Annotated in this window: 106 protein-coding genes and 1 pseudogene (1 of these 107 running past the window's edge); 68 read left to right on the top strand and 39 right to left on the bottom strand. The window is 35.2% G+C overall.

Translation table 11 applies throughout. The features are described from left to right. Both K5R64_RS14675 and K5R64_RS14670 read right to left on the bottom strand, forming a co-directional pair. Positions 1-1,136, bottom strand: partial view of a tetratricopeptide repeat protein gene (locus K5R64_RS14675; RefSeq protein ID WP_220764492.1) — the 5' portion only. Its footprint begins 979 nt before the window's first position; 1,136 of the gene's 2,115 nt are visible here — the first part of the coding sequence; its start codon is at positions 1,134-1,136; its stop codon lies off the left edge, out of view. Between the two features lie 29 nt (positions 1,137-1,165). Further along, positions 1,166-1,912 (bottom strand): LytTR family DNA-binding domain-containing protein, encoded by a 747-nt coding sequence (locus K5R64_RS14670; protein ID WP_220764491.1) that lies wholly within the window; start codon positions 1,910-1,912, stop codon positions 1,166-1,168. A gap of 169 nt (positions 1,913-2,081) precedes the next feature. Here K5R64_RS14670 and K5R64_RS14665 point away from each other — a divergent pair, with 169 nt between their 5' ends. Both K5R64_RS14665 and K5R64_RS14660 read left to right on the top strand, forming a co-directional pair. Further along, positions 2,082-3,866, top strand: coding sequence for a LamG-like jellyroll fold domain-containing protein (locus K5R64_RS14665; protein WP_220764490.1), 1,785 nt, complete (start codon positions 2,082-2,084; stop codon positions 3,864-3,866). Positions 3,867-4,056: 190 nt separating this feature from the next. After that, entirely contained in the window at positions 4,057-4,527 is a 471-nt protein-coding gene (locus K5R64_RS14660; protein WP_220764489.1) for a lipocalin family protein, read from the top strand. Between the two features lie 53 nt (positions 4,528-4,580). Here the strand turns inward: K5R64_RS14660 and uvrB are convergent, their stop codons facing one another. From uvrB to trmD, 14 genes are all read right to left on the bottom strand, one after another. After that, the gene (gene uvrB / locus K5R64_RS14655; protein ID WP_220764488.1) at positions 4,581-6,569 is read right to left on the bottom strand and encodes an excinuclease ABC subunit UvrB; all 1,989 of its coding nucleotides are present in this window, start codon (positions 6,567-6,569) and stop codon (positions 4,581-4,583) included. A 144-nt stretch (positions 6,570-6,713) separates the two neighbouring features. Next, on the bottom strand, positions 6,714-7,691 hold the full coding sequence (gene rlmF / locus K5R64_RS14650; protein WP_220764486.1) for a 23S rRNA (adenine(1618)-N(6))-methyltransferase RlmF: 978 nt from the start codon (positions 7,689-7,691) through the stop codon (positions 6,714-6,716). A gap of 358 nt (positions 7,692-8,049) precedes the next feature. Then, positions 8,050-8,712: a thiamine diphosphokinase gene (locus K5R64_RS14645; RefSeq protein WP_220764485.1), complete on the bottom strand. Its 663-nt coding sequence runs from the start codon at positions 8,710-8,712 to the stop codon at positions 8,050-8,052. 136 nt (positions 8,713-8,848) lie between these two features. Next, on the bottom strand, positions 8,849-9,670 hold the full coding sequence (locus K5R64_RS14640; RefSeq protein WP_220764484.1) for a DUF4249 domain-containing protein: 822 nt from the start codon (positions 9,668-9,670) through the stop codon (positions 8,849-8,851). Positions 9,671-9,674: 4 nt separating this feature from the next. Next, positions 9,675-12,083 (bottom strand): TonB-dependent receptor, encoded by a 2,409-nt coding sequence (locus K5R64_RS14635; protein ID WP_220764483.1) that lies wholly within the window; start codon positions 12,081-12,083, stop codon positions 9,675-9,677. Positions 12,084-12,322: 239 nt separating this feature from the next. Beyond that, a complete protein-coding gene (locus tag K5R64_RS14630) occupies positions 12,323-12,736 on the bottom strand; it encodes a PIN domain-containing protein (protein ID WP_220764482.1) in 414 nt (137 codons plus the stop codon). Then, positions 12,733-12,981, bottom strand: a complete 249-nt coding sequence (locus K5R64_RS14625; RefSeq protein ID WP_220764481.1) for a DUF6364 family protein — start codon at positions 12,979-12,981, stop codon at positions 12,733-12,735. Before K5R64_RS14625 ends, K5R64_RS14630 begins: the two co-directional genes overlap by 4 nt. 384 nt (positions 12,982-13,365) lie before the next feature. After that, a complete protein-coding gene (locus tag K5R64_RS14620; RefSeq protein WP_220764480.1) occupies positions 13,366-14,214 on the bottom strand; it encodes a hypothetical protein in 849 nt (282 codons plus the stop codon). Positions 14,215-14,597: 383 nt separating this feature from the next. After that, the gene (locus K5R64_RS14615) at positions 14,598-15,080 is read right to left on the bottom strand and encodes a hypothetical protein (RefSeq protein ID WP_157499447.1); all 483 of its coding nucleotides are present in this window, start codon (positions 15,078-15,080) and stop codon (positions 14,598-14,600) included. Positions 15,081-15,238: 158 nt separating this feature from the next. Continuing rightward, the gene (locus K5R64_RS14610; RefSeq protein WP_220764478.1) at positions 15,239-18,040 is read right to left on the bottom strand and encodes a TrlF family AAA-like ATPase; all 2,802 of its coding nucleotides are present in this window, start codon (positions 18,038-18,040) and stop codon (positions 15,239-15,241) included. A 155-nt stretch (positions 18,041-18,195) separates the two neighbouring features. After that, positions 18,196-18,711, bottom strand: coding sequence for a hypothetical protein (locus K5R64_RS14605; RefSeq protein WP_220764476.1), 516 nt, complete (start codon positions 18,709-18,711; stop codon positions 18,196-18,198). 656 nt (positions 18,712-19,367) lie between these two features. Further along, positions 19,368-21,605 carry an NADP-dependent isocitrate dehydrogenase gene (locus K5R64_RS14600; protein WP_220764474.1) on the bottom strand — a complete coding sequence of 746 codons (2,238 nt, stop codon included), beginning with the start codon at positions 21,603-21,605 and terminating at the stop codon, positions 19,368-19,370. Positions 21,606-22,036: 431 nt separating this feature from the next. Beyond that, positions 22,037-22,387, bottom strand: coding sequence for a 50S ribosomal protein L19 (gene rplS / locus K5R64_RS14595; RefSeq protein ID WP_220764472.1), 351 nt, complete (start codon positions 22,385-22,387; stop codon positions 22,037-22,039). A gap of 237 nt (positions 22,388-22,624) precedes the next feature. Next, positions 22,625-23,299: a tRNA (guanosine(37)-N1)-methyltransferase TrmD gene (gene trmD, locus K5R64_RS14590; protein ID WP_220764808.1), complete on the bottom strand. Its 675-nt coding sequence runs from the start codon at positions 23,297-23,299 to the stop codon at positions 22,625-22,627. A 196-nt stretch (positions 23,300-23,495) separates the two neighbouring features. On the opposite strand from trmD, the gene K5R64_RS14585 reads away from it, so the two are divergent. From K5R64_RS14585 to guaB, 9 genes are all read left to right on the top strand, one after another. Further along, on the top strand, positions 23,496-24,488 hold the full coding sequence (locus K5R64_RS14585) for an alpha/beta fold hydrolase (RefSeq protein WP_220764470.1): 993 nt from the start codon (positions 23,496-23,498) through the stop codon (positions 24,486-24,488). A gap of 109 nt (positions 24,489-24,597) precedes the next feature. Beyond that, positions 24,598-25,260, top strand: coding sequence for a peroxiredoxin-like family protein (locus K5R64_RS14580; RefSeq protein WP_220764468.1), 663 nt, complete (start codon positions 24,598-24,600; stop codon positions 25,258-25,260). A 157-nt stretch (positions 25,261-25,417) separates the two neighbouring features. Continuing rightward, a complete protein-coding gene (locus K5R64_RS14575; RefSeq protein ID WP_220764466.1) occupies positions 25,418-26,350 on the top strand; it encodes a peptidylprolyl isomerase in 933 nt (310 codons plus the stop codon). A gap of 295 nt (positions 26,351-26,645) precedes the next feature. Beyond that, positions 26,646-27,509, top strand: a complete 864-nt coding sequence (locus tag K5R64_RS14570) for a hydroxymethylglutaryl-CoA lyase (protein WP_220764464.1) — start codon at positions 26,646-26,648, stop codon at positions 27,507-27,509. Between the two features lie 21 nt (positions 27,510-27,530). Then, positions 27,531-28,085 (top strand): hypothetical protein, encoded by a 555-nt coding sequence (locus tag K5R64_RS14565; protein ID WP_220764462.1) that lies wholly within the window; start codon positions 27,531-27,533, stop codon positions 28,083-28,085. Continuing rightward, positions 28,082-29,482 (top strand): DUF5723 family protein, encoded by a 1,401-nt coding sequence (locus K5R64_RS14560; protein ID WP_220764460.1) that lies wholly within the window; start codon positions 28,082-28,084, stop codon positions 29,480-29,482. The genes K5R64_RS14565 and K5R64_RS14560 overlap by 4 nt, the downstream gene beginning before the upstream one ends. Before the next feature lie 45 nt (positions 29,483-29,527). Then, positions 29,528-30,166, top strand: coding sequence for a DUF1801 domain-containing protein (locus tag K5R64_RS14555; protein ID WP_220764458.1), 639 nt, complete (start codon positions 29,528-29,530; stop codon positions 30,164-30,166). Positions 30,167-30,236: 70 nt separating this feature from the next. Beyond that, positions 30,237-30,704: a VOC family protein gene (locus K5R64_RS14550; RefSeq protein ID WP_220764457.1), complete on the top strand. Its 468-nt coding sequence runs from the start codon at positions 30,237-30,239 to the stop codon at positions 30,702-30,704. 85 nt (positions 30,705-30,789) lie between these two features. Beyond that, the gene (gene guaB / locus K5R64_RS14545) at positions 30,790-32,262 is read left to right on the top strand and encodes an IMP dehydrogenase (protein WP_220764456.1); all 1,473 of its coding nucleotides are present in this window, start codon (positions 30,790-30,792) and stop codon (positions 32,260-32,262) included. Between the two features lie 73 nt (positions 32,263-32,335). Here the strand turns inward: guaB and K5R64_RS14540 are convergent, their stop codons facing one another. The 3 genes from K5R64_RS14540 to K5R64_RS14530 all read right to left on the bottom strand — a co-directional run bounded on the left by K5R64_RS14540 (position 32,336) and on the right by K5R64_RS14530 (position 37,191). Further along, complete coding sequence (locus K5R64_RS14540) at positions 32,336-34,585, bottom strand: cation:proton antiporter (protein ID WP_220764455.1); 2,250 nt, start codon at positions 34,583-34,585, stop codon at positions 32,336-32,338. Positions 34,586-34,734: 149 nt separating this feature from the next. After that, entirely contained in the window at positions 34,735-36,081 is a 1,347-nt protein-coding gene (gene purB, locus K5R64_RS14535; protein WP_220764454.1) for an adenylosuccinate lyase, read from the bottom strand. A gap of 411 nt (positions 36,082-36,492) precedes the next feature. Then, positions 36,493-37,191 (bottom strand): NAD-dependent deacylase, encoded by a 699-nt coding sequence (locus K5R64_RS14530; protein ID WP_220764453.1) that lies wholly within the window; start codon positions 37,189-37,191, stop codon positions 36,493-36,495. Between the two features lie 197 nt (positions 37,192-37,388). On the opposite strand from K5R64_RS14530, the gene K5R64_RS14525 reads away from it, so the two are divergent. Next, positions 37,389-38,042, top strand: coding sequence for an RNA methyltransferase (locus K5R64_RS14525; RefSeq protein WP_220764452.1), 654 nt, complete (start codon positions 37,389-37,391; stop codon positions 38,040-38,042). 71 nt (positions 38,043-38,113) lie between these two features. Here the strand turns inward: K5R64_RS14525 and K5R64_RS14520 are convergent, their stop codons facing one another. From K5R64_RS14520 to K5R64_RS14500, 5 genes are all read right to left on the bottom strand, one after another. After that, the gene (locus K5R64_RS14520) at positions 38,114-39,640 is read right to left on the bottom strand and encodes a PepSY domain-containing protein (protein ID WP_220764451.1); all 1,527 of its coding nucleotides are present in this window, start codon (positions 39,638-39,640) and stop codon (positions 38,114-38,116) included. 5 nt (positions 39,641-39,645) lie between these two features. Further along, positions 39,646-41,805, bottom strand: a complete 2,160-nt coding sequence (locus tag K5R64_RS14515; RefSeq protein WP_220764449.1) for a TonB-dependent receptor — start codon at positions 41,803-41,805, stop codon at positions 39,646-39,648. An 83-nt stretch (positions 41,806-41,888) separates the two neighbouring features. Then, positions 41,889-42,263 carry a hypothetical protein gene (locus tag K5R64_RS14510; RefSeq protein ID WP_255580390.1) on the bottom strand — a complete coding sequence of 125 codons (375 nt, stop codon included), beginning with the start codon at positions 42,261-42,263 and terminating at the stop codon, positions 41,889-41,891. A gap of 307 nt (positions 42,264-42,570) precedes the next feature. Continuing rightward, positions 42,571-43,476 (bottom strand): hypothetical protein, encoded by a 906-nt coding sequence (locus tag K5R64_RS14505; RefSeq protein ID WP_220764446.1) that lies wholly within the window; start codon positions 43,474-43,476, stop codon positions 42,571-42,573. A gap of 624 nt (positions 43,477-44,100) precedes the next feature. Continuing rightward, positions 44,101-44,640 carry a dihydrofolate reductase family protein gene (locus K5R64_RS14500; RefSeq protein ID WP_220764444.1) on the bottom strand — a complete coding sequence of 180 codons (540 nt, stop codon included), beginning with the start codon at positions 44,638-44,640 and terminating at the stop codon, positions 44,101-44,103. Positions 44,641-45,176: 536 nt separating this feature from the next. Between K5R64_RS14500 and K5R64_RS14495 the strand changes: the two genes are divergently transcribed. Continuing rightward, positions 45,177-46,025: a polysaccharide lyase family 7 protein gene (locus tag K5R64_RS14495; RefSeq protein ID WP_220764442.1), complete on the top strand. Its 849-nt coding sequence runs from the start codon at positions 45,177-45,179 to the stop codon at positions 46,023-46,025. A gap of 376 nt (positions 46,026-46,401) precedes the next feature. Here K5R64_RS14495 and K5R64_RS14490 read toward each other — a convergent pair whose 3' ends face one another. From K5R64_RS14490 to K5R64_RS14450, 9 genes are all read right to left on the bottom strand, one after another. Next, positions 46,402-46,752 carry an MliC family protein gene (locus K5R64_RS14490; RefSeq protein ID WP_220764440.1) on the bottom strand — a complete coding sequence of 117 codons (351 nt, stop codon included), beginning with the start codon at positions 46,750-46,752 and terminating at the stop codon, positions 46,402-46,404. A gap of 154 nt (positions 46,753-46,906) precedes the next feature. After that, complete coding sequence (locus K5R64_RS14485; RefSeq protein ID WP_220764438.1) at positions 46,907-47,491, bottom strand: hypothetical protein; 585 nt, start codon at positions 47,489-47,491, stop codon at positions 46,907-46,909. A 326-nt stretch (positions 47,492-47,817) separates the two neighbouring features. Continuing rightward, the gene (locus tag K5R64_RS14480) at positions 47,818-48,135 is read right to left on the bottom strand and encodes an HNH endonuclease (RefSeq protein WP_220764436.1); all 318 of its coding nucleotides are present in this window, start codon (positions 48,133-48,135) and stop codon (positions 47,818-47,820) included. A gap of 14 nt (positions 48,136-48,149) precedes the next feature. Beyond that, the gene (locus tag K5R64_RS14475; protein ID WP_220764434.1) at positions 48,150-49,031 is read right to left on the bottom strand and encodes a restriction endonuclease; all 882 of its coding nucleotides are present in this window, start codon (positions 49,029-49,031) and stop codon (positions 48,150-48,152) included. A 333-nt stretch (positions 49,032-49,364) separates the two neighbouring features. Next, positions 49,365-52,715: a preprotein translocase subunit SecA gene (gene secA / locus K5R64_RS14470; RefSeq protein ID WP_220764432.1), complete on the bottom strand. Its 3,351-nt coding sequence runs from the start codon at positions 52,713-52,715 to the stop codon at positions 49,365-49,367. A gap of 87 nt (positions 52,716-52,802) precedes the next feature. Then, entirely contained in the window at positions 52,803-53,024 is a 222-nt protein-coding gene (locus K5R64_RS14465; protein ID WP_007138072.1) for a DUF2795 domain-containing protein, read from the bottom strand. Between the two features lie 163 nt (positions 53,025-53,187). Then, positions 53,188-53,757 (bottom strand): cob(I)yrinic acid a,c-diamide adenosyltransferase, encoded by a 570-nt coding sequence (locus tag K5R64_RS14460; protein WP_220764431.1) that lies wholly within the window; start codon positions 53,755-53,757, stop codon positions 53,188-53,190. 245 nt (positions 53,758-54,002) lie between these two features. Further along, positions 54,003-54,698: an ABC transporter ATP-binding protein gene (locus tag K5R64_RS14455; protein ID WP_220764429.1), complete on the bottom strand. Its 696-nt coding sequence runs from the start codon at positions 54,696-54,698 to the stop codon at positions 54,003-54,005. A gap of 99 nt (positions 54,699-54,797) precedes the next feature. After that, positions 54,798-55,577, bottom strand: coding sequence for an O-methyltransferase (locus tag K5R64_RS14450; protein ID WP_220764427.1), 780 nt, complete (start codon positions 55,575-55,577; stop codon positions 54,798-54,800). Positions 55,578-55,761: 184 nt separating this feature from the next. Here K5R64_RS14450 and K5R64_RS14445 point away from each other — a divergent pair, with 184 nt between their 5' ends. Together K5R64_RS14445 and katG are read left to right on the top strand one after the other, a co-directional pair. Beyond that, entirely contained in the window at positions 55,762-57,315 is a 1,554-nt protein-coding gene (locus tag K5R64_RS14445; protein WP_220764426.1) for an SDR family NAD(P)-dependent oxidoreductase, read from the top strand. Positions 57,316-57,692: 377 nt separating this feature from the next. Then, positions 57,693-59,912: a catalase/peroxidase HPI gene (katG, locus tag K5R64_RS14440; RefSeq protein WP_220764425.1), complete on the top strand. Its 2,220-nt coding sequence runs from the start codon at positions 57,693-57,695 to the stop codon at positions 59,910-59,912. A gap of 90 nt (positions 59,913-60,002) precedes the next feature. Here katG and K5R64_RS14435 read toward each other — a convergent pair whose 3' ends face one another. Further along, entirely contained in the window at positions 60,003-61,865 is a 1,863-nt protein-coding gene (locus K5R64_RS14435) for an ABC-F family ATP-binding cassette domain-containing protein (protein ID WP_220764424.1), read from the bottom strand. An 877-nt stretch (positions 61,866-62,742) separates the two neighbouring features. On the opposite strand from K5R64_RS14435, the gene K5R64_RS14430 reads away from it, so the two are divergent. Both K5R64_RS14430 and K5R64_RS14425 read left to right on the top strand, forming a co-directional pair. Continuing rightward, on the top strand, positions 62,743-62,976 hold the full coding sequence (locus tag K5R64_RS14430) for a helix-turn-helix domain-containing protein (protein WP_220764423.1): 234 nt from the start codon (positions 62,743-62,745) through the stop codon (positions 62,974-62,976). A 48-nt stretch (positions 62,977-63,024) separates the two neighbouring features. After that, entirely contained in the window at positions 63,025-63,234 is a 210-nt protein-coding gene (locus K5R64_RS14425) for a helix-turn-helix domain-containing protein (protein WP_220764422.1), read from the top strand. A 185-nt stretch (positions 63,235-63,419) separates the two neighbouring features. Here K5R64_RS14425 and K5R64_RS14420 read toward each other — a convergent pair whose 3' ends face one another. Then, on the bottom strand, positions 63,420-63,884 hold the full coding sequence (locus K5R64_RS14420; RefSeq protein ID WP_220764421.1) for a UpxY family transcription antiterminator: 465 nt from the start codon (positions 63,882-63,884) through the stop codon (positions 63,420-63,422). Between the two features lie 499 nt (positions 63,885-64,383). On the opposite strand from K5R64_RS14420, the gene K5R64_RS14415 reads away from it, so the two are divergent. From K5R64_RS14415 to fbp, 32 genes are all read left to right on the top strand, one after another. Beyond that, the gene (locus K5R64_RS14415; RefSeq protein ID WP_220764420.1) at positions 64,384-64,809 is read left to right on the top strand and encodes an adenylyltransferase/cytidyltransferase family protein; all 426 of its coding nucleotides are present in this window, start codon (positions 64,384-64,386) and stop codon (positions 64,807-64,809) included. Beyond that, positions 64,809-65,813, top strand: coding sequence for a mannose-1-phosphate guanylyltransferase (locus K5R64_RS14410; RefSeq protein WP_220764418.1), 1,005 nt, complete (start codon positions 64,809-64,811; stop codon positions 65,811-65,813). Before K5R64_RS14415 ends, K5R64_RS14410 begins: the two co-directional genes overlap by 1 nt. 62 nt (positions 65,814-65,875) lie before the next feature. Beyond that, positions 65,876-66,211 carry a hypothetical protein gene (locus K5R64_RS14405; protein WP_220764417.1) on the top strand — a complete coding sequence of 112 codons (336 nt, stop codon included), beginning with the start codon at positions 65,876-65,878 and terminating at the stop codon, positions 66,209-66,211. A gap of 62 nt (positions 66,212-66,273) precedes the next feature. Next, a complete protein-coding gene (locus K5R64_RS14400; RefSeq protein ID WP_220764416.1) occupies positions 66,274-67,227 on the top strand; it encodes a GDP-L-fucose synthase in 954 nt (317 codons plus the stop codon). Between the two features lie 254 nt (positions 67,228-67,481). Continuing rightward, entirely contained in the window at positions 67,482-68,597 is a 1,116-nt protein-coding gene (gene gmd / locus K5R64_RS14395; protein ID WP_220764415.1) for a GDP-mannose 4,6-dehydratase, read from the top strand. A 60-nt stretch (positions 68,598-68,657) separates the two neighbouring features. Beyond that, the gene (locus K5R64_RS14390) at positions 68,658-70,070 is read left to right on the top strand and encodes a UDP-glucose 6-dehydrogenase (protein ID WP_220764414.1); all 1,413 of its coding nucleotides are present in this window, start codon (positions 68,658-68,660) and stop codon (positions 70,068-70,070) included. 29 nt (positions 70,071-70,099) lie between these two features. Beyond that, on the top strand, positions 70,100-71,389 hold the full coding sequence (locus K5R64_RS14385) for a polysaccharide biosynthesis protein (protein ID WP_220764413.1): 1,290 nt from the start codon (positions 70,100-70,102) through the stop codon (positions 71,387-71,389). Next, complete coding sequence (locus tag K5R64_RS14380) at positions 71,389-72,291, top strand: glycosyltransferase family A protein (RefSeq protein ID WP_220764412.1); 903 nt, start codon at positions 71,389-71,391, stop codon at positions 72,289-72,291. The genes K5R64_RS14385 and K5R64_RS14380 overlap by 1 nt, the downstream gene beginning before the upstream one ends. A 109-nt stretch (positions 72,292-72,400) precedes the next feature. Continuing rightward, positions 72,401-73,438 carry a glycosyltransferase family 2 protein gene (locus K5R64_RS14375; RefSeq protein ID WP_220764411.1) on the top strand — a complete coding sequence of 346 codons (1,038 nt, stop codon included), beginning with the start codon at positions 72,401-72,403 and terminating at the stop codon, positions 73,436-73,438. Positions 73,439-73,464: 26 nt separating this feature from the next. Beyond that, positions 73,465-74,520, top strand: a complete 1,056-nt coding sequence (locus K5R64_RS14370; protein ID WP_220764409.1) for an acyltransferase — start codon at positions 73,465-73,467, stop codon at positions 74,518-74,520. A gap of 11 nt (positions 74,521-74,531) precedes the next feature. Beyond that, entirely contained in the window at positions 74,532-75,458 is a 927-nt protein-coding gene (locus K5R64_RS14365; RefSeq protein WP_220764407.1) for a hypothetical protein, read from the top strand. Positions 75,459-75,469: 11 nt separating this feature from the next. Further along, positions 75,470-76,498, top strand: coding sequence for an alpha-1,3-mannosyltransferase family protein (locus K5R64_RS14360; protein WP_220764405.1), 1,029 nt, complete (start codon positions 75,470-75,472; stop codon positions 76,496-76,498). Continuing rightward, positions 76,495-77,466 carry a hypothetical protein gene (locus K5R64_RS14355; protein WP_220764403.1) on the top strand — a complete coding sequence of 324 codons (972 nt, stop codon included), beginning with the start codon at positions 76,495-76,497 and terminating at the stop codon, positions 77,464-77,466. Before K5R64_RS14360 ends, K5R64_RS14355 begins: the two co-directional genes overlap by 4 nt. 8 nt (positions 77,467-77,474) lie before the next feature. Next, the gene (locus tag K5R64_RS14350; protein WP_220764402.1) at positions 77,475-78,125 is read left to right on the top strand and encodes a DUF1919 domain-containing protein; all 651 of its coding nucleotides are present in this window, start codon (positions 77,475-77,477) and stop codon (positions 78,123-78,125) included. After that, positions 78,122-79,177, top strand: coding sequence for a glycosyltransferase (locus tag K5R64_RS14345; protein WP_220764401.1), 1,056 nt, complete (start codon positions 78,122-78,124; stop codon positions 79,175-79,177). The genes K5R64_RS14350 and K5R64_RS14345 overlap by 4 nt, the downstream gene beginning before the upstream one ends. Continuing rightward, complete coding sequence (locus K5R64_RS14340; protein ID WP_220764400.1) at positions 79,168-80,070, top strand: glycosyltransferase; 903 nt, start codon at positions 79,168-79,170, stop codon at positions 80,068-80,070. The genes K5R64_RS14345 and K5R64_RS14340 overlap by 10 nt, the downstream gene beginning before the upstream one ends. 58 nt (positions 80,071-80,128) lie before the next feature. Continuing rightward, positions 80,129-81,265, top strand: coding sequence for a glycosyltransferase (locus tag K5R64_RS14335; protein WP_220764399.1), 1,137 nt, complete (start codon positions 80,129-80,131; stop codon positions 81,263-81,265). After that, a complete protein-coding gene (locus tag K5R64_RS14330; RefSeq protein ID WP_220764398.1) occupies positions 81,253-81,843 on the top strand; it encodes an acyltransferase in 591 nt (196 codons plus the stop codon). The genes K5R64_RS14335 and K5R64_RS14330 overlap by 13 nt, the downstream gene beginning before the upstream one ends. Beyond that, the gene (locus K5R64_RS14325) at positions 81,840-83,081 is read left to right on the top strand and encodes a glycosyltransferase family 4 protein (protein WP_220764397.1); all 1,242 of its coding nucleotides are present in this window, start codon (positions 81,840-81,842) and stop codon (positions 83,079-83,081) included. Before K5R64_RS14330 ends, K5R64_RS14325 begins: the two co-directional genes overlap by 4 nt. A gap of 13 nt (positions 83,082-83,094) precedes the next feature. After that, positions 83,095-84,387 (top strand): hypothetical protein, encoded by a 1,293-nt coding sequence (locus K5R64_RS14320; protein ID WP_220764396.1) that lies wholly within the window; start codon positions 83,095-83,097, stop codon positions 84,385-84,387. After that, the gene (locus tag K5R64_RS14315; protein ID WP_220764394.1) at positions 84,388-85,554 is read left to right on the top strand and encodes a glycosyltransferase; all 1,167 of its coding nucleotides are present in this window, start codon (positions 84,388-84,390) and stop codon (positions 85,552-85,554) included. Positions 85,555-85,617: 63 nt separating this feature from the next. After that, complete coding sequence (locus tag K5R64_RS14310) at positions 85,618-86,697, top strand: glycosyltransferase (RefSeq protein WP_220764392.1); 1,080 nt, start codon at positions 85,618-85,620, stop codon at positions 86,695-86,697. A gap of 111 nt (positions 86,698-86,808) precedes the next feature. Next, a complete protein-coding gene (locus K5R64_RS14305) occupies positions 86,809-87,585 on the top strand; it encodes a hypothetical protein (RefSeq protein WP_220764390.1) in 777 nt (258 codons plus the stop codon). A gap of 100 nt (positions 87,586-87,685) precedes the next feature. Continuing rightward, positions 87,686-88,225, top strand: a complete 540-nt coding sequence (locus tag K5R64_RS14300) for a putative colanic acid biosynthesis acetyltransferase (RefSeq protein WP_220764388.1) — start codon at positions 87,686-87,688, stop codon at positions 88,223-88,225. Beyond that, complete coding sequence (locus tag K5R64_RS14295; protein WP_220764386.1) at positions 88,218-89,036, top strand: glycosyltransferase family 2 protein; 819 nt, start codon at positions 88,218-88,220, stop codon at positions 89,034-89,036. Before K5R64_RS14300 ends, K5R64_RS14295 begins: the two co-directional genes overlap by 8 nt. 7 nt (positions 89,037-89,043) lie before the next feature. Beyond that, the gene (locus K5R64_RS14290) at positions 89,044-89,985 is read left to right on the top strand and encodes a UDP-glucuronic acid decarboxylase family protein (protein ID WP_220764384.1); all 942 of its coding nucleotides are present in this window, start codon (positions 89,044-89,046) and stop codon (positions 89,983-89,985) included. Positions 89,986-90,227: 242 nt separating this feature from the next. Then, positions 90,228-90,974 carry a glycosyltransferase family 2 protein gene (locus tag K5R64_RS14285; RefSeq protein ID WP_220764382.1) on the top strand — a complete coding sequence of 249 codons (747 nt, stop codon included), beginning with the start codon at positions 90,228-90,230 and terminating at the stop codon, positions 90,972-90,974. Between the two features lie 45 nt (positions 90,975-91,019). Continuing rightward, a complete protein-coding gene (locus K5R64_RS14280; RefSeq protein ID WP_220764381.1) occupies positions 91,020-91,781 on the top strand; it encodes a polysaccharide biosynthesis/export family protein in 762 nt (253 codons plus the stop codon). A 13-nt stretch (positions 91,782-91,794) separates the two neighbouring features. After that, positions 91,795-94,116 (top strand): exopolysaccharide transport family protein, encoded by a 2,322-nt coding sequence (locus K5R64_RS14275; RefSeq protein WP_220764380.1) that lies wholly within the window; start codon positions 91,795-91,797, stop codon positions 94,114-94,116. Between the two features lie 67 nt (positions 94,117-94,183). Next, positions 94,184-94,600, top strand: coding sequence for a VanZ family protein (locus K5R64_RS14270; RefSeq protein ID WP_220764379.1), 417 nt, complete (start codon positions 94,184-94,186; stop codon positions 94,598-94,600). Between the two features lie 3 nt (positions 94,601-94,603). Continuing rightward, entirely contained in the window at positions 94,604-96,001 is a 1,398-nt protein-coding gene (locus tag K5R64_RS14265; protein ID WP_220764378.1) for an exopolysaccharide biosynthesis polyprenyl glycosylphosphotransferase, read from the top strand. Between the two features lie 385 nt (positions 96,002-96,386). After that, positions 96,387-97,409 (top strand): class 1 fructose-bisphosphatase, encoded by a 1,023-nt coding sequence (fbp, locus tag K5R64_RS14260; protein ID WP_220764377.1) that lies wholly within the window; start codon positions 96,387-96,389, stop codon positions 97,407-97,409. Positions 97,410-97,540: 131 nt separating this feature from the next. Here the strand turns inward: fbp and K5R64_RS14255 are convergent, their stop codons facing one another. Further along, entirely contained in the window at positions 97,541-98,209 is a 669-nt protein-coding gene (locus tag K5R64_RS14255) for a DUF1080 domain-containing protein (RefSeq protein ID WP_220764376.1), read from the bottom strand. A 195-nt stretch (positions 98,210-98,404) separates the two neighbouring features. After that, positions 98,405-99,358: a T9SS C-terminal target domain-containing protein gene (locus K5R64_RS14250; RefSeq protein WP_220764375.1), complete on the bottom strand. Its 954-nt coding sequence runs from the start codon at positions 99,356-99,358 to the stop codon at positions 98,405-98,407. 204 nt (positions 99,359-99,562) lie between these two features. On the opposite strand from K5R64_RS14250, the gene K5R64_RS14245 reads away from it, so the two are divergent. The 10 genes from K5R64_RS14245 to ftsY all read left to right on the top strand — a co-directional run bounded on the left by K5R64_RS14245 (position 99,563) and on the right by ftsY (position 107,630). Further along, positions 99,563-100,732, top strand: a complete 1,170-nt coding sequence (locus K5R64_RS14245) for a glycosyltransferase family 2 protein (protein ID WP_220764374.1) — start codon at positions 99,563-99,565, stop codon at positions 100,730-100,732. A 223-nt stretch (positions 100,733-100,955) separates the two neighbouring features. Continuing rightward, the gene (locus K5R64_RS14240; RefSeq protein ID WP_220764373.1) at positions 100,956-102,254 is read left to right on the top strand and encodes a dihydrolipoamide acetyltransferase family protein; all 1,299 of its coding nucleotides are present in this window, start codon (positions 100,956-100,958) and stop codon (positions 102,252-102,254) included. Positions 102,255-102,650: 396 nt separating this feature from the next. Continuing rightward, positions 102,651-103,421, top strand: coding sequence for a 3'-5' exonuclease (locus K5R64_RS14235; protein WP_220764372.1), 771 nt, complete (start codon positions 102,651-102,653; stop codon positions 103,419-103,421). Between the two features lie 104 nt (positions 103,422-103,525). Beyond that, positions 103,526-104,137: a fumarylacetoacetate hydrolase family protein gene (locus K5R64_RS14230; protein ID WP_220764371.1), complete on the top strand. Its 612-nt coding sequence runs from the start codon at positions 103,526-103,528 to the stop codon at positions 104,135-104,137. Beyond that, the gene (locus K5R64_RS14225; protein WP_220764370.1) at positions 104,137-104,487 is read left to right on the top strand and encodes an Hpt domain-containing protein; all 351 of its coding nucleotides are present in this window, start codon (positions 104,137-104,139) and stop codon (positions 104,485-104,487) included. Before K5R64_RS14230 ends, K5R64_RS14225 begins: the two co-directional genes overlap by 1 nt. A gap of 91 nt (positions 104,488-104,578) precedes the next feature. Further along, positions 104,579-105,832: a CinA family nicotinamide mononucleotide deamidase-related protein gene (locus K5R64_RS14220; protein ID WP_220764368.1), complete on the top strand. Its 1,254-nt coding sequence runs from the start codon at positions 104,579-104,581 to the stop codon at positions 105,830-105,832. Positions 105,833-105,904: 72 nt separating this feature from the next. Further along, complete coding sequence (gene rpmB / locus K5R64_RS14215; RefSeq protein WP_220764366.1) at positions 105,905-106,141, top strand: 50S ribosomal protein L28; 237 nt, start codon at positions 105,905-105,907, stop codon at positions 106,139-106,141. A gap of 31 nt (positions 106,142-106,172) precedes the next feature. Then, the gene (rpmG, locus tag K5R64_RS14210) at positions 106,173-106,355 is read left to right on the top strand and encodes a 50S ribosomal protein L33 (protein WP_007805817.1); all 183 of its coding nucleotides are present in this window, start codon (positions 106,173-106,175) and stop codon (positions 106,353-106,355) included. 42 nt (positions 106,356-106,397) lie between these two features. After that, positions 106,398-106,550 (top strand): DUF4295 domain-containing protein, encoded by a 153-nt coding sequence (locus K5R64_RS14205; protein ID WP_220764364.1) that lies wholly within the window; start codon positions 106,398-106,400, stop codon positions 106,548-106,550. A 99-nt stretch (positions 106,551-106,649) separates the two neighbouring features. Beyond that, on the top strand, positions 106,650-107,630 hold the full coding sequence (ftsY, locus tag K5R64_RS14200) for a signal recognition particle-docking protein FtsY (protein WP_220764362.1): 981 nt from the start codon (positions 106,650-106,652) through the stop codon (positions 107,628-107,630). A 523-nt stretch (positions 107,631-108,153) separates the two neighbouring features. Here the strand turns inward: ftsY and K5R64_RS14195 are convergent. Then, positions 108,154-108,594 carry a hypothetical protein gene (locus K5R64_RS14195; protein WP_220764360.1) on the bottom strand — a complete coding sequence of 147 codons (441 nt, stop codon included), beginning with the start codon at positions 108,592-108,594 and terminating at the stop codon, positions 108,154-108,156. 592 nt (positions 108,595-109,186) lie between these two features. Continuing rightward, the gene (locus K5R64_RS14190) at positions 109,187-109,903 is read right to left on the bottom strand and encodes a S24 family peptidase (protein ID WP_220764359.1); all 717 of its coding nucleotides are present in this window, start codon (positions 109,901-109,903) and stop codon (positions 109,187-109,189) included. Positions 109,904-109,995: 92 nt separating this feature from the next. On the opposite strand from K5R64_RS14190, the gene K5R64_RS14185 reads away from it, so the two are divergent. The 9 genes and pseudogenes from K5R64_RS14185 to K5R64_RS14145 form a co-directional block, all read left to right on the top strand. After that, positions 109,996-110,226 (top strand): hypothetical protein, encoded by a 231-nt coding sequence (locus K5R64_RS14185; RefSeq protein ID WP_220764358.1) that lies wholly within the window; start codon positions 109,996-109,998, stop codon positions 110,224-110,226. Positions 110,227-110,228: 2 nt separating this feature from the next. Beyond that, positions 110,229-112,271, top strand: a complete 2,043-nt coding sequence (locus K5R64_RS14180) for a hypothetical protein (RefSeq protein WP_220764357.1) — start codon at positions 110,229-110,231, stop codon at positions 112,269-112,271. A gap of 10 nt (positions 112,272-112,281) precedes the next feature. Then, positions 112,282-113,160 carry an ATP-binding protein gene (locus tag K5R64_RS14175; RefSeq protein ID WP_220764356.1) on the top strand — a complete coding sequence of 293 codons (879 nt, stop codon included), beginning with the start codon at positions 112,282-112,284 and terminating at the stop codon, positions 113,158-113,160. Between the two features lies 1 nt (position 113,161). Then, on the top strand, positions 113,162-113,797 hold the full coding sequence (locus K5R64_RS14170) for a hypothetical protein (RefSeq protein WP_220764355.1): 636 nt from the start codon (positions 113,162-113,164) through the stop codon (positions 113,795-113,797). Next, a complete protein-coding gene (locus K5R64_RS14165; RefSeq protein ID WP_220764354.1) occupies positions 113,794-114,195 on the top strand; it encodes a hypothetical protein in 402 nt (133 codons plus the stop codon). Before K5R64_RS14170 ends, K5R64_RS14165 begins: the two co-directional genes overlap by 4 nt. Before the next feature lie 3 nt (positions 114,196-114,198). After that, positions 114,199-114,339 carry a hypothetical protein gene (locus tag K5R64_RS14160; protein ID WP_220762854.1) on the top strand — a complete coding sequence of 47 codons (141 nt, stop codon included), beginning with the start codon at positions 114,199-114,201 and terminating at the stop codon, positions 114,337-114,339. After that, complete coding sequence (locus K5R64_RS14155) at positions 114,332-114,631, top strand: hypothetical protein (protein WP_220764353.1); 300 nt, start codon at positions 114,332-114,334, stop codon at positions 114,629-114,631. Before K5R64_RS14160 ends, K5R64_RS14155 begins: the two co-directional genes overlap by 8 nt. An 11-nt stretch (positions 114,632-114,642) precedes the next feature. Further along, the gene (locus tag K5R64_RS14150) at positions 114,643-114,885 is read left to right on the top strand and encodes a hypothetical protein (protein WP_220764350.1); all 243 of its coding nucleotides are present in this window, start codon (positions 114,643-114,645) and stop codon (positions 114,883-114,885) included. A gap of 2 nt (positions 114,886-114,887) precedes the next feature. Then, a pseudogene (locus K5R64_RS14145) lies at positions 114,888-115,343 on the top strand (hypothetical protein); the annotation flags it as partial.

Below are 115,343 nucleotides of genomic sequence, written 5' to 3'. Positions count from 1 at the left end.
TTAAAATAAATTTGACTGATTAATTCAGCGGCTAATTTGATGTCAGACTTAAAATTGGTTTTTTCCGCTAGGGAATATCCTAATAAAGCATATTCAAGTGCTTTTTTATTGTTGTTTTGATCAAAATAAATGGTTCCTAAATGAACCGAAATTTTAGACTGATTGGCTTCACTTTTTATTTTTTTAAAAATAGCATAAGCTTTTAGAAAATAGGCCTTAGCTTTTTCTAATTCCTTTTTTTTATGAAAAATAAAGCCATAATTTTTATAGGAAGTAGCAATAAAGTCGGTGTTTTTATATTTATTAGCGAGTCTAAAAGCTTGGTTGTTTAATGTAAGGGCCTGATCAATTTGGTCGGTTTTTATAAAGATAGCCGTAAGAGAGCATAATATCAATATTTTTCGTTCGATATTGTTTTGTTGAGTATCTATTTCCAAACATTTTTGGTAGTAAGAGATACTTTTTTGGTACTCTTTTAAATTTTCGAATATTCTGGCTAATGAAAAATAAGTACGTTCCAAACCTTCTGCGTCATTGATTTTGTCAAAGAGTTTTAAGGCTTTCATGTTGTAATTAATAGCAAGTGTGGTATTGCCCAGATTATTGTGAATAAATCCTAAATCTGTGAGGACATACGCTTGATTGCTGAGATCTTTGGATAGTTTAGCATAATAATAAGCTCTTTGCATGTACACTAAATTGCTGTCGATTTTACCTAAATAGTCAAAGGCCGTGGCTATATTTTGTAGTGCTAATGCTTTTCCGTAATTGTAATTTATTTTGGAGGCAACATGGAAGGATTTTTTATAAATTAAAATCGATTTTTCAAATTGTTCCTTATAAACATTATAGGCACCTTCATTGTTATAAGCGATGCTTAGATATTTCAAATAGGTTTTGTAACGAATAGAGTCTTTTTCAACGCTTGATTTTTGGAGAGCAAGGTCTTTTAATTCATTATTATATTCAATCCAGACAGAGTAATCATTTTCTTCCTCGATAATTTGGTTTAATAAAAAACATCTTGTAGTATCTTTTTTGAGATGTCTTTTTAATTGTGTGTCAGGATTAGTTTTTTGTGCTAAACAAAAAGAAAAAAAAACTAGAAATATTGAGAGTAGATGGTATTTTTTCATGATGCGTTTTAGACCAAAAAGTAATGCTTTTAAACACTAAAAGTGCCAACAATAGCATCAAAATCATTCTTTTTTTCGCGAGCAATTGGAATGGTTTTGTTATTGCAAAAGGTTAAGGAAGCCCCTTCTTTTTTATTGTATTTTTCTATCTGCTGCATGTTGACCATATACGAACGGTGTACTCTGAAAAAACGAGAATCCTTTTGTAAAAGCTCTTCAAATTCTTTTATTTTTTTGCACACTAAAAATTTGTCATTCGATGTAATGACATGCGTGTAAGAACCGTCAGCTTCAAAGTATAAAATCGAGTCAATTTTAACGAAAGTCAATCCGTCAGAAAGTGGTAAGGCAATTTTTTGTAACTGATTGACGGTGATGTTTTCTTTTAAGACGGCAATGCGATGGTTAATTTGGTTTTGACCATGTTGTTTGATGGCCTTTTCAATAGCCAGTTGTAGCTTGCTAATGCTGATGGGTTTTAAAATATAATCTACTGCCGAAACTTCAAAAGCTTTGATGGCATATTCAGAATAAGCAGTACAAAAAATGGTTTCGAAAGTAGGATTTTCATAGTATTCAAACAACGAAAAACCATTTTCATTAGGCATTTCGATATCTAAAAAAACCAAATCTACCGTTGTGGAATTGATCAATTTTACAGCTGTTTTGACATCAGAGGCTTCCCCAACAATTTCAATTCCTTTTCCATATTCCAAAAGAATGTTTTTAAGTAAAGATCTTGCTTTGGGTTCGTCATCAACAATAATGGCTCTCATCTAAGATATGATTTAATTGTGGCTAAAATACGAGTTTGTTTTGATTTGCGAATGGAATGTTTTGTGAAATAATTACCATTTATGAAGTCAAACCTACTGTTTGTGAATTAGGGAGGTTGAATTCATTTTTTGTAAGATACTTTTGAGTCAAATTTTAAATCAAATTACTATGAAAACACGTTTACTTTTCTTTTTTATAATGGCATTTTCGTTTGCTAAAGCTCAGGTTAGTTTTGGTACTCCTTATGCTTCAAGTGTGACAACCACTACAGCAAATTTGAATGTTTATATGAATTTGAATAATACTTACCAAGTATCGTATCAAATTGCCACAACTTCTGCGGGTGTTGCTTCGGCAGCCAATCAAGGGTCTCTAAACACTTTTGCAGGTTCTTACAATCTTGTTAAAAACTTAACTGGTTTATTACCCAATACTACTTATTATTTTAGATTTCGTGCACTTGCATTTGGGGTTTATACTAACTCTGCCATAGGTTCTTTTACAACTGCGGCTTTAGTCCCAATAATTTCTGGAGTTACTTCTTCATCAATTACAACTAATGGTGCTACTATTAATTATACTTTAAATGCTCAAGGTTTCAATACTACTTCTGTTGTAAAATATGGTTTGTCTATTGCTACAATGACAAGTCAAGTTGTGGGTAATTCGGCAACGGGAACTTCAAACACGGCAGGAAGCACTTTACTAACAGGGCTTACCCCAAACAGACAATATTATTATCAAGTTGAAGCGGTTAATGCGAACGGAACCACTACAAGTGACTCTGTTGGTACTTTTACAACAACTACTGTTTTTCCGATTATTTCAGGGGTTTCAGCATTAGTTACACAAACTACAGCAACTATTAATTACACCTTAAACGCCAATGGAAGCAATGCAACTTCAAAAGTTTATACACTAGATGGAGGAATTATTCAAACTGAAATTACTGGTGTACCAGCAACAGGAACAACCAACACAGCTGGGAGTGTTACCTTTACAGGTTTAATGCCTAATACGCAATACTATTACAGAATCGAAGCAACTAATAGCAATGGTTTTGAAATCACTGATTTATTGACTTTTACTACTGCTGCACCCCCACAATTGATTGCAGAATATACATTTAATAATACACCTAATAATGTAAATGGTAATTCGCCTTTTGGTCATTTTTTTGGACTGTCTTATACATCAGATAGACAAGAGAATCCAAATAGCGCCTTAAGTCTGACAGGTAATGGAGCTATAGCAGAAATTACCGGATTGCCTTATGGTTCAAATAGTAGAACCGTGTCTTTTTGGGTAAAAACAACAACTTTAGACCCTAATTATAATTATGTTTTTCATTACGGAGATGCAGCAAATGGGAATGGTTTTTTGTTTAAACCAGCACAATCTATCTTTTTTGCAAGTTCTGGTGGCAATAATAGCATCACTACTTCGCATACAAACAATACTTGGTATCATTATGTTTGTACGTATGATGGTACGACATCAAAAATATACAAGAATGGGATATTGATTTCAAGTGTGGCTGCAATTTGGAACACTGTTAACAATCCATACAATCAGGATTTTTTTAGATTGGGATTGACAGAATATGATTCTACAGGTTTTTTTAGTGGAGCCATTGACGATTTGAAAATTTACAACTACGCTTTAAATCAAGCAGATATCACAAGTTTATATTCTACAAATAACTTGTCAACTACTAATTTTTCTAAAAACAACCTTGAAGCAAGCATTTACCCAAACCCTGCAAGCGATATTTTGAATATTCAAATGGAGAAAGAATTAAAATTGGCTACTATTTATTCGGTTTTGGGCATTCAAGTTTTAAGTTCTACAGATAAACAAATTAATGTTTCATCATTATCATCTGGCAATTATTTTGTGCGTGTTGAAGCCGTTGATGGAGCAGTAACGACACAAAAAATAGTAAAAGAATAGGTTAAGTTTCTTTTGGTCAAAAATCCGTTGCTCAGTTCTTTTGGAGTAACGGATTTTTTAGAAATAGAATCCAAAATAGTTAAAGCATACCGTTTGTGAAATCAAACATACCGTTGGTAAAGTCACAACGGTTTTATTAAAACGGGTATAATACATTTGATTAAAGTTAAACATCTTAAATAAATAAAAAATGAAAAATTTAAAAATGCTAATGCTGGCTCTTATGGTTTCTTTGTGTGTGGTTTCTTGTTCAAAAGATGACGATCCCACTACACAGGATTTATTAGTAGGGAAATGGGAATTTATGCAATCAGGTTATGTAGATACTACTGGTAAAGAAACCTTGTACGATTGGGATAGTGATTGCGAAACAAAAAAGGATTATCTTCAATTTTTAGGAGGGACTGTTCTCAAAGAAAGTTACTATGATGATTGTTCTAACACAGTTGACTACAATGGAACATGGACTTTAAATGACAAGACGATTACTACGGCAAATTCTGATGAATTTGGCTCAAGAAACCTAGAGATTGTAGAGTTGACAGACACGGTTTTGAAAGTGAGATTTCCTTATGATTATAAATATGCAAAAACGACTTCAACTACTAAAGATAGTCCTTTTGCGTTTATTATTTATATTTTCAGAAAAGGAGCTAATTAAAAGTTTAGATTTTAAATACCAAAAACCGTTGTTTTCTTAGGACAACGGTTTTTTTATAATTTTTCCTGTAAAGCTTTTATCTCATCCCTCAATTTGGCGGCTTGCATAAAGTCGAGTTCTTTGGCGGCTTTTTCCATGGCTTTTCGCTTTTCGCGAATGCGTTTCTCTGTTTCTGCTTTCGATAAATATTCCGTTTCGGGTTCAGCAGCTGTGTGTAACGTATGTCCTAATTCGTATTCCACCAATTTATTATTGGTAAAAGCACTGTCAATTTTTTTGTTTAATGCTTTTGGAACAATATTGTTAGCCGTATTAAAATTGATTTGTTTGGTACGACGGTATTCTGTTTCATCAATGGTTTTTTGCATACTGGCGGTGATTTTATCTGCATACATGATGGCTTTTCCGTTGAGGTTACGAGCGGCTCGACCAATGGTTTGCGTAAGCGAACGATGCGAACGTAAGAATCCTTCTTTATCAGCGTCCAAAATAGCAACCAATGATACCTCAGGTAAATCCAGACCTTCACGTAATAAGTTGACACCAATCAAGACATCAAACAAGCCTTTTCGCAAATCCTGCATGATTTCTATTCGTTCTAGTGTATCTACATCAGAGTGGATGTAACGGCAACGAATGGAAACTTTGGTCAAGTATTTAGCCAATTCTTCTGCCATTCGTTTGGTTAGTGTGGTTACTAAAACACGTTCGTCCAATTCACACCGTTGTTGGATTTCTTCAATCAAATCGTCAATTTGGTTCAAACTAGGACGAATTTCAATAATAGGATCCAATAATCCCGTTGGACGAATGACCTGTTCCACATATACACCACCACTTTTTTGCAATTCATAATCGGCTGGGGTGGCCGAAACATAAATTACCTGATTTTGCATGGCTTCAAATTCGTCAAATTTTAAGGGACGATTGTCCATAGCTGCTGGTAAACGGAAACCGTATTCCACTAAATTTTCTTTACGGCTTCGGTCACCACCGTACATGGCGTGCACTTGTGAGAGGGTTACGTGACTTTCGTCCACGACCATCAAATAATCTTTTGGGAAATAATCCAACAAACAGAACGGTCGCGTACCTGCTTGCCTGCCGTCTAGGTAACGAGAGTAATTTTCGATACCCGAACAATATCCTAATTCCCGAATCATTTCTAGGTCAAAATTGGTGCGTTCTTCCAAACGTTTTGCTTCGAGATGTTTGCCTATTTCTTTGAAATAATCGACTTGTTTGACCAAATCTTGTTGGATTTCCCAAATCGCTCCTTGCAATACATCAGGTGAAGTCACAAACATATTGGCGGGGTAAATCGTTAGTTTTTCAAAACGTTCAATTACTTTTGAAGTGTTAATGTCGAAAGATTCAATTTCTTCAATTTCATCACCAAAAAAGTGAATGCGATAAGCGTCATCAGCATAACTTGGATAGACTTCGACAATATCACCTTTGATTCTAAAATTCCCAGGCGCAAAGTCGGCTTCAGTTCGAGAATATAAACTTTGTACTAAGCTGTGTAGTAATTTGGTACGAGAGATTTCCTGATCTCTTTCGATAGCAATCACATTTTTTTGAAATTCGACAGGATTTCCAATACCATACAAACAAGAAACAGAAGCGACCACAAGAATGTCTCTTCTTCCCGAAAGTAGCGAAGAGGTGGTGCTCAAACGCATCTTTTCGAGTTCTTCGTTGATAGACAAATCTTTTTCAATGAAAACTCCTGTTACTGGCATAAAAGCCTCTGGTTGGTAATAATCGTAATAAGAAACAAAATATTCTACCGCATTATTAGGGAAAAATTGTTTGAATTCCGAATACAATTGGGCTGCTAAAGTTTTATTGTGTGCCAAGACCAGCGTAGGGCGTTGCACTTCCTGAATCACATTGGCAACAGTAAATGTCTTTCCTGAACCCGTTACTCCTAATAGTGTTTGGTGTTCGTCACCCTCACGGATGCCCTGAGCTAATTTTTTAATAGCTTCTGGTTGATCTCCTTTGGGTTGGTAATCGGATACGACTTGGAAATTCATTGTTTTTGTGTTGCAAAAGTTCAGATGGCAAAGTTACAAAGTTTATTGGCAATTCATTTGCCTCTCAAAGTAAAATGAAAAGTTACTAGCCTTTGGCCACATAAAACAATAATAATAAAGGACAGAGTAAGGAAAATCTAAAAATTAATACACTTTAAATTTTGGTTCTTCAAACTTCCAATCTTCTTGTTGTTTTTTACTCAAAAACGACCAAGCTAAAAGACGGCTGGTTTTTTGTCCTTGCGCCATTTCGATAGTATGTATTTGTGCCGCGTTGACTTTGCTAAGGGTTTTATGCAAACTTTTGAGGTGGGATTGCTTAGAAACTAAGGTAGTGAACCATAAACATTGCATAGGATAGCGAGCGCTTTCGTATATCATTTGGGTAATAAAAGCCAGTTCGCCACCATCACACCATAATTCGGTGTTTTGACCGCCAAAGTTCAGTTGGGTTTTGGTTGCTTTCTTGTTTTCTAAATTACTTATTTTACGCAGATTGCCTTTGCTTGCTTCCTCAGCTGATTTGTGAAATGGGGGATTACTAATGGTAAACGCAAAACGATCTTCGGGGGTAATGATGTTTTTAAAAATGAATCGAGACTCAATTTGTTGCTGTAGGCTTATGGCATCGATTAGTTTAGGATTGGCTTCAATAATGGCACTACAATTGGATAACGCTTTTTCGTCAATATCTGTTCCTACAAAACTCCAATCGTAAATTGCGTTTCCTAAAATGGGATAAATACAGTTGGCTCCCACACCAATATCTAAGCCTTCCACTGTTGTTCCTGTAGGGATTATACCGTTGTTGCTTTCGGCCAATAAATCGGCGATATTATGGATGTAATCGGCTCTTCCTGGAATAGGGGGACACAAATAATCGTTGGGGATATCCCAGTTTTGGATGCCGTAATTGGTTTTTAAAAGGGCTTTGTTTAATGTCTTTACAGCCAATGGATTGCTAAAGTCGATTGTTTCTCCTAAAGTAATAGCATCCTGTTCGTTCATAAAAACGAAAGGTTTTAGTTCAGGACAACTGGCTGTAAGTTGTTCAAAATTATAACGCGAACGGTGTAAATTGCGTGGATGTAAGTTGATTTTTTCCGTAACTACTTTAGACATTTTTCCTTTTAATTTCGTTGCAAAGGTAAGGTTTTAAAATGGAATTATGTTTTACAAATGGTTATTTTAGAGTGAATTAGGTATCATTTTTCGATAGTAATGTTAGGGTAAGGTGTTAACTAGGTTATTAAATTGTTTTGACGGTGTAAATTTGGTTTAAATTTAACCCATCTGGTGAAATTAATTTAATACTTATTGTCACATTGAGCTTGACGAAATGTATCATATATGAAGTATTCGACCCTTCGATAAGCTCAGCTCAGACTGACATGTTAGGTATAAATAACTTTAGATTTAAATTGGAATTGCCATTTTTTAATGAATCTCATTAATTCAGCCAACGGGTGTAAATTTAAGTTTAATCCATACATTCCATAAGCAATAAATTACCTTCTTGGTGTTCAATCAGAACCAAACCATCTTGTGCGACATGATTACTACTTCCGGTACGGTAGCCCAAGGTGAGCGTATCATTTTCTAATGGATAATATAGATTTTTTGAGCATATTCCTTTGACTTCACCAATTGGAATCAAAGAAATAATGGTGTTGGCAGGATACCATTTTTCGAATTTTCGAGGCAATAAAAATACCTTAGAATGGTCGTCAAGCACCACGATTTTCAAGCTGTTGCGGTATTGAGCAATCGTGGTCAAGTTTGTGATGGTATGGTCGGCTCTTTTTCCTGTTGCCCAAATAACATTCACCGCAGGAATGTTCCTTTCAATAAGGTAGTCGAAGGCTTTTTCTAAGTCGGTTTTGTTTTGATCAGGAGCGTGAACGATTTCAAGAGGGTATTGTTTTTCTTTGTAATAATGGGCATCAAAATCACGGTCAAAATCCCCTAACAGCACATCGACCTTGATGTCTAGCGCCATAACCCTTTCTATTGCGGAATCCAGCACAATCACAATCGGGGACCATTCTAGTAGTTGTCCCAGTAGTTCCGGATGGCAGGAAGCTCCATTGGCAATGATTAAAGCGGGCTCTTGGTCGTCTTTTACGATATGATGTGAGGACATAAAATGTGATTTTGTGCCGTAAAGATAGAAAAAAGGAGGACTTATTGGCTTTTCAAATCAAAATCAAAACGGTACCAAAGCCATTAAAGAAAATAGTCTTTTAGCTGTTTTTAAAGCTGTTTTTTACTCGTTTGAACTATTGAATGGTATAAGTTTTAGTGTCAATTTCGTTTAGAGTAAAATACCCCAGAGCATAATTGTTTTTGTCCGTAGTATTGATGATGTTCCCTCTCACTGTGGCTGGAGGTGCTTGAAAAGGACCACCGCCGCCACCGCCAGCAATACTGATTAAAATATTCATGTAGTTGTAATAACTTTTAGAAATGCCATAGTGGGTTATGGTTACTTGGTCACCCGCTTTTAAATTGTCTTTTTGTGATAAACTAAAAAAGCGATTGCCTTGGAAATAACTATCCTCGTCCGCATAAAAGTTTTGTAAAATTTGATTGTTATAGCTGTATTGATACAAATAGTAATTGACTTCGTTAGCAGGGTCTGTGTAAAAAGTTTTAATTTGGATGTCAGTTCCTGTAAAGCCTCCATCGTTTTTTTGGGTAACTTCTTCAATTGGAGCTACTGATTTTAAAGTTTCGGTAGCGGTATAGGTATTTCCATTGTGCAAAATGGTCAACGTATAGGTTTCGTTGATTACTGGAACAAAATTGGAACACATATATTCGCCAGTAGCCCCAATTTCAGTAAAATTAAAAATGGTATTGCTGCTGTTTTTGATGCTAATAGTTGCCCCTGAAACCACTGGTATTTGATTGCTAAAATAAGAAGCAGTGGTGGTCAATTTTATTTTTTGATTTTTGCCATCGGTGCCTTTTTCCCATTTTATGATGGCTTCCACCACTAATTTTGGTGGTGCCGTGTCAAGGTCCACTGGGATAACATCTTCACAACTGGTAAAGAAAATCAAACTTAAAAATAAAAATAAAGTATGTAATTTTTTCATGAGATTAGAATTTGAAATTATAACTCACCGCAGGAACAATTCCAAAAATGGAGGTTCGAACGGCTTGATTGGCTCCCGTATCTTCATTTTGTCTAAAGTTGATGGAAGCAGCATTTTTACGATTGTAAAGATTGTAAATGCTAAATACCCATTCTCCTTTCCAGTTTCGGTCTTGATTTTTAGTTGGAGTCAAGGTTGCTGAAACGTCTAAGTGATGGTAGGCGGGTAGGCGGTTTTCGTTACGCAAGCCATAACTGGGTACTGCAATCCCTGAATAATAGTATTGGCTGTTAGGATAGGTAACGGGCTGTCCTGATTGGATAATGAAATTCACTCCAAAACTCCATTTTTCATTTTTTTTGTAAGCTCCTGTTAGTGCTAAATTGTGTGTTTTATCGTAAACCGAACTGTACCAAGCGCCGTTATTGATTCCTAATTCCTCTGGAGTTCTTCCTGGAGTTTGTTGCTCAGATTTGGATAAGGTGTAAGAAATCCATCCGTTCAAATTGCCTTCGTTCTTGCGAAACATAATTTCTAATCCATAGGAACGCATTTGACCGTTAAGTACAATTTGTTCAATGGCTTTGTTAGCAATTAAATCGGCACCATCGATATAATCCAATCTGTTTTTTATTTTTTTATAATAGGTTTCCACCTCCAAGGAGTACATTTTGTTCTTAAAATTTCTAAAATACCCCACGGCTACTTGGTCAGCGAGCTGTGGTTTGATGAAATTATCGCTTGGTGTCCATACGTCCAAAGGAGTAGGAGAGGAGGTGTTCGAAATTAATTGTAGGTATTGCACCATGCGATTGTAACTTCCCTTTACCGAAGCGTTGTCGTTCAGTTGATAGGAAATGGCTAAGCGAGGCTCCATATTATCATAGCGCTGAATGACTTTGTTCTTGCTGAAAAATGTTGTGCCAATAGGTGTGGCTTTTTCGTAAATCTGTAAGTCAGTATTAAAAAGGACAGGATTGTCATTGCTGTAAAGATTCATTGTGGATTGCCCCAAACGATAGAACAAACTGTATCGCAATCCATACGTTAGGGCGATTTTTTTAGAAAGTTCATGCTCTGCGCTGAGGTACAATGCCGGTTCAAAAGCATATTTTTTGTCCAATTGGTCAAAATTAATGCCCGAATTCGCATCTGAAGGCTTGATGGTACCGGGATTAAAGGAATAATAAATGGCATTAACGCCGTAATTTAATTTGAATTTATCTGAAATATAGTTTTTAAAATCATATTTGATATTGTAATTTTTGATGCCTGAATCCCAATTAAATCCAACAAAATCCAAATCTAATCCATAATAATAATCGCTATAGATTACGGATAAATTGGAAAACAATTTATCGCTAAAGAGATGGTTCCACCTTAAATTCAAAGTAGCGTTACCATACGTATTGGAAAAACTTTTATTGATAGCAAAAACATCTCTCCCAAAATAACCTGAGAGATACAAATTATTGTTATCATTGAGTTTGTAGCTCAATTTGGTATTCAAATCATAAAAGTAAGCCGAATTGTTTTTTTGTTCTTCAGAAAGTTTTAGGAACAAATGCGCATACGAACTACGTCCCCCAATCAAAAAGGAGCCTTTGTCCTTTACTAATGGCCCTTCGAGCAAGAGGCGACTCGAGATGAGTCCAATTCCTCCATTGGCATGAAAAGCTTTACTGCTTCCGTCTTTTTGATAAATATCCAAAACAGAGGAGGCCCGACCTCCAAAATTTGCTGGAATTCCACCTTTGTACAACTTTAAATCTTTGATAGCGTCAGGATTGAACACAGAGAAAAAACCAAATACGTGCGATGAATTAAAGATGGTAGCTTCGTCTAAAAGTATTAAGTTTTGATCAGCTCCACCCCCTCTGACATTAAAGCCAGAAGCGCCTTCTCCTGCATTGGTAACACCTGGGAGTAACAAGAGTGATTTGATTACATCGACCTCACCAAGAACCACAGGCATTTTTTTAATCGACGAAATAGAGAGTTTGTTGACGCTCATTTCGGGTTTTCGTATTTGTGTGCTGGTACTAGTTCCAGTTATGATAACTTCTTTTAATTCTTCTTGACTGTCGGACAGATTGAAATTTAATTTGGTGTTTTGGTCAAGATTAATTTTTTTAGTCGTATTCTGAAAACCAATATAGCTTACCAAAACGGTATAGGTGCCTTTGGGTAAGGTGATGGAATAAAATCCGTATTGATTGGTGTTGATGCTGGATTGGGTCTCAGGGATGTAGATATTGACGCCTATTAAGGTTTCGTTGTTTTTACTATCTGATATAGTCCCACTTAAAGTGAATTTTTGCTTTGCTTGTTCGTTGCCGTTTGTAATTTGTGCGAAGCCACTAAAACAATTTACTAAAAAGAAAAGTATAGCGATTTTTTTCGTGTCAAACATAATGATGAATTTGAAACGCAAATTTGAGGAATCTATAAGTAATTAGCTAATAAACATGCATTAAAACTGTGTTAATTGTCATGAGTATTAAGGGAATGTTGAATGGTATTGTCTTTTAAATAACTTCATTTTATTAATGTAGTTTTTTAAATATCACTTTGTAGGTGTAGTTTTTGGGCGCGCATAACATTTTCACACTATTGATGTGTGGATAACACATAGCCATCGAGGCTGTCCCTTTACATTATGCTGCTTAAATACTCATCCGCTGTCATAATCGGTATTGTAGCATTTTTAAAGTCTTTTGCGTTTCTGGTTATAATTATGGAGCAGTTAGATTGTAAAGCGGAAAAATATTGAACAGCATCTTCAAAATCTTTGAAATTGGAATTCAACGCTTTGTCTATTGTTTCTTCGTTAACCTCACAGACCTCACAGATTATTTTAAACTTTCGAAGTTTATTCAGTACAGTTTCTGAAGGTTCATATTTATTTAAAACGTACTCTATTGTCGTGAATGAAAGAGGTGAAACAATTAGAGAAAGCTTTTTTTGATCTGCCAAGGTTGCAACTTTAGCAATTGAATCAAAAAAAGGAACTCTTTCTCCCAATAAATCTAATATTACGTTAGTGTCTAAGAAGATTCTGCTCATTTGTGTTTTTGGTCTAAATAATCAGCACGATCTTTTTTATAATCATAATCAGCTGGAATATTAATTCCGGAAGAAAGGCTTTTTACAAACGGTGAAATTTGGATATCATTAGTAGTTTTTTCTGAAGTCAAAGAATTAAGATAGTTTTCTATAATTCGTGATAAACTTACTTTTTTTTCAGCTGCGTACTGTTTCGCTTTTTCAATCACCTCTTGGTCAAGCTTTAATGTGAGTTTAGTATCCATAGCTTAATATATTTATACGTACAAATATATGAAATTTGAACGTAATGATTGTGGGTTTCGATTTTTTTGCGATAACATCTCACTTTTAGTCGGACAAGAAAAAGGAGTTTGGCAATTTCGCAGAGTCCTATTTTAGGTTCAACTATCACTTTGAAGCGCCTAAGACAAAAAGGCTATCAATCCTTGACAGATGTTTACATCAAACTAAATCATCATTTGGAGTTTTTCCGAAATCATTTCGGGAAACCGCCGAGTCTAGCCTGTCCCGATTCGAGGGATGACCCGCTTGGCCTGTCCTGAGCGAAGCCGAAGGGCTCGGTGGTGTGAGAGGCGCACTCTGTCAGTTACTGGCAGAGCCGTCTACTCGATTATAGGCAGCTCTTTTTACCAAAACTTCCAACCTTTCTTTTTTATTAATTCTTTTACTGTCAGTTTTTTCGGTGGCTTTGGATTATCTTTTTCATACTCAAATTGATTTTGTGCATACTCTTTCATTTTGTCAATAGTTCCATTGAAATAGTATCCAGAACCAACATTCACAGGGTAATTAAAGTCAACTTTGATTTTGCCTAAAACTTCATATTCGGTTTTGTCTGTTTTTATTCCAATAGCATAACACCAACCAATTTCAATTTCATTTTTCCAGTTCGCAAATGATTTTGTCAGTATTTCAGAATTTTCAAAATCTATCAATAGTGGTTTTACTTTACTATTTATCCTGGTTAAAGCAATTAAATTAAGTCCTAATTCGGTGTCTTTTATAGCTTCTAAAACAATTGCTCCACCATAATTCTTATTTTCAAGTTCGAATATCACACAATCGCCTTTCTCAAATATAGGCTGTCGAATTATTTTCTTTTTTCTTGACTTTGCTTTTGGTTTTTCTGTTTGTAGGTCTGTAAGAAATTTTTTAAGAATTGCTTTACGCTTTTTAATGTCCTTTTCGTCTGCTTCAAGTTGTCGCCATACTTCAAGGTCTGCACCTGTTTCAATACCCTTTTTTACTCGGTTGAAAATGTCTTTGTCTAGTTGTTTACATTCCCATTGTGCTTTTGCTAACGCAAACCAAAAGTTATTACAATCGTCCGTGTCGTAAATGGTTTCTTGATTGTCAGCAATTAACTTCTTTGAAATTTCTGTAACGTCAAGTCCGTCATTATACAGGTTGAAAAACTCAACGTAAATGTCAGCGTAAGTGTCGTTAGATGATATTGCTGTTCCCCAAGCTCCCATATTTTCTTTGTAGTACTGTTTTTAGAGTTGCCTATAACGTTCCGCTGCCTGTGGCTGTTGTGGAAGTTCGTAACCTGTGTATTTTCGGCTTAACGAAAATAGGATTGCGAAACGGTAATTCCACTAAATTCCACAATAGCCACAGACAGCTGTTATGCCTTCGGTTTTTTAACCATTCCAATTTTCACGTTTCAATTTTCGGTTTCGCTTTCGCACCGCTTTTAAGTCGGAAGTAAATTTAATCTTTGTTATTATGTCTAAAATAAAAACTTTTTTTAGTTCCGATACGTTTTATTTGATAGAATATATTTTAAGTAAAGTTGCTCAATTCCTAGTCTATTCCTTTTTGATAGTCGGAACATTAGCTTTGATAAAATACCTTGTTAGTTATCAATAAAATATTTAGTTATGAATCCAATTAAAAATGTTATTATAGCAATTACCCATCTAAATCTAATATCCCAATTATTAAGCCTTAAATTATCCCTAGTTAGGTTTCGGATTTCAGCTTCTTTTTGGCGTAAAGTTTTAGTGTATTCAGAATTTTCTTTTTGTAGTTTTAGATTTTCGATTTCTAAAACATCTTTAAATTCTGCTTTTTCTGATTTCAGTTTTTCTAATTCTAAATGTTTTATCCAACCTCCGTTTAATATTATTTCTTCTGCAAGTCCAGTTAAAAATAAATCTTTATGTTCATTTTCAAACAAAAGATTCTTTTCTATTAATATTCTATGCAAAGAGATACAATCGTTTGTGGGCAACGTATTTCCTTCTAAATTTTTTAACTCAAGTCGTCTTATTCTAAAGTTAGTTTTGTTTTTTATAAATTTAAGATTGTACTCAATTAATTCGTGTATGTTTTCCATTTTCGGTTCTTTTAAACTGAGGCATAACGGTCTAGTATATGAAAAGTGGGCGATTTCAAAGCACGAAACTTTCGGTTAAGCACAAAATTTGATACGAGCCAAAAGCCTTGAATTTATTACTATTTCGCCTATTTTTTATATACATTGTTACCAGCTGGCTATTTTATATGTTTATATCTTTCAGAACGCATATTAAAAGCCTTTTCACTTCCTTCCATAACGTCACAAATTTCTTTTTTAATTGTCGGTTCTTCAACTGTTCCAGAATATAGAACTTCTAGATTCTTACTTTCAGAATCCATTGACAAAATATATTCAGCATCTCCATTTACTGGAATATTTGCATTATGGGTAACTACTATGATTTGCCTATTTTCTTTAGCTTGTTTTAAGCGGTCAACAATTAATTCATATACTAATCTATTGTCTAAATCATCTTCTGGTTGGTCTAACAAAAGAGGTGTATTACCTTGAGAAAGAATAAATGTCAAAATCGCTGTTGTTTTTTGACCTGCTGATGCTGTGGACAATGGCTTGAATGTAGATGAACCCGAAGGTTTGTATTGTATATCAATTTCATCTTCGGGAATTAGTAACTCAATTTCATCAATTTGAGATTCAGACATTCCTTTGACTAAATTCACGAAGTACCTACTAACATTTGTTACGGTTTCCTCTTTTTTAATTTTTAAAAAGATATCGCGAACATCTTTAATTTTATTCTCAACATTGCCATTAAAACAAATGTCAACCAATGAATCGATATCAGTTTCGAAACCAGTCCATCTTTGAGTAATAGCTCTAATTTTATTTACAAAATCAGCTTTATTTCTAAATTGCTTAATTGAAACTTTTACTTTATCATCTTGCATTAAGTCAGCTACAAAATTTTTTCTCAAGACAGTAATGTCTTTAGTCTTCTGCAAGAATTGATTTTGTAGATTTTCTCTTTCAGCTATTTCAGTTATAAGACTTAGTTCAATGGTTATTATTTTTTCTAGCTCTAATTCTTTTGCTTTTTTAGCTTCTGAAAGTTTTTCATAATTAGAAATGTCATCAATTCCTTGAGCTTCTAATTCAATTTTTTTGGCGTTGAAATCAAGATTATTTTGGTCAAAATCTTTATTCCAATTTGTTAAAGGCAATGAGGAGATAAAGTCGGTTCTCAATTTCTCTGCTTTTTGTTTTAAAGCCTCTATTTCACGTTTGACTTCTTCATAACCATCAACAACACTTTTGCTTAATGGAGAAATTTCGTCAGAATACTTTGTGTCAAATTCTGTAAAATCAATTTCTTCTATTTTAAGAGTATTGGAAAGATTTTCGATTTCATCCTCATTGTTTTTGGCTTCTAGAAGAAATTCATCAATAGTCTTTTTTTGACTTGTGAACGTATTTTTTGAAGTTAGCAATGAAGCTATACCACTTTGTTGTAATAATTTAATCCGAGCGTCTAAATCCGTTATTTCAGTTTGTAATTTTCCTTTTCCCGAAATTTGTTGTCTTATTGTTCTTATGGAAGCTGATTTCTCTAAAAACTCTTTTTTAATTATTTCTCTCTCATTTACAAGAGATTCCATTCCAGATATAGATTTATCAATTCTCTCTCTTAATGAATTAGGTTCTTGAGCTATTTCATATATCTGTTTTTGAGAATATTGCTCATATTGAAAAAAGTCAATAAATGATTCAGCTTCCTCCAAAATCCAATCATCTGTTTCTGAATCGTATTTCTGAATAATGATTGTTTGATTAACTGAATTAGAAATATTGCTTGCTATTATTTTATAAATAATACTATTTCTTATAAACTCTATCTCAACTGAAGTGTCTTCCTTGATAACACCTTTTTGAGTTCTAGTGTCAAAACGTTTATAAAAGTGATTATGGTCTTCAAGAATTTCTGTTAAATCGGCTAAATCATTTGTGCGATTAAACAAGCCTCGAATAAATCTCAAAATGCTTGATTTTCCACTACCACGTCCTCCAATGATTGTAGTTAATTGTGGGTTAAAATCTATTTTTAGAGGAATGTTGTCTTTTGTTATTGTTGAATTAGAAACCGTAATAGATTTAATCCACAAGTCTGGAAGATTATAAGGCGAATTAGGAGAATTAAAATCATTCTTAATTCTGAAATCAGGCAATAAAAAGGCTTGTCTCAAACCTTCAAGTGAAGGCGTGTCGCCCATTTTTATCCAAGTAAACCTAGTTCCAATTCCATCTAAGCCGTGTTTAGAATTTTTTGGTGCGTGTGGGTTGTCGGAGAAAGTTACAATAGCTTTTTTAGATTCTAAGGCGTATTTTACAGAAGTGTACCATTCTTTAATCGTTGAATCTTCGATTGAAGGTGTTGGATTATTATAATAATCGTTCAACTGTACTTTCAAGTCTACATTACCTGTCGTTTGTAAAGCAGGATCTAAAAATTCCTTATGAACTACTTGAACCGCGTTTATCTCATATTCGGCATATAATTTTTTTAAATTTCCAACACTCACAGAGCCAAGTCCGTTGTATTCGTCAATATGTGCTGGAATTACTAATGCTCCATCTTTTATAGCTAATTCGGATATTTCAAAAATGCTAGAAATGGTTGCCGCCTCTTGTTTCCCAAAATCTTCCGCTTTGATATTCGCTCTAACAAGAAAATCTCTTATGTCCGCAGTAGTTTTAGTTGTGTCAAAAATTATAAGCAAATGAACCTTACTTGCATCACAAGTTATTTCAACCCCTGGAAAGATTGTCAATGAAGTGTCTTTCGCAGCTTCTTTTATTTCATCAATACTCGCTCCTGTATTATGGTCAGTAACAGCAACACAATTCAAACCTTGCTCAATAGCTTTGTCAACCCATTGTTTAGCGGTTACAGTTTGGTCTTCAAAGCACTTACTCGCAGTTGTGTGTAGATGTAAATCACATTTAAACCATCTACTCCCTTTGTAATTTAATTCTGTCATTTAGGTTGTGTTTTTTGCTTGCTGGTAACGTTTTGCTGCTTTGAGATGGCTGGAAGTTCGTAACCTTTCAGTTTTCGGCTTAACGAAAACTTGATGCGAAACAGTAATTCCACTAAACTCCAGCTATATCAAAACAGCTGTTGTATGCTGTTTTTTTACTTTAAAATTTCTAATATTTGCATTATTGAGAATATTATTCCGAATAAACATAAAGGGAAAATTAATTCTGGTAAAGTTCGTTTTACCGTATATCCAAAATCATAAGACAATTTACCAGGAATAAATTCACGTGCTATTTTGTCTAAGTTTGTTAAATGACTTTGGCTTCCGTTTCCTATTTTAAATTTATATGTTCCTTTTTCAAGATAATAACATTCCAATAATATTGACCCTGAACTACCATTATTTGTGTTTGCTCTGAAAAATGAAGGCATATCAAAAAAACGTTTTTCGTTTTCATTAATTATCATAGCATTGAATTTTTCTAAAGCAGGTTTCGAAAAAATTTCACCATTTACCCAAAGTGAATAAAATCCAGATTTTTCAATTAATAAATCTTGTGTTCCATATTCGGCATTTGTTTTCAGAATAGTTTTTCCAACAAATATTTTGATTAAAAATACAAAGCAAACCACAATTATAAGTGACAATAAAGTTATTTCTAAATACATCTTTTATTTTGCTATTATTTTTGATTCTTCTAATTTTCTTCTGTTGCGCTAAAATAGCATACAACTTGTATATAGGAGTCATAAAGTGGCTCCAATACTCCCAAATTAGGTGCGCTTTGTGCCATAACAATGGCTTTTATTTTTAATGCTAATATATAGATAATTCTTTACAAATCATCAAAGGGACTTTTTATTTTTCGAGCACTTTTCGTATGTATGAGGTGTAAACTTCATTCGTTTTGGAGTGAATTAAAACACAACAACCTATGTGTAAATATGAAAAATAAAACGTCCACTTTAGCCCCGATTGAAGCGACAATCCTTTTCCTTTTTCTTTTAAAAAGGAAAAGATTGCAGCGTCCCGAAGCGAAATGTCATTAAGTTAAGAAGTTTACCGTCACTTCGAGTGATTTTTAATAATAATGCGACAGCTATATTATTAAAAATTGTATCGAGAAGTTTTGTTTAAACCGGAGTTCTCGATACTGAGATAAAATTTTCTATCGCAAATTTTATTTCAACTCGAACTGACGATAGCTTAACTTAACAGCATTACGAAAAGCGGGAGGGAAGGTAGTTATGAAAACAGGTGTTTTTGCTCCAAAAAAAAAGACAACCCTTTCGAGTTGTCTTTAGAATAGTAAGTATAAAAACGATTAAGCCGTTTTCAATGTTGAAATTTTATCTAAAATAGTATTCAAAGTTGTGCTTGGACGCATTGCTTTGCTTACTAAAGCTGGATTGGGTTGGTAGTAACCACCAATTTCTTGTGGTTTTCCTTGTGCGCCAATTAATTCAGCATTGATGGTAGCTTCATTATCCGTTAATTCTTTTGCAATTGGAGCAAAGATGGCTTGTAAGTCAGCATCTTTAGTTTGTGCAGCCAAAGCTTGTGCCCAGTATAAAGCTAAGTAAAAGTGAGAACCACGGTTGTCAATTTGACCTACTCTTCTAGCTGGTGATTTATCGTTTTGCAAGAAAGCATCATTGGCTTGATCTAAAGTCTCCGATAAAACAATTGCTTTTTCGTTGTTTAAACTTTGTCCTAAATGCTCTAATGAAGCACCTAGTGCTAAGAATTCACCTAATGAATCCCAACGCAAGTAACCTTCAGTTACAAATTGCTCCACGTGTTTTGGAGCGGAACCACCTGCACCCGTTTCAAACAATCCACCACCATTCATTAAGGGAACGATAGACAACATTTTTGCAGATGTTCCTACTTCTAAAATTGGGAACAAATCAGTAAGGTAATCACGCAATACGTTTCCTGTTACTGAAATCGTGTCTAAACCTTTTACAATTCTTTCTAAAGTAAATTGAGTAGCAGCAATTGGGTTTAAGATACGGATGTCTAATCCAGTTGTATCGTGATTTTTAAGGTATGTGTTTACTTTTTCGATTAATTGTCTGTCGTGTGCTCTTTTTTCGTCTAACCAGAAAACAGCAGGAGTGTCAGATAAACGTGCTCTATTAACGGCTAGTTTTACCCAGTCTTGAATAGGTGCATCTTTTGCTTGACACATTCTGAAAATGTCATTTGCTTCCACTGCTTGTTCCATTAAAACGTTTCCGTTTACATCAACTACACGAACTTTACCGTTAGCTGACATTTGGAACGTTTTGTCATGAGAACCGTATTCTTCTGCTTTTTGTGCCATCAAACCTACGTTTGGAACAGATCCCATGGTTGTTGGGTCAAAAGCACCATTCTTTTTACAGAAATCAATTGTTGCCGTATAAACTCCAGCATAAGAACGGTCTGGAATAATAGCGATAGTATCTTGTTGTTTTCCTTCTTTGTTCCACATTTGTCCAGAAGTACGAATCATAGCTGGCATTGAAGCATCTACAATTACATCTGATGGTACGTGAAGGTTTGTAATTCCTTTGTCAGAGTTTACCATAGCAAGAGCTGGACCATTTTCAATTGCTTGATCGATAGCAGCTTTTACTTCAGCTTCTTGTGCGTGACCTGCAATTTTTGCATATACGTCACCTAAACCATTTTTAGTATTTACGCCAAGTTCAGCAAATAAGGCAGCGTATTTTTCAAAAACGTCTTTGAAATATACTTCAACGATAGCTCCAAAGATAATTGGGTCAGAAACCTTCATCATCGTAGCTTTCAAGTGAACAGAAAGCAATACGCCTTGTGCTTTAGCTTCAGCAATTGTTTGTGCCACAAAAGATTTCAAAGCGTTCAAGTGCATTACTGAACTGTCGATAATTTCACCTGCTTTTAATGGAGTACTTGCTTTAAGAACAGTGGTAGTACCGTCTTCAGCAACAAATTCGATTTTTACATCAGTAGCTTCAGCTACAGTCAATGATTGCTCACTTCCGTAAAAATCTCCTTCGCTCATAGAAGCTACAGCTGTTTTGGAATCAGCAGACCAAGCTCCCATAGAGTGTGGGTTTACTTTTGCGTAATTTTTTACTGCTTTAGGAGCTCTACGATCAGAGTTTCCTTCGCGCAATACAGGGTTTACGGCAGACCCTAATATTTTAGCATATTTAGCTTTGATTTCTTTTTCAGCTTCTGTTTGTGGAGCCTCAGGATAATTAGGAACAGCGTATCCGTGTGCTTGCAATTCAGCAATTGCTCCTTTTAATTGAGGAACTGATGCAGAAACGTTTGGTAATTTGATAATGTTTGCTTCTGGAGCAGTAGCTAATTTTCCTAACTCAGCTAAGGAGTCTTTTACTCTTTGTTCTTCGGTCAAAAACTCAGGAAAATTGGCAAGGATACGTGCTGCAACAGAAATGTCTTCTGTTTCAATTTCGATACCTGCAGTCGCTGTAAACGCTTGAACAATTGGTAAAAAAGAATAAGTAGCTAACAAAGGTGCTTCGTCAGTTAATGTGTAAACAATCTTTGATTTTTGTGTCATTTTATAAATTTTATAAGCGTAATTCTTAAGCAAGAATGTGAAATGTATGTTTTGCTTTGGTTAAAGCCGTGCAAAGATATGTAAATCAGACTAAAATACAGAGCGTTTCATCAAGAATTCACCGAATTAGGGTATAACTAACGACTTAGGTTTAAAATGTTATTTTTTTAATTAAAGGCGAAGTTAGTGAAGTTGTTGGGAGTATATGTGAGAAATGGTATAATTAGGGGTATTGGGGTAGTCTTTTTAAGGTTTTTGGTTTTAAAAGAGGTGATTTTCTTGTTTTAATCCCTGTTGGTTGAAGGGGGGTATTAAACTGATGGTTTTTTTGTGTTGAATCTAGTTTTGGTTTTGTGTTTGAAATTGGCGCAAAAAAAAAGTCCCGATTCCGATTGTTCGGAACGAGACTTTTAGGATTAAGAGATAATGAATTATCTTCTTTTATCTTTAATTCTTGCTTTTTTACCAGTAAGTTCTCTGAAGTAGAAAATTCTTGCTCTACGTACAGCACCTTTCTTGTTGATTTCAACTTTTTGTAAAGCTGGCAAGTTGATAGGGAAGATACGCTCAACACCTACTGAACCTGACATTTTACGAATTGTAAAAGTTTCAGTACTTCCAGTACCTCTTCTTTGGATTACAACTCCTTTAAAGAACTGAGTTCTTGTTTTTTCACCCTCTTTAATTTCGTAGTAAACTGTGATAGTATCTCCAGCTCCGAATTCAGGGAATTCTTTTTTTGTTACAAATTCGTTATTAACGAAATCTACTAAATTTGCCATTTTATATGCTAATTATGGTTTAAAATCGGACCAACATTCACGGGTATCGCCAGAGGTTGATCAAATGTGGGCGCAAAAGTATGACTTTTGTTTTAAATTTCAAACTTTATTTTAAAGTATTCAGTGGTCATTTTTTTAGTGTTCAGTTTAATTTGATTATCCTAAGTGGGATGAATGCTATTCATGATTTTGTTTTGAAAAAACTGAATACTGAAAAGCTGAATACTGACCACTGATTTATTCTAGTAAATCCGGTCTTCTATTCTTAGTATGTTCATACGCCATGTCTTCATGCCATTTGTCAATTTTGGCAAAATTCCCACTCAATAATACCTCTGGAACCTTCCATCCTTTGTAATCGGCTGGACGTGTATAAATAGGAGGGGATAATAAATTGTCTTGAAAGCTATCAGTCAAAGCGGAGGTTTCGTCACTTAAAACCCCAGGAATTAATCGGATTAAAGCATCTGAAAGTACGATGGCTCCTAATTCACCTCCACTTAAAACATAGTCACCTATCGAAATTTCTTTGGTAATAAAATGGTCGCGTACTCTTTGATCCACGCCTTTGTAATGACCGCATAGGATAATGATATTTTCATACATCGACATGGTGTTGCACATTTTTTGATTCAATGTTTCGCCATCCGGTGACATGTATATAATCTCGTCGTACGTACGTTGGCTGGTAAGATGTGTAATACAATCGTCTATAGGTTGTACCGTCATGACCATTCCTGCACCACCACCATAGGGATAGTCATCCACACTTTTTTGCTTGTTAGTGGTATAGTCTCTCAAATTATGGAAATGAACTTCAACAAGTCCTTTGTCTATAGCTCGTTTCATAATCGAAGCTTCAAACGGACTTCGTAACAATTCAGGTAACACGGTAATAATGTCGATTCGCATGATAAATCTTCCAATAGTTAAGCGGCAAAGATACAACTTGCAACTGTTTTTGGAAGTACATTTTAGGATATTCCAAGTATTTTGATGCTGAGGGTTCTGTGGATTCGTAATGAGTAGAAATTGTAAAGTTTTCATAATGGCTTCTTCTTAAAAAATCATTATCCCTAAATTTACTTTTATAAAAAAAAAGTATCCCATGAAGTTCCCCTTAATCATTAGTTGTTTATTTCTGAGTTTGTTCTCATTTGCCCAACAACATCAATTAAAAGAATTAGATATCAATTTAAAGAACTATAAATATCCTTTTCCTGTTCATTATGTTACTATAGTTACCCAACAACAAGAATTGCAGATGGGCTATATGGACGTGAAACCAGATAATTATAATGGTAAGAATGTCATGTTGTTGCATGGTAAGAATTTTAATGGAGCGTATTGGAAAACTACCATCGAGGCACTTACAAAAAAAGGATATCGTGTGATTGTGCCAGACCAAATCGGTTTTGGTAAATCAGATAAGCCTATGAATTTTCAATATAGTTTTCAGCAATTGGCAACCAATACAAAACAGATTTTGGATGGATTGGGAATTCAAAAAGTGGCAGTCTTAGGTCATTCTATGGGGGGCATGCTTGCGACTCGTTTTGCTTTAATGTATCCCGAAACGGTAGAGAAATTGATTTTGGAAAATCCTATTGGGTTAGAAGATTGGAAATTAAAAGTGCCGTATAAAGAAGTGGATTGGTGGTGTAAAAATGAGTTGGCACAATCCTATGAAAAGATTAAGAAATACCAATTAGAGAGTTATTATGATGGAAAATGGAAACCAGAATACGATGAATGGGTCAATCTTTTGGCAGGTTGGACATTGAATCCTGATTTTAAAAAATATGCATGGAATGCGGCTTTGACTTATGATATGATTTTTACCCAACCTGTAGTGTATGAGTTTCAAAATATAAAATGTCCTACTTTGTTACTTATTGGTACAAGAGATAGAACGGCTCTAGGAAAACCATTAGTAAGTGAAGAGGTACGAAAGACAATGGGGTTGTATGAAAATTTAGGCAAGGAAACGCAAAAGAAAATTCCGAACGCGAAACTAGTTGAAATTCCTAATATTGGCCACATGCCACACATTGAGCGTTTTGAGTCGTTTATACAGCCTTTGGTTTCTTTTCTAAATTAATTAAATGTCTTTTTCAAAAGGGTAATTTTATAACTTTTTACGGAAAAACAATAAAACTGAAAGGCTGCTGGGAATTTACATTTGTAGGATTAACTTAATGATAAAAACGATGAGCACAGATAATACTACTATGAGTTTACAAGAGACTTTAAATAATGCGAAGAGCGCTTGGGAGGCTAAAGCTCCTTTGGAGGTTCAAGAAATATATGCTGAAGGGATAAATGATGTGATTCATCAGAATGTTATTTTAAATGCTAAAAAAAATGGCGATATGGCGTCTAATTTTGTTTTGACAAATGCAACAGGAAACCCCGTTGAATTGCATGATTATTTGAAAAAAGGCCCTGTAGTGTTAACTTGGTATCGAGGAGGGTGGTGCCCTTATTGTAATATGACGTTGCATTATTTACAAACAATATTATCAGATATTCAGTTAAAAGGAGCGAATTTATTGGCTTTAACGCCTGAACTGCCTGATAAATCAATTTCGACTGCTGAAAAACACCAATTGCAATTTGAAGTTTTGAGTGATGTGGGGAATCAGGTTGCTAAGCAATATGGTATTGTTTTTAAATTGACCGATGAGGTGGCTAACTCCTATCAAAAAGGATTTGATTTACATGGGTATAATGGTGATGAAACGAATGAATTACCCTTGGCCGCAACCTATGTTATTGATCAAAATGGAATTATCATCTATACTTTTTTGGATGCTGAATACAGAAATAGAGCAGAGGGAAGTGATATATTAGCGGCACTTGATTCGATTTGAGTAAGGGGAATGTGTATTGAAATCAATATAAAATGATAGGCTGCTAATTTTTATGTGATTCCCGAAGCTTCGAGCTCTAATTCCAATTCCTCAATTCACAATTTCGAATTTCTCTATTTAATTTGTAATTTCGCACCACAATTTTAAAACAACAATGATGGAAAACGGAATATATGCTAAATTCAACACTGCAAAAGGGGGGATTTTAGTAAAGTTGACACACGATTTGACACCGGGTACAGTAGGTAACTTTGTTGCACTTGCTGAAGGGAATTTAGAGAACAGTGTGAAACCACAAGGGACAAAATATTATGATGGATTAAACTTTCATAGAGTAATTCCTGATTTTATGATTCAAGGTGGTTGTCCTCTTGGTTCTGGAACAGGTGGCCCAGGATACAAATTTGATGATGAATTTCACCCAAGTTTGAAACATGATAAACCAGGAGTTTTGGCTATGGCTAATGCAGGTCCTGGTACGAATGGATCTCAATTTTATATTACTCATGTGCCTACTTCTTGGTTAGACGGAAAACATACTGTTTTTGGTCATGTAATCGAAGGACAAGACGTGGTGGATGCGGTAGCTCAGGGAGATGCTTTGGAAACTTTGGAAATCATCAGAGTGGGTGAAGAAGCTCAAAAATGGAATGCTGTGGAAGCTTTCCGTACTTTTGAAGGAAACCGTAAAAAACGCCTTGAAGCTGAAAAAGCGGCAGCCGAAGAAGCAATGGAAAAATTAGCTGCTGGTTTTGAAAAAACAGAAAGTGGTTTGCGTTACCAGTTTATCCAACGTGGTGAAGGAAAACAAGCAGAAGCTGGAAAAACAGTTTCTGTACACTATACAGGGCAATTACCAGAAGGAAAAGTTTTTGATAGCTCTTACCCTCGTAAAAAACCAATCGAATTTAGATTAGGTCAAGGCCAAGTTATTGAAGGATGGGACGAAGGTATCGCTTTATTAAAAGTGGGAGATAAAGCTCGCTTTGTAATTCCTTCTCATTTAGGATACGGAGCTAATGGCGCTGGAGGAGTAATTCCACCAAACGCTACTTTAATTTTTGATGTTGAATTAATGGATGTAAAATAATTCCATTTATTTTCAAAAGATACCAATCCCGATTGTGAAAACAGTCGGGATTTTTTTTGCGGTAAATGGATTTTGTCTCAAAATTCGCATAGGAGTTATTATTTTTTTTTCCACAGATTAGGGAGGTTTTATGTTATGCATTAGGAAGGAAAAGCCTGTTTTGTCCCTAGGGAAATAGAACTGTTTCTGTTTTTATTTTTCATTGTTGTCACTCATTTTGTTTGATAAAATAAAATTTTAAAAACTTATAAAAACAAGCTTCGGCAATTTCTAAGTTTTTATATCTTTGAATTATATGGAATCAGTCAAAATCATAGAATGTCCTAGAGATGCCATGCAGGGCATTAAAAAATTTATACCAACCTCCCAAAAAGCTGCTTATATTCAGGCTTTATTGCGTGTTGGTTTTGATACTATTGATTTTGGAAGTTTTGTTTCACCCAAAGCGATTCCGCAAATGCAAGATACTGCTGCAGTATTAGACTTATTGGATTTGTCTAAAACAAGTAGTAAGCTCTTAGCGATTATAGCAAATACCAAAGGGGCGCAAATAGCATCTGAATTTGGTCAAATTGATTATTTAGGTTTTCCATTTTCAATTTCTGAAAATTTTCAGATGAGAAATACCCATAAAACCGTTGCTGAATCTATTGTAGTGCTAGATGAAATCCTGAATATTGCGGCCAAAAGTAATAAAGAGGTAGTGGCTTATCTCTCTATGGGGTTTGGTAATCCTTATGGAGATCCTTGGAATGTTGAAATAGTAGGGCAATGGACGGAAAAGTTAGCCGGTATGGGAGTGAAAATTCTTTCTTTGTCAGACACCATTGGGAGTTCAACTCCTGAAGTGATACGTTATTTGTTCTCGCATTTGGTTCCTCAATATCCTCAAATAGAATTTGGAGCTCATTTTCATACTACCTATGCTAAATGGTATGAAAAAATTGATGCTGCAACTCAAGCGGGTTGTCGTCGTTTTGATGGCGCTATTCAAGGTTTTGGTGGATGTCCGATGGCAAAAGACGAACTTACAGGAAATATGCCGACCGAAAAATTAGTATCTTATTTTACAGCCAATAAAATAAATACCAATTTAAATCCGTTGAGTTTTGAATCTGCTTATAATGAGGCCTCAAAATTATTTGGGAGATTCTACTAAATATAAAATACCACATTCGAGATGAAAAAGAAACCTACCTTGTCAAAAGTCATAAGCCTGTTCTTGTTGGTTTTGATGACTTGGTCATGTTCTAGTAATTTGGATTTTGATCAGGCAAATGATTTGAATTTAACTCCAGTTTTTGTCGCTAATCTTACCTATTTTGATGTGCCTGCCCATGAGTTTGTTACCAATGGTGTTGAGAACACCGTGGGGGTAGCGGGACTGGGTTTCGATGCTTTTAGGGATTCTTTTTTTAGAGAAAATCTAGTGCGTACCGATTTGTTTTTTGAATTAACCAATACAATAAACAGGGCTTATGTAATTGATTTGTTTATGTTGAATGAATCAGATCAGGTGGTTTATACGGTGCATTTTGATGTTCCAGCAGCATCTAGTGCCCCACAAGTTGTAGCGAAAACAGAAGTATTTCAAGGGATAACATTGGAACAATTCAAACAAACCGAAAAAATGGTTTTTCGTTTGGTAATGTTGCCTGGGGCTCCGTTGACTGAGAATAGTCTTGGAAGTTTGAAAATGAAATCAAGTGCCACTGTTTATATGGATATTCAATGAAAAAGATAACTATTGTATTTTGGCTTTTACTTTTAGTGAACTACAGCGGTCTAGCTCAAAACAAGCAAATTCTTTACAATTTTACGGCTGTCCCACAATCGATGTTGACTAACCCAGGAGCAGACGTATCGTATAAGTTTTATTTTGGTGTGCCGTTACTCTCTGGATTTTCAACTCACATTGGCTCTTCTGGATTTTCTGCTTATGATTTATTTGCTGATAATGGCATTGATTTTAATGATAAATTAAAAACAGTCATTGCATCTACTACAAATAATGACAAGTTGTTGGTCAACGAACAACTAGAAATTTTTAATGGTGGTTTCAGGATAGGTGATTGGTCAAATCGTACCTACGTTTCCTTTGGGATGTATCAGGAGTTTGATGCTTTGGTTTACATGCCTAAAGACCCTGCGGTTTTGGTATTAGAAGGAAATCAAAACTACCTAGGAAGGTCGTTTAATTTGGGGGATATAAAAGCAAGAGCCGAGGCAATTTCGGTGTTGCATTTGGGTTTTCATAAGAATATTAAAGAGAATTTGATTTTTGGAGCTAGAGGAAAAATTTATACGAGTAGTTTTAATGCGACTTCAACAAAAAACACCGGATATATTTATACTGTTCCGTCAAATACTACGGTTTATGAGCAGGTCATTTATTCTAATTTACAGTTGCAAACTTCTGGAATAGCGGATTATATTGACGGTAATTATGAAGAATCAACGGTTAAGAATAGTGTCAAAAAAGCGTTAATTGGGTCTGATTTAGGATTAGGACTCGATGTAGGTTTTACCTATTACCCTAAAGAAAATATTCAATGGACAGGAAGTATAATTGATATAGGGTTTATTAGTCATAGTAAAAATGCTAAAACCTATAATTTTAAAGGGTATTATGAATACGAAGGCATTAATCCTGATTTTACTGATCCAAATGCATCTGGGACCAGTTTTAGTGATTTTCAAGATGCTATTCCGTTAGATACTATTAGAGCGGCTTATAGAACTTGGAGGCCTGTGAAAATGAATGCCTCGTATCAATATTCCTTTAATGATGGTCGAGGAAGTGCCGATTGTAATTGCTATGGGGGTGATGCTAACGGATATCAAAATGCTATTGGTGCCCAACTTTTTATGATGACCACACCTAAAACTCCATTGATGGCACTTACCGGTTATTATCAAAGGAATATCGCCAATCACCTGAATCTTAAAGCTACTTATACCGTTGATTCATTTTCTTATACCAATATTGGTTTAGGACTCTCAGCTCGCATCGGGGCGTTTAATATTTATTTTATGGGAGACAATCTCTTGGCTTACCGTGACTTGGCTAAGGCTCGAAGTCTTTCCTTGCAGTTTGGGCTCAACTTTGTTTTTAAAGAGAAAGAAGAGTAGTATTGAGTGTTAGATTAGTATAAAAAATCAATTAATGAGGGGATTATGAATCCAAAAGTAGATGTTTTTTTGAGTGATGTTTCAAAATGGAAACAAGAAATCGAACAGTTGCGAAGAATTCTTTTAGATTGTCAATTGGAAGAAGAATTCAAATGGAAGCAACCTTGTTATACGTTCAAAGGCAGTAATGTTGTTTTGATAGGGAATTTTAAAGACTATTGTGTGTTGAGTTTTTTTAAAGGGGTTTTGTTGGAAGATACGGCTAATTTATTAGTAGCCCCGGGTGAAAATTCACAATCGACGCGAATGATTAAGTTTAAGGATTTGGACGAAATTTTAGTAAATGAAGCCGTGTTGAAAACGTATATTTTTCAAGCTATTGAGATTGAAAAAGCAGGTTTAAAGGTGGAGAATAAAGGCAATCAGGGGTTAGAATTCGCCCAAGAACTACTTTCTAAATTTGAAGAATATCCTGATTTTAAAGCGGCTTTTGAATCCTTGACTCCAGGAAGACAAAGAGGCTATTGTCTTTTTTTTAATGCTGCCAAGCAATCGTCAACTCGCGTTGCTCGAATAGAAAAATATTTTCAACAAATTCTAGATGGCAAAGGGATAAACGATTGTACCTGTGGATTGTCAAAAAAATACCCTCTTTGTGATGGTTCTCATAAAAATATTCGATAAGAGAGTTGCTTTTTTTTGTATTTTTAACTAATAAATAATTATAAATCAATAGCTTAAAAACAATAAGATTATGGAAGCAAAACACATTTATCCAGGAGCTCATTCCTTAAATGCTTATATCATCCTTAAAAATTGTGACCAAGGAATCGATTTTTATAAAAAAGCATTTGGAGCAGTTGAAAAATTTCGTTTACCAATGCCAGATGGTTCCATAGCACATGCCGAAATTGAAATCGAAGGTTCGTTGTTGATGTTGTCTGAAGAAAATCCTAATTGGGGAACAGTAAGCCCTACTACATTAGGAGGTTGTCCAGTAGCGCTTTGTATTTATGTTGAGGATGTAGATGCGGTGTATAAACAAGCTATTGAAGCGGGTGCTACTGAAATTATGCCTGTCAAAGATGAATTTTATGGAGATAGAACGGGGCAAGTTTTAGACCCATTTGGATACAAATGGATGATAGCAACACACCAAGAAGTAGTGAGTCCTGAGGAATTGCAAAAAAGAATGGATGCTATGTTTGCTAAGGATTGCTAAAATCTTCATGATTCGATAATAAAAAGGGGTTTTTATTTTAAATAAATTCACTATATTTGCACGCAATTCAACTAGAAATTGCACCATGATAGCACACAACACCAAGATTATCGGAGAAGGTTTAACTTACGATGATGTATTGTTAGTCCCTAATTACTCTAATGTGCTTCCAAGAGAAGTAAGTATTCAATCTAAATTTTCAAGAAACATAACGCTTAACGTTCCTATTGTATCAGCTGCAATGGATACGGTTACTGAAAGTTCTATGGCAATCGCTATGGCACAAGAAGGCGGGATAGGTGTTTTACACAAAAACATGACTATTGAGCAACAAGCGGCTAAAGTGCGTAAAGTAAAACGTGCAGAGTCTGGGATGATTATTGATCCTGTCACTTTGCCTTTAACTTCAACTGTAGCAGATGCTAAAACCGCTATGAAGGAGTACGGTATTGGCGGTATTCCTGTTGTGGACGAAAACAAAACATTGAAAGGTATTGTTACCAATCGTGATTTACGTTTTGAAAAAAACAATGCAAGACCTATTGTTGAAGTCATGACAAGTGAAAATTTGATTACGGTTGCTGAAGGAACTTCATTAGAGCAAGCTGAGGTAGTGCTTCAAGGGCATAAAATCGAAAAATTACCTGTTGTAAGCAAAGACAATACATTGGTAGGTTTGATAACTTTTAGAGATATTACTAAGTTAACTCAAAAACCTATTGCTAATAAAGATATTTACGGACGTTTGCGTGTGGCAGCTGCTATTGGTGTTACAGGTGATGCTGTTGAAAGAGCTGAAGCGTTAGTGAATGCAGGTGTAGATGCTATTATTATTGATACCGCGCACGGACATACACAAGGAGTGGTAAACACTTTAAAAGAAGTAAAATCTAAATTTCCTCAAATTGATGTTATCGTGGGAAATATTGCTACGCCAGAAGCTGCTAAATATTTGGTTGAAAGTGGTGCTGATGGGGTAAAAGTAGGAATCGGACCTGGTTCTATTTGTACTACACGTATCGTTGCAGGTGTTGGATTCCCTCAGTTTTCTGCCGTGTTAGAAGTAGCAGCTGCTATCAAAGGAACTGGTGTTCCTGTAATTGCTGATGGAGGAATCCGTTATACGGGTGATATTCCTAAAGCATTAGCAGCAGGGGCTGACTGTGTTATGTTGGGTTCATTACTAGCTGGTACCAAAGAATCTCCAGGTGAAACCATTATTTTTGAAGGAAGAAAATTCAAATCATATAGAGGAATGGGGTCTGTTGAAGCGATGCAAACAGGTTCTAAAGACCGTTATTTCCAAGATGTAGAAGACGATGTAAAAAAATTAGTGCCAGAAGGAATTGTCGGTCGTGTTCCTTACAAAGGAGAATTAAACGAAAGTATGTTGCAATTCATCGGTGGACTAAGAGCTGGTATGGGATACTGTGGTGCTAAAGACATTCCAACATTACAAGAAACAGGACGTTTTGTACGTTTGACTTCTAGTGGTATTACTGAAAGCCACCCCCACAACGTAACAATTACTAAAGAGGCGCCAAATTATTCAAGATAATTAAATTCTATTTCACAAAAAAAGCGGTCTAAAACTTGATTTTAGACCGCTTTTTTATGGAATATACTTATGTTTACTTTTCTTTAAACAAAGCATTCAATAGTTTTTTATTGCCTACAATCCAAAGGATGTCATTTCGTTCCAAAATAATATTGGATTCGGGGTTAAGGATACGGGCTCCATTGCGTTCAATACCTACTATAAGTCCCTGAGTTTGTTCTCTTAGTTTTGAACGGCCGATGGCCTTGCCTATAAATTCTTCGTTTTCTAATTCAATTTGTCGTAAAACCACTTCGTTATCTACTTTTTCAGGGATATCAATTTCGTTTTGACGCAGATAGTCCGAAAACTGTTTGACTTGCGCATCTGTACCAATCACTCCAATTTCATCGCCAGGGAACAAACGTTCCATTTTGTTTGGTACTTGTATCGTAATTTCTCCTCGATTAATGTAAGCAATATTGATGCCCATTAATTCTCGTAGTTTCAGTTCCCGAAGCGTTTTTCCAGCCAAGTTGGATTCTTTGGCAATCGTAAAACTTGTCATGTGACCATCCCAAGGAGTAAGGTTAGCATGTTTTCTGTCCATTCTTACAGCATCTCTTTCGGTTCTGTCATTAAGGTTTTTTAGAAAGTGGCCTTCAATCTTATGGTATTGTTCGTGTAGTTGTTTAGGGAATAGAAAATAGATGATAATGGCACAAACCAGTGCTATAAAAGCAATTATTGGTGAGAAAAAGATATTCAATAAAAAACCAATATAAAATACAGCCAGTCCCATACGTAAAAAGAATAACATCAAAATCGGGCCTTTGTATTTTCGTTCTTGGAATAAGATACTTACTTCTTTTACAGCAATTTTTCGTAACGATAAAGCATATAAAAATGGTGAAATAATCACGATGGTAATTAAGGCGGCTATGGCATTACCAAATTTAGAATGTTCTACGAGTGGAAGTACAAACTTAGAAGAAAGTAAAATAATAGAGGTAATAATGATGGTATGGATAACAATGTGAACCAAATGGGTTCTTATCACTACTTGCCAAGTGCTTACCGCGCGAATGGCTTGTGCATTGGTACTGTAGCGGTTGATTTTTTTAGTAATTCTGCGGGGCAATTTTTTTTCCAAAAACTCAGAGAATGGCACCGCCGCTTTGACCATAAAAGGCGTGGTAAAAGTGGTTATGGCAGAAACAGCAACTACAATGGGGTACAGAAAGGAGCTCGTGACATGCATGGTCATTCCTAGTGTAGCGATGATAAATGAGAATTCACCAATTTGAGAGAGACTCATTCCCGTTTGTACCGATTGCTTTAGGGGTTGTCCTGAGATTAAAGCGCCGACAGTAGAACTAAATGATTGCCCAACAATGGTAATGATAGTAAGAATCATAACAGGAAGGGCATGTTCATACAAAGTAGTAGGATCAATCAGCATTCCTACCGATACAAAAAAAACAGCCCCAAATAAATCTTTAACCGGTTTTACCAAATGTTCGATGTGTTCTGCCTGCGTAGTTTCGGCAATGATAGAACCCATGATGAAAGCACCAAGGGCAGGGGAAAAGCCTACATCTGCAGCAAGAATTACCATCATTAAGCATAAGGCCAAAGAAATAATTAAAAGCATTTCATCTGTCAACAAATGCTTGGCTTTTTTGAGTAATGTGGGAATGAAAAAGATTCCAGCTACAAACCAAGCGGTTAGAAAGAAAGCGAGTTTTAATACGGAAAAAAGCAGTTCACTACCTGAAAAATTTTGAGTAGCGGCAACCGTTGAGAGTAAAACCATCATCAAGATGGCTACGATATCTTGTACAATTAACGAACCTATTACAATCCCAGCAAACTTTTGAGCCTTCACGCCAAGTTCGTCAAAGGTTTTTAGAATAATAGTGGTGGAAGAAACGGAGAGTATAACACCTAAAAAAATACTATCCATCAATTTCCAACCCATCCATTTTCCAGCCAAAAAACCTACCAAAACCATCGTGATGATTTGGGTGACAGCAGTAATGGAGGCGGTTCCACCTACTTTCATTAATTTTTTAAAACTAAATTCAAGTCCTAGACTGAACAAGAGGATGATGACACCTATTTCGGCCCATACTTCAACACTCTTGATGTCTTTGACTGAGGGGAAAAAATCAAAATGATTACCTGCTAAAAATCCGGCAATTAAATAGCCAAGCACTAAGGGTTGTTTTAGTTTTCTAAAAAGTAATACGGCTATTCCTGCGGTCATTAGGATAAGTCCTAAGTCGCTAATTAGTGGTTTTAAATGACTGGTCGTTTCGGCTATTGTTGCTGCGGCACTCATATATAGTTTGTATTGCTAACTTTTGGTTAAATATAACAAAAGGATTAGTAGTGTGCAATTTATAGAACATTGCTTGAAATGGATTTGTTTACTTTCCATAAAAAAAGCTATCGGTTAGGATAGCTTTTAAAAAAAACAGGTGTTTTTTATTAGATTCCTATGAAATTACTTGGTGTAATTTGTAATAATTCGGTTTTGATAGCATCAGAAACTTCTAAAGTACCAATAAATTCATGAATTGATTTTTTAGTGATAGCTTCGTTAGTTCTGGTAAGTCCTTTTAAAGCCTCATAAGGATTTGGATATCCTTCACGACGTAAAATGGTTTGAATAGCTTCTGCTACTACCGCCCAGTTATTTTCTAAATCCTCTTGGAATTTGGATTCGTTCAATAATAATTTGTTTAAGCCTTTTAATGTGGCCTCAAATGAAATGATGGTATGTCCCATTGGAACTCCAATGTTTCTTAAAACAGTACTGTCAGTCAAATCACGTTGCAATCTTGAAATAGGTAATTTGGCAGCCAGATGCTCAAAAATAGCATTGGCAATTCCTAAGTTCCCTTCAGAGTTTTCAAAATCAATAGGGTTTACTTTATGTGGCATCGCTGAAGAACCAATTTCGCCAGCTTTGATTTTTTGTTTAAAATACTCCATTGAAACATACGTCCAAATATCACGGTCTAAATCAATGATGATGTTGTTGATTCGTTTCAAGGCGTCAAAGAAAGCGGCAAAATGATCGTAGTGCTCAATTTGTGTAGTAGGGAACGAATGGTGTAATCCCAGTGTTTGCTCAACAAATTTATTTCCAAATTGCTTCCAATCAATTTGAGGGTAAGCCACATGGTGTGCATTGTAGTTTCCAGTTGCGCCACCAAATTTAGCTGCAAAAGGAATGTTGAATAACAAACGCATTTGCTCTTCCAAACGCTCCACGAAAACTCGAATTTCTTTTCCCAATCGAGTAGGTGAAGCAGGTTGTCCGTGGGTACGTGCCAACATTGGAACGGCATCCCATTCTACGCTTAATTCTTTTAATTTAGATACCAATGTAATCAAAGAAGGCATATAAACTTTTTCAAAAGCATCTTTGGTTGATAAAGGTATGGCAGTATTGTTAATGTCTTGGGAGGTCAACCCAAAGTGGATGAACTCTTTGTATTGTGAAAGACCTAACTTCTCAAAAGCATCTTTGATAAAGTACTCTACGGCTTTTACATCATGGTTGGTTACCTTTTCAGTTTCTTTAATCCAAAGTGCGTCTTCGGCTGAAAAGTTTTTATAGATATTACGTAAACTTTCAAATAAACTAGCGTCCACTCCTTTTAATTGTGGTAAAGGTTGTTCGCACAATGCAATAAAATATTCTACTTCAATTAATACACGGTATTTTATAAGGGCTTCTTCAGAGAAAAAAGGCGCTAAATTTTGAGTCTTATTTCTATATCTTCCATCAATTGGAGAAATCGCATTCAATTCGTTTAAAGTCGTCATTTTTGAGTGTTTTTTTGAAAGGCACAAATATACAGAGAAGTTAGAAGTTAGGAGTTAGATGTTCGAAGTTTTTTTGATTATTTCGTTTCATTTTTTATTTTTTTTTGGAGCTATTTCCTGCTATCCGTTACAATCTTTTACTTTTTTAAACCCAAATTACGCAGTAGACTTCGTAGGGAAACGAAATTTTTCAATAAATTCAGGTGCTCACGGAAATTTTTTGAAGAAGGAATAGTAAACTATTTGCTTCGCCAGTTCGAGCAAAGCTCTCAGGTCAATGATTAAAAATTGAGTAAGTGCCTGAATTTGAAGAAAAATAAAGTTGAGTAGATTTCTATTGCGGAATTTGGGTTAATGAAAAAAAAGTAAAAGGATTTTCACTTCTATCAGGGTAGGGCATTCGTTTTTAATTTAAAATTGGTGGTTTGATTGCATCAATTTCGTTTTTAAAAACGATATCCCTTCGGAGGCAGTCAACGGGATTAGCTCTCGATTCTTTAAATTCGCAATAGAAGCAGGTTTTGGATCTATGTAAAACAAATAGCAATCCTCTTTTATAAAATCAATCAATCCCGCTGCAGGATACACTTGTAATGAGGTACCAATTACAGCAAAATAGTCGGCTTTTTGTGTAATGGCAATGGCTTCCTCTAATGCAGGTACCGCTTCTCCAAACCAAACGACATGAGGGCGCAGTTGGTGTCCATGGGAATCTACATCACCTAACACCAAGTCGGTTCTCCATTCAATAAGTGTGTTTTCGTCTTTTGTGCTGCGAACTTTGAGTAATTCTCCATGCAAATGCAATACCTTGTTGCTGCCTGCTCTTTCGTGTAAATCATCTACATTTTGGGTGATGATGTAAACGTCAAATTCGTTTTCCAAAGAAGCCAAAGTCAAATGACCTAAATTGGGTTCCACTTCTAATAATTGTCGACGGCGTTGGTTGTAAAATTCCAATACCAACTCAGGGTTTTTGTGCCAGCCCTCAGGTGTGGCGACTTCAGTGACTTCATGCCCTTCCCATAATCCGTCATGGTCACGAAAAGTTTTGATACCACTCTCAGCGCTCATGCCAGCTCCGGTTAAAACGACTAATTTTTTCTTCATTTTGGATGGGTTTTGAAATGGAAATAAATACAAATTTCACCATTTGAAACCGATTATCAAACAAAAAAAGAGTGCAATACTTCACACTGTTTTTGGTGTTTTGAAGGCAAACTGAATGGGAGAAAAAAACGGTTTCTAATTCTTAGTTCTTTAAAAATCTTTTTAAAGTTAGTACTTTTGCCCAAAAATTACGCTCGATGATTGATTTAGATTACCTTAATTTTCTTGAAAATATATTGACTGACAACCGCAAAGAACGTTTTTTGGAGGTTTTAAATAACCGTACCAATCATTTTACGGTTGCAGTTGAAGATGTTTATCAAATGCACAATACCAGCGCCGTAATGCGTAGTTGTGAGGTGTTTGGTGTTCAGGGACTTCATGTGATTGAACAGCGTTTTGGAAAACGTATCGACAAGGAAATTGCGCTTGGAGCCCAAAAATGGGTGGATATTCATCGGTATGAAAATGCCACGAATTGCATTCAGACGTTGAAAAATAAAGGGTACCAAATCATCGCGACCACTCCTCATGAAAACGACTGCATGCTGGAAGATTTTGATATTTCCAAGCCTAGCGCTTTATTTTTTGGAACAGAAAAAGAAGGACTTTCTCCTGAAATTATGGAACAAGCTGATGGTTTCTTGAAAATCCCAATGGTAGGCTTTACCGAAAGTTTGAACATATCGGTTTCGGCTGCAATCATTATTCAAAACCTGACGAATCGCCTTCGTAATTCGGATATCGATTGGCACCTTACAGAAGAAGAAATTCTAGAAAAACGCCTGACTTGGGCCAAAAATTCCATTAAAGACAGTAAGCGAATCGAAGAACGCTATTATGGGGGATGAGTTAGAGGTTAAGGGTTAAGAGATAGAACTTCAAATACCTAATATGCATCTCCTAACCCCTAACTCCTAGTTTATTTCTTCACAAACAAATATAGTCCGAGTAGGCTCACTACCAAAACTCCTAATGCGGATAGAGCCATGACCAAATCCCGAATGTTTTTACCTGCCCAGTCCATAAATAAAAATTTATGTAAAATGGCAAAACTATATCCTTCCAAACGGTCGGCATTGGTTACAAATGCCGCTAATCTTGAAGTGGTAGGTTCGATATAAAAGGTAGTTTTATCGAGCGTATCATAGCTCATTTGAATCACAGGAAGTCTTTTGTTTACAAAACCATATTCCCGATTGTCAAATTGGTATAAATAGCTGGTTTTTATCAACGATGCATCTTTAATACAAGATGCTGTGTTTACTACATCACAACAATCCGCTGGGGTTTCTTCCTGATGGCTTGCTTTCATTTTAGCAAATATATTAGCCAGAAAAACAGCATATTGCTTTTCAATTGTTTTGTCTTCGATTCCCGTTTTGCAGTCGATGTATTTATTATGGGATTCTCCGTCTTCATTGGGAAGCAATTGTACTTGCAAATACGATTTTTTATTGAATTGAATTACCGAATAGTTTGCCCAAGTCGAATCGGGTTTGATGGTGGCCATTGTAGTGCTGAAATCAGTAGTTTTGAAATCAGGGGCATACACCATTTTGTCTAACGTGTACGGTTCCAGTTTTTTGGTGGCATGATAGCCTCCACTAAAGGCAAAAGTCAAGGTTACCAAGGAAACCGCAATTCCGATTTTGCGATGGTGTTTTCTGAACTTCGATTCGTTATCTGTTACTGTTGTTTTTTTAAATACGTTCCAAAAGAACCCATAAATTACCACACCACTCAAGGCAGAGAAAGTAATGATACCAAGTAACAACAACATTAAGGAGATTTGTATTGTTTTATTGGTAATGCTTTCGAGAAAATTCCAATTGTGGAAGGTGTCAAATATCCACAGCTGTGCTTTTCTCGAAGTGGGGTTGTAAGTGGCTAATTTGCTAGAAGTAGTCTCTACGTAAACATCCATAGTGTCATCACGGTCAAAACTAAGTTTCCAAACTGGTAAATAGCGATTGACATATTTGTATTCGGTGTCAAAAGTGGTTTGCAATTGGATATCAGTAATTGTGCTTTTTTGATCGTCCAGAAAATAACGAGACAGCCATTCGGCATACAATCTATCGCCATTTTTCAATTCTGTTCCGTCAAATGCATTGAAATACAAAACTTCGTTGGGCGCACTCGTTTTGACTTGGTAATAAGTACTTCCATTAAAACTAACCAATCTGAAATTTTTGAACGTTTCGATTTTGTTCTTTTGTAAAACTTCATAAAGCGTCAACTTGATTTGTGTGGAATCAATAGCAGTTGCTTCTAATTTCTCATGAGCGATTGTTGGTTTGAACCAATGCGCCATGATGGGATGCATCAATCCTGAAATACACCAAAAAATCACTGGGATTATTGTGATAATTCCCAGTGTTCGGTGCCATTTGTAAAGATTTTTTTTGAGTTTTTTAACCCATTTTGGAGTTTTATTTTTTTTCATCCGATTTATTTTTTCAAACAAAGGTTGTATTGTAATCCAATCAAAAAGGTTCTTGGGGCAGCAGCATAATAGCTTGATTGGGCTGAGCTAGCATTTCCTCTACTGGCATTATAAGCATATAGTTTATCAGTAAAGTTCATTAGATTACCATAAAACTCTACATTTTTGTATTTGTAACCTACTCTTCCATTGAATACAGTGTAGCCTTCATAGCTGATGGTGTTGATTTGATTTTGAAAGAAACTACTAACATATTGACATTCTACTGAAGCTCTAAAATTTGGTAACCAATTCGGGTAATAGCTCAGTTCTGAATTTCCAGACCATCTTGGAGCCGATGGCATTTCGTAACCACTTAAATTTTGTATTGCATCGGTGGTAACGTCCGAAACTTTAAAATCGATGTAACGGTGTTCTGCTACCGTACCGCCTAGGCGAATGTGCCATTGTCTATTAGGAGTGTAATTAAGTCCAAATTCAATTCCTTTATGACTGGTTTCCCCTGCAGAACGATAATCGGTTGTGTTGTCTTCTAGTTTAATATTTAATAATTCATTTTTACCTTCCATGTAGTAAGCCGCATAATCAAAATTAAGTTTGTTTTTATAGACTGCAACCCAACCGCCTATTTCAAAATTTTCAAAAGTGGCAGGTTCTAAATTATAGTAAAACTCTGCTGGTTTTCCCGTAGTTCCTCCAGTTCCAGGTCTTGCTCTGAAAATGGTAGTGATATTTGGAGGTGAAAATCCTTGTGAATAGTTTCCGTAGAAACCCGCTTCTTTAAATGGGTTGTAATTTACACCTGCTTTAAAGGTAAACTTATCGTAGGTTTTTTTTCCAGTTGAATGATCTAAAATATTATCGTAATTCAGTTTCATATTGTCATAACGCCCCCCAAAAGTAAAAGTCACTTTTGAAACAGGGCTAAAGCTAATTTGTTTGAAGACAGCTGTATTGTAGATATCCGCATTATAATTAGCAATTTTTAGTTCAGGATGTTCAGATACTATTTCGTATTTGTTGACCGTTTGTTTTCCTGCTTCTCCAGGGTTTAAAGTTGCTGAAAGCTTGATTAAATAAGACCAGTAGGTAACAGGGGAAAAATCAAAAGAAGCACCACTTACCATAGTCGTGTTCCAGAAATCAAATTTTTGGGTGTGTTGTCCAACTGCACCATAACTTTTAAAGTTATTGGAATTAATTTCACCCGTAGCAGTAGTTGGATTATTGGTTTGACTCCAACGAATTCCATACGATGGATTTTGTCCTAATTTATTGTCTCGATGGTAAACGGTCAGATACGAATGAGCACTGGCATTCCAATCGTGTTCTAATGTCAATCTACTGCGTAAAGCTTCTGATTTACGGTAGGTGAAATCAGAGGTGCTTTTGTAGCTTCTATTGTAAAAATCAGATTCGTTAACACTACCGCTCATATCCGAGAAGTATTTTCCAATCATGGTATTACTTATCAAACGAGTATTATCATTTATTGCGTAGTCAACGCGTATATTCAAGTTGTCTTTGTTGTAATCAGAATGAGCCATCCAGGAATTTTCCTGTACGCTAGAAATTCCAGAAACGTGAAATCCTACTTTTCCTATTGTTGCACCACCAGCAGCTTGAATGCGTTTGTAGCCCCATTGATCGGCTTGGATTCCAAATTTAAACTCAGGGTAATAAGATGGTTTTTGCGATATCAAATTAATCGTTCCACCTACAGCTTCAGGGCCGTATAAGGAAGAGGTAGGGCCTTTTACTACCTCAATAGTTTGCAGGTTGAATTGGTTAATCTCCAACAAGGCATTGTGGTTAAAGATTCCTAAAGGACGAATGGGAAGTCCATCTTCCAAATAAAGGTAATAGGCATTAGTGGTTATGGGTTGACGAATAGCCATCATATGCTGTTCGTTTCCAAGATTTACCATAAGAACTCCCGGGGTTTTATTAGCAATCTCGAATAAGGAAACGGCTTTAGTTTCCTCTATGGTTTTTGAAGTTATTTTACTAATCGCAACAGGAGTTTCTTGGCGTAACGTTTTTGTTCGGTTGGCGGTAACAAAAATATTGTCTAGCTCTGTGCGAGTGGTATCTTTTGTTTTTTTATTTTGGGCGTGCGATAAGATTCCTATGATGGTCAATAGGATTAGAAACGTTTTTTTCATTTGGTTTTCAATAAATTATAATACAAAATGCTCCTTTGGTTGGCATCCAAAAGAATTGTTCTGAGATACAGAAAGATTATAATTTATACGAGGGGTGGATGGAAAACGGCAAATGAAACCGATTTAGGTTTTTCGCAAAAAACGGAAAAAACAGCTTCTTTAATCGAAGGAGTATTGTTTGGGTCAAAATGAAATTCAAAAGGAGCAACCGTATAAACCAATTCTGTTTTTTCTTTCAGATTAGTATGGTTCATTCTTTTTTCGTTGTCTTCGTATTTTTTAAGGCTTTTTTGCAATTCGCATCGCCCATTACAACTGTTGTTGATGTTGGCTCGTTGGATACAAATGGTTTGAGCGATTTCGTCTTGCGCCATTTTAAATTGCGTGTAAATCACCACACTTCCTAGAGAAGGAAGTAAAAGTAAAAGTGATAATAAAGTCGCAAAAAATAGTTTCAACGCTAAGCCGTTTTTAAGTTGGTGCAAAAGTAGTAAAAAGATTTGATTGGCTTTTTTTTATGAAGTGATTTTTTTGCTTTTTAGCAATTTTGCTTATGTAAGTCTGCGGAGTTTATTTGGGCCAACTTGCCACTATGGAAGAATTACAGAATGTAGTATTATAAAGTTTTTAAATGAACTAATTTGTCCATCATTGTGTGGCCAAAATATTCATTTTTACTCTTTTTAGGATTAGATAAAAGTAAATGCTTATAAAAAAAGAGCGCATTATTGCGCTCTTTTTTATAATTGTAATTTAATTAGAATATTAGTTACAGCTAAGTGGTAAAATAGAATTGACATTTACATTTGTTCCAGAAGCAGACCAGTCTCCTGTGATCAAACCTCCTGAATTGAAAGAATTCCATTTAATATTTACTGTAATTGTTTCACAAGCAGCAACGCTTCCTTCAATAGTAATAACACGATTTGAACTACCACCAGGTGTTTTTTGAGAAGCAATTAAATTTCCTCCAGTTATTGTAACAACAGCATCTGAACCAGTAAAGTTAGTTAAACCACCTTGAATTTTTAAATTCGTCAAATCTTCTTTTGAAGTAAAAGTGTAATTCGCTTCACGAGAAGTTCCGCAAGAAACCGCAGTTCCAGTAAATGCATTTTCACAAGTTGCCTCAGGACATAATCCTATTAGACTGTAGTTGATATTAAAAATAGCTTGTGGACCATTTCCAGCTACTTGTAAATAAAGTGTTTCTACGTCTCCAGCTTTCCAATTTGCTTGAAGAGGATAAGTATGTGTCCCCCATGTATTTGCAGCGGCCTGTAAACCAGTTGAAACATTGTTTTTTATAACATCAGAGAAACCATTTGTACTAAGAACCTGAACTACAAAATGAGTAGCAGTATTGAAATATTTAATATAAACGGTTTTTGAGTTCATGTCGTTATTTGGACCTCCCCAAGAAATTGTTGTTTGTGCGGTTTTTTCATAATAAATTTCACTTTCAGTTGCTATACAATTATTTTCTTGACTGTCATAAGGAACTAAATTGAATTGAGAACTTGGAATAACGGTTGTTATAACCGACTTAGTAGTTGCACCTTTTGCAGATAAGTTACCATTTGTAGCCATTTCTGAATTGTTGTCTAATGCATCTGTACTACAGCTTACTAATGCTAGCGCTAACGATAATGATAAGATTATTTTTTTCATATTGATTTTAAATTTTAGTTGTTTCTGCTACAAATATTAGGATTAGTTTTGAATAACGTGTAAGAATTGTAATATAATCGATAAAGGTTTTATTTTAACGTTAAAATGCATTATTTTTTGGTTTATATAGTTATGGTTTGTGAATTGTTATTGTTTTTGGCTTTAGGCTTACATTTTCTAATTAAATTATTAAATATTGTTAATATATTTAAAGTATAGGAGTAGGCTTTCTTAAGATTTAAAAATTTCGGTGGATTGAGTCGTCTAACCTGCTTTTTTTAGGATTATCATTAGCGGAAAAGTTAGGAGCCATTTAGAACAATTTTATTCTAAATGAATAGTGCAAATACGCAAAATAATAGTTAGTTTTTTGCCGCTACTCCGATGTTAGGAGCATTTCGAAGAGTCAATATTTTTGAGATATAAAATGTGAGCTGTCTTTGGGTACAGTTACTTCCATAATCTTTCCTTTCTGATGCAGGAAGACTAGAGGGATAGTAAACAAGCGAAGCGATCTCCTTGAATAACGAGACAAAGGTTATTTTTTATTTAAAGTATATCTATATTGAAAGTATGGCACGAAAGGATTCGCGCGACAGAGGTGCATTTTGAAGTTACTTGGTTTTATCTTTTTCGTCTGTAATGACTCTGCACTATTTGATTCAAATATGTTTTTGTTCCAATCAATTCAAATTTCAATTCGTTTGGTAGTTCTGAAAACAAGGGAGCACCTCCACCTAACAGAATGGGAATTGTGGTAATGATCATTTCATCAATTAAGTCCTCATTTAGAAAATTAGTTATCGTAGTTCCTCCGTCAATATAAAGTCTGTAAAATCCTTTTTTGTGAATTTGTGCTAGAATTTCCGTTAAAGTACCATTAACCAAAAATGCTTTCTCTTTAAGACTTGCAGGTATTTCTTTTAAGCTGTTGCTTAGTACAAATACGGGTTTGTCATATGGCCAATCAACATCAAACCCGAGAACAGTTTCAAATGTTTTTCTTCCCATTACAAGAGCATCAATTTCCTTGTTGAATGCTATATATCCCATATCATCATGATCGGGATTTGGTATGGAATTTAACCAATCAAGCCCGCCGTTTTTAGCTGAGATGTAGCCGTCTAAACTGGTTGCAATAAATACGCTGTTTTTCTTATTCATTATTTTTTGGAATTTAGTTGTCTGCTGGCCAGTAAAGTAATGCAGCAGATTTATACCACAAATGTTATTACGAACAGCTGCTCGTTCACACGCTCTAAATTATGTCATATATTTCAAAAAACAAAGATAATCTCGACTGCGCTCGATTTGACCAAAACCAACATTTAATTTAAAACGTTCTGTCAAGTCGAGCGCAGTCGAACCCATTTTGAGTTAAAGTGTAAATTCTTTATTTGCATAGTTATTCCCGCAATCTTGTCTTCTCGACGATAGGAGGGCTCGAGCAATAGCGAACAGGCGAAGCAAACTCCCTAAGTAGCTCGACAAAGTTTATCTATTGCTCACTGTTGCGGGCACGAGCGAGACGCTCGCGCTAGCTGGGGACTAAATTGAATTCCTAAATTTTTGGTTAAATCAAATAAATTGGTTAACCAATATTTTTTTGTTCGATTAATAGTGGTAGTTTTGCTTTCCCTCTATTGGTTAACCAATTAAGATGCAAATTTATAAACTATTAATTATCAAATTATTCAAAAATGAAAAGCAAAAATTATAATCTTACGCTATTTTTATCATTATGTATGCTGCTATTATGTATTTCTCATTCCACGGTGGCTCAAGTACCTGCTGATTTGATGCGAAACTGCAAACAGTGGTATATTACATATCCAACAGGCAAAAATGCAAATACTATTTGTAATGAACCTAATAATGAATTTTATTATGTAAATAAAGATAAAAATGCAATCACTTTCCGTGTTCCTATTAGAAGCGACAATGGTACCACACCAAATACTAGAAACATTAGATCTGAATTGAGAGAAAAAACAGCCGATGGTAAAGAGAATATATTTTGGACTACTGAAGGAACACACCAAATCTATGTAAAACAAGCCATTACTCATTTACCTTTGAATCGCCCACGACTTGTCGCCACCCAAATTCATGGTGATAAAACTGCTGGTATCGATGATGCCATGGTGATGAGATTGGATGGGAAAAAATTATACTTATGTTTTAATGGAGGTAAATTACATCCTAATGTAACGATCAAATCTGATTATGTTCTGGGCACGGTTCATGAAGTTATTTTCAAGATAGTAGATGGAAAACATTATTGCTATTATTCAGAAGATGGAAAACTTTTGTCAGCTTATAAAAAAGGAAAAGCCGCACGTTATTTAATTAAGGACGGAAATAATGATTTTGTAATGGACAAAAATTATGATAAATCTTATTTCAAAGTGGGCAACTATACGCAAAGTAATCCTACTGATGAAGGTGACCTAACTGGTGACCCTAATAATTATGGTGAAGTAGTGGTTTACGATTTTGATGTTGATCATTCAGGTAAAGGCTTTACTACTGCAAAGCGTTCAAAATAAATTTGAAATACAGTTTATAGCTCTTCTTTAAAATTGGAGTTATGCAGTACTAAGGTACCCGATAATTGAAAACGAATAACTAGCTTTTTGCAAAGGTATTCATCTTATAAAAATGGCAAATGGAGATTATTTCATTTGCCATTTTTTGTATGATAGTTTTCCAAACGAATTACTAAATTGTTTTACAAAGATTCATTAAGCAAAAATATAAATAGCTACACTAAGTTGTAAGTCCATGTAACCCCAATCTTGTCCTCCCGACGATAGGAGGACGCGAGTGATAGCGAACAGGCGAAGCAAACTCCATAAGTAGCTCGACAAAGTGTTTTATTTTTGTTGTTTGCTCATTGTTGTGGGCACGGATTGCAAATCCGTACTATCCTTTATGGCTAAAGATTAATTTTCCGTCTTTTTTTAGTTCGATGTTTTGTCCTTTGCCTCTCAATTCGTATTGGTCATTTTTGTACCAAATTCCCGAAGCCGTTTTTTGGCTAAGAAGCTCTATTTTTTCATTGTTAAACTCAACGATTGCTATACCGGTAGTATTATTAAAGGTCAATTTGATTTTGGAACCATCAGGATTGGTCAAAGTTTTTGTAACAATAGCGGAGGTTGAACTCTGGACCGTTGGTAGAGGGAGGGTTTGTTTGGTTTCAGTTGTTTTCTCTTTACAGGAGGTTATTACAAGACTGGTTATTATGACTACTATAATTTTTTTTGATATCATAATTTCGTTTTTATTTTGGCTGTTGCTATGTCGACTTTTACTATTATAGGTGTAGTTGTGAGCTTAAATTTACGAATAATTCACTACCGCTAAAACTTCGAGCCATTTGTGTAGTACTATTACAAACGTCTGTGCTCTTCTGTAGGAGTGAGTTTTATTTTTTTAAATTAATTGCTGGAATTTCTACAGCACTTACCTTTGTCATCAAGTTATTTTTGTCTGTTTTAAGTTTTTTAAAAAAATCAGCTATTTCATTGTCATAAGCTCTTTCACTCACCGCATAGAGTAACAAACCTTTCGAATCAGCATTTTGGTATTTCTTGTATCGATAAACATTTCTTTCAACCACTAATATTGTTTTACCGTCTTTAGAATTCACACTCATTAAAAAATCAAGGATGGTTTCTTCACCTTTTTCTACCACATTGTAATTTATTACTGGATTTAGTTTTTTGGCATTTTCAAGTTCTTGAATTTTTTGATTTACAAAATCCTTCACTTTGAAATCTCCTTGTAGAAAATCGATTGTAACCATTTTTTTGAATCGATCCAGTTTTTCCTCTTTTGGTAAATATTCTTGTTTGTAATAAGTAGCATTGGGGTGTGTACTCCAAACCAAATTATAATCTTGATTGTCAAATGTAAGGGTGTTTTTTGTTTCAAGATAATTGATGGCATTTTGAGAGAATCCTACTATTACGGAAAACAGTAATAAGCTAGTGGAAATGAGTTTAGTCATGTTTTTTGGTTTTAAATTATTTATTTATTGTAGTTAGTTTTTGTGTTTATAAGGAAAACATCAAGTTTGATACCTCTTAACCCCAATCTTGTCTTCCCGACGATAGGAGCAAACTCCGTAAGTAACTCGACAAAGTATTTTATTTGTGTTGTTTGCTCAATGTTGAGAAATGGAACACAGATAACACAGATGAAACGGATTATCACAGATTTTTAAAGTCTCAGTAACCCCATTTTTGTCTTCCCGACGATAGGAGGGAACTCCGAAAGTAGCTCGATCAAGTTTATCTATTGCTCACTGTTGCGGACACGAGCGAGACGCTCGCGTTAGCTCGAGGTATTTTTAATAGCTTCTTTTACAACGATAGCAATGTTTTCTTCTGTAATGTTTTTGTTTTTGCAGTATTTACCTGTAAGCCAGTTCTTTAAAGGTTTTGCTCCTTTACTGGCATTACAAGACATACAACAAAGTGCAATATTGTCTACTCCATTTAATCTAATATCATTGACAATATGTTCCCATGACGGCATTGATTTTCTAGATTCATTTTTTTCTAAAAACTTAATACCGCAATAAACACAATTAGTATCTCTTTGCTTTACAAAAATCTCTACATCAATTGGAATCCCCCAACGGTTTGCCATATTAATTTAATTATTTATTCCCCTTCAAAAAAATCATTATCCAATTCTTTTACTTCATAAACAGCTTTTATTTGAATGCCAACATTATATTGATGCATCAAATCAACTAGTTTTAAGCCATTAATTAAGATAATTGTATGATGGGCATCATTTGCTTTTTTAATAGCACCTGTATCAAAAGAAGAAGTTGTCACGAAGACACCTTTTTGAGTATCTCCACTCATTGCGCCAATAAAGTTTCTAATATCTTTTTCACGGACCTTGTTCTCTCCATATCGTTTCGCTTGAATGTAGATTTTGTCTAGACCAAGTTTATCTTCATTAATTATTCCGTCAATTCCGCCATCACCTGTTTTTGAAGTCTCGATAAAGTCTCCGTATCCCATCTTTTTGAGAAGGATGAGAATTACTTTTTCAAAATAAAAAGGGTCAATTGACTTTAATTTTTCAAGTAATTCATCTTTAACTTGAACGTCTATTAAATTAAATCCTTCGTCGATAAGATCTTGAGGAGATGCATTTCGGATTTTTGTAGGAGTCGATTCATCCTTTGGATTTTCTTCATTATAGAACTCTAAAAAGTTTTCAGAATTTTCAACTTGATTTAAAGTCAAATTTGAAGAAGTTTGCTTTTTACCTTTTTCTGTGATTTTTACATAACCCCTTTTGGGGAATTCTATGTATCCTCCTTTTTTAAGGTAAGATTTTCCCCAGGCAATTCGGTTAATAATTAGAATATCTCCACTCTTTGTTTTTTGTTCCAATTTCTCTTTAGGTAATTCAGAATAGAATTGATTAATAACCTTTTGGTACATTTCTCTCGCTTGTAATGTTTCACCAGCTTCTAATACTTTCAGTATTGGAATAAATGTCTCGTGAAATTTAGGTATATCCATAATGGTTATTTTCTGATTATGTTCAACTAGTTTATAATTTCTGATGATAATCAGACTTTATTATAAGTCAAATATATAAATAAATCACTACAAAACATAAAATAGCTTATCCGTTTATTGACTGTTTTTAAACCGTAATTTTGAAAATAGAAACGTAGTTTCATAGCCCCGATAGCAGTGGAAATCCTCTTGTATGGCGAAAGCCAGTACAAGAGATTGCAACGAATAGCGGGAGGGAAGTCATTATGAAAGCCAAAGCTTCTGCTCCTAAAAACAAAAAAAATCCCCAACTACTTTCGTAATTGGGGATTGGAATTATGGATTTAAAAGGGTTTAGGCGTTTACCAGTACCCATTGTCCGGTAGCGAGTAGGCTTTCGGCTTTTTTGTATTTCATTTCTTGTGTTTGTCCTGTAGCCACGTTTTGAATGGTTACGGTATCGTTACGATTGATTTTTGGCATATCGCGAACGATGGTTTCCGTTACCTGACGTTGCTGAGTTTGCCCAGCTTCGCGATTAGCTGCTTCGCTCGAAACGATTTCGTCTTTTTGAGTTTGATAGTTCTCTTTTGGACGAGGAATCTCTCTGGCTTCGTGGATGGTTTCAGGAGCCGATTGTTGCGGTAAATCGCCTTTGAAAAGGAACGAAATCACCTCTCTATTGATTCCGTTTAGCATGCTACTGAACAAGTTGAACGCCTCGAATTTGTAGATAAGCAACGGGTCTTTTTGCTCGTGAACGGCTAATTGAACGGATTGTTTCAATTCGTCCATTTTGCGTAAGTGTTTTTTCCAAGCTTCGTCTACAATGGCTAGGGTGATGTTTTTTTCAAAATCGGCCACCAATTGTTTTCCTTGTGTTTCGTAGGCTTTTTTCAAGTCGGTTACCACGTTCAAAGATTTAACACCATCCGTAAATGGTACTACGATACGCTCGTAATGGTTGTTTTTGTCTTCGTAAACGCCTGCAATGATAGGGAAGGTCTCTCTTGCAGAACGCTCTGTTTTTTCGGTATAAAATTGATAAGCGGCTTTGTATAGTTTACCGGTCAATTCTTGTTCGCTCATTTTAGCAAAATCGCTTTCGCTTACGGGTGAGGTGAAAGAGAAATTGCGGATAATTTCGAATTCAAATGCTTTGAAATCGCTCACACCTTTGGTGTTTTGTACTATCACTTCGCAGGTGTCATACATCATGTTAGCGATATCCAATTTCAGGCGCTCGCCAAACAAGGCGTGACGACGACGCTTGTACACGACTTCACGTTGTGCGTTCATCACGTCATCGTATTCCAATAAACGTTTACGCACACCAAAGTTGTTTTCTTCGACTTTTTTCTGAGCACGCTCGATAGATTTGGTCATCATCGAATGTTGAATTACTTCGCCTTCTTCTAGTCCCATACGGTCCATTACTTTGGCCACACGGTCTGAACCAAACAAACGCATCAAGTTGTCCTCTAGTGATACGTAAAATTGTGAACTTCCCACATCTCCTTGACGACCTGCACGACCACGCAACTGACGGTCCACACGACGTGAATCGTGACGCTCTGTACCGATGATGGCTAATCCGCCTGCTGCTTTTACCTCAGGGGACAATTTGATATCGGTACCACGACCTGCCATATTGGTAGCAATGGTTACTACTCCAGGTTTTCCTGCTTCTTCAACGATTTGTGCTTCTTGCTTGTGCATTTTGGCATTCAATACGTTGTGTGTTATGCCTCTCATCTTAAGCATACGGCTTAACAATTCAGAGATTTCAACTGAGGTAGTACCAATTAATACGGGACGACCCGCTTTGGATAATTCAGTCACATCTTCGATTACCGCATTGAATTTTTCACGGGTAGTTTTGTAGATGTAATCTTCTTTGTCAATACGGGCAATAGGTTTGTTGGTTGGAATTTCAACTACGTCTAATTTATAGATTTCCCAAAGCTCACCTGCTTCTGTTACCGCTGTTCCCGTCATACCAGCCAATTTGCTGTACATTCGGAAATAGTTTTGTAAGGTTACTGTAGCAAAAGTTTGGGTTGCAGCTTCGATTTTTACGTTTTCTTTGGCTTCAATGGCTTGGTGCAATCCGTCAGAATAACGACGACCGTCCATGATACGACCTGTTTGTTCATCGACAATCATGATTTTGTTGTCCATGATAACGTATTCCACATCTTTTTCGAATAAGGCATAGGCTTTCAAAAGTTGGGTCAACGTATGAATACGTTCGCTCTTGATGCTAAAGTCTTGGAACAAACGTTCTTTTTCTTCGGCTTCGGCGTCTTTGTCAAGATTTTTCTTTTCGATGTTGGCAATTTCAGTTCCAATATCGGGTAGAACGAAGAAATCAGAGTCGGTATCTCCTGAAAGGTATTTGATACCATTGTCTGTCAATTCGACTTGGTTGTTTTTTTCTTCGATTACAAAATACAAGGCTTCATCAATTTTATGCATTTCACGGTTGTTGTCCTGCATGTATTGATTTTCTGTTTTTTGCAACAATTGCTTGATGCCTTCTTCACTTAAGAATTTAATCAAGGCTTTGTTTTTAGGCAAACTTCTGTACGCTCTTAGTAATAAGAATCCACCGTCTTTGGTGTTGCCTTCTTTAATTAATTTTTTGGCTTCAGCCAAAAATCCGTTGGCTAGTTGGCGCTGTTGGTTTACTAGGTTTTCGATTTTTGGTTTCAATTCGTTAAACTCGTGACGGTCTCCTTGCGGAACGGGTCCAGAGATAATCAATGGTGTTCTCGCATCATCAATCAATACCGAATCCACCTCATCGACAATCGCAAAGTTGTGTTTGCGTTGAACCAAATCGTCTGGCGAATGTGCCATATTGTCTCTTAGGTAGTCAAAACCAAATTCATTATTGGTGCCATAGGTAATATCAGCGTTGTAAGCGGCTCTACGGCCTTCCGAGTTTGGCTGGTGGTTGTCAATACAATCCACAGTCATGCCGTGAAATTCGAATAATGGTGCTTTCCAAGTACTATCACGTTTGGCCAAGTAGTCATTCACCGTTACAAGATGTACTCCGTTTCCTGTCAAGGCGTTTAAATAAATAGGTAAGGTCGCTACTAATGTTTTTCCTTCCCCTGTTTGCATTTCGGCTACTTTTCCTTGGTGCAATACCATACCACCGATTAACTGTACATCATAGTGTATCATGTCCCAAGTGATGGCTTTTCCAGCGGCATTCCATTGGTTTTGCCAAATGGCTTGGTCTCCTTCGATAGCCACATAAGGTTTGGTTGCCGCAAATTTTCGGTCTTGTTCAGTAGCGGTAACGGTGATTTCTGAATTTTCTTTGAAACGTCTAGCTGTTTCTTTTACCACAGCAAAAGCTTCAGGCAAAAGTTCTAATAAAGTTTTTTCGGAAATCTCGTAAGCTTCTTTTTCAAGGGCGTCAATTTTGTCGTAAAGTTCTTCTCTTTTATCGATGTCCTCTGTAGCTTCTACTTCTTGTTGTAACGCATTTATTTTAGCATCAATAGCCGCGCGAGCTTCTTTGATTTGGTTTTTAAAATAATAGGTTCTCGCTCTTAAATCATCATGAGAAAGCGTAATTAATGTGCTTTCAAAGGATTTTATTTTTTTTAAATAAGGTTGCAAAGCCTTAACATCTTTTTCGGATTTGTCTCCTACAAAGGCTTTTAAAATGCTGTTTATGAAACTCATAATAGTTTTTGTTTCTAAATTGTTTTTGTTTTTATATCGAACCAAAAAAAAAGCCTCAGAGTATGAGACTTTTTCTTGATTTATTTTTTAATATTCGTCCTCATTCCAAAGATAGTCTTCGTCAGTAGGATAATCAGGCCAAATTTCTTCCATCGATTCATATATCTCGCCTTCATCTTCGATTGATTGAAGGTTTTCTACCACCTCTAGTGGTGCTCCTGCACGTATAGCGTAGTCAATAAGTTCATCTTTGTTAGCAGGCCACGGTGCATCACTCAAATAGGATGCTAATTCTAATGTCCAATACATCTTTTTATCGATTTAGTTTTGTGCAAAAATAAATTTTTTACTGAAAAATACAAGTAAAAAAAGTTTTTTTTACAATAAAATTAAGAACGTGTTTTTTTCGAGTGTTCAGTATGCTGTTTTTTAGTGTTCAGTTTGTCACTGATGACTATTTTCTGTTCACGAATTACTTTCTTGGTATCCACTTCACTTCTTCAGCGTGTAAATCAAAAGTCAACTTTCGTGCCAAGACAAAAAGGTAGTCAGAAAGTCGGTTTAAGTATTGAATGGTAAGCGGTTCGATAGGTTCTTCGTGGTTCAAATGAACCGCTAAACGTTCGGCTCTACGGCATACACAACGTGCAATGTGACAATATGACACCGTGGTGTGTCCGCCAGGAAGTACAAAATGCGTCATGGGGGGCAAAGCTTGTTCCATGTTGTCAATTTCTTTTTCTAACAATTCGATGTCAGTAGAAAGAATACCTAGATTTTGTAAGCGGGGTTGACCATTTTTTAATACTTCTTTTTCGGGTGGTGTTGCCAGAATTGCGCCTACGGTAAACAAACGATCTTGAATTTCGATTAGGATGTTTTTGTAATGGGAGTCTATTTCTTGGTCGCGAATCAATCCAATATAAGAATTGAGTTCGTCCACCGTGCCATAACTCTCAATCCGGACGTGGTCTTTAGGGACTCTTGTGCCTCCAAAAAGTGCTGTAGTCCCTTTGTCACCTGTTTTGGTGTATATTTTCATTTTTTTTCTATTGTTTAATTGTTTAGAGGTTAATTGTTTAGGGTTTAATTGTTTAACTGGTTAATTGTTTAGGGGTTAATCGTTTAGAGGTTAATTGTTTAGGGTTTAATCGTTTAGAGGTTAATTGTTTAGGGTTTAATTGTTTAGAGTTTAATCGTTTAGGTTTTAATCAATTAACCAGTTAATCAGTTAACCAATTAACCAGTTAATCAGTTAACCATTTAACCATTTAACCATTTAATCCGTTAACCAATTATTCTCTCCGTGTCACTTTCAATCTTTCCATCTCGCAATCGAATGACCCGATGTGCATAAGCGGCAATATCTTCTTCATGGGTAACTAGAATGACGGTATTACCTTTGGAGTGGATTTCGTTAAAAAGCATCATGATTTCTACAGATGTTTTGCTGTCTAGGTTTCCAGTGGGTTCGTCGGCGAGGATAATAGAAGGATTGTTTACTAAAGCTCTAGCCACAGCTACCCGCTGGCGTTGTCCCCCTGAGAGTTGGTTAGGTTGATGGTCCATACGGTCAGCAAGACCTACTTGTGTAAGTACTTCTTGTGCTCTTGCTGTTCTTTCGGGTTTGCGATAACCTGCATATATCATCGGTAAGGCCACATTGTCTAATGCATTCATACGTGGTAAAAGATTGAAGGTTTGAAATACAAATCCAATTTCTTTATTGCGAATGGCCGCCAACTCATTGTCTTTCATTTGGCTTACATCCTTGCCATTTAAAATATAGGTTCCCGAAGTGGGTGTATCTAAACACCCCAAAAGATTCATCAAGGTTGATTTTCCTGAACCTGAGGGGCCCATCAGTGCAACATATTCCCCTTTGTTGATTTCTAAATCAATTCCTTTTAGCACATAGACGGTTTCATCGCCTAAAGTAAAATTGCGTGTGATGTTGGTTATTTTGATTAAAGAGTCCGTCATTTGAGCGCTACTTTTTTTTAGAAAATAAAAATACTAAATGTAAATGGAAGATTGGAGTTTCTTCTTTTTTTAACGCATTTTTATTATTCATTGGGAGATTTAAACTCGAATGACAAAATGCTGTTTGGGTTGTTCGTACCGAAAGAAAACCAATCCCCATTGATAAGTATCGATGGTTACTTTTACCTTTGGATGGTTTTTTATGATGTTCCATGCTTCTTCCATTTCAGCTGACCAGTGAATGTCGTCAAAAATCCAAACAGTATCATTAGTAATTGTAGGTAATAAACGTTCAAAATAATCTAAAGTCGCTTTTTTAGCGTGATTGCCATCAAAGTATATCAGGTCGTATTTTTGTTTTTCGATAGCTAAATTTTTAAAAGATGTTTCAAATTCACCTACAACGGTTTCAATATTGGTTAAACCAAATTTTTGAAATTGCTGTTGTGCTTGTGCTGCCGTTTGTGGGCAACCTTCAAGGGTAGTAATCCTTGCTTTTGGGAAACCTAAAGATAAGGCTGAAGTTGCTAAACCTAATGAAGTCCCCAGTTCTAGTACATTTTTTGGCTGAAAATAAGTAGCAATTCGATATAATAATTGGGCTCTCTTTGGGTGGATGCCACTGGTTTTCGCCATTTGTGAAATGAGGCGTTGGTTGGACGGAAATACTTTGGAACCCGCTCCAAAATCGGTGATTTCAATTACAGTAGTATTGTCTAAAAATTTTTGTCTAAATTGTTTTAAAACCGCATAATCAGCCTTGTTTTTTTTGTCATAAAAACATTTGGTAAGCAAAAGAAATACGAATGGGGAATGCACGGCATGTTCATTCTTTGAATGCCAAAGGAATTTTATATAGGATTTGATTTGAAAAAGCATATGAGGTAATTTCGCAGAGATTCGCAAAGTATATTAGACAAAGATACACGGAGATTTTTATTTTAAAGAAAAACTAAAAATAAAACTTTGCGAGTCTCTGTGTTCTCCTTTGTGAATCTTTGCGATATAGCTTTTTATTAAACTATCTTTGCGGCCTTGGAATTTTAGCCAAGAGGCACTTTATATGACACATCCAGAAGAAATGGAAGAGATGATTGCAATTGATTCAACTGAAATAGACCGTTGTATTGCTATTCTCTCTCAATTGAATACCCATACAGACCAGATTTTTGATATCCCAAAAGAACAACGTACTGCTTTAATCAAAGCGGCAGGACAGTTTGCTAGACCTGATCGTGACGAACTTTCGCGCCGTAAAAAAGACGGTGCCAAAGCAGCCAAACGCAAGATGGAGAAGCGTGATCGTACGGCTCGTAAGGAAACAGGAATTCGGACGGCTCGTGAAGCTACTGTGTTTATGGCTCCCAAATTGCTTGTGGCAGCTGAATTAGCGACTAAAGAAACCTTAGAATTGGAAACACCAAGACCATGTTATGTGTGCAAAACCAATTTTACCAAAATGCATCATTTTTACGATAGTATGTGTACGGATTGTGGGGAATTTAACTATGCCAAGCGTTTTCAAACGGCTGATGTGAAAGGACAAATAGCAGTGGTTACGGGGTCAAGGTTAAAAATAGGCTATCACATCACCTTGATGTTGTTGCGAGCTGGTGCAACCGTGGTGGCTACAACGCGTTTTCCAGTCGATTCCGCCTTACGGTTTGCGCAAGAACCTGATTTTAAGGAATGGGAAGACCGATTGAAAATTCACGGATTGGATTTGCGTCATATTCCAAGTGTGGAGATTTTTTGTAATTATATCGAACAGCAATACGGACGATTGGATATTTTAATCAACAATGCGGCTCAAACCGTGCGTCGCCCCTCCGGGTTTTACACGCATTTGATGAAAAACGAGGAACGCCCTTTAACTTCATTACCTTTGCAAGCTCAAACGTTGTTGTCCGATCACATCCATTGTTTGAATGAATTGAAAGCATTGACAACAGGGGCTTCTTCAAATCAAAATATGCCTGTTACTTGGCACGGCCCTGAGCCTGGAATTGGATTGCGAGCTTCGGCGCAGTTGTCTCAAATTCCGTATTCGTTTGATAAAGCCTTAGAGACTACAGAAGTTTTTCCAGAAGGAGAATTGGACGCAGATTTGCAACAAGTAGATTTACGAAAGACCAATAGTTGGCGTTTAAAATTAGGGCAAATTGAAACCACTGAAATGATTGAAGTGCAGTTGGTGAATTCGGTTGCGCCATTTGTGCTGTGCAATCGCCTTTCTGAATTAATGAAAAAAGACAACACAGGACGTAAGCATATTATCAATGTCTCGGCTATGGAAGGAAAGTTTTACCGTGATTTTAAAGAAGATCGTCATCCACATACCAATATGGCCAAGGCGGCTTTGAATATGTTGACACATACTGCTGCAAGAACTTTAGCCAAAGACGGAATCTTTATGAATGCCGTGGATACGGGTTGGGTTACAGATGAAGACCCCGCTGAATTGGCCAAAAAGAAACAGGAACAACTCGACTTTCAGCCTCCATTAGACATTGTAGATGGTGCTGCAAGAGTAATGGATCCGTTATTTGACGGTATTAACACCGGAAAACATTGGTGCGGAAAATTTTTGAAAGATTACAATCCGATTCCTTGGTAAAGTAATTATCATTTTAACCCGTTGGGTGAAATTAATTTTAGGCCTATTGTCATATAAAGTTTGTCGAAATGTATCATTTATGAGGCCTTCGACTCCCGAAACTTCTGGTTAGACGGACATCTTGGGTTTAAATTACTTTAGCTTTAAATTAGAATTGCCCTTTTAAATGAATCTGATGCATTTTATCTAACGGATAATTGTTGAGCAATATGGTTTTGACCACAACAGAATTTAGTTTTGTTGTGGTCTTTTTTTTGTTTAAATTTGAGAGACACAGAATAGTGTTATAGTTTTTATCTATTGAATTTTAAATATCGATAGGTTTTTGTGTTATACTTTAGCAAAAGAGAATAATAAAATTTAAATCATATAATATTATGGAAAACATGAGCAATTCAAATGGTGCCGGTAAATGTCCATTTTCAGGTGGTGCCCCTAAGCAAAGTGCAGGAACTGGAACAAGTAATCACGATTGGTGGCCCAATCAATTAAAATTAAACATTCTTCGTCAGCATTCTTCTCTTTCTGATCCGATGGAGGAGGGGTTTGATTATGCTAAAGAATTTCAGAGTTTGGACTTACAAGCGGTTAAGCAAGATCTTTTTGATTTGATGACCGATTCTCAAGATTGGTGGCCGGCAGATTATGGTCATTATGGGCCTTTTTTCATTAGGATGGCTTGGCATAGTGCTGGTACGTATCGAATTGCTGATGGTAGAGGTGGAGGAGGTTCTGGTTCACAACGATTTGCGCCATTGAATAGTTGGCCTGATAATGTGAATTTGGACAAGGCTCGTTTGTTGTTATGGCCAATTAAAAAGAAATACGGGAAGAAAATCTCATGGGCCGATTTGATGATTTTGGCAGGGAATTGCGCTTTAGAATCTATGGGATTAAAGACGTTTGGTTTTGCTGGTGGTCGTGAAGATATATGGGAGCCTGAGTTGGATGTATATTGGGGTTCAGAGAAAGAATGGTTAGGAGACAGCCGATATGAAGGCGACAGAGAACTTGAAAATCCACTTGCAGCGGTACAAATGGGACTTATCTATGTAAATCCTGAAGGCCCTAATGGAAACCCAGATCCTATAGCAGCAGCAAAAGATATTCGAGAAACTTTTGGTCGTATGGCGATGAATGACGAGGAAACCGTTGCTTTGATTGCTGGCGGACATACTTTTGGTAAAACTCATGGAGCCGCCGACCCTAATCAATATGTGGGTGTTGAACCTGGAGGCGCTACTATTGAAGAAATGGGAATGGGATGGAAAAATACTTTTGGTACAGGAAGTGGAGAATATACCATTTCCAGTGGACTAGAGGGAGCTTGGACCACTACGCCTACTAAATGGAGCAATAATTTCTTTGAAAATCTTTTTGGTTACGAATGGGAATTAACTAAGAGTCCTGCAGGTGCTCACCAATGGACTGCCAAAGACGGCGCTGGTGCAGGAAAATATCCAGATGCTCATAATCCGTCAAAAACGCATGCTCCTTTTATGTTAACCACCGATTTGTCATTGCGATTTGATCCAGAGTACGAAAAGATTTCAAGACGTTTTTATGAAAATCCAGATGAATTTGCCGATGCTTTTTCACGTGCTTGGTATAAATTAACCCATCGTGATATGGGACCTATTTCACGTTATTTAGGGCCAGAAGTACCTAAAGAAGAATTAATCTGGCAAGACCCAATTCCTGCCGTTAACCATAAATTGATTGATGCAGATGATGTTAAACTTTTGAAATCAAAAATTATTGCTTCCGGTTTATCAGTATCTCAATTGGTTGCTACCGCTTGGGCTTCGGCATCTACTTTCCGTGGTTCAGATAAGCGTGGAGGGGCTAATGGTGCTCGAATCCGTTTAGCTCCACAAAAAGATTGGGAAGTGAACAATCCTGCTCAATTGTCTTCTGTGTTAAAAGTGTTAGAAGAAATTCAATCTAGTTTTAATGCTTCGCAAACAGATGGTAAAAAAGTATCGTTAGCGGATGTGATTGTCCTAGGTGGCTGTGCTGCAGTAGAGAAAGCAGCTTCTGATGCTGGATATGATGTAAAAGTACCTTTTGCAGCAGGACGAACAGATGCTTCGCAAGAACAAACGGATGTGGAATCTTTTGCAGTTTTGGAGCCAATCGCAGATGGTTTTAGAAATTATTTGAAGACAAAATATACCATTGCAACTGAGGCATTATTAGTAGATAAAGCTCAATTGTTAACATTGACTATCCCTGAATTGACGGTGTTAATAGGCGGAATGCGTGTGTTGGATACCAACTTTGATCATTCTAAACATGGGGTATTTACAAACCGCCCTGGTGTATTGTCGAATGACTTTTTCGTGAATGTACTTGATTATAATACAGCTTGGAAAGCAAGTTCAGATACACAAGAAGTTTTTGAAGGCAAAGATCGTAAAACAGGAACTGTAAAATGGACTGGTACACGAGTGGATTTAATCTTTGGTTCCAACTCTGAATTAAGAGCCATTGCTGAGGTGTATGCTTGTGATGATGCTAAAGCCAAGTTTGTGCAACATTTTGTTGCTGCTTGGAGCAAAGTCATGCATTTGGATCGTTTTGATTTGGCCAAATAAAAGCGACTCATTACAGTAAATAGGAATATTAAAAATCCACAATAGCATTCGTTTTCTATTGTGGATTTTGTTTTATGTTAGATGCTTATTTTAGCCTTCCATCTTTGCGCTTAGTTCAAACCAGCGTTCTTCTTTGGTTTCGATTTTATTGATGATGTTTTGCAGTTCGTTGGCTTTTTTCTCAATATCCGCATCGGCAACTTTACCATCGGCAAAAAGCTGTTCAATCTTAGCCTTGTCCAGTTCTAAATCTTTGATTTCACGTTCAATTTTCTGAAATTCTTTTTGTTCGTTGAAGCTGAGGTTTCCAGTTGGATTTTTTTGTTTCCATTCTTTTTTTTCAACTTTGTTTTCCTCTTTTTGAGCCACATCGGCGCTGTCTTCGTAAGCTCTAAAATCAGAATAGTTTCCAGGGAAATTTTCGATTTCGCCTTGACCTCTAAAAACAAATAAATGATCGACAATTTTGTCCATAAAGTAACGGTCGTGCGATACCACCAATAAACAGCCTGGATAATCTAACAAGAAACTTTCTAATACGTTCAGGGTAACTATATCCAAATCGTTAGTTGGCTCATCCAGAATTAAGAAGTTTGGATTCTGAATCAAAACCGTACATAAATACAAACGTTTTAGTTCGCCACCGCTTAATTTATCGACATAATCGTATTGTTTTTTGTTGTCAAAAAGGAAACGCTCTAGTAATTGAGAAGCCGAAATCAACTTTCCTTTTTTAAGCGGAATGTATTCCCCGTATTCTTTGATGATGTCTATCACACGTTGCCCCGGTTTGGGGTTGATACCACTTTGGGTATAATACCCAATTTTGATGGTTTCGCCCACAACTACTCTTCCGCTATCAAGAGGTAAAGTGCCAGTAACCAAGTTCAAGAAAGTCGATTTTCCTGTTCCGTTTTTCCCAATGATTCCGATGCGTTCTCCAGGTTGGAAATCAAAACTAAAGTTGTCCAAAATCACATGGTCCTTGAACTTTTTAGAGATTTTGTGTAACTCGATAATTTTATTCCCCATGCGCTCCATGTTGATTTCCAGTTCCACCTTGTTCTCCTTACGGCGACTTTGGGCTTTTTCCTTAATTACATAAAAATCGTCTTGACGCGATTTTGATTTGGTTGTTCTCGCTTTGGGTTGGCGACGCATCCATTCTAATTCCTTTACAAAAAGGTTTTGTGCTTTGTCCACACTCGCATTTTCTGAGGCGATACGTTCTTCTTTTTTCTCTAAATAATACGAATAATTTCCTTTGTATTGGTATATTTTTCCATTGTCTAATTCGATGATTTCGTTACACACACGCTCTAAAAAGAAACGGTCGTGTGTCACCATAAACAACGTAATGTTTTCTTTGGCAAAATAACTTTCCAACCACTCAATCATCTCCAAGTCCAAGTGATTCGTAGGCTCATCCAAAATCAATAAATCAGGTCGGTTAATCAAGATAATTGCCAGTGACAAACGCTTTTTTTGCCCACCCGAAAGGTTTTTAACCTTCAGTTTGAAATCTTCGAGTTTTAGTTTGAACAAAATTTGCTTGTATTGGGTCTCAAAATCCCAAGCGTTGTGCCTGTCCATAGCATCAAAGGCTTTTTGGTAGGCCTCTTCGTCTTCAGGATTTTCTAATGCTTTTTCGTACGCTTCAATGACCTTTAAAGTCTCATTGTCCGATGCAAAAATACTTTCCTCTATCGTCAACTCGTCTTGCAAATTATTGTCTTGTGACAAAAACGCCATACGGATGCTCTTACGCAATACAACTTGCCCTGTATCCGGCTCGTCAAAACCATTGATGATGTTCATAATGGTCGTTTTTCCCGAACCATTTTTGGCAATAAAAGCAATTTTTTGGTCTTTGTTGATTCCAAAAGAGATGTTGTCAAATAGCGTGCGTTCGCCATAAGACTTTGATATGTTTTCGACTGAAAGATAATTCACTAGAGTAATTTTTTTGCAAAAGTAAGCTATTCAATTGTAAATGGAAGGGAAGTAAGGAATAAAAACGGTAGTTTGTAGAACACCGCTCATTCGCAAATTTTTTAAAAAAATTGAACCGCCTAAAAGTGGAATTAGAGCCAATTTAATCATTTCCTGATACAAGAAATAATTAGCGAATCTACGGTTAACTTATTCTCCGCTGGGTTTGTTTCATTTCATCGGTGTATTTTCTACAAAGTACAATATTCAATTGTAAAAGGAAGGGAATGAAGTAAAGTTTTAAATGAATTTATAAAATACCGGGGGTATTAATGTGTCTTATTTCTTCTTTTTTTCTTACGTTTTAGTTTTTTGCATGATTGATAATGAGAAATAGTAAAAGAGTTATTCTTACAATAGTGTCGCATTTTTTGAAGTAACATATACTTTTTGTTTTATTTGTAAGAAATTATTTAGTATAGTGTGGTTTATCGAGAATAGTAACCTTTTCGTCAGATAGTTATTATTTTTTTTTTTTGCTGAATTGTAATTGTTTTAATATTATCAAATATTTAAAGAATTGGTTTAAAAACAAGTTTTTATTGAAGTTTTCATTGTTAAATTAATGTTTTCCATGTTATTTAATGGTTAAATTAAAAATTTCACTAAAAATTATTATATGTTTTTATTTTGAAAGTTTTTTTTATCACATTCTTTTTTTATCAGTATTTTTTTAGAAAAAAGAAAATATAAAGTGAAATAAATAATTGTTTTTTTAATCATTAAAGCGCAATTGAATTAACATTAAAAATAAATACCATGGGAAATAATATTAAAAGGATTTCGACAATCCTGAGAATATAAAAAGCAGGATAAGTATTAATTAAATCTTTTTGTTATGGCAAAATCGAATGTGTACCTAAACATAAGGAAAATTAGAGAATTAAAAAATCTAACTAGGGAGTATGTTGCTGGAGAGCTTAAAATGAGTATGAGTGGTTATGGAAAAATTGAAAGAGGGGAAGTTGATTTAACGGTTACTAAGTTGATGGAAATTTCTAAAGTTTTAGATGTCTCCATCGAATTCATCTTTAAGTTTGATGTCACTATTTTTTTTAATGAAACAAAGTAACATGCGATACCAAAATGATTAATAAAGAATAATTTAATTTATAAGATTATGGAAGCAAATAAAATCTATAAGAATATAAAAGAATATCGTGAGAAGAACAATTACAGTCTTGATTTTGTTGCCATTCAAATGGAAATGAGCGTAAAAATGTATTCGAAAATTGAAAGAGGTAAAGTAGATTTGAAATTGTCAAAACTTGATAAATTAGCTAAAGTTTTGGGAGTTAAAAAAAGTGATGTTTGTAAGCTATCCTTCTAATTTTGGCTTATTCTAATATAAGTGAGGTATTGATTTAATGGGATGCCTAAGAAAAGGCATACTTTACCACCCAGGATAGAAATGATTCCTCATTTTAAAGTCTTTTTTTATAAAATATAAATACGCAATAGCATTAACAATTAAAGCTATTAAAAAAGGCAAGGGTTGGTATAAAAGTAGGTCTGTTAATATTTTACCTTCAGAACATAACCCAAAGATTCTAATATCAAAACATAATGTGTTTTAGTAATATCTTTAATTACTGCCGTTTGCTCACAAAATGGACCCGAATGTAATTTGATTTTTTGTCCAATTTGGTATTGCATAACTGAAATTTCCGTAGCTGTATCTCCAGCGCTAAGCCATTCTTTTATCGTCTCAATTTCTTTGTCTTTTACGATAGCATGGGCTCCTAACCAAAACAAATAACGTAAAACACCTGGTGATAAAAATACTTTATTCCTATCTTTTTCCAATAACTGAACAAAGATATAATTGCTAAATAAAGGAACTTCTTTTTTAATCTTACGATCGGATCTTTGTATTACCTTTTTTATCATTGGGCAATAACAGTTTATTCCCAGCTGCGTTAATTGATCACTGGCTCTTTTTTCCCATTTTGGTTTGGTGAAGACTACATACCATTTCATGCTACTAAATTTTTGAGTTTTTAATTATTGTGTGGGTTGTAAGGTTTTTATAGTGATTTGATGTGGGTCTGAAACACGTAAATCACTAAGGCTGATTGTTGTAAATTTAATTTTTACAACTCTTTTTTAAAGGCGGTTTTAATAGCAATTTGTCCTTATTAAGGATTTTTAACCACTAAAATCATCCTTTTTTCACTTGTACTCTATCTAATTTTGACATTGTAGTTATTGCTAAAACAATACTATTATAATGATTTGAATTCTTAAATTTTTGAAACTAGAAATCAAAATCATTTTGCAAAAATTGAGCAACTGAATTTTTCTTTTTTGCAAGTTTTATTTTTTCTTTTTTGGATAGTAAAATGTAACTATTCACGGGGAACCCTTATCCTTTTCTGTAAAAAACAGCATCTTTTAAGTATTTTTTTGGTAGTTCTGCGCTACTATTTATAATAATCAATACACAAAAAATTAATTGTTTAATTTAAATCTAATACAAATGAAAATTGGAATAACCTTTAGTGCTTTTGATTTGTTACATGCAGGGCACGTTAAAATGCTTGAAGAAGCTAAACTTAATTGTGATTACTTAATTGTAGGTTTACAGACTGATCCTACTATAGATCGACCTACCAAAAACAAACCTACCCAAACAGTAGTTGAACGATACATACAATTGAAAGCTTGCAAATTTGTGGATGAAATTGTCCCTTATGCTACTGAACAAGATTTAGAAGATATATTGAAGTCTTTTACAATTGATTTGCGAATTGTAGGCGATGAATATAAAGACAAAGATTTCACAGGAAGAAAATATTGTGAAGAAAAGGGAATCACACTTTATTTCAATGCAAGAGATCACCGTTTTTCTAGTACCAATTTGCGTCATGAGGTATATCAAAAAGAACTTTTAAATTCACACTAATGGCAGTTACTCACCAAATTACTCACGTAGTTTTGACTGGAGGAATTGGAAGTAGATTGTGGCCTCTTTCTCGTAAAAGCATGCCAAAACAATATTTGAAACTTTTTGCAGGAGAATCTCTTTTTGAAAAAACAATAAATCGTAATGGCGCATTTTCTAATAATACCATCGTCGTTGGAAATATTGAAAATTACAAATTGACGGATATCCTGATGTCAAAAATGGAGAAACCTTTTATTCACATCGTTGAGGCCATTCCACGAAATACGGCTGCGGCAATTGCTTTTGCTGCCTTTGCCTCAAAACCAGACGATATTTTATTGGTTACCCCATCTGACCATGTTATAGAAGGTAGCGATTTATACGAAAGTGCTTTGAAACAGGCGATTGTGTTAGCAAATCAAGATTATCTAGTGACTTTTGGAATAAAACCTACCAAGCCAGAAACAGGATATGGTTATATTGAATTTGATCATGAAAATGTAATTGCATTTCATGAAAAACCAAGTTTAGAAATAGCGACGAAATATCTGGAGACAAAAAAATATTTTTGGAACAGTGGTTTGTTTTGTTTTAAAGCTGCAAAATTTTTAAGTGAACTGGAAAAACAGGAACCTGAAGTTTTCTTAGCCTCTAAAGCAGCTTGGAAAGCCAACAAAAATGGGTTCTTGGATTATAATTTGTCTATAAAAATACCCTCCATCAGTGTTGATTATGCCGTTATGGAAAGAACCAAAGCGATAAAAATGGTTCCCTCTCGGTTTGATTGGTCTGATTTGGGTTCTTTTGAATCGGTATATGATTACCTCGTCCAAAAAGGTCATCCTATGGATACCAATAGCAACATCGTTATAGGAACCTCTCGACATACTAGTTTTGTAGGTCTTAAAAATTGTATTTTAATCTATACTGATGATGCTTTAATGGTTTTGCAAAAAGAAAATTCCCAAGATGTAAAAGATGTTTACCAAGAATTAAAATCAATTGCTTCACCATTATTGTAAAAACGACTTTCATGAAATTGATTTAAATAATTTGGGAATATTTCCCCTTTAAATGAAATGAGATGATTACTTCTAAAGAATTTGAATTAGCGATTAAAATTATTGCAGAATATAAATTGCAGATGGATAATCAGTTAAAAGAAATTCTGCATACCACTGAGAAAATTAATATTCAAGAGGATATGCGAGGTGGAATGTTTAGAGTGCTTCAAAAATATTACAAGGCGCATTACGATATTAAACTTTGTTGGGAAGATCTAAAGACAATGGAGCGAAGCCTTTTAGAAAAAATTGATTTTGATAAAATGAAACTCATTAAAGGATGCGGGCGTATTTCCTTGTTTAATTTTAAAAAACTAATGGTGTCTCATTCCGTATTAAAGGAAGAAGATTTATAAGAGGGAGTTTCTACTATCACACAAAATTTTAAACTAATTTTATTTATAAAAAGATAGCACTGATGATTGACAAAAATTCAATAATATATATTGCTGGACATAAAGGAATGGTGGGAAGCGCAATTTGGAGAATTTTATCCCAAAAGGGCTATAATAATCTAGTGGGTGCATCAAGTAGTGAAGTAAATTTGACGGAACAACAAGAGATTAGAGCGTATTTACATACTATAAAACCTGATGTCATCATCGATGCTGCTGCAAAAGTGGGAGGTATTCAGGCCAATAATAATTTTCCGTATCAATTTTTGATGGAAAATATGCAAATACAAAACAATCTTATTCATGAAGCCCATCTTTTAGGAGTTTCAAAATTTATTTTTTTAGGAAGTTCTTGTGTTTATCCCAAAATGGCACCACAACCCTTAAAAGAGGACTATCTATTGACTTCTCCTCTGGAGCCTACAAACGAGTGGTATGCATTAGCAAAAATTAGTGGTATTAAAGCATGTGAAGCAATTCGCAAACAATTCAATAAGGATTTTGTGAGTTTGATGCCTACCAACTTATACGGCACGCACGATAATTTTGATTTAAACAGTTCACATGTGTTGCCTGCTATGATTCGAAAATTCCATGAAGCCAAACAAAATAATAATGCTGTAGTAGTGCTTTGGGGTACTGGGACTCCCATGAGAGAGTTTCTTTTTGTGGATGATATGGCGTCGGCCGTTGTTTTTGCTTTGGAAAACCAACTTCCTGATTATTTGTATAATGTAGGAACAGGTGAAGATCTTACCATTAAAGAATTAGCACTTATCATTCAAAAAATTATCGGACATACAGGGGATATTCTCTGGGATGATACCAAGCCTAACGGTACTCCAAGAAAATTAATGGATGTCTCAAAAATGCACCAAATCGGTTGGAAACACCAAGTTTCTTTAGAAAAGGGGATTCATAAAACCTATAATTGGTTTTTAGAAAACAGTGAAAATTTCAAACAAGTTCGGTATTAGTAGTTTGCTTTCGCTTACTATCGAATAAAAATCTCATAAAATAATAAAATTGCCTGTTGCGACTTCTCGTGCAGCTATTGCTATGTCTTAGCTCATTCGATTCAATTGCTTTTTAATGATTATTTTCTGAGTACCTGAAACAAGTCATTAAAAAACAGTTCTTCATTCTTTTTTGTTTCATCCCGAAAAAAATCGAACTGACTTTTTCAAAATGGCACACCACAAGGATGTCCTATAATTTTAAAATCAATCCAATGAAAAAAACCGCCCTCATAACCGGAGTCACAGGACAAGATGGAGCCTATTTAAGTGAATTTCTACTAAAAAAAGGCTATCAAGTACACGGATTAAAAAGACGTACTTCTTTGTTTAATACAGACAGAATTGATCATCTCTATGAAGACCCTCATGTTGAAAATAGAAATTTCATTTTGCATTATGGCGATATGACTGATAGTACTAATCTCATCCGATTGATTCAAGAAATTCAGCCTGATGAAATTTACAATTTAGCGGCTATGAGTCATGTTGCAGTTTCATTTGAAACACCAGAATATACTGGAAATGCCGATGGTTTAGGAACCTTACGCATTTTAGATGCTGTTCGATTATTGGGATTGGAAAAAAAGACTCGTATTTACCAAGCCTCCACCTCAGAGTTGTACGGAAAAGTACAAGAAGTACCGCAATCAGAAACGACTCCTTTTTACCCGCGTTCACCTTATGCAGTTGCTAAGATGTATGCTTTTTGGATTACAGTAAATTACAGAGAAGCCTACGGAATGTATGCGTGTAACGGAATACTTTTTAATCACGAATCACCCATTCGAGGGGAAACGTTTGTTACTCGTAAAATTACACGAGCAGCCAGCAGAATTGCATTAGGCTTACAAGATAAATTTTATTTAGGAAACTTAGATGCTCGTCGTGACTGGGGACACGCCAAAGATTATGTACGGATGATGTGGATGATTTTACAAGCAGATGCGCCTGAAGATTGGGTAATTGCTACAGGAGTCACCACTCCAGTTCGTGAATTTGTCCGAATGAGTTTTGCCGAAGTTGGAATTGAACTGGAATTTGTAGGTCAAGGAATAGAAGAAAAAGCTTTTGTCAAATACTGTAGTCATCCCGATTATCAATTAGAAATTGGTAAAGAAGTATTGGCAGTAGATCCCAAGTATTTTAGACCTACCGAAGTGGATTTACTAATAGGCGATCCTACAAAAGCCAAAACTAAATTGGGCTGGGAATGTAAATACGATTTAGCAGCATTGGTTAAAGATATGATGCAATCGGATTTAATGTTGATGAAAAAAGATCAATTTCTGAAAGTAGGAGGATATGCGACTCTAAATTATTTTGAATAGGTAAATTATTAATGATCAAACAAAGGCAAAGTTTTTCTGCTTGTAAAAAAAAATAGCATTATGAAAATTAAAAATATTTGTTGCTTAGGGGCTGGATATGTTGGTGGCCCTACCATGTCTGTTATCGCTCTAAAATGTCCAGAGATAAAGGTAACGGTAGTTGATTTAAACGAAGCTCGAATCGCGGCATGGAATGATGAAGACCTGGATAAATTACCAGTTTATGAGCCAGGTTTGGCAGAGGTTGTGGCCGAAGCTAGAGGGCGTAATTTGTTTTTTTCAACCGAGGTAGATGCTGCTATTGAAGCAGCTGACATGATTTTTATCGCTGTAAATACACCTACCAAAACCTATGGAGAAGGTAAAGGGATGGCTGCTGACCTTAAATTTGTCGAATTATGCGCCAGACAAATCGCTCGAGTGGCTAAAAATGATAAAATTATTGTCGAAAAATCGACACTTCCTGTACGAACAGCCCAAACGTTACAAACCATATTAGACAGTACCGGAAATGGCGTTAAGTTTGAAGTACTTTCTAATCCCGAGTTTTTGGCCGAAGGAACAGCTATCGAAGATTTGTTCTATGCTGATCGCGTACTAATAGGAGGAAAACAAACAGAAAGTGGAAAAAAAGCCATCCAATGTTTGGTTGATATTTATGCCCATTGGTTATCCCCAAAACAGATTTTAACAACCAATGTATGGTCTTCGGAATTATCAAAATTGACCGCCAATGCCTTTTTAGCACAACGTATTTCGTCTATTAATGCTTTATCGGCTTTGTGTGAAGCGACAGAAGCGGATGTCGATGAAGTAGCCAATGCTATAGGAACTGACAGTCGTATTGGACCTAAATTCCTGAAAGCTTCCGTTGGTTTTGGTGGTTCTTGTTTTCAAAAAGACATTTTGAACTTAGTGTATTTGTGTCGCTATTTTAATTTACCTGAAGTAGCCAATTATTGGGAGCATGTTATCATTTTAAATGATTACCAAAAATACCGTTTTGCAAAAAAAATTATTACAACTCTTTTCAATACGGTAAGCGGGAAAAAAATTGCCTTCCTCGGTTGGGCATTCAAAAAAGATACCAATGATACCAGGGAATCTGCGGCGATTTATGTTGCGGAACATTTGATTGAAGATGGAGCTGAAATTCACGTGTATGACCCCAAAGTATCTGAAGAAAAAATCAAAGCAGATATGAGTTATTTGTGGGATTTAAAAGGACTAACCGAAAAGAAAATAGCTTCTAAACTCAAACAAATTATCGTCTATAAATCCCCTATGGAAGCAATGAATGAAGCACACGCCGTTGCGATTTTAACGGAATGGGATGAGTTTAAAACTTATGATTGGGAAGCAATTTATGCCAATATGTACAAGCCCGCATTTGTTTTTGATGGTCGAAATATTTTAGATGTAGAAAAATTAAGTGCTATTGGTTTTGAGATAAAAGGAATAGGAAAAGGATAATAAAAGTTTTGAGAAACAAGTACCTGAGTATGAACAAAGCTTTTGATAAAGTAAGAAACCATCGCCACTACGATAAGGGAATAGATGTACTAAAGTTAGTTTCCATTGTAGGAAGTACCGAAATTATTTTAAAAGGAGTTGGATTTATTACAGGGATTTTGATTGTGAGATTACTACCTATTCAAGAATATGCCTTTTATACCTTAGCCAATACAATGCTGGGTACTTTAGTGGTTTTTACAGATTCTGGTATCTCCAATGGCGTCATGGCATTGAGTGGAAAAGAGTGGAAAGACCCTAAAAAACTAGGCGTTATTCTTGCCACAGGATTAGATTTAAGGAAGAAATTTGCTGCGGTAACCTTAGTAATTGCCACTCCGATTATTCTTTATTTATTGGTAAAAAATAATGCCAGTTGGTTGTCTGCTGCTTTAATAATGCTATCGTTAATTCCTGCTTTTTACGCTGCTTTATCAGATTCGTTGTTAGAAATTACGCCCAAATTACATCAAGATATTGAGAGCTTACAAAAAAATCAATTAAAAGTAGGTTTGGGTAGGTTGTTACTAACACTTTCAACCATTTTTATATTCCCTTTTACATTTGTTATTGTCCTAGCTTCTGGATTACCTCAAATTTATGGGAATCTAAAATTGAAGAAAATCAACAGTAAGTTTGTTGACGTACATCAAAAACCAGATGCAACAGTTAGAAAAGATATTTTAGCAATAGTTTATAAATTATTACCTAATATCGTCTTTTTTGCCTTTTCAGGACAAATTGTTATTTGGATATTATCGGTTTTTGGAAATTCTAATGAGTTAGCTAGTATTGGCGCATTAGGAAGGTTTTCACTCTTAATAGGACTTTTTACGAGCGTATTGTCAACCCTTTTTATTCCTCGTTTTTCCAGATTAGACGAAAATAAATCGCTCATAATAAAAGCTTTTCTGTTTTTTCAAGCCCTGCTTTTTGTGTTTTCGATAGTGGTAATTCTTTTTGTGTTTTTGTTCCCCACTCAAATGTTATGGGTTTTAGGTTCTTCTTATAGTGATTTATCTACGGAACTTTTTCTAATTATTTTGTCCAATTGTATTGGCTTAATTGCATCCATGACAGGAAATTTGATGGGAAGTAGAGGTCATTTTTTGAATCCTATCCTAGTTATAGCAATGAATTTGTTAACGGTAACTGCTGCTTTTTTTATTTGGGATTTAGCAACACTTCGAGGGATTTTATACTACAGCATTTTATACCAATGTATTTCATTGGCAGTAAATTATAGTTTTAGTTTTTATAAATTAATAGTAAATAAATAATGATCAATCCACTGATAAGCGTTATAGTTCCAGCGTACAATGCAGCTGAATTTTTGCAAGAAACCTTGGAATCTGTAAAACAGCAAACGTATTCCAACTGGGAAATTATTTTGGTAAATGATTGTTCTACAGATGCCACACTCCAAAAAGCAAACGAATTTTCACAGGGAGTTAGTAATGTTGTCAAAGTAATTACGAATGAAAAAAACTCAGGAGTAAGTGTTTCTCGAAATGTTGCCGTGGCCAATGCCTCGGGGAGTTGGTTGGCTTTGTTAGACAGCGATGATGTTTGGCTACCGAACCATTTAGAAACACTAGTAGCTACTATTACTCAAGATGCAACAATTAAAATGGCTTATGCGGGATGTCTTGTTTTTTTAGACAAGGTAGAGAACATCATATTTAAGCAAGAAATTAGCGTAGCGATGCTACAAGATTTTAATGTTTCATTGTTTACACATCAAATAGGGATAAATCCCTGTACTGCAATAATCGAAAAAAAAACGTGGGAATCTGTAGGGGGGATGATTCAAGAAGTGCATCCAGCCGAGGACAAAGAATTGTTTTTTAGAATTGCCAGAACGGGAAATAAAATAGCGTATTCAGGGCACCATACCGCACTTTACCGCAAACATTCTTCAGGAAATGCGGCTTCCAATAATGAAGTTAAAATGGTTTTAGCCTTAATTAAAATTTATGCCAAACATTTTGATTGGAAAGAAATTCCACTGAAGATTCGAATGGAGCAATTGGCCAGCACCCATTTAGGCTACGCTAGGCTTGTTCATAAAAATGACTTGAAAACAGCAAAACAACATAGTTTAAAAGCTTTTCAAATTAATAAGTCCGTAAAAAACGCAAGCTATTTCACGGGGTATTATCTCTGGTCATTATTAGGTTAACTAAAACATCGGCTTGAATAGAATGCATTTTTAAGGGGTTCTAAAATAATTCTCAACCAGACCTGATTATATCAAACAATAACGTAAACATTATAAAATAGTATTTCAAATGAATCTAGCTGTCAAATCTTCTCCCAAAATTACTGTTTTGATGCCCGTGTACAATTGTGAACTGTATGTAGGGGAGGCTATCGAAAGTATTTTGAACCAAACGTACACTGATTTTGAGCTTTTAATAATTGACGATGCGTCTAAGGATGCTACCGTCTCAATTGTAAAAAGTTATAACGATTCTCGAATTCAATTGATTGAAAAACCAATTAATACGGGCTATACTAATAGTTTGAATCACGGACTTAAAATAGCAAGAGGCGAGTATATAGCTAGGATGGATGGGGATGATATTTGTATGCCCGAACGTTTTTTCAAACAAGTTAGTTATTTAGAGTCCCATCCAGAAACGGTATTATGTGCTACGGCTTTCAAAGTAATTGGTAGGGAAGTTTATTTTAGTTCTCCTGAAGAACACGATGCAATCAAATTAGCCTTTTTAGAAGGGAATTGCATTTGTCATTCTTCTATAATGATGCGCAAGGCAACTTTAGATGCTCATGATATCATATACGACAAAACCAAAGAACCTGCTGAAGATTATGCCATGTGGATTAAGTTGTTGTTCTTAGGGAAGCTCTATATTTTACCCGAAATATTAGTGGAATATCGCGTTTATGCGAATCAAGTTTCGGCTAAAAGAGCGGAAGAACAAATGAAAATCGACATCCAGTTAAAGTTTGAATTATTGAACCATTTGGATATTACGATAACTCCAGAAGAGTACCAATTTTTGGAAAAATACTATAGAAACACGCAATGTGTTGATTATAATGAATTGGTGATTTTTAAAAAATTACAAAAAAAATTAAGTCAATCCAATGCTGCTGGTTTTTTTGAACCCAAGGCATTTCAACGCTATTTATCACAATTAGAAGTAAACGTGATGAATAGGTATTTTAACAATTACTTCCGTTATAGTCCTATTTTATATGTTAAGTATCTTATGTCAAAATGGAATTGGAAAACCCAGATACATCGAAATGAAGAAGTGAAGCTGTTTGTTAAATGTTTGATATTTAAAAAAGTAGCTTAAGTTTTGAACAGCTAAATCAATCTGTGATGAAAAAATATTTTTACTCTGAAGCAACATTTACAAGTTCTACATGGGCTTTATTAGCGATAACACGTTTTTTATTAGCATTTATCGTAATGATAAGCTTTGGACATTTAGATCGGTTTGTAAACACAAATAGTGTATTTGCTATCATTCGTGAATTTGGAGGAAAAGGAGCTGTAATGGTTTTTTTAATGATTTCAGGTATTTCTGTTGGTGTATCAATCATGAAAAGCAAAGAGGGATTCTTAAAAAGACGTTTTTTACGAATCTATCCTTTGTATTTTATGGCAGTGTTATTAACTGTTTTTTTACAATTTTATCTAGGAAGTCCTTATACCGTCAAAGACACTACTTTCATCGCAACGGGAAATTTAACTAGCATCAGTAATTTTTTATTATTGCAAGGGATTGCAAGTATATCACTTACATATAACAGTCCTCTTTGGTCAATTAGCGTAGAGTTTTTTCTATATCTCATTTTGCCATTTATTTATAAACTGCGGTTACCATTTGTTTATTTGATTGCATTACTTTCTGTGGTTTGCTATGTGGCTCATACGCAACTATTTGCATTAGAGCTGTATGGAGTAAAACACCTTATATATGCATGGCCATTTATCATTGGATACCTTGTAGCGGTCAAAAAACAATTTTATGGAGTTATTCCTTTAATCTTAATAGGGACGGCCGGTATTTATTATAATTTTTTAAGGGAAGTAGTCATCGAAAAATTCACATTTATTTGGTTCTTGCTCACTACAGGAATGGTAATTAGCTTCTTGTTTGCTAAAATAAAATTAAGCAAGTCTATCAAAGAGTGGTTTAATTACTTAGGCGAACTTTCGTATCCCCTGTATTTATTTCACATTCCCTTATATTTTATAGGCTATCATATTGGGATTCGGGAGGCTTATCTTTTTGTTTGTTTCGCAATTTTACTTTGTATTCCAATCAATTATATTTTCGATATCTGGCTAAAAAATAAGTTTTGGAAACCATTATTCAACAATTTTGGATGGTTAAAGAATCGGTTTTCATTTCCACTTACCGACAATTAAGAAAAACAATCATGAAAAAAATACCAGGGCAAGGCGGTTTCACTAAAAAACTAACTACGGAGATCAGCAAGTGGCATCGAAAAAAATTTGCAAATGAAGTGAGTCAAAATTTACCCATTTTGCTAATAAAAATCAATCAAAAGAAACGCATTCCAATGGAAGTAGCTAGTTTTTCTTCCTGTAATGATTACCAAGAGCAACTATTATCCATTTTGTCTTTTGTTCGATACGTAGGAATTCCGATTAAGTGGACTCTTTATTCCGATGGATCACATACCGCAGCACAAATAGCACAACTGGAAGATCATTTTGATTTTTTGAAGGTCAAAAAAGGGATACCATGGAACACTATTAAAACCTTAAAAGGCTTATGTAAAGAAGCGTTAGAAGACTACGAGGAATATTTGATTGATTATGCCAAAAAATTTCCGCTAGGCAAAAAGTTGTTTTACTATTTAAACCATACGATTGAAAATCCAACACTTTTTATAGATTCAGATATTCTATTTTATGAGCAGGCAAAGGTTGTAGAATTATTCCTAACGGAGAGGCCTCAAGCAACAGGATGGTTTATGCCTGATACCAACTGGGGTTGTTTGGATAGCCGATACAAAGCCATATACTCCGAACAAGTATATCAAGTAAACTCTGGTTTTATTTTCGCCAATGTCCCTTTTCAGCATTTGGAAAAGGCACTTGAAATTTTAAAAATCTATGATTTTAGTTATGAATATTTCAGCGAGCAAACCATTTATCATCAATTATTAAAAGACAATAGTTTTATGCCTTTACCTCCTAAAACGTTTGTTTTGGATGCAGGCGATCAATTTGATTTTTCTTATTTATTTACCCCCAAACAAATGGCGGTTCGTCATTATACGGGGCCAGTTAGACATAAAATGTGGCAAAAAAAATACAAATGGCATCTAAGTTTATAAAAATTTAAAGAATGAAAAAAGGAATTGTTTTAGTAGCTAATTTAAAAAGCCAATGGTATTGTGAAAATTTAATTTTTTCGATTAGAAAAAGTGGTTGTAAGCTTCCCATTAGGTTGGTACATTTTGGAGGAGAAAAAATTAACTCTGAATTTGTTCTCAGTGAAGTCGAATTTTTAACGGTTGATGAGTTTTCAAGTGAAGCCAAAGCTTTTATTACAAATTTAGGAAGCGTATTGACCGATTGTCCTAAGGGGTTCTTATACCGTTTCTTGGGTTGGTTTTCTGATTGGGACGAATTCATCTATGCTGATAATGATATTGTAGCCCTAATGAATTGGGAACGACTATTTGAATTTACTGAAGAATATGATTTAGTTCATGCGGATGAAGAATATACCACTCAAGGTATTTACAATTATTTGCAACCTGATAAAATTGAATCGCTTTTTGGTGAAGGTAGTCTCAGTACTGCTATCACAGCCGGACATATTGTGGTAAAAAAGAATCCTAATATGATTGCAGATATGAATGCTGCTATTGAATGGTTTAAAGAACATCCTGAAATCCCTAAGAAACATGACCAATCTTTATTGCATGTTGCCACATTAATAGGAGATTGGAAACTCCTCAATTTATGCAAACCACCGCACAATTGGTTGAGTTCGTGGTCTGGAGATTATGCCAATAGTTTGGATTTAATTCACGCCATACAAGGAGGCTATATTCAGGATACAGCTTCTCATAAAACCTGGTTTTCAATTAAGTCAGATCAATCAAAAACGGAATCTCCTGAACCCTCTCCTGAACCACCTTCTAATACGCCTTCAAATACGCCTATCAGTCATCTGCATTATTCAGGTAGAGGGCGTATAGGTACGGAGCCTATTGATGATTTGATGTTTTCGGATCAAACCAATAAAAAAAGGATGGAACGGCTATTTACAATACAATTGGCAGACATGTTGGGGATAACCTATTATAAAAATCAAAGAAAGCGTGTCAAAAACTATTTAAATCGTATTCTAAAATTTACTGCATGAATTCAGCAATTTGTACCTTATTTGAAGGGCATTATCACTACGGAGTTGCTACACTTTCTAATTCACTGTACAATCAGGGGTTTCGAGGGACAATATTCGCAGGCTATAGAGGGGCGTTACCTTCTTGGATTTTAAAAGGAAAAAAAGAACGACTAGAAAAATGGGAGGAAGCCGTTCGGTTAAAGCCTATTGAGGGATTAGAGCTTGTTTTCTTACCACTCACCACGCATTATAGTCTGACCAATTACAAGCCGGATTTTATGTTGGAATTATGGCATGGAGTAGCAAAAGAAGCAGAAGCTTTATTCTTCTTTGATCCCGATATTGTCGTAGTTGAGCCTTGGGCTTGTTTTGAACAATGGGCTCAATATGGTGTGGCAGTATCCGAAGACATCAATTCGCCCTTGCCAGAATTTCATCCTCGCAGAATAAGTTGGCGAAACTACTTCGAAAAATACGGTATCAAGTTGCAATTCGTCAACCAAATGTATGTTAACGGGGGTTTCGTAGGGCTTGTTAAAAAAGATATTGCGTTTTTGAATTTGTGGGTTCAATTACAAGAAGGAATGGGGGATGCCATAGGCGGGTTGATGAATTCTATTTTTTCCAAAGAAGGTCGTGATACTACCATCGCTCCCATGATAGGTTTTCAATATTTTGATAAGTCGGATCAAGATGCGCTAAATGCAACAATTGAAGCGTATAAAGGCGTTGTGAGTCACATAGGTAAGGAAGGAATGGGGTTTGTTTCTGGACAAATAATGATGTACCACGCTTTAGGAGGCAAAAAACCTTGGTTGAACAATTATTTGGCTTGGGCAATGGAAGGAAAACCACCCAGAGACTTAGATGTGGCTTATTTCAAGAATGTGAATTATCCCATTTTGTCTAATTCTCCTTGGGAAATCAAGAAAAAAAAGATTAGCATCAAGGTGGCTAAATTCATCGGTAGGTTCTATAAAATTTAATGCTATTTATGAATACTGATTTTTGTATTATTTCGAATGATTGTTGGGGAGCTGAGATTTACATCGAGCGTAAAATAGCTTATAATACGCCATTTGTAGGTTTGTTTATTCCGCCTTCCCATTTTGTGAAGATGGCAAATAATCTACAAGCTTATCTGGCAACTGAATTGGTTTTTGTAAAAGAAACAGCGTTTCAGGATTATAAAGAATTGTATAAAAAAGAGCAATATCCCATTGCGTTACTTGGTGATGTCGAAATTCATTTTTTGCATTATACTGATGAAACTCAAGCCCGCTCCAAATGGAACAGACGCTTAAATCGCATGCCCAAAGATACTTCTACTTGGTTCATTAAAGGTTGCGATAGGGAAGTGAGTGATTGGAACCAATTACAGGCTTCATGGAACAGCATTCCATTTAATAAAATTTTCTTTTCTGCAAAAAAAAGAAAGGAACTTGCCCATGCCGTTACGATTACGGAATCGTATGATGAGTATGTAACCGATGGTAAAGCGTTGTATAATTTATCAAAGGATTATTTTGAAATTGACCAATGGATAGATTCAAAAGGGAATTCTTGGGAGCTTAAGACACTTCCGTTCCTACGTAATTTGAATTTTCAGTTTAAAAAACTTAAATACAAAATCAACAAATTATGAAGGGAATCAGTGTAATTGTTTGCTGTTATAATAGTGTTGAAAGGTTAAAACCAACTATTGAACACTTACTCAATCAAGTAGGTATCGCGCCAAATCAATGGGAAATATTGATAATTGATAATGCCTCAACAGATGATACCGCAGCAGTAGCTAGTGATTTGTTAGAAAAGAATAAAACGGAAAACAGTCCCTTTTTTAAGATTATTAAAGAAGTTAAACCGGGTTTGTCAGCAGCTCGAATGTGTGGGATTAACCATGCTTCTTTTGACTTTTTGTTGTTTTGTGACGATGATAATTGGTTGGTCAAAAGTTATTTGCAGGATGCATTGGCGATTATTGCTGCCCATTCCAATGTTGGAGTGATTGGGGGTTATGGGACACCTGTTTTTGAAGGACAAGAACCTCCATATTTTTGGGAAAATCAATACCATACATTGGCAGTAGGTGCACAATATGTTGAAGAAGGCAATATTACCCATACGCGAAAAGTGGTTTATGGTGCTGGAATGATTGTTAACAAAAAAGCTTTTTTGGAATTGATACAGAATTATCAATTTGAATTTCAAGCGACTGGTCGAATAGGAGCCTCACTAGCCAGCAGTGAAGATCATGAGTTGTGCTTAGCGTTACGTATGATAGGTTATGAGGTGTTGTGGTACAAAAGATTACAGTTTTACCATTACATTCCCAAAAATCGTACAGAGATTAATTATTATAAAAAATTGTTTTTGGGTTTTGGGCTTTCCAGTCCTTTATTGATTGGGTATGATTTAGATAAAACAAACCCCATTAATATCAAAAATGATTATCGGTATATAACGCTAAGGAAAATCAAAAACATTCTATCAGCTTACCTTAGAATTTTTTATCATAGAAACATTCTTCAAAGAAGTGAGTATCAAATTTTAGATTTAATACAAGAGCTTTACACTAATATAGGCAGTTTTAAAACTACTGTTAAAGTAAAAAATAACAAAAGAGATAGTTTTATAAACACAAAATTATTCGCCTTGCACGACAAGACAAAACAATCAAATGTAGAATGGATATAGTTACAACGTTATTTGAAGGTCATTACGATAAAGGAGTAGCCGCTTTAGTAAACTCTTTAGTGCAATCCTCTTTTAAAGGAAAAATTTGTATTGGTTATCGAGGAAGTTTGCCTTCATGGGTCAATCAATTGCAAAAAACAGCCAAAGGTTATATAGTTGGCGATGGAATTTCAGTTGTTTTTATGTTGTTAGATATTGATATGCATTTTGGGTATTATAAGCCTTCTTTCATGAAAAAGGTAATCCAAGAACATCCTCAGGTATCGAACATCTATTATTTTGATCCTGATATTGTAGTCACTGCACCTTGGCATTTTATTTCCTCATGGACAAATATAGGAGTGGCAGTTTGTTTGGATAATTGTTTTCCTATGGTTCATCACAACCATCCGTGGCGCAAAGAGTGGCAAAAACTGGCCGATAATAATCAAAAATGTGAGTTGAATTACTATGTAAATAGTGGTTTTATAGGCATCCACAAAGACAGTTTTATATTGCTAAACAGATGGATAGCCTTCACTGAAAAATACAAAGCCAATAAAGGAGATTTATCTCTTTTTGAAAAAGACGGTTTTCGTGCTTTTAAGGGAGATCAAGATTTATTGAATGCCAGCATGACCGTCTCGTCAGACCTTACTTTTAGTATCATTGGAACCGAAGGAATGGGTTTTACGGATCCTGTTTATTTGATGGCTCATGCCGTTGAAAGTGTAAAACCTTGGAAAAATAATTTCATCAAACAAATGGTAATTAACGGACATAAACCCAGCATGGCTGCTAAATTGTTTTTTAACTATTGCCAAAATCCTATTGAAATTTATACAAAATCGCAATTGAGGCTCAAAAAAAGCAACATCAAAGCAGCTTCTATTTTGGGTAGAATCATAGGCTAATGAATTTGTTAGGAGTGTTTTAAAGAGTGCTTCGAAGCAACTAAAAGAATAACAATTCATGAAAATATTTTTTATATGTGGTTCTCTAGAGCCTGGTCGTGATGGGGTAGGCGATTACAGTCGTAGGTTGTGTGGAGCCTTATTGCGTCAAGGTGTTGTTACTCAAATGGCTTCTTTATGGGATCATCATGCTACCACTTTTAGTAAAGAAAACCAAGAGGTTGAGGGAGTGACTATAATAGCAAATAGAATTCCGAAAGCGAGTACTCCTAGCCAAAGATTAACTTGGTTACACACTATTTTAAATGATTTTAAACCCGATTGGATTTCGTTGCAATATGTTCCTTATAGTTTTCATCCCAAAGGATTGCCTTTTTGGTTGCCCTCTTTTTTAAAAAAGATAAAAGGAAATCATCAGTGGCATATTATGTTCCATGAATTATGGATTGGAATGGATTCCAATGTTTCTTTGAAAAATAAATGTATTGGGGTTTTGCAAAAACAATTAGTTCTAAAAATTTTAGATGCAGTAGAAAAAAAAATACTCAATACCCAAATTGATTTGTATCAGTACCAAATAGCTGCTCAGGGATATAAAATAACGCTTCTGCCTTTGTTTAGTAACATTATTAAAAATGAAACATCAAATATAGCGCTTGCATCAAAGGATTCCGAATTGCGATTTTGTCTTTTTGGAAGTATTCACTACGGAGCACCAATTCAAAGATTTATTACTGATTTAAAGCAGGTTGTATTAGGTTTGAAAGAGAAAAAAGAATTGAAGTTTATATTCATAGGAAGTTGCGGAGCGGAGATAGCAAAATGGAAAGAGCAATTAGAAGCGCACTCCATCGATTATGAAGAGACTGGATTTGTCAATGATGAAGAAATAAGCCGCATGTTATCAAGTTGTCACTATGGAATTTCAACCACTCCTTATATTTTAAATCAAAAAAGCGGAAGTTTAGCGGCCATGTTTGATCACGAATTACCAGCGATATGTGTAGCCAGAGACTGGGATGTAAAAGGGTTTAAACAAGAAAATTTTTTGAATTTAATACAGTATAAAAACCAAGAATCGATAAAAACGTTGATGGATAAAAAGTTTATAAGCTCAAACGAGAATCAGATAGCAAGCATAGCCCATCAATTTTTATTGGGATTAAATCAAGGGGAGGTTGTATGGCAAGTTTAAACTATTTATGGCAAAACCGACTTCAATCGAGAGGGTTTAGTGCCCCTTTTTTCAAGAGTTGGGCCAAGCGTTTATTGACTTTTCCAGAGTTACTCAAAAGCAATAGGAGAAGAACTGCTTTAATCCGTAAAGGAGCAACTATAGCGCCCACGGCTGAGATAGGCTTAGTAGTCATTAATGGAAAAAAGGACAATTTAGTCATTGGCGATTTTAGTACGTTAGGTAGGGTCGAAATTGCTTTGCATGATAAAGTAACGATTGGAAATAATGTATGTATCAATGATGGGGTAGTCATCTTGAGTGCCTCTCACGATGTTTCAGACCCCTTATGGCGTCATAAAAAAGCGCCTATCACTATTGGAGATTATGCCTGGATTGCTACAAATGCTATTCTTTTACCAGGAGTAAAGATTGGTAAAGGGGCAGTAGTAGGAGCAGGAGCAGTGGTTAGTAAAGATGTAAACGAATACGCCATTGTCACGGGCAATCCTGCAAAAGAAATAAATAAAAAGAGAACGGAGTCATTGAATTACAATCCTTGTGAATTTCTTGCAACAAATAACGCCTGGTTAAAATGATCGTATTTTCACATCCTACATTAAATGCAAATGCAAAAGCATTGATTCAAGGTTTATTTAAAAATAAAATTTTATATAAATTATATACTTGTGTAGCTATTTTTAAGGGGCAAGTATTGTACAAGTTAGGGGTTAATCCTAAACTAAAAGATTTAAAACGAAGACGTTTGGATAAAAGATGGCAAAAATTTACGGAAGTAAATTCATTTTTTGAGTTTGGACGTTTAATAGCATCAAAATTACAATTAGAGCCCTTAACGAGACATGAAAAAGGATTCTTTTGTATCGATCGGGTATATCAAAAACACGATCATTGGGTAGCAACTACATTAGCAAAAGCAAAAAAGGAAGGTGTGACTGGCGTGTATGCTTACGAAGATGGTGCGTTTGCCACTTTTACCAAAGCAAAACAATTGGGCATAAAATGCATTTACGATTTGCCCATAGGATATTGGAGAATGGCACGTTTATTAATGCAAAAGGAATTTGAACTCAATCCTGAATGGGCTAGCACCTTAACAGGTTTTAATGATTCTGTAGCAAAATTGCAGAAAAAAGATCAGGAGTTAGCATTAGCTGATGTGATTTATGTGGCGAGTAGTTTTACAAAACAAACTTTGACAGCCTATTCCGGAAAGCTAGCCGAAATAAAAGTAATTCCCTATGGTTTTCCAGAGGTAAATTTCAAAAAAGAATACCGCTCACTCGAAGGCCGAAAACTCAAAATTTTATTTGTGGGGGGCTTGTCGCAGCGTAAAGGAATCTCCTATTTGTTTGAAGCAGTTGCTGGATTGCGAGAGCAAGTAGAACTGACTGTCGTGGGGCATAAATCAGTAGCTAATTGTAGTGCATTGAATCAAGCTTTAGAGCAACACCATTGGATTCCTACTTTACCACATCATCAAGTTTTAGCTTGTATGCGCGAACATGATGTTTTTGTCTTCCCCTCTCTTTTTGAAGGTTTTGGTTTGGTAATAACTGAGGCCATGTCGCAAGGGATTCCTGTCATAACCACTGAGCGAACCGCAGGGCCTGATTTGATTACCGAGGAAGAAGATGGATGGATTGTACCAGCGGGTTCCGCATCAGCAATTAAAGAAGTCTTGGAAAAAATACTGGAAGCCCCCCAAGTAGTACAACAATATGGGCTTGCCGCCCAACGCAAAGCACAAACCCGACCTTGGTCCGTATATGCACAAGAAATGGCTGACACTATTTTATCATCAAAGATTTTATAAATAACAGATATTCATGGAGGTAGTAAATAAAAAAGTGAAAAATTCCACGAACAATTCTTTAAAAATTGCTATTTGGTTGTATTTTTTACTTTGGATTTTTGAAGGAGCTTTACGCAAATGGATTTTGCCTGGCCTAGCAACTCCCTTATTAATTGTACGTGACCCTATTGCTATTTACATTATTGCAAGAGCACTTTATGTTAATATAAAATTCATAAATACCTATGTAGTGTTGGGAGGTATTTTTACCTTATTAGGACTGGCCATTACACTAACCTTCGGGCATGGGAATCTATTTGTGGGACTTTATGGTGCACGAATAATGTTACTTCATTTTCCTTTGATTTTTATTATGGGGGAAGTATTGAATAAAGAAGATATTCTTAAACTTGGACGTGTCATGTTAGCTCTTATTATTCTGATGACTTTGATTATCTATTTTCAATTCATCAGTCCACAAACAGCTTATATTAATGTGGGTATAGGAGGAGAAGGAAGTGCTGGTTTTGATGGCGCCATGGGGTATTTTCGTCCTTCTGGAACGTTTTCATTTATATCGGGTTTATCGGCTTTTTATATTTTGGTGTCGGTATATATCTTTTATTTTTGGTTGTCAAATGAGCCATGTTCCAAGGCATTGCTTATTTCGAGTACAATAGCATTGTTGATAGCGATTCCTTTAACTGTAAGTAGAACAGCTGTTTTGGGTGTATTTTTAGTTGGTTTTTTTGCATTCTTAGGTTCTTCTACCAGTGCCAAATCCATAATGCGATTACTACTTACGATTACGGTTATTTTTATTTTAGTTATTGTATTACAAAAAACGACCACAATTTTCAGTTTGGGTACAGAGGTTTTTATGAATCGAGTGGATACTGCCAGTGGTCAGGAAGGAGGGTCGATTGTCATGCGAACCATTGAAGGATTTACACAACCCATAGTGAGTTTGTTAAACGAGCCTTTATTTGCTGGTAAACTAGGAATGGGTACAAATGCAGGGGCACAGATGTTAAGTGGGAGTACAAAATTTTTAATATCCGAGGGGGAGTTGGGCCGTTTGAGTGGTGAACAAGGAATTGTTTTAGGAGGAGGACTCATTGTTTTACGATTGTTTTTTGCCTGTTCGTTGTTTGTTCAATCCATACGATTACCAAGTAACTTAAAATTATTACCCCTCACATTTTGTGGGACAGCTTTATTCTTGATTACGCAAGGACAGTGGGCGCAACCCAGCATTTTGGGCGCTTCGATTATCGCTTCGGGTTTATTAATAGCAAGCCTTAATATCAAATTAGAAACAGATTAGATGAAAATTATACTGTTTACACATCCTACTTTTTTAGCGCATCAAAGCATGCCACGCTACGCTAGTATGTTGCAAAAGGGAATGGAAGATAAAGGGCATCAAGTAGTCATTTGGAGTCCCAAAGCTCGGTTTTATAAAATCCCTTTGGTGTCCTCTTTAAAAAAATGGATGGGTTATATTGATCAGTATGTTTTGTTTCCTATTGAAGTAAAATTTAAACTAAAAAAATGTTCAAAAGACACGCTTTTTGTTTTTGCCGATCAAGCTTTAGGGCCATGGGTTCCACTGGTAAAAAACAGAAAACACATCGTGCATTGTCATGATTTTTTGGCTCTAAAATCCGCTTTAGGAATGATTCCAGAAAATCCAACATCCTTCACAGGAAAACAGTATCAAAATTATATTCGAAAAGGATTTTCAAAAGGCAAAAACTTTATTTCGATTTCGAAAAAAACAGAACAAGATTTACAGCAATTTCATCAAGGAAATATCGAAAGTTCTTCGGTTTGTTATAATGGTTTAAGCCGTCCTTTTTATTACTTATCAGAAAGTCAGTCGATTAAATTAGTAGAAACTAAATTGAGATTAAGTCTAACACAAGGATATATCATGCATATTGGAGGCAATATGTATTATAAAAACAGAAAAGGGGTAATGGAGATTTACAATACGTGGAGAGCAAATTACCATACAAAAATTCCTTTGCTTTTAATAGGAGAAAAGCCTTCGGACGAATTACTGATCCAACGGGAAAAATCAGCATTCAATAACGATATTTATTTCATTTCTGATGTGTCAGATGAATACATTAATAGTGCCTATTCAGGAGCTAAATGTTTGTTGTTTCCTTCTCTAGATGAAGGTTTTGGATGGCCAATAATTGAGGCTATGGCCTCGGGTTGTCCCGTCATAACGGTCAATAAAGCGCCTATGAATGAAGTAGGGGGTACAGCCGCTTATTACATTGAACCCATGCCCAATGATAAAGCATCACTCGGACAATGGAAAAAAGAGGCAGCAACGGTACTGGAAAAAGTGGTTTCCTTACAAGCTGCTGATAGAAAAAAAGCGATAGAAAAATCATTGCAACACTCCAATATGTTCTCCTCGGAATATTCCTTGAATGCAATTGAAACTGTTTATAAAATGATTCATTCCGTTGAATAAAGGAATTAGTCTTACATTTTAATGAAGCTTATTAAGTTCCTTTTCTTCTAAAAAAAACTACACATGAAAGTCATTCACTTTATTGCTCATATTGATAAATCAGAAGGAGGCACTGCTGAGTACATGCGTTTATTGAGTTCAGCATTAAAAAATCATGTAGAATTAATAATTGCTACTGGTTTTTCCCCTCATCCTGTAGAAATTAAAGGGGTAAGAGTCCATTTTTTTAATACCAAAATTGTAAGGTGGTTTTTTAACACTAAGGAGTTTTCCCTTTTTTTAAAAAAAGAAAAACCTAATTTGGTGCATATCAATGGAGTTTGGAACCCTCAAAACTGGGCTTTTCAAAAAGCAGCTCAAAACTTGGGAATTAAAGTTATTGTTTCACCACACGGCATGCTGGAGCCTTGGATTATGAAAAACAATCCCGTTAAAAAAAAAATAGCCTTGTTTTTATACCAGCGAAAAGCCCTTATGCAATCACAGTACCTACATGCTACTGCTCAAATGGAAGCCGATAATATTCAAACATTAGGTTTTAAAAATCCGATTTCTATCATTCCAAATGGTATCGATTTGCAAGAAGTATTGGAAACCAAAACACAATATGGAAGCCGAAAAATGGTATTTATTTCTCGCATTCATCCAAAAAAAGGAATTGAATTATTGTTAGAAGCTTGGAGCAAATGCAATACAAATGGATGGTTGTTAGAAATTGCAGGCAATGGGGAGGATAAGTATGTTGCCCAACTGAATGAAAGTGCCTTAGGAATAAAAAATGTACATTTTGTAGGTGCTAAATATGGGGAAGCCAAATGGAAATTTTTAAAATCGGCTGATGTGATGGTATTGCCTACACATAGTGAAAATTTTGGAATTGTAGTGGCCGAAGCTTTGGCTTTGGGCATTCCTGTTATAACCACTCAAGGCACACCTTGGAATGATTTAGAAACATACCAATGCGGTTGGTGGATTCCACTATCGGTTGCCAATTTAGAAAAAACCATCGCAAAAGCAATTAACACCCCTGCTGAACAGTTACAAATTATGGGGGAAAGAGGAAGGCAATTAGTGGCTGAAAAATACGAAATCAAGGTGACTACAAATCAGCTTTTACAATTATACCAAAAGATACTTACATAAATAATAAGGGGGTGACTTTTGTAAGATTGGGGTGTTGCAATTGTTGTAAAATGATTGATGAACGACATTGTAAAGCACGTTCAGGCGGCCAAAAAAAGGAACAAAAGAAAGATGAAAAACAGTGCAACTGGAAATAAAAATATGATTTTGCTTTTAACAGCATCTATAGCGCCTAAACAGTTTAAAAACAGTATTGAAAGAAATGATGTTAAAACTAGATTAGAAGACTATAAGAAGGCATTAAAATTCTGGTTGCATCACAAAGACGCTAACATCACTGAAATCATATTTGCCGAAAATTCAGGTTATGATTTAACTGAAATTAAGCAAATTTTTGAACTTGAAAATAGTTACAATAGAAAATACCATTTAATCCAAAAAGAAGAAACACCAGCACCTGAGGGATTCCATTATGGCTATTCCGAATTAGAACTCCTGGATTATGTATTTGAGAAATATCCTTTTGCAAGTACTGAGGATTATTTTATAAAAGTGACCGGTAGGTTGTATTTTCCTGAACTCTCAAAGTTGATATTGGTTACGATTCCCCATTATTTATTTGTGGCGGATAGTAGGATTTACAATTTTTTTGGGTTGCAAAACAAACATATTTTGACTACCGTATTTATTTGCCGAGTGGATTTTTACCAAAAATATATATTCAATCAAAAAGGGAAGATGAAGGATTTAACTCATTCGCTTTTTGAAACGTTATTGGTTGAATTATTATACGAGAAAGTTCAACATGCACTCTTACGTTTTCCTTTTAATCTAAACCCCATAGGTATTGGGGCACATTCTAATAAAAATTATGGCTCTTTGAAAAATACCTTAATGAATACAATCAGAGCCACGTTTAGGAAAATAGCGCCCAATTTTTGGATTTAATCCTATTCACTCAACTTTTAATAATGGATTTTTTCAAAGGCAGAAGTGTCCCAGAAATCAGCAATTTATACCAATTTATTAATTTAAACGTAATCGTTCTTTGGATTTAGCTACTTACAGTCATTCATTTAGTTTGAAAAACAAAATTTCAAGATTAGTTTGGAATGTATGTTACATCATTTTGTTTAGACCCTTTGCTTCCCGATTTTTTATAAAATGGCGCGTTTTTGTTTTAAAATGTTTTGGAGCTAAAATTGAATGGACTAGCAACATTTATGCTTCTGCAAAAATTTGGGCTCCATGGAATTTACAAATCGCTTACAATTCCACCTTAGGACCTCATGTAGATTGCTACAACCAAGGAAAAATAACTATTGGAGCGAATACCATAATTTCTCAAAAAACGTATTTGTGTGCTTCGACCCATGATTACAACCAAAAAGATTTTCCGCTTCTTCTCAAACCAATCACAATTGGGAATGGAGTTTGGGTCGCTGCTAATGCTTTTATAGGGCCTGGAGTCATTATTGAAAATCATGCTGTGGTTGCTGCTTGTGCAGTAGTTGTAAAAAATGTGGAAAAAAATACAATCGTTGGTGGAAACCCAGCAAGAAATTTAAAAGTGAGAAATTATGAATAAAATACCCGTAACGGTTATTGTTTCTGTAAAAAATGAGGCTTTAAATTTGCCTTCTTGCCTAGAAAAACTAATGCAGTTTGCCCAGATTATTGTCGTGGATTCAGGAAGTACTGATGGTACCCAAAACATTGCTTTAAGCATGGGTGCCGAAGTAATAGAATTCAAATGGAATGGTAAATTTCCTAAAAAACGCAATTGGGCTTTACAAAACGCAACGCTTCATCATGAATGGGTTTTGTTTTTGGATGCAGATGAATTTGTTACCAAAGCCTTTGTTGAAGAAGTTGCCATTAAAATACAAGACCCTACTTATAATGGCTTTACGATTCAGTTTCAAAATTATTTCATGGGTAAGAAATTGAAATATGGGTATGGATTTCAAAAATCGGCTCTTTTTAGAAAATCAAAAGGGGCTTATGAAAAAGTTGAAGAGGATATGTGGAGCCACCTAGATATGGAAGTGCATGAACATCCAATCATAGAAGGGAAAGTAGGGGTGATTCATGCCAAGGTCGTGCATAAAGATTTTAAAGATTTAGACCATTATATAGCCAAACACAATGCTTATTCTTCTTGGGAAGCGCAACGCTATTTACAACTAAAACAATCAAAGAATTACCTTTTATCCTTAAATCAAAAAATTAAATACAACCTACTTAATACGGGTTTGCTTCCTATCGTTTATTTTTTAGGAGCTTATGTTTTAAAATTAGGTTTTTTAGATGGCAAAGAGGGGTTTTATTTAGCGTGTTACAAATCACATTACTTTTTCCAAATTCAAACAAAAGTGCAATTATTAAAAAATAAATAAGATTGATATGAAAAAAATATTAATAACTGGCGGAGCGGGATTTGTAGGGTCTCATTTGTGTAAAAGATTATTAAACGAAGGAAATGAGATCATTTGCTTAGACAATTACTTTACAGGGGCTAAATCCAATATTATCGAACTATTAGATCATCCTTATTTTGAATTGGTTCGACATGATATTACGGAACCGTATTATGCTGAGGTGGATGAAATTTATAATTTGGCTTGTCCAGCATCACCAGTTCACTATCAATACAATCCCATTAAAACGGTAAAAACATCGGTAATGGGAGCTATAAATGTGTTAGGACTGGCAAAAAGAGTAAGAGCCAAAGTATTACAAGCCAGTACTAGTGAAGTATATGGTGACCCTCTGGTGCATCCACAAACAGAAAGTTATTGGGGACATGTAAACCCAATTGGAATTCGCTCTTGTTATGACGAAGGAAAACGTTGTGCTGAGACCTTATTTATGGATTATCATAATCAAAATAAAGTAGCTATCAAAATCATCCGAATTTTTAATACGTACGGTCCTAATATGAATCCTGCTGATGGGCGTGTCGTCTCAAATTTTATCGTGCAAGCGCTTCAAGGAAAAGATATCACTATTTTTGGAGATGGTTTGCAAACTCGTTCGTTTCAGTATGTAGATGATTTGGTGGAAGGTATGGTACGAATGATGGCTTCAGAACCTAGCTTTTTAGGTCCAGTAAACTTAGGAAACCCTAACGAATTTACGATGCTTGAATTAGCAAATGCAATAATTGAGTTAACAGGATCTAAGTCAAAAATTATTCATCTTGAACTACCGCAAGATGATCCCAAACAAAGACAACCAGATATTTCTTTGGCAAAAGAAAAACTTGATGGTTGGCAACCCCAAACACAATTGCGTGAAGGCTTAATTACTACCATTAATTATTTTGATGACCTACTAAAAGCGTAAAAATAAAACGTGTTTCCACTGCAATCAATTGCCAGAAAAAAAAGCCGATTGTACTAAAATATTTTCTGCTCCACTACCTAAACAACCTTTCACGGGCGTTTTTTTCTAAAACTTACCCAATTACAAAAAACGCTTTGCTTGTCATTTCATTAGAAAGTTTTCTGCCCATTTTAAAAGGAGGAGAAGATTGCTGAATGCACTTTAATTTCGATGCCGTTTTTTTAATTCTAAAATGAATTTTTATGAGAATTACCATAATAACCGTTTGTTACAATCGAAGCTCGACCATTGAAAAAGCAATTAAAAGTGTTTTGAATCAGAATTATCAAAATATCGAGTACATCATTATTGATGGGAATTCTACAGATGGAACCCAAAAAATCATCGAAAAGTACCGCGATAGGTTAAGTCAATATATTTCGGAGCCTGATAAAGGTATGTATGATGCCATTAATAAAGGATTGCATTTAGCAACAGGAGATGTTATTGGCTTAATGCACTCTGACGATGAGTTTTATGATGAAAAAGTAATTAGTACGATTGTTAAGCGTTTTAATTTTGAAAAAAACATTGACGGTGTGTATGGTGATGGTATTTATGTTTCGAATGATACCGAGGAGCGACTCATTAGAAACCGAATAGGAGGAGCTTTTAGTTTACAAAAAATCAAAGCAGGGTGGTTGCCACTTCATCCTACCGTTTACTTAAAAAAAACGATAATAGATCAATACGGTCTTTACAATCTAGATTTTAAAATTGCATCAGACACCGAATTTTTACTTCGCTATTTGTATAAATATAAAATTAAGATGAGTTACATTAATACCTACATCGTAAAAATGAGAATGGGAGGTATGAGTACGAATATCAAACGCGTTTTTGAAGTTTTATATGAAGATTATAAAATTTACAAATTTCACGGCCTAACGGCTTTTTTAGTGGTATTTCTTAAAAAAACGAATGCTTTACGCCAATATTTGGTTCACTAATTCTTTCATCATCAACCCCATTTACCAATCTAAATTATACCCATTATGAAAAAAAACGTTGCTTCAATAATTTTTTTGCTTTTACTGGTAACACAATCGTGTACCACTAAGAAAGATATGTTGTATTTGCAAGATATGGATGCTCATTCCAATAAGAATTTATCTTTTGTAATGACTAAAATACAACCAAATGATATCTTGAAAATTGATGTAAGTGATCTCAATCCAGTAGTAGCAGCACCATTTAATTTAAATGTAGGAGCTGGTTCTTCATCTGTTCAAATGATGGAATTGTCAGGTTATTTAGTAACACCTGAGGGTACTATAACAATGCCTATTCTTAATGAAATCAGTGTAGTAGGTTTGTCTCCTTCAAAAATTGAAAGTGTTATTAAAAATCGCTTAATCGATGAAGGGTATTTAGTAAACCCTACGGTACAAGTTCGGGTTCTCAATAATAAGTTTACCATTCTGGGAGAAGTGCGTTCACCAGGAGTTTATCCCTTTACAGAAGAATCAATAAGCTTATTAGATGCAATAGGTATGGCGGGAGATTTAACTTATTCTGCCATTCGTAAAGACATACAGTTACTAAGAGAAACAAACGGAAAGCGGATGGTTTATCACATTGATTTAACCACGGCCGCTTGGATGTCTAATCCCGATTTTCAAATAAGACAAAATGATGTCATCATTGTGGTGCCTAATAAACTAAAAGTAAATAGTGGAGGATTGATCAAAGATCCGCTACAAGTTATAGGAGTAATAGCTTCGTTACTTGCTATTATTTTATTGATATCTAAATAAAAAAAATAAGAATATGGATTTTAAGAAAGAATTTTTAAAGTATTTCCAGTATTGGCCTTGGATTTTAGTTAGTTTACTATTAAGTGTGGGGGCAGCCTATGTTTTTATAAAAACAGCAGATACGACTTATCAAACAGCAGCAGTCATTAACATCGATAAAAAACAAGAAGAAAGCGCCAAAATAAGCCCTTTTAGTAAGGATTATGAAAAGAAAAAAGAAATTGATTTACAGGACGAAATTGCACTCGCAACCTCTACTGATTTATTATCGAAAGCAGTTAATAATTTAAATTTGAATATTAATTATTTTGAAAAACATTTTCTGCATCATAAATTGTCAGACGATATTCCGTTTGTAATTCATACAAACCTGCCCAATGATTCCTTACCTGATGTAAAATACGAGGTTAAAGTAGTTAATGAAGGATTCTTTATCACTAATACATTTACTTCAAAAACCTATTTAATTCACGGCTATAATTCGGTTAACACAGCCAAGGACTTACCTTTTACAATTCAATTAACCCCTTTGGCTAGGAAAAATGTGGCGGCTTATTTATCAAAGGAGTATGTACTGACTCTTGAATCAACTACTACTGCTGTAAATCATTTAAAGTCGGTATTAAATGTTCAACCCTTTGAGGATACAAATACCCATTTAAGATTGACTCATGTAGGAACAGATCCAGTGCGTTCTAGAAAAATTTTGGATGAAATTATTTCCTTACTAGATAAAAATATTGTGTTTAATAAACAAAAAATGGTTAAAAGTAAAATCGATTATTTAAATCAACGAATAGCTGTTTTTTTAAAAGAGAGGGATTCCATTCAAGGGGTAAAGGAAAAGTATTTGAAAAATAATGACATCTTAGTCTTAGATAAATTTATTGCTGATAAAACGAATGTAAAGAACGTTAAAAAGGAAAATTCGATGCTCAATGCAAGACAAATTGAGTTGACTAAGTTTGCCATTAATGATATCAAAAGAACTCCTAGTACTTCAGCTTTAGGAACAGGGTATAATTTAGATATGCCTACAGTAAATCAGTTGATTACAGCGTATAATGCGAGTATTTTAGAGAGTCAGTTAATCTTACAACGAGCTCAAAAAAACAATCCCACTTATGTTAGCTTGCAACTCCAACTTGCTATGCAAAAACAAGTCATTTTGAATAGTTTAGAAGGTTATTTAAATACCCTTTACAAAAGTAATGCTGCAAATCAATCCGAACAATATACCGCAAACATAGAGGCAAGAAGTATTCCCACTAAGGATAAAGATTTAGGAAATATTAATACCAACATTAATTTAAAAGAGGAAATTTACTTGGATTTATTGCAAAAAAGAGAAGAAGCAATATTGAACAGTGCCATTTTAGCCTCTAATTTAACAACGGTAAGTCCTCCTCAAACGAATTATTCGGCTATTTTTCCGCAACCCAAATCCTTTATGCTGGGAGCATTTCTATTTGGTTTGTTGATTCCTTTGGGCATTATATTTCTAAGTTTGCTTTTAGATAGTAAAATTTATAGTGAAGATGATATTGCTAAAGAATTCTCACACATCCCTTTTCTTGGAATATTACCTAAAGTTGATGATTATAAAAAAATAGACAATTCGCCAAATTCACGAACAGTTCTCGCGGAAGCCTCACGAATCTTATTTTCTAATTTAGGTTTTTTATTACCTAGAAAAAATGTGAATACAGCAAATGTACTTTTGTTTACCTCTGCTATACAAGGTGAAGGAAAATCGTTTTGCGCGTTTCATATGGCGGCAACTATCAGCAATCTTAATAAAAAAGTGTTATTAATTGGTGCTGATTTAAGGAATCCTCAATTAGATTCATTTTTTAGCGTCAAAAAAAACGAATTGGGATTAACGAACTATCTGTCTAATAAAGCAGATAATTGGAGAGAATTATTAGTTAAAGACCCAAATCTTTCGGATAATCTTGACACGATTTTCTCAGGAGAAATCTCTCCTAATCCCACTCAATTATTGAGTAATTCTAATTTTCAAAGTCTAATTGATGAGGCCAAACCACTTTATGATTTTATCATTATAGATTCGGCTCCCGTTCAACTGGTTTCTGACACCCTAAATTTTAGCCATCTGGCTGATGTGACTTTGTTTGTATTGCGGTATAATTATACGGATAAAAGAACCTTAACTCAAATCAATAATTTCATCAAAAAAGACCAATTAAAAAATGTAGGGGTTCTTATCAACAGTGTAAGTTCGAAAGGGTTAAAATCTTTTACTTATGGCGCTAGTTATGGGTATCAATATACTGAAAAAAAGAAAAAAAAATCTTGGCTAAAAGGAGCGTAAAACCTGATTTTGATGCTAAAATTAATCGATACTAAACAAAAGATTTTTACTAAACTTAATAAGTAAAATGATGTCAAAAAAAATTATTCTATTTCTTTTACTTGTTACTATTGCAATCGTTTTTTATTATTCATGGCAATCAGATCCTAGTTTGGAAAATAATACATACTTGCCACAATGGCTTCTAAAATGGAGTAATGAATATTATAATTTACGTACAGCTATTCCTTTTTTAGCGGTAGGCTTTTTACTAGAAGCGTATTCACAATACAAGGGAATTTATGAAATGGATTACAATCAAAAAGCCCGTTTTTTTCAAAATATAGGGATAGCAACAATTATCGCGTTTGTTGCTGAAGGAGGACAATTTCTTATTCAGAGTCGAAGTCCAGATTTGATGGATGTATTCTATGCGACTATAGGAAGTTTAATTGGAGGATTAGGATATTATATGTTTTCAATGTTGTTTAACTCTAATAGATAAGAAATGAGAAATAGACATAAATTCACTTTCATAATTTGTTGTGCTATCGGAGATTTAATTGCCATGGTACTTGGTACAATGATATTTTTGAATTTTGCAATAGAGGAGCAGATGGCTTGGAATGCATTGTTTTTAAATAAAATAATTCCAATTACCATTTTGACGTGGTTGTTTTCAATCAGCTATTTTAGATTGTATCAAGTAGGAGTTCTATTTAATTTAGATGTATTTTTCGCAAATAGTTGGCGTGCATTCTTCACACAACAAATTTTGTGGTACAGCTATATTTATATTTTCAATAATGACAATTTAAGTTTTGGGCGTGGCAAAGTTTTTCTGATTCAATTGAGTTTTTTGCTCACTTATTTTTTTCTGTCAAGAGTCTTGTTTACACTTGTCATTTTAAAAATCAAAAGATGGTTCAGACGGTTTAATGTCGCCATTTGGGGATTTAATAAAACCAGTATTGAACTCGCCTCGTATCTAGAGAATCATTCCTATTTTATTCAGTTTGTAGGGATTATTAATGAAAATTCATCTGAAATTTATACCACCAGAGAAGAATTCAGCCATGCACTGATAAATGCCATACATAAGGCATCAGAAGACAATATCAATGAATTGTACATTGTAGCACAGCCGGATTTTATTACTGATTTGAATATATTTTTTGAACTGGGTGATAAGTATTGCATGCGATTGAAATTTATCCCAGATTTATCTTTGATTTCCAAGAAACATTTCAATATCAGTAATTTAGAACAATTTCATGTCATCAAACCTCGATTTGAACCGTTACAAAATGCTTACAATAGATTGGTAAAAAGAGTCTTTGACCTTACTTTTAGTTTAATGGTTATTGTATTCATCCTGTCATGGCTGTATCCTTTAATGGCAATTTTAATTAAAAGACAAAGTCCAGGCCCCGTTTTGTATAAACAAATGCGAACTGGTAAAAAGAATGAACCTTTTTGGTGTTATAAATTCCGAAGCATGTATGTAAATGTGGGAGACGAAACAGAGCAAGCCAAGAGAGGCGATTCTAGAGTGACACCCATAGGTAAGTTTTTACGCCGCACCAGTTTAGACGAAATGCCTCAGTTTTTTAATGTTTTTATGGGAAAAATGAGTGTTGTAGGACCACGTCCACACATGTTAAAACATACTACAGATTACAATGGACACATCAACAATTTTATGGTACGTCATTTTGTGAAACCTGGAATTACAGGTTTAGCTCAGGTTTCAGGTCTTAGAGGTGAAACTAAAAAAGTATCGGATATGAAACGAAGGGTAATGGCTGATATCAAGTATTTACAGGAATGGAGTCTAATTATGGATATAAAAATTTGTTTACTAACCGTGATTGTAACCCTAAAGGGGGATGAAAATGCTTTTTAAATTTAAAAAATAGAAATTATGGAAATTACTAATTACTTAATTGGATTACTCACAGGTGTCTCTTTGACAGCATTTTTTGTTGGAAAAGCATGGTATAGGTATTATACTAAATATACTATTCAACAGAAGCAATTGAGTCGAATATTAAAATTAAATGACAAAATTAAAAAACTAAAGAATTTTGAATCTCCAAAAAAAACAAGAATAAAGGTCTAAGAGTAGCATCGTCTTTTTAAGAAAACGAATCCATCATCAAATAAATTTCAATAAATAGGAGGAAAATGGAATAATGTTGTTTCATGAAATTAGTTTAAAAATGACACCCTGTGAATTTATTATTAGCCTAAGAAAAGACAAGCTTATTTTAATTTAAATCAAACTAGATATGGAAGCACAAAAGAAAACATTAGGTGAATTTATAATTGAAAATCAATATGAATTTAAAAATTCCTCAGGAGAGTTATCCCGTATATTTAATTCTATGAAATTAGCCGCTAAAGTAGTGAGTTATAAAGTCAAAAAAGCGGGTTTAATTGATATCATTGGAGGAGTAGGTGATAAAAATATTCAGGGAGAAGACCAGCAAAAACTAGATGTTTATGCCAATGAAGTATTTATTGAAACTTTAATTAATAGAGAAATTGTCTGCGGAATTGTCTCGGAAGAAAATGATGACTTTATCACGGTACAAGGAAATGATAAGGCCAATAATAATAAATATGTCCTTTTGATGGATCCATTGGATGGTTCTTCAAATATTGATGTGAATGTATCAGTAGGGACTATATTTTCAGTCTATGCAAGAATATCTAAAAGAGGTACCCCCGTTACCTTAGAAGACTTTCTACAACCAGGTACGAGACAAGTTGCTGCGGGATATATCATCTATGGGACATCTACAATGCTTGTATATACAACAGGTCATGGGGTAAATGGCTTTACATTAAATCCAGCCATTGGGACATTCTATTTGTCTCACCCCAAAATTAAATTTCCTGTAGATGGGTCTATATATTCTGTAAACGAAGGAAATTATGTTCATTTTTCACAAGGAGTTAAGAATTATATTAAATACTGTCAAATGCAAGAAGGGAATCGTCCCTATACCTCAAGATATATAGGTAGTTTAGTTTCAGATATCCATAGAAACATGCTCAAAGGAGGCGTTTATCTATATCCCACCAGTACAAAAACCACCAACGGAAAATTAAGACTTTTGTACGAATGCAATCCCATGGCGTTTATAATAGAGCAGGCTGGAGGCAAAGCCTCTAATGGACATTCCAGAATACTTGAAATTAAACCTACGAGTTTACACGAACGAGTACCTTTTTATGCAGGAAGTGTTAATATGGTTGAAAAAGTTGAAGAATTTATCGCTATGGCAAATAAGGAAACAATGTGTTGATTCAATCCTTTGTTAGGGTTAAGTTGTTTGAGGTGAAATAAAGGCATAAAAAAAGGGCAGTGTAAATCTGCTCTTTTTTTATGCCTTTTTTTGGTTGTAAATGAGTTAAAAGAGGATTCAACTTTAGTTTGTTACAATACCTTAACATCCACTTTCCTAAAATCAATAGGATAACCTTCGTATTGTAGTAAAACACGTCCTTCGGGTAAAGTAGTTTGATTTCCTTTGTTGACTAGTTTTCCATTTAGTTTTTGGATTACTTTTCCGTTTTTGCATTTGATGACAATCGTGTTCCATTCGCCAATTGGTTTTTCGGCATCAGCAAAACGTTGTGAAACGACACTTTTTCCGGGGGCTACTAATTTTCTTTTTACTGTAATTGGTGTATTGTCAAGAAGTACAAAATCACCTGTACTGCCTTCTTTAATTTGGAACTGAATCCCTTTGGGCCACAAAACATCAGGAGTATTACTTGGAACTAAGTACATCACACCACTGTTTTTGTTGTTTCCTTTTCGAACAAAAGATTCGTCCGTATTCCATTTGTATTCTACGGTTAAAATAAAATTGTGAAATGATTTTTCGCTCATCAAATAGCCCGCTTTTTTACCGTAAAGGCGTATTTGGTTGTTCTGTACTGTAAAGAGAGCAGCAGCATTTTCTTGTTTTCCTGTTTCGGGACTAAAGGCATACCAACCCTCTAAGTCATTTTGATTGAAAAGTGAGATGCATTTTTGTGCATTTGACTGTATAGCAAATAAGAATGTTATGAAAATGAAATAAGTATGAAGTGTTCTCATGAAAAGTAATTTTTTAGGAGCGCAAAGTAACGGTACAATTTACAAATAGCTGTCCTGTATAGTACTGATTTTTTAGATTAAGTTTGAAAAATTATTACAGAAAGTGACGCAGAAACACCTAGATTAATTAAGTTTTTTTGCCACAGATTTCAAGGATTAATGAGATTCATCTGTGCTAATTTGTCCAATCTGTGTTTAGTTTTTCAAATAAGAACTCAAATCAATCTGATGGAGCTTTTGTGGGACGTTGAATAATGGTTTTCGAACCGCTTTTTCGTTGGTAATATAAAAATGCAAACCGTCGCTTGTTGTAATTCCTTCCACTTGATGAAAAGGGAGTTTGAGTTTGATTTTGCGTTTGTTGCCCGAGAAAAAATGATTTCCTTCAAAATCATCAAGTAGATAAATAAAGGGTTTGAGGTGTTTTTTGTAACCTGTAAGAGCAATTAATTTTTTATCTTCTATATAAGTGGCACCTGTAATCAATCCTTTAACTTTATAGGTTTCTTTTTCTTTGGCAATAAAAGTACCGGGTGTTTTAGGCAGTGAATAGACTGTTGTTTTATTGTCTTTGAAATGTTTGGTGAAAAGAAAAATACTGTCTTGAGAGACGATAAAAGCTTCGCAATCAAAGTTGGTTTTATTTGGTTTTTGAATGCTAAAGTCGGTTTGATTGGCATACGAAAAAGCGATGGTGTCTATAATTGGTTTTGCGGAGTATAGTTCACTTTTGCGTAAGCGTAAAATGCTTAAATCTTTTCGGTTGCCTTGGAAGTTATTGCCCAAATCACCAAGGTAAATAAAACTACTGTCTTGTGAAATTTCCTCCCATTCTTTGTTTTTTAAACCGCTAATATTAATTTTTTTCTTGATAACGCCATTAAAATCCATGCCGTAGAGTGTCGCATCCGTGTCATCATTAGCCGTCCATAAAAGTCCGCCGTAATGAATCAGACTCGAAGTTTCGACAATAGAATCGCTGAGCTTGACAGAGAAAAGGGGTTTAATTTTGACTCTTTTGTAACAACAACTACCGTCGTTTAAGGTCGCTTTTGGAGTATAGTTTTTAGCCAAAGGGTCGGTACAACCTGAAATTTGGCTGTAAGAATGCGTGAAGATAAGTAGAAAAAGGATAAAAAAGGGGTTCATTTTTTTTGTCGATTTAATCACAAAGCTGATTTATTTAGCCACGAATTCACGAATTAAAGTTTTGAAATTTTGGTAGAAAGTCACCATTTATAGAATATTAAATTTAAAATTCGTGAATTCGTGGCTTCTATAAACTATATTCTTGTTATGTAAAAGTAATTCAATATAATTTTCAAAAGCAATTTATCTCTCTATATTTGTGACATGCAACTATCGGTAATCATCCTTAATTATAACGTTCGGTATTTTTTAGAGCTTTGCGTTTCTAGCGTTCAAGCCGCTTTAAATGGTATTGATGCGGAGATAATTGTCGTTGATAATAATTCAACCGATGATAGTTGTATAATGATGAAAGCACAGTTTTCAAACGTGAATCTCATCGAAAACAAAGAGAATTCGGGTTTTCCCAAAGGCAATAACATTGGCGTAGCCCAAGCCAAAGGGAAATACATTTGCATCCTCAATCCTGATACAGTTGTGGCCGAGGATACTTTTGTCAACGTATTGGCTTTCGCCGAAAGGCAGAAAAATCTAGGCATTGTAGGAGTAAAACTTATTGATGGAGCTGGGAATTTTTTACCCGAAAGTAAGAGGGGTATTCCAACCCCTTGGGTAGCTTTTACGAAAATCACTGCCTTGTATAAACTGTTTCCACAAACAGTTTGGTTTGATAGTTATTACGCAGGGCATTTGGAGGAGAATCAAACCGGGAAAGTCGAAATCCTGGTTGGCGCTTTTATGGTGATGGAACGTCAATTGTATTTAGATGTTGGCGGATTTGATGAAGATTGCTTTATGTATTCGGATGATATTGATTTGTCGTATAGGGTCTTACAAAGAGGCAAAACCAATTATTATTTTCATGAAACGACCGTGATTCACTATAAAGGCGAGAGCACGATTAAGGACGGAACCTATATGAAACGTTTTCAAGAGGCGATGAATTTCTTTTATAGGAAGCATTTTAAAGTATCCGTTTTGTTTTCGATTTTTATGAAAATGGGGATTGTCTTTTTTTCATTGGTGAAAATGTTCCAAGGAAAAAGACTGATTCAAAAAGAGAAAGAACACTTTGTGTTGTATTCTAAAAACAAGTCTTTGGTTCAAAAAATTGAAACTGCATTGCGAAAAAAAGTAGTTTTTCACGATTTGAATACGGAGAAAATGGTGTTTTCTTCATTAACTACTGAATCTCCTGTAGAAATTTTATTAGACGCCAATTCAATTCTGTTTAAAGACAGCATTGCTTTTATGGAACGCATAAAGAATAAGCGGTTTACATTTAAAATTCTATCAAAAAATAATGGTTTTTTAATTGGTAGCGATACTTCAAACGAAAGAGGGACTATTATTGAAATTTCATACACGAATTAACAGGAAAACGAGGCGCTATAAATTCCTCGAATCTGCCTAAGGCAGTGAGAAATTAGTGTAATTAATTTTTTTTATTCGCTTTAGATCTGTTATGATTCGTGAAATTCGTGTGAAACTTTTAATGCGTTTATCTTGATAAAAAACAATTAATGAAACTTATGTTTTAAAAATTCACTAATTTCGCAAACAGAAAATAAAGACACCTTTTTTAGGTTAATACTATATGGCAAGATTTGAATTAAAACTTCCTCGAATGGGAGAAAGCGTCGCAGAAGCAACTATTACAAACTGGTTGAAATCCGTTGGTGATACCATCGAAGCTGATGAAGCTGTAATTGAAGTCGCTACAGATAAAGTGGATAGTGAAGTGCCAAGTGAAGTTTCTGGGGTATTAGTAGAACAACTTTTTGCAAAAGATGATTTGGTTCAAGTAGGACAAACTATTGCTATTATTGAAACCAATGATATTGAAGAAACTAAAGATAAAGAATCGGCTAACGTTGCTCCCGAAATTATAGAACAAGTCGCTAAAGCGGTAGAGGTTGCCAAAGATATGGTGACTGCTCCAGTTGATTTTTCGAGTTCAGAAAAATTTTATTCTCCATTAGTTAAAAATATAGCCAATACCGAAGGAGTTTCAGTAGAAGAGCTCGATAAGATAAAAGGAACGGGTAAGGATAATCGTGTTACCAAAGACGATATTTTGGCTTATGTTGAGAACAGAAAAACCAATAAAAACAATAATGCCGAGTCGTTAAGTCCTGTAACTTCTACGAAGACAACCCCAGTAGCAACTCCAGTTTCTGTAAATGGTGGAGACGAAATTGTAGAAATGGATCGTATGCGCAAATTAATTGCGGGTTATATGGTGAATTCGATTCAAACATCGGTGCATGTACAGTCGTTTATTGAAGTCGATGTGACAAATATTGTAAAATGGCGTGATAAGCATAAGACTGAATTTGAAAAACGAGAAGGAGAGAAGTTGACTTTTACTCCCATTTTTATGGAGGCTGTAGCCAAAGCGTTGAAAGATTATCCTGAGATGAATGTATCAGTTGATGGAGATTATATCATCAAAAAGAAAAATATTAATTTAGGTATGGCGGCTGCATTGCCTAACGGAAATTTAATTGTGCCAGTTATTAAGAATGCGGACCAATTGAACTTAGTAGGAATGGCCAAAGCAGTAAACGATTTGGGAAGCCGTGCCAAACAAGGTAAACTTAAACCAGATGATACGCAAGGCGGTACTTATACTGTTACTAATGTAGGTTCGTTTGGAAGTGTTTTCGGTACGCCCATTATCAACCAGCCTGAAGTAGGAATCTTGGCTCTTGGAGCCATCCGTAAAGTGCCAGCGGTTATTGAAACACCCGAAGGTGATTTTATTGGTATTCGCCAAAAAATGTTCTTAACGCATAGCTATGACCACCGAGTAATTGATGGAGCTCTTGGTGGCATGTTTGTAAAACGAGTAGCGGAATATTTAGAATCTTTTGATGTGAATCGTGATTTTTAATAAAGAGAATATAGAAAATAGTAAGCCCCGATAAATTCACTTTTATTGGGGTTATTTTTTTAGATTAACTATTAATTGCACACCCGAGCGATAGGGAACGGGTAAAGTAAATTAGCACAAATTTCTTTAATTTGTATTTTTCAATTACATTAATCAATACAACCTTAGATAGTATGGGTAACGTTAAACATTTTATGCTAAAAAAAAGATGTCATAGAATAAAATTAAATAATTTTCATTTTTATGAATTTGTGAAATAATGAAGGCTGTAAAATTGGTACTAATTAGTGTACTTTGTGGTGAGAAAAAAGATTTCTAACAAAACCAAAATAGTTTCTTTTTTCGAATAAAAACCGTCTTAAAAAATTATATTTGTACTTCTTTCAAAAAAATAAAATGGAATTAAAACTCAATAAACCAATTTGCTTTTTCGACCTCGAAACTACAGGGATTGACATAGGAAAAGATAGAATTGTTGAAATAGCAATTTTTAAAGTATATCCTAATGGAAATAAAGAAAGTAAAACATGGTTGGTAAACCCCATGATTCCTATTCCGCCTCAAACAACAGCAGTACACGGGATTACCGATGAAAAAGTTGCTAATGAACCTACTTTTAAAGAATTGGCTCCACAAATTTATAATATGATTAAAGATAGTGATTTGGGAGGGTTCAACTCAGATCGTTTCGATATTCCTCTTTTGGCGGAAGAACTACTAAGAGCAGGGGTCGATTTTGATATGAAAAACAGAGTCTCGGTCGATGTTCAGACCATTTTTCATAAAAAAGAAGAGCGAACATTAAGTGCTGCCTATAAATTTTATTGTGACCGAAATTTAGAAAATGCCCATTCAGCAGAAGTGGATACCATGGCGACTTACGAAATTTTGAAGGCGCAATTAGATCGGTATGAAGATTTAGAAAATGATATCAAATCCTTGTCTGAATTTTCAACTCGTAAAAAAGTAGCTGATTTTGCTGGGATGATCGCTTTTGACAAAGATGGTGAAGAAATTTTTACTTTTGGAAAACACAAAGGCAAAAAAGTAGAAGCGGTTTTAGAAGCTGAACCAGGTTATTTTAGTTGGATCCAAAATGCCGATTTCCCTTTATATACTAAAAAGGTGTTGACAGCGATTAAATTAAGGAAGTTAAATACGAAATAAGTATTCAGTGTACAGGTTTTTAGTATTCAGTTTTTTACATCTCGACAAACTGATTACTAATTATAAACTGACCACTAAATAACTGATCATTGACCACTAAAAATATGAAGATAATCTGTATTGGTCGTAATTACGCCAAACATATTGAAGAGTTAAAAAATGAACGACCCGATGCTCCAGTAATTTTTTTAAAGCCTGATTCAGCAGTATTGTTAAAACAACATCCGTTTGTAATTCCAGAGTTTTCGGAAGAGATTCATCATGAAGTAGAGCTGATTGTAAAGATTAATAAGGTAGGGAAGTATATTGATGCTAAGTTTGCTCATAAATATTATGACGAAATTAGTGTAGGAATTGATTTTACTGCTCGAGATTTACAAGCAAAGCTAAAAGAGAAAGGATTGCCGTGGGAAATTGCTAAAGGATTTGATGGGTCAGCGGTGATTGGAGAATTTTTAAATAAAAATCAGTTTAGTTCATTAGAAAATCTTACATTTGAATTAACCAATAATCAAAATACGGTTCAAAAAGGAAATACTTCGGCCATGTTGTGGAAAATTGATGAAATCATTTCGTATGTTTCACAGTTTTTTACATTAAAAATTGGAGATATTATTTTTACAGGAACTCCCGAAGGAGTCGCTGTAGTGCAACCGGATGATGTTTTAGAGGGATTTTTAGAAGGACAAAAACTATTTAGAATACAAGTAAAATAATGGCATTACATTACAACCTTTCCAAAGTGTACGAGCTTTCAGATAATGATCAAGATTTTGTTAATGAAGTTTTGACTTTGTTTGTGACGGAAGTTCCTGAAGATTTAATTCAAATCAAAGAAGGAATAAAAAAGAAAGATCACAAACATGCGTATGCGTATGCACACAAAATCAAACCCACCTTAGATTTACTAGGATTAAGCGTTGCTTTTGAAGAAATTCTGCAAATTGAAGCTTGGACCAAAACCGAAGGAAAGAAAAAAGATATTATTGATACTTTCAAAAGTGTGAAAAAGCAAATTGAAGATGCTATCAAGGAAATCAATAAAGATTTTGATTTGCCTAGCTAAATTTTATTGGTGTAAAAAAACTTTGAAATTCAACATTTGGCATCTGTCTAAGTGTTGAATTTTTTTCTATAAAATAGTTCAAATAATAAACATGAAAGCAAGTATTGTTACGATAGGGGACGAAATTCTAATTGGTCAAATTGTAGATACCAATTCGGCTTTTATTTCTAAATCATTAGATAAAATAGGCATCGAGACCTTCGAGATGATTTCGATAAGTGATGACAAACAGCACATTTTGGATACTTTTCAAAAACTACAAAATAAAGTAGATTTGGTGGTGATTACTGGAGGATTAGGGCCTACAAAAGACGATGTGACCAAAAAAACATTTTGTGATTATTTTGAAGATGAATTGGTAGTCAATAATCAGGTTTTGGCGCATGTAACGGAACTTATCGAAGGATTTTATAAAAGGATTATTACTCAAATTAACAAAGATCAAGCCCTAGTGCCTTCACGTTGTACGGTACTTCACAATGAAGTGGGTACAGCTCCAGGCATGTGGATGCAAAAAGAACAAACCGTGTTTGTATCGCTACCGGGAGTGCCTTATGAAATGAAGTATTTGATAGAAAACCAACTCGTTCCTAAGTTGGTAAAAGAATATGAGCGTCCTTATATTTTACATAAAACCATAATGACCTATGGTCAAGGCGAAAGTATGGTTGCAGAACGTATTGAAAGATGGGAGAATGATTTGCCTAGTTTTATCAAGCTAGCTTATTTACCAAGCCCAGGAAGGGTTCGTTTGCGATTAACTGCTAGAGGGAATGATAAGGGAAAATTAGAAAATGAAATTGCAAACCAAATTGTGTTGTTGAGAGCTATTATAGATGATATTATAGTAGGTTTGGAAGAAGATGAAACCTTTGAAGTCTTGGTTGGGAATTTGCTAAAACAACAAAATGCAACCCTTGCCACAGCCGAAAGCTGTACAGGTGGTGCGATTGCCTCGTTGTTAACAAGGGTTCCTGGAGCTTCTGGCTTTTTAAAGGGCAGTGTGGTTTCTTATGCTGTTGAAACTAAAATAGAAATTCTGTCTGTGGAGCGCGATTTGATAGTACAACATTCCGTTGTGAGTGCCGAAGTGGCTAGAGCTATGGCATTGGGTGTGAAAACGTTGATGAAAACAGAGTATGCAATTGCAACAACTGGAAATGCAGGGCCAACAAAAGAAGAAGGAGATGCAGCTTTAGGAACCGTTTTTATTGCTTTGGCTACCCCAGAGGGGGTGGTGGTAGAGGAGTTTAATTTTGGGCAACCTCGTGAAAAAGTGATAGATAGAGCAGTCTATAAAAGTTTGGAAATGTTACAAAAAGAAATTGTAAAATTTGTGAAGTAAAATTTTGTTTAGTACGTTTATTTTTCTTTTCTTTGCACCCTGATTTTGAATAACGATTAAAAGATATATATAATGTCAAGAGTTTGTGACCTTACAGGTAAAAGAGCGATGGTAGGAAATAACGTTTCTCACGCTATGAATAAAACTAAGAGAAAATTTTCTGTAAACTTAGTTAAGAAGCGTTTTTATCTTCCAGAGGAAGATAGATGGATTACTCTTAGAGTAGCAGCATCTACGATAAAAACAATTAACAAAAATGGAATTGCTGCTGTTTTGAAAAAAGCACAAGCAAATGGATTTATTAAATAATCTTTTTCCAATTATTTAAATATAAAGCAAGATGGCAAAGAAAGGTAATAGAATTCAAGTGATTTTAGAGTGTACTGAGCACAAAACTACAGGTGTTGCAGGAACTTCAAGATATATAACAACTAAGAACAAAAAAAATACTCCAGATAGATTAGAGATTAAAAAATTTAATCCAATCTTGAAAAGAGTTACTGTTCATAAAGAAATTAAATAATTAGAAATTTTTATTTTAAAAAATTTCAAAAAATAATCAGACATGGCAAAGAAAACAGTAGCATCGTTACAAACATCTTCTAAGAGATTATCAAAAGCCATCAAAATGGTAAAATCTCCAAAAACGGGTGCATATACATTCGTAGAAACTATCTTAGCTCCAGAAGCTGTTGATGAGTTCTTGAAAAAGAAGTAATTAAAAGACATTATATAAAAAAGCTACTTTCAATCGGAAGTAGCTTTTTTATTTTTATCTTTAACCGATTATACATACGAATTTATTACAATTCCTACTATGAGTTTTTTTAAAAGAATATTTTCATCTGACAAAAAAGACCAAAGTCTAACCGAACAAGAAAAACAGGTTTTAGACAAAGGGTTAGAAAAAACAAAAACTTCTTTTTTTACAAAATTGACCAAAGCCATTGCGGGTAAGGCAAAGGTGGATGATGATGTATTGGATAATTTAGAAGAAATCTTAGTTTCTTCGGATGTAGGGGTAAATACTACGTTAAAAATTATCACTCGCATTGAAAAACGAGTGGCAGAAGATAAATACTTAGGAACCGAAGAATTGAATCGCATTCTTCAGGAAGAAATCGCAGGGCTTTTATCTGAAACTAATTCTGGTGAAGCCAAAGATTTTGAAATTGCTGTTCAAACCAAACCGTATGTCATAATGGTGGTAGGAGTCAATGGAGTGGGAAAAACAACCACCATTGGTAAACTAGCCTATCAATTCAAAAAAGCAGGACATAATGTTGTTCTAGGGGCTGCCGATACTTTTAGAGCTGCCGCTATTGACCAATTACAAATTTGGGCCGATAGAGTAGGTGTGCCAATTGTACGCCAAGAGATGGGAAGTGACCCTGCCTCAGTCGCTTTTGATACGTTGCAATCTGCCGTTGCTCAAAACGCCGATGTGGTGATTATTGATACCGCAGGTCGTTTGCACAACAAGGTCAACTTAATGAACGAATTGTCTAAAGTAAAACGTGTCATGCAGAAAGTCGTAGGCGATGCACCTCATGATGTGTTATTAGTTTTGGATGGTTCGACTGGGCAAAATGCTTTTGAACAAGCCAAGCAGTTTACCGCTGCAACTGAGGTGACTTCTCTTGCTGTGACTAAACTTGATGGAACTGCCAAAGGGGGTGTCGTAATTGGTATCTCAGACCAATTTCAGATTCCTGTAAAATACATTGGGGTTGGCGAAGGAATTGAAGATTTACAAGTTTTTAATAAATACGAATTCGTAGATAGTTTCTTTAAATAAACAACAATGAATTTTTATCATAAATTAACACCTCTCAACCTGTATCTTTTAAGTGTTTTGTGTTTTGTGGCCGCGAACCTTATTCGCAACAACAGCATTATAGGGTATTATGTGTTTTTAGTCTTTGGTGTAATCTGTTTTATTTTAGGCTTGACTAAGCGTATCCAAAGCAAATAAATTATTTTTTTAGGAGCTGAACCTTTCTTGTTTTAAGAACGATTCCTCCTGCTGTCCGTTATAAACACAGTTCACTGAACTCCTATGTAAATAAAATATAGTGAAGTAATCTTGTGGTGGCTTATCCCGAAGCTTCGGGACCAGCCACCACAAGGATTTCCACTTCCATCAGGGCTACAAATCACAATTCATTTTCATAATGACGCTATATAAGAAGTGTAATGAATTATCCCTAAGTGGTCAATTTTTATGAATTCGTCTACTAAGAAATAAATCTCAAAAAAAATACAGTGTAAAGTCTAATGACCTCACACTGCATTTGAATTAGTATATTTTCACGAAGTTATTATTGTTTTTTCCTTTTAAAAATGATTCGGGTGATGTAGATTCCTTGTCCGTCATTGGTACCAGCATCACTTTCTACGCCACTTACTACTTGCATAAATTCCCAACCTTCCGTAGCCAAAGTGTTTATTTTTGAGCTGATAAGGGCGTCATTTGCAGCAATATTTTCAAATCGAATACCGCCAAGATTGTAAAAATTTAAAAGTTTAGTTTCTTCAAAGTTTTCGACTCTAATATCTGAACGATCACTTTTGTTGCGCCCTTCATTATGTCCTGAGGTGAAATCTTTAAAATTTCGTTTGTCTTGAACATCAATCATTCTAGAACGTCCCAAGCCGCTAGGTACAATCGATTCAACGCAAGTAACTAGTTTGTACTCATATTCTTGTGCGGAAAGTAAGAAAGAGTGGAAAGCGAAAGCAAGTAAGATAAATTTTTTCATAGTTATTATTTTTTATGTGGAATAAAAATAAAAAATAATAATATATAGGCCGTTAAACAATATTTCTAAGTATATTAAATATAAAAAAGGTCGAAAAGTCCAAAAAAATCAATACTTCACGTAAAAAATGGTCGAAAACTCAAAAAAAACAAAACTTCTATTTTTTGTATGTTTACCACCATTTAGCTACTACCGATTAAGGTTACTTCTACCGCTTTAAATCAATTGGTATAACTAAGAGGTGCAAATATACCTAAAACCTCTATTTAATTGACGTTTAAAGCTTATTTAAAGCCAAATTAAAGCCTCATATATGAGGCTTTTTTTATTGCGGATACTCTATTAAAATAAAATAGAGAAATTTTGAATTTATGGTTAGGATGGACAGTTGCGTGGACATTTGCATGGACAAAGTTTATAAAATATAAACTTGTTTATGTTAGTGAAATTATGATAAAACGTTGCTTTTTGTGTAAAAATAAAAAACTCAAAGCACTTAATAGCAAAATAAAAACAACAAAATACATGTAAATATTATTGATTATCAATAAATTACATGTTAAACACCGATAAAGGATTGAAAAAAAAACTACTATTCGAGTCTTATTACTCCTGTCACTATCGCTATTGAGCGTATTTTAGACCTGTGAAGCTCGAAAGGTTCGTAGCTTTTATTATCGCTAACAATTGTTACAAACTCTTCATTGTCCGACTTACATACACGTTTAATTAAAACGCCCTGCTCAGTATCCAAGACATAAACTTTATTCCATTGAAAAAATGTATCAATAGCTAAATGCTTGCACGCCACAATATCCCCGCTATTGTATTTTGGGTACATTGAGCTACCTCTAACGCTTATTAAATAATCAGACCCTTTAAAAGTGGGTACTATAAACCGTTGCGTTTCGTATTCCATAACTTGTACTTCTCCCGCCCCAAACCCTGCCATTGCTTCGACCGGAATGAGTGGTAAACCTTTTTCTTTAATACAATCACTATCTATATTCTCGTTTAGGGTTGTTTCGGCGCTTGATTGATCACTATTATAAACTTTTTTAGATTGGTTTGACTGATTCAGCAAGATGTCGCCGTCACCTTTTTTTATCCAAGCCTTACTTAAGCGGTCGTCTAATTTACATAAACGGTCAACAAAATCAGAGGGTAAGCCCACGTTTCCGTTCAGTACCTGCGAAAATGAGGACTTATTTGAGTAACCTAATTGCTTACCAATATCCTCCTGGTTCTTACCTACACCTAAGCCTATCAATGTTTTAATTGAAATCTTAATTCTCTGTAATTCAGTCATATAAAAAATAATTATAAAAAAGTTTATAATTCCTTATTGTTTATTCTAAACAAGTTTATATATTTGTTTCAATATTTAAAACAAGCAAAGCCATGAACAAAAGTAAGACAAAAATTTATAATTCCTACGATTCTGACATTTTAGAGGCATTGTTTCAAAAATATGGTGTTACAAAATACTATATCCGCCAATGTATATGCGGAAACAAACAGGGAGTAACTCCCGACTCTATCAAAAAGGATTACAAGATTATGCTTAAGGCTAATGAACAAGACAACGAGGGAAAAGTTCAAAGGCTTATAGACAAAACACTAGAAAAATAGTTATGCCATATCAGTATTCAAATAATGAAATTGCAGTAGAGTTCGAGGAACTTGTTCCAGTTTTCTGGAAAACCTTAAGCTCCCTGCAAAAAGAAATCCAACGGTACAAGGACAAACCCTTTGGAATAAAGCGCCTGCAAAGCGGTGGCAATGGTCGAAAGCTTCTTATCAATTTCGACACACTTAAGCCACACATTCAGGAAGCTTTGGGAGACCCTAGACGTGTTGACAACCCTTTAGAAACATTCTTTGAATTTGACGCCGACGCGGTTCGCTATTACTCAAGATTTAAAAGAGCAGGCAACAAACTGGAAGCCGACGAACAAGAGCGATACATAATTAACGCAAGTGTTATGAAAGCAGCTATAAAATTAGAGCAAGCCCGAACACAGGAGCGCATCAAATTAAAAGGCTCGCTTAGAGGAATAACCGCCACCGTGGTCAAAGACGTTGAAAATTTCAACAATACGCTAAAAATTAAGCACGAGGTAACACATAACCTTCCCGCGAGTGAAAAGCAGTTTAAAAAGCTTTTAAAGGCCTGTAAAGAAGATTTGTATTACCCGCTAATAAAAGACCCTAACGGCGGACGTGTCAACAACGCCAGAAAAGTGGACGACAAAACGGAAATGATTTTAAACGGTTTATTTAAAAATCAATTACATAAACCAACCCCGACCGAAGTAGCAAGAAATTACGACGCGTTCTTAAATGGTTATGCAGAGGTTTACAACGAAGACTCCGGAGAGCTTTACAACCCGCAGGAATTCAAAAGCCTATCAAACACGACAATTATAAGCTACATAAACAAGTGGGAAAACAAGATCGCAACGCACAAAGCAAGAAGCGGAGACCGTCAGCAGTACATGGGGAACTTTAAGCCTCATCATCAAATGGATTTACCTACACTTGCCGGTTCGATTATTTCCATTGACGACAGACAGCCGCCATTTGTTTACAATGCCAAAGGCGATAGAGTTTGGTTTTATCTCGGGGTTGATATAGCCTCTCAATGTTTTACCACATTCGTTTACGGAAAAACTAAAGAGGGAATCATCGTTGATTTTTACCGACAAATGGTTAGAAATTATACCGAATGGGGATTTTGCCTACCGTATGAGCTAGAGTGTGAAAGCTCATTAAATAGCAGCTTCAAAGAAACATTATTAAGACCAGGCGCAATGTTTCAGGAGGTAAAAATTGAGGCCAACAATGCCCGTGGAAAATACATTGAAAGAATGAACGGTAAGCTTAGATATGAAGTTGAAAAAAGCGCAGCCGGGTGGCTAGCCAGACCGACCGCAAAATCAGAAGCAAACCAATTAAACGCCACTAAAAAAGAGGTAATTCCTTTTGATATTTTGGTTAACGAAAGGCTTTTAGAACTGGAAAAATGGAACAACAGCCCACACCCCGATAACAAAGAGTTGAGCCGTTGGGATTATTTCGAACAAAACCAACATCCTAACCTTAAGCCGACCAACTGGGAAGCAATTTTACCAGTTATAGGGTACAAAACAACAACCTCATGCAATGCGGGTTATGTAAGGCTTCAAGGGCAAAAGAGAGCCATAGCCGATGAGGGAATGATTTTAACGGGCGAAGCTCTTATACAAAAAATGAGAGCCATTGAGGGCAAAGAGTTAGACGTTTATTGGCTTGACGGTAATGACGGCAGCGTGTTAAAAGCAATAGTGTATCTAAACAATAGAATGATTTGCGAAATAATGGAAATGCCACGATACAACAGGGCTACAATTGAAAGAACTGACGCGGATAACGAAGCAATAAAACTACAAGCCGCTTATGTGGCATCAGTAGACGCCTTTGAAAAACGTCAACGTAACCGAATAGAGAAAATTCAAATTATTGACAATACGCCGAAAACGGTTAACTCAAATTTCAGAATCCCAAACCTAAAACGATACGAAGCCCGTGAGGAGCCAGTAGAAGTTTTTGAAGACGAGCCTGAGGAGGATAACAATTTAAAATACCAACCCAATCAAAATGCGTCGGCAGGATGGCGCGCCAACTTTAACTATTAAAACCTAAGAAATGAATTTAACAGCAGAATTTAAAGAAAAAGTAAGACAGGCAATTATTGAAAATAGAAGCAATTACGGCGGTAATGATGTTGAATACTCAAAAAGTTTAGGCATTAATAAATCAATTTACAGCAGATTAAAAGGGGGTGAAACAGAGAAACTCTTAAGCGACACCGCTTGGATTTCCCTTGGCCGTTTATTACAAGTAAAAGTGTACGAGGATAACTGGAAAGTAGCACGCACCGCCGTTTACACCGAGATTGAAGACAACTTAAGTTTTTGCAAAGAGTTAAGCCGCTCTATGGTTCTTGTAGACGACTGCGGAATTGGTAAAACATTTTGCACGAAGCACATTATCCGTAAAATGAAAAACACCTTTTACATTGATTGTTCCCAAGCTAAATCAAAACAGCAATTCATTAAGCTACTTGCCCGCACCATTGGAATTGATAATAACGGCAAGTACAACGAAATCCTTGAGAATGTAAAATACTACATCACCACACTTGAAAAGCCTTTAATCATTTTAGACGAAGCGGGCGACTTACAGTACGACGCCTTTCTAGAACTAAAAGGAATTTGGAACGGAACGGACGGCGCTTGCGGCTGGTACATGATGGGCGCGGATGGTTTAAGAAAGAAAATAACCCGCGGATTGAGCGCCTCTAAAGTAGGATACGCCGAAATATTTAGCCGATTCTCTGACGAGTTCATCAAGCTAGTACCAAACGGAAAGGAAGACAGACAAAAATACTATTCTGACCTTATTGGTACGGTTGCAACGGCTAACGTAAACGATAAGGCGAAAATAAGACCGCTAATCAACAAATGCCTTGCCAAAGAAAGTACACTAAGATATTTAGAAACGCTTATAAAATTGGGGGCTTAATATGGCGAGAGGAATTACAGCAAAAACGCTACTTAATAAAAAGTTTAAAACATTCAAGTTTGACGGAATTTGGGCTAAGGTATTAGGTGAACAGGAACGCGGCGGGATTTGGGTAATATACGGCAACGAAAAGAACGGAAAAACCACACTAGCGCTTTTACTTTCAGAGTACCTGACCAATTTTGAAAATGTGAATTACATATCAGCTGAGGAGGGAACAGGTTTTACGTTCCAACAAAATTTATCAAGGGCGAAAATTGATTTTAAGAACACCAAAATTAAGTTTTACGATTACATAGAAATAGAAGACTTGACCAATATGCTAGACAAAAGACAATCAGCAAGGATAACGGTAATAGATAACGCCACGGCTTACGTTGACGACCTTAAAACGGCAGTATTAAGAAAGCTAAAACGCTTATACCCGGATACACTTTTCATCATAATGGCGCACATGGAAAAAAACGAGCCAACCACGGCAATGGCCAAACTGGCAAAAAAGCTGTGCAACGTTTATTTCAGGGTCGAAGGTTTAACTGCATTTGTCGGCGGCAGATGTCCAGGGGGAAGTATCACAATCAACGAGCAAACCGCAATGCTCTATCACGGAACTGAAATTAAAAACACAGCATCATGAACAACACAGCAAAACAAGAGTTATCAGTAGATTATTTAATGAAAGAATTTAGAACCTCCGACAGCCAAGAAGACTTTCTATTGGTTTTTTGGTTTCACTGGGTCGAAAGCGTTACCCTAAACGACAGAGAGTTTCAAAAAGTAAGTGCAAACTCAGCCGTCAACCATTGGTTTCTGGTTGAGCTCACAAAATTAGAAGTGGAATTCAAAACATACCTATCCACCTATCCCGATGTAAAAGGAATTTCAAAGGATTGGCTTTACATCAGATGCATCTATAAGTTAATGTCGCGATTTCCACTAGCCCTGTTGCAAAACGCTAAAAAAAGGGAGCTAAAACCCCAAAGAAATAAGGTTGCAGGAAAAAAAATCGAATTCAAAATTTTTAACCAAAACTAGCCCATGAAAAAAACCGATATCGAAGCGAGAATAACTGAACTGGAAACCGCTTTAAAAGAAACCCCAAACCACCCTAACAGGATAGAAATTGAAACGGACATTAGGAATTTACAAACCCGCTTAGAATACCAAGACTATGACTAAAGAAGCTATCGTTCAACGCTTAGAAGACCTACACAACGTCTTAGCCTATTGCTCCGATATTCAAAGCAGCGGTAAGATATACGTGTTCAAACTAGAGGAACGCATTTGCATCAATCAAGAGCGTGGGGCTTTGTTGTCTCAGATATCCCACAGCAAAGGTGAAATATTCCCCCACGAAGTGAGAACCTATACAATACCGCCCCAAATTGAGGCAAAAGTAAAATTCACGGTCGAAAAAATTCATTCCACCAACTGGGGCGGACACAATCTAAACGATTTTATAAACATTTAAAAACAATAATCATGGCAAACCAATTTTGCAAAATACTAGAGGTACAAGATCATCAGGTTTTAATAAGAATAGGAACTAATGATGATAATGAGGAAGCAATTATTTTAACTACTCAAATCGACGGCTTAGAAATGACTGCTTTCATTACTGAGTTTAAAAAAAACAAAACTACTCCTGAGGAACAGTTTTCAAAATTAGGGCAGGAATATGCCGAACATTTTTTTAAGTCAATGTATAACCTAACACAAGCATAATAATGACTACAACATCAGTAATCCCAGAAGAATTAAAAAGATTCACACCAGAGCAATTAAAAGCATTTGCAAAAGCTCAGGAAAACGAAAAAGAAGCTGACAGAACCGCTTATAAAGAGCTAGCCGAACAATCAGCCGCTAAAGCCGTTTTTAAACTCGCTATAGCCTCAGAAATGCTTTCGAATGCCAAAACCGAGGTTTTCCAATACTTTGAAAACATTCTAAAACTAAAAGCAGATTTATACGGGGTGAAAGCAAAACAGCAATCACACACCTTTAGTTTTGACGGTGGCGAAATCACAATAGGCTATCGCATCAATGACGGTTGGGACGACACCGTAAACGAAGGTATTGCAAAAGTGAACAATTTCATTAGTTCATTGGCCAAAGACGAAGCCACCGCCGCTTTAGTAAATGTGGTTTTCAACCTTTTGAAAAAAGACGCAAAAGGAAACTTG

It is taken from the genome of Flavobacterium sp. UMI-01 (assembly GCF_019656315.1).
Taxonomy (GTDB): Bacteria; Bacteroidota; Bacteroidia; order Flavobacteriales; family Flavobacteriaceae; genus Flavobacterium.
Note: the sequence above shows the minus strand (reverse complement) of the source record. Positions and strands in the feature narration are given on the sequence as shown.

Bases quoted from the DNA above. Each gene is read 5' to 3' on its own strand.
- K5R64_RS14670 (WP_220764491.1), bottom strand. From the start codon at position 1,912: ATGAGAGCCATTATTGTTGATGACGAACCCAAAGCAAGATCTTTACTT.
- K5R64_RS14665 (WP_220764490.1), top strand. From the start codon at position 2,082: ATGAAAACACGTTTACTTTTCTTTTTTATAATGGCATTTTCGTTTGCT.
- K5R64_RS14660 (WP_220764489.1), top strand. From the start codon at position 4,057: ATGAAAAATTTAAAAATGCTAATGCTGGCTCTTATGGTTTCTTTGTGT.
- uvrB (WP_220764488.1), bottom strand. From the start codon at position 6,569: ATGAATTTCCAAGTCGTATCCGATTACCAACCCAAAGGAGATCAACCA.
- rlmF (WP_220764486.1), bottom strand. From the start codon at position 7,691: ATGTCTAAAGTAGTTACGGAAAAAATCAACTTACATCCACGCAATTTA.
- K5R64_RS14645 (WP_220764485.1), bottom strand. From the start codon at position 8,712: ATGTCCTCACATCATATCGTAAAAGACGACCAAGAGCCCGCTTTAATC.
- K5R64_RS14640 (WP_220764484.1), bottom strand. From the start codon at position 9,670: ATGAAAAAATTACATACTTTATTTTTATTTTTAAGTTTGATTTTCTTT.
- K5R64_RS14635 (WP_220764483.1), bottom strand. From the start codon at position 12,083: ATGTTTGACACGAAAAAAATCGCTATACTTTTCTTTTTAGTAAATTGT.
- K5R64_RS14630 (WP_220764482.1), bottom strand. From the start codon at position 12,736: ATGAGCAGAATCTTCTTAGACACTAACGTAATATTAGATTTATTGGGA.
- K5R64_RS14625 (WP_220764481.1), bottom strand. From the start codon at position 12,981: ATGGATACTAAACTCACATTAAAGCTTGACCAAGAGGTGATTGAAAAA.
- K5R64_RS14620 (WP_220764480.1), bottom strand. From the start codon at position 14,214: ATGGGAGCTTGGGGAACAGCAATATCATCTAACGACACTTACGCTGAC.
- K5R64_RS14615 (WP_157499447.1), bottom strand. From the start codon at position 15,080: ATGGAAAACATACACGAATTAATTGAGTACAATCTTAAATTTATAAAA.
- K5R64_RS14610 (WP_220764478.1), bottom strand. From the start codon at position 18,040: ATGACAGAATTAAATTACAAAGGGAGTAGATGGTTTAAATGTGATTTA.
- K5R64_RS14605 (WP_220764476.1), bottom strand. From the start codon at position 18,711: ATGTATTTAGAAATAACTTTATTGTCACTTATAATTGTGGTTTGCTTT.
- K5R64_RS14600 (WP_220764474.1), bottom strand. From the start codon at position 21,605: ATGACACAAAAATCAAAGATTGTTTACACATTAACTGACGAAGCACCT.
- rplS (WP_220764472.1), bottom strand. From the start codon at position 22,387: ATGGCAAATTTAGTAGATTTCGTTAATAACGAATTTGTAACAAAAAAA.
- trmD (WP_220764808.1), bottom strand. From the start codon at position 23,299: ATGCGAATCGACATTATTACCGTGTTACCTGAATTGTTACGAAGTCCG.
- K5R64_RS14585 (WP_220764470.1), top strand. From the start codon at position 23,496: ATGAAGTTCCCCTTAATCATTAGTTGTTTATTTCTGAGTTTGTTCTCA.
- K5R64_RS14580 (WP_220764468.1), top strand. From the start codon at position 24,598: ATGAGCACAGATAATACTACTATGAGTTTACAAGAGACTTTAAATAAT.
- K5R64_RS14575 (WP_220764466.1), top strand. From the start codon at position 25,418: ATGGAAAACGGAATATATGCTAAATTCAACACTGCAAAAGGGGGGATT.
- K5R64_RS14570 (WP_220764464.1), top strand. From the start codon at position 26,646: ATGGAATCAGTCAAAATCATAGAATGTCCTAGAGATGCCATGCAGGGC.
- K5R64_RS14565 (WP_220764462.1), top strand. From the start codon at position 27,531: ATGAAAAAGAAACCTACCTTGTCAAAAGTCATAAGCCTGTTCTTGTTG.
- K5R64_RS14560 (WP_220764460.1), top strand. From the start codon at position 28,082: ATGAAAAAGATAACTATTGTATTTTGGCTTTTACTTTTAGTGAACTAC.
- K5R64_RS14555 (WP_220764458.1), top strand. From the start codon at position 29,528: ATGAATCCAAAAGTAGATGTTTTTTTGAGTGATGTTTCAAAATGGAAA.
- K5R64_RS14550 (WP_220764457.1), top strand. From the start codon at position 30,237: ATGGAAGCAAAACACATTTATCCAGGAGCTCATTCCTTAAATGCTTAT.
- guaB (WP_220764456.1), top strand. From the start codon at position 30,790: ATGATAGCACACAACACCAAGATTATCGGAGAAGGTTTAACTTACGAT.
- K5R64_RS14540 (WP_220764455.1), bottom strand. From the start codon at position 34,585: ATGAGTGCCGCAGCAACAATAGCCGAAACGACCAGTCATTTAAAACCA.
- purB (WP_220764454.1), bottom strand. From the start codon at position 36,081: ATGACGACTTTAAACGAATTGAATGCGATTTCTCCAATTGATGGAAGA.
- K5R64_RS14530 (WP_220764453.1), bottom strand. From the start codon at position 37,191: ATGAAGAAAAAATTAGTCGTTTTAACCGGAGCTGGCATGAGCGCTGAG.
- K5R64_RS14525 (WP_220764452.1), top strand. From the start codon at position 37,389: ATGATTGATTTAGATTACCTTAATTTTCTTGAAAATATATTGACTGAC.
- K5R64_RS14520 (WP_220764451.1), bottom strand. From the start codon at position 39,640: ATGAAAAAAAATAAAACTCCAAAATGGGTTAAAAAACTCAAAAAAAAT.
- K5R64_RS14515 (WP_220764449.1), bottom strand. From the start codon at position 41,805: ATGAAAAAAACGTTTCTAATCCTATTGACCATCATAGGAATCTTATCG.
- K5R64_RS14505 (WP_220764446.1), bottom strand. From the start codon at position 43,476: ATGAAAAAAATAATCTTATCATTATCGTTAGCGCTAGCATTAGTAAGC.
- K5R64_RS14500 (WP_220764444.1), bottom strand. From the start codon at position 44,640: ATGAATAAGAAAAACAGCGTATTTATTGCAACCAGTTTAGACGGCTAC.
- K5R64_RS14495 (WP_220764442.1), top strand. From the start codon at position 45,177: ATGAAAAGCAAAAATTATAATCTTACGCTATTTTTATCATTATGTATG.
- K5R64_RS14490 (WP_220764440.1), bottom strand. From the start codon at position 46,752: ATGATATCAAAAAAAATTATAGTAGTCATAATAACCAGTCTTGTAATA.
- K5R64_RS14485 (WP_220764438.1), bottom strand. From the start codon at position 47,491: ATGACTAAACTCATTTCCACTAGCTTATTACTGTTTTCCGTAATAGTA.
- K5R64_RS14480 (WP_220764436.1), bottom strand. From the start codon at position 48,135: ATGGCAAACCGTTGGGGGATTCCAATTGATGTAGAGATTTTTGTAAAG.
- K5R64_RS14475 (WP_220764434.1), bottom strand. From the start codon at position 49,031: ATGGATATACCTAAATTTCACGAGACATTTATTCCAATACTGAAAGTA.
- secA (WP_220764432.1), bottom strand. From the start codon at position 52,715: ATGAGTTTCATAAACAGCATTTTAAAAGCCTTTGTAGGAGACAAATCC.
- K5R64_RS14465 (WP_007138072.1), bottom strand. From the start codon at position 53,024: ATGTATTGGACATTAGAATTAGCATCCTATTTGAGTGATGCACCGTGG.
- K5R64_RS14460 (WP_220764431.1), bottom strand. From the start codon at position 53,757: ATGAAAATATACACCAAAACAGGTGACAAAGGGACTACAGCACTTTTT.
- K5R64_RS14455 (WP_220764429.1), bottom strand. From the start codon at position 54,698: ATGACGGACTCTTTAATCAAAATAACCAACATCACACGCAATTTTACT.
- K5R64_RS14450 (WP_220764427.1), bottom strand. From the start codon at position 55,577: ATGCTTTTTCAAATCAAATCCTATATAAAATTCCTTTGGCATTCAAAG.
- K5R64_RS14445 (WP_220764426.1), top strand. From the start codon at position 55,762: ATGACACATCCAGAAGAAATGGAAGAGATGATTGCAATTGATTCAACT.
- katG (WP_220764425.1), top strand. From the start codon at position 57,693: ATGGAAAACATGAGCAATTCAAATGGTGCCGGTAAATGTCCATTTTCA.
- K5R64_RS14430 (WP_220764423.1), top strand. From the start codon at position 62,743: ATGGCAAAATCGAATGTGTACCTAAACATAAGGAAAATTAGAGAATTA.
- K5R64_RS14425 (WP_220764422.1), top strand. From the start codon at position 63,025: ATGGAAGCAAATAAAATCTATAAGAATATAAAAGAATATCGTGAGAAG.
- K5R64_RS14420 (WP_220764421.1), bottom strand. From the start codon at position 63,884: ATGAAATGGTATGTAGTCTTCACCAAACCAAAATGGGAAAAAAGAGCC.
- K5R64_RS14415 (WP_220764420.1), top strand. From the start codon at position 64,384: ATGAAAATTGGAATAACCTTTAGTGCTTTTGATTTGTTACATGCAGGG.
- K5R64_RS14410 (WP_220764418.1), top strand. From the start codon at position 64,809: ATGGCAGTTACTCACCAAATTACTCACGTAGTTTTGACTGGAGGAATT.
- K5R64_RS14405 (WP_220764417.1), top strand. From the start codon at position 65,876: ATGATTACTTCTAAAGAATTTGAATTAGCGATTAAAATTATTGCAGAA.
- K5R64_RS14400 (WP_220764416.1), top strand. From the start codon at position 66,274: ATGATTGACAAAAATTCAATAATATATATTGCTGGACATAAAGGAATG.
- gmd (WP_220764415.1), top strand. From the start codon at position 67,482: ATGAAAAAAACCGCCCTCATAACCGGAGTCACAGGACAAGATGGAGCC.
- K5R64_RS14390 (WP_220764414.1), top strand. From the start codon at position 68,658: ATGAAAATTAAAAATATTTGTTGCTTAGGGGCTGGATATGTTGGTGGC.
- K5R64_RS14385 (WP_220764413.1), top strand. From the start codon at position 70,100: ATGAACAAAGCTTTTGATAAAGTAAGAAACCATCGCCACTACGATAAG.
- K5R64_RS14380 (WP_220764412.1), top strand. From the start codon at position 71,389: ATGATCAATCCACTGATAAGCGTTATAGTTCCAGCGTACAATGCAGCT.
- K5R64_RS14375 (WP_220764411.1), top strand. From the start codon at position 72,401: ATGAATCTAGCTGTCAAATCTTCTCCCAAAATTACTGTTTTGATGCCC.
- K5R64_RS14370 (WP_220764409.1), top strand. From the start codon at position 73,465: ATGAAAAAATATTTTTACTCTGAAGCAACATTTACAAGTTCTACATGG.
- K5R64_RS14365 (WP_220764407.1), top strand. From the start codon at position 74,532: ATGAAAAAAATACCAGGGCAAGGCGGTTTCACTAAAAAACTAACTACG.
- K5R64_RS14360 (WP_220764405.1), top strand. From the start codon at position 75,470: ATGAAAAAAGGAATTGTTTTAGTAGCTAATTTAAAAAGCCAATGGTAT.
- K5R64_RS14355 (WP_220764403.1), top strand. From the start codon at position 76,495: ATGAATTCAGCAATTTGTACCTTATTTGAAGGGCATTATCACTACGGA.
- K5R64_RS14350 (WP_220764402.1), top strand. From the start codon at position 77,475: ATGAATACTGATTTTTGTATTATTTCGAATGATTGTTGGGGAGCTGAG.
- K5R64_RS14345 (WP_220764401.1), top strand. From the start codon at position 78,122: ATGAAGGGAATCAGTGTAATTGTTTGCTGTTATAATAGTGTTGAAAGG.
- K5R64_RS14340 (WP_220764400.1), top strand. From the start codon at position 79,168: ATGGATATAGTTACAACGTTATTTGAAGGTCATTACGATAAAGGAGTA.
- K5R64_RS14335 (WP_220764399.1), top strand. From the start codon at position 80,129: ATGAAAATATTTTTTATATGTGGTTCTCTAGAGCCTGGTCGTGATGGG.
- K5R64_RS14330 (WP_220764398.1), top strand. From the start codon at position 81,253: ATGGCAAGTTTAAACTATTTATGGCAAAACCGACTTCAATCGAGAGGG.
- K5R64_RS14325 (WP_220764397.1), top strand. From the start codon at position 81,840: ATGATCGTATTTTCACATCCTACATTAAATGCAAATGCAAAAGCATTG.
- K5R64_RS14320 (WP_220764396.1), top strand. From the start codon at position 83,095: ATGGAGGTAGTAAATAAAAAAGTGAAAAATTCCACGAACAATTCTTTA.
- K5R64_RS14315 (WP_220764394.1), top strand. From the start codon at position 84,388: ATGAAAATTATACTGTTTACACATCCTACTTTTTTAGCGCATCAAAGC.
- K5R64_RS14310 (WP_220764392.1), top strand. From the start codon at position 85,618: ATGAAAGTCATTCACTTTATTGCTCATATTGATAAATCAGAAGGAGGC.
- K5R64_RS14305 (WP_220764390.1), top strand. From the start codon at position 86,809: ATGAAAAACAGTGCAACTGGAAATAAAAATATGATTTTGCTTTTAACA.
- K5R64_RS14295 (WP_220764386.1), top strand. From the start codon at position 88,218: ATGAATAAAATACCCGTAACGGTTATTGTTTCTGTAAAAAATGAGGCT.
- K5R64_RS14290 (WP_220764384.1), top strand. From the start codon at position 89,044: ATGAAAAAAATATTAATAACTGGCGGAGCGGGATTTGTAGGGTCTCAT.
- K5R64_RS14285 (WP_220764382.1), top strand. From the start codon at position 90,228: ATGAGAATTACCATAATAACCGTTTGTTACAATCGAAGCTCGACCATT.
- K5R64_RS14280 (WP_220764381.1), top strand. From the start codon at position 91,020: ATGAAAAAAAACGTTGCTTCAATAATTTTTTTGCTTTTACTGGTAACA.
- K5R64_RS14275 (WP_220764380.1), top strand. From the start codon at position 91,795: ATGGATTTTAAGAAAGAATTTTTAAAGTATTTCCAGTATTGGCCTTGG.
- K5R64_RS14270 (WP_220764379.1), top strand. From the start codon at position 94,184: ATGATGTCAAAAAAAATTATTCTATTTCTTTTACTTGTTACTATTGCA.
- K5R64_RS14265 (WP_220764378.1), top strand. From the start codon at position 94,604: ATGAGAAATAGACATAAATTCACTTTCATAATTTGTTGTGCTATCGGA.
- fbp (WP_220764377.1), top strand. From the start codon at position 96,387: ATGGAAGCACAAAAGAAAACATTAGGTGAATTTATAATTGAAAATCAA.
- K5R64_RS14255 (WP_220764376.1), bottom strand. From the start codon at position 98,209: ATGAGAACACTTCATACTTATTTCATTTTCATAACATTCTTATTTGCT.
- K5R64_RS14250 (WP_220764375.1), bottom strand. From the start codon at position 99,358: ATGAACCCCTTTTTTATCCTTTTTCTACTTATCTTCACGCATTCTTAC.
- K5R64_RS14245 (WP_220764374.1), top strand. From the start codon at position 99,563: ATGCAACTATCGGTAATCATCCTTAATTATAACGTTCGGTATTTTTTA.
- K5R64_RS14240 (WP_220764373.1), top strand. From the start codon at position 100,956: ATGGCAAGATTTGAATTAAAACTTCCTCGAATGGGAGAAAGCGTCGCA.
- K5R64_RS14235 (WP_220764372.1), top strand. From the start codon at position 102,651: ATGGAATTAAAACTCAATAAACCAATTTGCTTTTTCGACCTCGAAACT.
- K5R64_RS14230 (WP_220764371.1), top strand. From the start codon at position 103,526: ATGAAGATAATCTGTATTGGTCGTAATTACGCCAAACATATTGAAGAG.
- K5R64_RS14225 (WP_220764370.1), top strand. From the start codon at position 104,137: ATGGCATTACATTACAACCTTTCCAAAGTGTACGAGCTTTCAGATAAT.
- K5R64_RS14220 (WP_220764368.1), top strand. From the start codon at position 104,579: ATGAAAGCAAGTATTGTTACGATAGGGGACGAAATTCTAATTGGTCAA.
- rpmB (WP_220764366.1), top strand. From the start codon at position 105,905: ATGTCAAGAGTTTGTGACCTTACAGGTAAAAGAGCGATGGTAGGAAAT.
- rpmG (WP_007805817.1), top strand. From the start codon at position 106,173: ATGGCAAAGAAAGGTAATAGAATTCAAGTGATTTTAGAGTGTACTGAG.
- K5R64_RS14205 (WP_220764364.1), top strand. From the start codon at position 106,398: ATGGCAAAGAAAACAGTAGCATCGTTACAAACATCTTCTAAGAGATTA.
- ftsY (WP_220764362.1), top strand. From the start codon at position 106,650: ATGAGTTTTTTTAAAAGAATATTTTCATCTGACAAAAAAGACCAAAGT.
- K5R64_RS14195 (WP_220764360.1), bottom strand. From the start codon at position 108,594: ATGAAAAAATTTATCTTACTTGCTTTCGCTTTCCACTCTTTCTTACTT.
- K5R64_RS14190 (WP_220764359.1), bottom strand. From the start codon at position 109,903: ATGACTGAATTACAGAGAATTAAGATTTCAATTAAAACATTGATAGGC.
- K5R64_RS14185 (WP_220764358.1), top strand. From the start codon at position 109,996: ATGAACAAAAGTAAGACAAAAATTTATAATTCCTACGATTCTGACATT.
- K5R64_RS14180 (WP_220764357.1), top strand. From the start codon at position 110,229: ATGCCATATCAGTATTCAAATAATGAAATTGCAGTAGAGTTCGAGGAA.
- K5R64_RS14175 (WP_220764356.1), top strand. From the start codon at position 112,282: ATGAATTTAACAGCAGAATTTAAAGAAAAAGTAAGACAGGCAATTATT.
- K5R64_RS14170 (WP_220764355.1), top strand. From the start codon at position 113,162: ATGGCGAGAGGAATTACAGCAAAAACGCTACTTAATAAAAAGTTTAAA.
- K5R64_RS14165 (WP_220764354.1), top strand. From the start codon at position 113,794: ATGAACAACACAGCAAAACAAGAGTTATCAGTAGATTATTTAATGAAA.
- K5R64_RS14160 (WP_220762854.1), top strand. From the start codon at position 114,199: ATGAAAAAAACCGATATCGAAGCGAGAATAACTGAACTGGAAACCGCT.
- K5R64_RS14155 (WP_220764353.1), top strand. From the start codon at position 114,332: ATGACTAAAGAAGCTATCGTTCAACGCTTAGAAGACCTACACAACGTC.
- K5R64_RS14150 (WP_220764350.1), top strand. From the start codon at position 114,643: ATGGCAAACCAATTTTGCAAAATACTAGAGGTACAAGATCATCAGGTT.